This is a genomic window from Microbispora corallina (genome assembly GCF_016863035.1).
Classification (GTDB): domain Bacteria; phylum Actinomycetota; class Actinomycetes; order Streptosporangiales; family Streptosporangiaceae; genus Microbispora; species Microbispora corallina.
The window spans coordinates 55,632-169,322 of the sequence record NZ_BOOC01000007.1 but is presented as its reverse complement, the minus strand read 5'-3'; the positions used below and the strand labels follow the sequence as shown (position 1 = coordinate 169,322).

Sequence of the window (113,691 nt, the reverse complement as noted above, 5' to 3'; positions counted from 1 at the left end):
GGGCCTGGTGTCCGCCCAGACGGGCAGGGGCACCTTCGCCATCGCCGTCTCGTCCCCCTCCGGGCCGCCGCCGCCCGGCCCGCTCATCGACCTGGCCCGTACGGCGGCCGCCCGGCTGTCGGAGGCGTGACAGGGTCAGCCGGCTACCACACGGGCGGCCTGCGGTCCCCCCAGAACCCGCCCACGGACTGCTCCACCTGCGACGACAGCGAGATCAGCGTCCCCTCGTCGCCGAACCTGCCGGCCAGCATGACCCCGATCGGCAGGCCGTCGGGCGTCCAGTAGAGGGGCAGGTTGACCGCGGGCTGGCCGCTCACGTTGTACATCGCCGCGAACGGCGCGAAGCGCTTCATCCGCTCGAACGTCTCCTCAGGCGAGTCGACGTCCTCGAACCAGCCGACCGGCACCGGCGGCTGCGTGACGGTCGGGGTGAGCACCGCGTCGTACTCGTCGGTCACGAGCATCGCGAACCGGGTGGCGAGCTGCAGGGCCGACTGGGCCTGGAGGAACTCGGGCGCCGTGACGGCGTCGCCCCGCTCGCGCAGCCAGGCGGTCAGCGGGCGCAACTTCGGCTCCAGCTCCGGGGCGACCGGATGCATGCAGGAGAAGCTGAACCACAGCTTCACGAACTCCGGCACCATGTCCGCGCCGAACGGCGCGGAGATCTCCACGACCTCGTGCCCGAGCGACTCCAGCACCGCCGACGCGCTCTCGTACGCGGCCAGCACGTCGGGGTGGACCTCGGCACCCGGGACGACGGGGGTGGCGTACCGCGCGATCCGCATCCGGCCCGGCTCCCTGCCGACGTAGGCGGAGAACGAGCCCAGCGCGGGAGGCGGCGCCCAGTAGAGGTCGCCGGGGTTGTTGTGGGCCATGACGTCGAGCAGCGCGGCGGCGTCGGCCACGGTCCGGGTGATCGGCCCGTTCGTGGACAGGCCGGCGAGGTCGGGCACGATCGGCGCGAACGAGATCCGGCCGCGGGTGGGCTTGATGCCGTACAGGCCGCAGACGGAGGCGGGGATGCGGATCGACCCGGCGCCGTCGCTCCCCTGCGCGGCGGGCGCGAGACCGGCGGCCACGGCCGCGGCGGCGCCGCCGCTCGACCCGCCGGCGGACCTGGACGGGTCCCAGGGCGTGCGGGCGGGCTCGTTCACATAGGTCTCGGTGTAGCACGGCAGGCCGAACTCGGGGGTGCTCGTCTTGCCCAGCATGATCGTCCCGGCGTCCCTCAGCCGCTCGACCACGCTGTCGTCCACCGGCGCCACGAACCCCTCGTACGTCGCCGAGCCGAAGTAGATCGGCACGTCCTTGACGAGGTTGAGGTCCTTGATGGGGACGGGCACCCCGAGCAGCGGCGGCAGGTCGCCGGGGTCGGCGGCGGCGAGCCGGGCCTCCTGCTCGCGAGCCTGCGCCAGCGCCCGGTCGCCCGTCACGGTGACGAACGCGCCGAGGCCGGAGCCGAGCCGCTCGATGCGCTCCAGGTAGTGCTGCGTGATCTCTACGGGGGACAGTTCCCGCTTTCGTACGGCGTGGGCCTGCTCGAGAGCGGTAAGATCATGAATGTGCGCCACGCTACTGAACGGTAGGCCCCCTGGACGCAGATATCTAGAGAGGATACCCGTGTCCGGGCCCTGCGAATCGGCAGAAGCAGGCCACAAAAGTATGAACCATCCAACACTAGGCAAGGCACTGACGGCTCAACTACCGTGAGTGATGTGGATACCGGTCTAGCGCCAGAAGACGGTCACAATACGTCACCAATCTGGGTGAGTGACCACACGTCGGAGCGGGCGGAGAGCCCCTCGACGCCCGCTGACGCCCCAGCGTCTACGACGACGTACGCGCCAGTGGAACGCGCGTCCCTCCGCACGCTGCTGAGAGACCCGCGGTATCGCCATCTGCGCCGCCGCATGCTGGTCGCGGTCGTGGCCGCCGTCGTCTTCGGCGTGCTGCTGGGAAGCTGGCGGCTCGGCCTCACGGTGGGCGTCCTCGCGTTCATCGCCGACGCGATCTACCGCGCGCGGACCGTGTCGTCGGTGCCGGCCTGGCGGCGCGCCTCGGCCGCCGAGCGGCGCACCGAGGGTCAGCTCCGCAAGCTGGAGCGCAGCGGGTACCGGACGCTGCACGCGCGGGCCATCCCGGGCAGCGAGGCGCAGATCGACCACCTCGTCGTCGGACCCACCGGCGTATACGCCGTGGACTCCGAGAAGTGGGACAAACGGCTTCCCGTGCGGGTGCAGTCGCACCGCAAGCTGTTCCACGGGCCGTTCAACCAGAAGCCCCGGCTCGACGAGGCCCGGTGGGAGGCCGCCCAGGCCAGCGACCTGATCAGCAAGGCCCTCGGGCGCGAGATCACGGTCGTCCCGTCGCTGGCGATCTACGGCCCGGCGATCCCCTGGCGCATCCTCAACATCCGTGACGTGGACGTGTTCTCCGGCGGACTGGTCCGCAGGTGGATCACCAAGCGGGAGCGGTCCCTCACCACGGCGGAGATCGAGTCGATCCACCGGGCCGCCGAGCGGGTGCTGCCGCCGCGTTATCCCGAGTAGTGGACTGCCGGTCTCGGCAGGCGGGCGGTGGTCGTACCATTTGAAGACTCGTAGTCTTCGGATGGGAGTCCGCCCATGCCCGCCCTCAGGTCTCGTACGGTCACGCACGGCAGGAACATGGCCGGTGCCCGGGCCCTGCTCCGGGCCACGGGCGTAGCCGGCGGAGACCTCGGCAAGCCGATCGTCGCGGTGGCCAACAGCTACACGCAGTTCGTCCCCGGTCACGTGCACCTGCGCGAGGTGGGCGACGTGGTCTCGGCCGCCGTGCGCGAGGCGGGGGCCATCCCGCGGGAGTTCAACACGATCGCGGTCGACGACGGCATCGCGATGGGCCACGGCGGGATGCTCTACTCGCTGCCGTCCCGCGAGCTGATCGCCGACGCGGTCGAGTACATGGTCAACGCCCACTGCGCGGACGCGCTGATCTGCGTCTCCAACTGCGACAAGATCACGCCCGGCATGCTGCTGGCGGCCTTCCGGCTCAACATCCCCACCGTCTTCGTGTCCGGCGGCCCGATGGAGGCCGGCAAGATCCCGGGCAAGAAGCTCGACCTCATCGACCCGATGATCGCGGCGGCCGACGACAGCGTCTCCGACGCCGAGCTGCTGGAGCTCGAGGAGAACGCTTGCCCGACCTGCGGGTCCTGCAGCGGCATGTTCACGGCCAACTCGATGAACTGCCTCACCGAGGCCATCGGGCTGGCGCTGCCCGGCAACGGCACGATCCTGGCCACCCACAAGGCCCGCAAGACCCTGTTCGAGGACGCCGGCCGCGCGGTCGTCGACATCACCCGGCGCTACTACGAGCAGGACGACGAGTCGGTGCTGCCGCGCAGCATCGCCACCCGCGACGCCTTCGAGAACGCCATGGCCCTCGACGTCGCGATGGGCGGCTCGACCAACACGATCCTCCACCTGCTCGCCGCCGCCCGCGAGGCCGGCGTCGACTTCGGGCTCAAGGAGATCAACGAGCTGTCGCTGCGGGTGCCGTGCCTGTGCAAGGTCGCCCCGGCCACGGCGAAGTACCACGTCGAGGACGTGCACCGCGCCGGCGGCATCCCCGCCATCCTGGGCGAGCTCGACCGCGGCGGCCTGCTGCACCGCGACGTCCACAGCATCCACGCCTCCTCCCTGCAGGAGCACCTGGCCGCCTGGGACCCGAAGTCCCCGCAGGTCACCGACGAGGCCATGGAGCTGTGGCACGCCGCGCCGGGCAACGTCCGGACCGTCAAGGCCTACTCGCAGGACGCGCGGTGGGACGACCTCGACCTCGACCGGTCGGAGGGCTGCATCCGCGACGTGGAGCACGCCTACACCCGCGACGGCGGCCTCGCCGTGCTGTACGGCAACATCGCCCAGGACGGCTGCGTGGTGAAGACCGCCGGCGTGGACGAGTCGATCTGGCGGTTCTCCGGCCCTGCCGTGGTCTTCGAGTCGCAGGAGGACGCCGTCGACGGCATCCTGGCGAAGCGGGTCAAGGAGGGCGACGTCGTCGTCATCCGCTACGAGGGCCCCAAGGGCGGCCCGGGCATGCAGGAGATGCTCTACCCGACGAGCTTCCTGAAGGGCCGCGGGCTCGGCAAGGCGTGCGCGCTGATCACGGACGGCCGGTTCTCCGGCGGCACGTCGGGCCTGTCCATCGGCCACGTCTCCCCCGAGGCCGCCGAGGGCGGGATCATCGGCCTGGTCGAGGACGGCGACATCGTCGAGATCGACATCCCGGGCCGCTCGATCGAGCTCAAGGTGCCCGAGGACGTGCTCGCCGCCCGCCGCGAGAAGGTGGTGCGGGAGCTCGGCGGCTACCGGCCGCGCGACCGGCGCCGCCCGGTCTCCGCGGCGCTGCAGGCGTACGCCGCGCTCACGACCTCCGCGTCGACCGGCGCCTCCCGGGACCTGAGCCAGCTGTCCCGGTAGGGAGAGCTGGGCCGTATCCCTTGCGGTAGAGGGCCGGGCGCCTCGGCGCCGGCTCCCGGTCGGCGCCTGGCCGGTCGCGCCGGTGGGTGGCGGCGGCGGGACCTGAGCGGGCTGTTCCGTTAGGCAGAACTGGCCGTCAGGACAGGCGCTTTTCCGAGAACGCGTTCGGAAAAATGTCGGTCCTCGTCGTTATGGTCGAGGTATGGCCAACGTCACACGGCACTCGCTGACGGCCGAGGAGCTCGCCGCCCTCGCGCTGTCGCTCGCCCACCTCGGGGCGGGCCCGCAGTCGGTCACGGCCCGCCGCGGGCTGCGCCACGCCTTCGCGCACCTCGACCTCAACGACGACGTCATCGCCACGACCCTGCAAACGCTGACCACACCGCTGCCGACCGACGTCGCCCGGCGCGCCCGCGCCGTGGCCAACGCCATCACCGCCCGGCTCGTCGTCCGGATCCAGTACCACGACGCCGACGGCCGTCTCACGGTCCGCGACGTCGAGCCGGTGACCTGCCTGGTTCACGGCGAGTTCTGGTACCTGGTGGGCTGGTGCCGCATGCGCCGGGGAATCAGGGCCTTCCGCTTCGACCGCATCGTGGCGGTCGAGCCGACCGACCTGCCGAGCCGGCCGCATCTCCCCCAGCGCTACCTGCCCTTCCAGCGCCGGGCCCGTCCCGGCGCCGCCTCCGGCCCGGGCTCCGGCGGCGACTTCACCCCCGCCGTCGCCTGACGTGGTGAGCCTCGGCCCCGGGAAGCAGCCCATCCGGGGCCGGGCTCACCGCCCTCGGCATCGTCCTCGTCCCCCTACCGGGAAGGCGGCGCCTTCCGGGGCCCGGGGCTACCGTCGTCGGCGTCGCCCTCGTCTCCCTACCGGGAAGGCGGCGCCATCCGGGTCGCGGCTCCGGGGCCCGGGGCCCCGCCCTCGTCTCCCTACGGGGGAGGCGGCGCCATCCGGGTCTCGTTCCCGGATCGGCTGTGCCGGGCGGTCAACCGGCGCAGCAGCCGCCGCCGCAGCACCCGCCGCCTGAGGATCCGCGGGGGGCGGGGCCGGCGCCCGCCTTGCCGGTGACGGCGACCGTCGACAGCAGCTTCACCGTGTCGCCGTGCCCGGAGGGACAGGTCGCGGGAGAGTTGGCCTCGGCCATGGGCCGGTTGAGCTCGAAGGTCGAGCCGCACGCGCGGCACCGGTAGTCGTAGCGTGGCATGCCCCCTAATGTACGGCCGGATCGCCGCCGGCCGCATGACCCCTCCCCACCATCACCAGTGGCCGGCCGCAACTCACACCTCGGCCACCACCGAGGGCGGGCCCGCCCCTCACGTTCCGCGATCCGATGGCCCAGCCCGGCCGTGCCGCCTGCCGCGGTACGGGCGGACCGCGGTTCTCAGGCGAAGTGGATCGTGGCGTAGTCGTCGATGGGGCGGTAGCCGAGCTTGCGGTAGATGGAGTTCGACGTGGGGTTGGCGAGGTCGGTGAACAGCAGCACCTCGTCCGCCCCCTCGTCCAGCGCCTTACGGGTGGCCGCGTGGGTGACGGCCGCGCCGTACCCGCGACGGCGCAGGTCGGGCGGCGTGTAGACGGGACCGACGCGGGACATGGCGGCGATGGGCGCGGAGACGCCGGCCAGCGAGACGGGCCGGCCCTCGTCCTCCCACCAGAGCAGTTCCTCGCGGTTGACGCGTGCGGAGACGACGGGGGTGGGGTCGGCGCCCGCCTCGACGTGCGCCTCCTGCTGGAAGGCCCGGAACCAGTCGACGGCCTGCGGGATCTCGTCGGCCGGCACGGTCCGTGCCTTTCCGGGCGCGGTCGCCGCCTCCAGCGTGCCGAGCCGGAACAGCCGCTCGGACCTCCGGCCGCGCACGGGCCGCCACCAGGCCCGCGCGAACGCCTCGGCGGCGGCGAGCGGGCCGCTCACCCCAGGGATCACCTGGTCCCGTTCGATCAGCGTGGCCGCCAGCGACGGCAGCGTCCCCAGCGGGACGTCGGCGAGGAGCAGCGGGCGGGGCGGCGTGTGGAGGACGGCGGCCACCACGTCGCCGCCCTCCTCCAGCCACCCCAACAGCGGGTCCTCGACGAACTGGCCGCCGCGGATCCCGCGTGACACGGTCAGCGGGACCGTGTTGCGCACGGGATCGCGCAGCAGCCAGGGCTCGGCCACCTCGGCGAACTCGCCGGGGTCCGACGTGAACCTCCAGGTCATGTCACATCAGGCCGCGGGTTCCAGGTAGGGCGCCCACTGAGGGTCTCCGTCGAGCTGCGCGCCGATGAGCCGCCAGTGGGCGCCGTGTGGCACCACCAGGGGGACGTGCAGCGTCCACCCCAGCTCCTCCAGCAGACGGTCGGCCTTTCTGTGGTTGCACGGCATGCACGAGGCGACGCAGTTCTCCCAGGTGTGAGGGCCTCCCCGAGACCGGGGAATGACGTGGTCGATGGTCTCCGCCCGCTGTCCGCAGTAGGCACAGCGGAAGTTGTCCCGGCGCATCAGCGCGGCCCGGGTGAGCGGGATGCGCGTCCGGTAGGGGATGCGGACATAACGGCGAAGCCTGATCACCGACGGCACGTCCAGCGTGCGTGTGGCCGAGCGCAGAACCGCGCCGCGCCCGTCGCGGTGGACGACGTCCGCTTTCTCTCTCAGGACCAAGATCACGGCCCGGTGCAGGGAGAGCGTGGTCAGCGGCTCGTAGGTGGCGTTCAATAGCAGGACTTGGCGCATCAGCCGGCCTCCACAACTGCCTCGGCTGTGCGCCACGGTTGTGGTCCCGTCTGCTGGGACCCGGATGCTTCCGTCACAGGGACCTCCGCCGGACGGCCCAGCGGATCGTCACCACGGCACCGCCCTTCACCAAAGTGTGGCCTGTTGAGCGGCCTGTCCGCCACCCCATAATGAGGTCGATGGAGCGGGCAGCAGGGACGCCTGGTGCTTCTATGCCCAGGGGATCATCCGTTTACTCCCGTCTTGGCCGGGTACGGCCGAAGGGACGCCGCACTGCCGCGGCTGATTTAAAGTGCCAGCATGACGCGACTGCCGTATCCGCCCGCCCGCCGTGACGAGATCGTCGACGTGCTGCACGGGACCCCCGTCCCCGACCCGTACCGGTGGCTTGAGGATCCGGACGCCCCGGAGACCAAGGAGTGGCTGGACGCGCAGGACGCGCTGTTCCGCGGCGCCGAACTCGACGGCCGCGAGCACTTCCGGGCCCGCGTCGCCGAGCTGCTGCGCTCGGGCTCGGTCGGCACCCCGGTCTGGCGGGGGGAGCGCCGCTTCTTCACCCGCCGTACGCCGGACCAGGAGCACCCGGTCCTGTACGTCGCCGACGAGGACGGCGAGCGCGTCCTGCTCGACCCCACGGCCCTCGACCCGTCCGGGGTGACGACGCTCGACTCCTACCAGCCGAGCAAGGAGGGCGACCGGCTGGCCTACCAGATCTCGGTGGGCGGCGACGAGGAGTCGAAGCTCTACGTCATCGACGTCGAGAGCGGCGAGGTCGTCGAGGGGCCGATCGACCGGTGCCGCTACTCCCCCGTCGCCTGGCTGCCGGGCGGCGAGGCGTTCTACTACGTCCGCCGGCTGGCGCCTGCCCTGGTCCCGGACGGCGAGGAGCAGTTCCACCGCCGCGTCTACCTGCACCGCGTGGGCTCGCCGGCCGACGACGACGTGCTGATCTTCGGCGAGGGGCTGGAGAAGACCAACTACTACGGGGTGGCGGTCTCCCGCGACGGCCGCTGGGTGTGGATCTCCGCCGCCCGGGGCACCGCCCCCCGCAACGACCTGTGGCTGGGCGACCTGTCGGCGTCCGCACCCGAGGCGCCGGCCCTGGTCACGGTGCAGGAGGGCGTCGACGCGCAGACGGCGCTCCACGTGGGCCGCGACGGCCGGCTCTACGTCTTCACCGACCTCGACGCGCCGCGCGGCCGCGTCTGCGTGACGTCGCCGTCGGAGCCCGGCGCGGACAGCTGGCGGGACCTGATCCCGGAGGACCATGAGGCCGTCCTGTCGGACTTCGCGATCCTCGACGACCTGCCCGAGCCGATCATCCTCGCCGGCTGGACCCGTCACGCCATCTCCGAGATCACCGTCCATGCGCTGGAGACGGGCGAGCGGACCGGCGAGGTTCCGCTGCCCGGCCTCGGCTCGGTCGGCGGCATCGTCGAGCGTCCCGAGGGCGGCCACGAGGCCTGGTTCAGCTACACCGACACCATCACCCCCACCGCGGTCTACCGCTACGACGCGCTGACCGGCGAGACCACGCTGTGGGAGGCGCCTCCCGGGGCGATCGAGGTGCCCGAGGCCCGGACCGAGCAGATCGTCTACCGCTCGAAGGACGGCACCGAGGTCCACATGCTGGCCATCTCACGCGACGGCTCCGGCCCCCGGCCCACGATCCTCTACGGGTACGGCGGCTTCGGCATCTCGATGACCCCCGGCTTCTCGGCGACCGCGCTCGCCTGGGTCGAGGCGGGCGGCGTCTACGCGGTCGCGCAACTGCGGGGCGGCGGCGAGCAGGGCGAGCAGTGGCACCGCGCCGGCATGCTCGGCCACAAGCAGAACGTCTTCGACGACCTGCACGCGGCAGCCGAGCACCTCATCGCCACCGGCGTGACCAGCCCGGACCGGCTCGCCATCTCCGGCGGCTCCAACGGCGGCCTCCTCGTCGGGTCGGCGCTCACCCAGCGGCCCGACCTGTACGCGGCCGTCGTCTGCACGGCCCCCCTGCTCGACATGATCCGCTACGAGAAGTTCGGCCTGGGCGCGACCTGGAACGTGGAGTACGGATCGGCCGACGTGCCCGAGGAGTTCGGCTGGCTGTGGGGCTACTCGCCGTACCACCGCGTCCGCGAGGGGGTCTCCTATCCCGCCACGCTGTTCGCGGTCTTCGCCTCCGACACCCGGGTGCACCCGCTGCACGCGTGGAAGATGGCGGCGGCCCTCCAGCACGCGCAGGCGGGCGACCGGCCGATCCTGCTCCGCAACGAGACCGAGGTGGGCCACGGCGCCCGGGCCGTCAGCAAGTCGATCGAGCTCGCGGCCGACCAGCTGGCGTTCCTGGCCCGGCACACGGGCCTCGGGGTCACCGGGGGAAGATGACGGTCTTGTGGCCGTCCAGCAGCACCCGGTGCTCGGCGTGCCAGCGGACGGCCCGGGCCAGCGCCTGGCACTCCACGTCGCGGCCCATGGCGGCGAGGTCCTCGGCCGAGTGGGTGTGGTTCACCCGGGCGACCTCCTGCTCGATGATCGGCCCCTCGTCCAGGTCGGCCGTGACGTAGTGGGCGGTCGCGCCGATGAGCTTCACCCCGCGCGCGTGCGCCTGGTGGTACGGCTTGGCCCCCTTGAAGGACGGCAGGAACGAGTGGTGGATGTTGATCATCCGGCCCGCCAGCTTGGCGCACAGGTCCTCCGAGAGCACCTGCATGTACCGCGCGAGCACCACCAGGTCGGCCTGGTAGTGGTCGACCAGAGCGAGGATCTCCGCCTCCTGCCGCGGCTTGGTCTCCGGCGTGACCGGCAGGTGGTGGTACTCCACGCCGTACGACTGGGTGAGGGGCCGCAGGTCCGGGTGGTTGGACGCCACGCCCGTGATCTCGATGGGCAGCAGGCCGGACCGCACCCGGTAGAGCAGGTCGTTCAGGCAGTGGTCGAATTTGCTGACGAGCACCAGCGCCCGCGTCCGTACGGCGAGGTCGAAGAGCTGGAACTCCATGCCGAACTCGGGGGCGAGCCCGGCGAAGGCCGCCCTCAACTCGTCCAGCGACAGTTCCGCCGCGAACTGGACGCGCATGAAGAACCGCACCGCGACCGGGTCGCCGAACTGCTGGCTCTCGATGATGTTGCACCCGTGCCGGGCCAGCAGCCCGCTGACGGCGGCGACCACCCCGGGGCGGTCGGGGCAGGACAGGGTCAGCACATACTCAGCGCTCATGCGTCGATCCTCAGCGGGGAGTGTCGTTATCGCTCCAAGCGTAGGGCCACCGGCCGCGGGAAATGGAGGCGATGATGGCGGACGGCCGTCCGGCGGCCCGGGTGCTGTGTGTGGACGGCGAGGGCCGGGTGCTGCTGCTGCGCTGGCATGACCCGGTCGCGGACCGGACATTCTGGGAGCCGCCGGGCGGCGGGATCGAGCCCGGCGAGACGGATCTCGACGCGGCCCGGCGTGAGCTGTGGGAGGAGACCGGGCTGCCCGGCGAGGCCGTCGAGGACCTCTGGACGCCGGTCGCGCGGGACTTCCACTGGCTCGGGGTGCACTACGTGAAGACCGAGCGCTTCTACCTGGCCCGCTTCGACGCCACGCCGCCGGTCGCGTCGGCCGCGCTCACGCCCGGCGAGCACGGCACCTACCGGGGCCACGCCTGGCACCCGCGCGAGGTTCTCGCCACCCTTCCCGAGCCCGTCGAGCCTCCCGGCCTCCCCCGCGTCCTCGACGTCCTGCTCCGCGGCGCGTCCTGACGTCCTCCAGGCCAGGCCGCCCCTGGGGCCGGCCGGCGTCGTGGCGCTCGACCGGCCAGGGTCGGCCGGCCGTGTCGTGACGTCCGGCCGGGCCGTCGTCGGGTCAGCCAGCCTTGTCGTGGCGTTCGAGCGCCTGGCTGATCTCGGCGTCGTCGGGCGCGAGCTCGTGGGCCCGGCGCAGGTCCTGCTCCGCGTCGAGGTCCCGGCCCAGCACCGCCAGGGCCGTCGCCCGGTTGTAGTAGAGCGCGGCGTCCTCGCCGAGGTCGAGGGCCCGGGTCAGGTCGTCGACCGCCCCGGCGGCGTCGTCGGTCTCGAACCGCAGAATGGCCCGGTTCGCCCAGGCCGAGCCGAGCGCGGGGTCGGCCGACAGGGCCGCATCGAACGCCGCCCGCGCCTCCGCGAACCGCCCCGCGGCCGTCTCCAGCTGTCCGAGCACGCCCAGCAGGTGGGCGTTGCCCGGGTCGAGGCCGAGCCCTGTCTCGACGTCCCCCCTGGCCGCGTCGTGCTCGCCGAGCATCTCCAGGACCCCGGCCCGGTTCACGTACGCGTTGACGTACTCGGGGTCCAGCTCGATCACGTGGTCGAGGTCCTCCCTGGCCTGGGCGAGGTCGCCTTCGGCCAGGCGCAGCTCCGCCCGGTTGTAGTACGCCTCCGGCAGTGGCGGGCTCACCTGGATCGCGGTCTCGTAGTCGGCCAGCGCCTCGTCCGCCCGGCCCAGCTCGAACAGCAGGTTCCCCCGGTCGAGGTAGTGGTCCGGGAAGGCCGGGTCGATCGCGATGGCCCGGTCGAGGTCGCGCAGGGCGTCCGCGGGCCGGCCGGTCCTGGCGAGGAGCTGGGCCCGGTTGGCGAACAGCACCATCCGGTGCACCGGGTGCGCCTGCGGCGGCAGGTCGCGCTCGGCCAGGTCGATGGCCGACTGCACGAGGTCGAGGGCCCGGGCGACCCTGCCCTCGCGCAGTTCGATCAGCGCCCGCCCGTTCTGGTCGAACCCGAGCTTGAACGCCCGCTGCCGCCGGTCCGGCAGCAGGGTCGAGATCGCGATGGCCTCGTTGATCCAGCCGCGCGCCCTCGGGAGGTCCCGCTCGGCCGGCACCGGGTTGCGCGCGTCGAGCATCGCCGTGCCGTAGGCCGAGGCGGCGTGGACCGCGGGGTCCACGCTCACCCTCCGCGCCCGCTCGTACAGCTCCAGCGCCCGGTCCCGGCGGCCGAGGCCCGCCAGCGCCGTGGCCGTGCGCTGGGTGAAGCGCCACCACAGGTCGGAGCCGGGCTCGGCGAGCCGCAGCCCGCGCAGGCCCAGGTCGGCCACGGCCTCCAGGAAGCCCTCGGCGACGCAGTGGTCGACGGCGGCCCACAGCGACCGCAGCGCGGCCGCCCGGTCGCTGCCGTGCTCGCGGTGGTACGGCAGCGCGCCCAGGTCGTACTCCGGGCCCAGCTCCGCGGCCCGCGCGTCGTGCAGGCGCGCCCGCTCGCCGGCGGACAGCGCCCGGTACGCCTCGTACGCCGCCGGGTCGTCGCCGGTGCCGTCCAAGGCCACGTAATCACCGGCGTCCTCGTCCGGCATCTCGCGGGCGGGCGCGTCGACCGGCCGCGCGGCCCCCCAGGGCGGCTCGGGCGACCCGACGACCAGCGTCAGATCGCTCACCCGGCGGCTCAGCACGCGCAGCAGCTCGCGGTCGGTGGCGTCGGCCTCATGCAGGTTGTCCACCACCAGAGCGCGCGGCCCGGGGAGGCAGTCGCGGACGAACTCGGCGATCCCGTTGGCGACACGGAGCGTGCGGCGCGGGGCGGGCACCAGGATGCGCTCGTCCTCCGGCAGACCCGCCTCGATCGTCTCGCGGCGGGCCGGGACCAGCGGGCGCAGGTCCGCCGCGGCGGACCGGATCTCGATGTCGTGCGTGGCCACCAGCTCAGGGGAACGCTCCAACGCATCCGGAACCAGCGCGCGCAGGATCGCTCCACCCACCGTGTAGGGACCACGCAGCCGCCGATGCCCGTTCACCACGGACGTCAGGAGGGGAGGCAGCTCCAATGTCCGGAGCGCCGCCACGCGGTCACGGGAGAGTCTCCCCCTGACCCAGATGTGACGAGGCCGGTCCCTCACCCCTTGTGGATGACGCTGGAGGCGCCGGTGAGCTTCGCGGTGCCGGGCTTGCGGATAATGATCTTCTTCATTGCGGCTCTTCCCCCACTCGGGCGAACAGGACAAGGCACAAGTATTGATTCAGATCAGCTATCCGCCAAGGCCTGGAAGCACTATCTATCGGGAGAAAAGCGGTGAAACTACACCATTTAGGGGTTTCTCCAGATAAAGGACGACCATGTCCCCGCGAGCTTCGCGCCGTAACTCCCGCCAGCCCGATTTCCGGTACAGCTCCAGGGCCGCCACCTGCCGCAGGGTGGTGTCCCCGCAGAGCAGGGAGTAGCCGAGCTCCCGGGCCCGTTCCTCCAGCACCTGCATGATCTGCGCGCCGTAGCCGCGTCTCTGATGGTCGGGGTGGACGCGCAGACGGCACATTTCGGCAGTCCGGTCGTCGATCCTGCGCAGTCCGCCCATGGCCACGATTCCGGCCTCGGGCAGCTCGCCGACGAGGAACTCGCCGCGGGCGGCCAGGTAGATCTCGGTGATGCGCGGGAAGTCGTCGTCGTAGTAGACGCCGTCACCGGGGGAGATGCCGACCTGCGCCAGGCCGACCTGGTGCAGGGACCACACGGCGTCGAGGTCGGACCACCGGTATCGACGGATCCGCAGCGTCGGGGTCACGCCCGGCTCGCTTTTCCCTGTGGCCGCGCGGACGACGCCGCCAGGGTCTCCCTGTGCCGGCACGCGACCGCCCGGCGCCGGGCCTGTGGCCGCCGGCGCCGGGCCTCCCGCCATGGATCCTCCTCGCACCCGCTCTCCTCGCCCTGGCTCACGCGATGTCCTCGCCCAGCTTCGGCGGCACCGCCAGCGGGCCCGGCTGCAGCGCCTCACGGAAGGCCTCCAGCCGAGGGGTGTCGCCGTACTTGGCGTGGATGTCCTTGGCGAGCTCGTACGCGGGCTTGAGGATCAGCTCGGTCCGGTACTCCTTGTCGACCATGTCCAGGGCCTCCTGTCCCATCTGGAGGGCTGCCTCGACGTCGCCCTCGATGAGCCGGCACCGGGCACGGTCGAACCGGATGAGCGTCTGGTCGAGCAGGTCCTCGTTGGAGTACTTCCCGAGGGCCTGCTCCAATATCACGTCGGCCTCAAGTGTCTGCCCGAGCTTCACCAGGACGTCACCTTGGTAGAAGTACAACTGCCGCTCGGTGTAGCCGAAGGCCGCGTCCTCCTGGTCGTTCGCGCTCATCTGCTGGAAGGCGGCCCTGGCCCGATGGAGGGCCCGTTTGGCCTGCTCCACGACCTCGTGTCGGGCGCCGTTGTTGCCCGCCAGCATGGCGAGAGCCCGGGCCTCGACCACGGGGGCCATGGTCCGCGCGGCGCACGGGGTGTGGCCGGCGAGGTCGCGGCTCTTCTTGGCAAGCGTGAGCGCCTCGCGTGGGTCGCCGTAGTAGAGCGGGACGAGGGCCTCACGTGCCGTCACCCAGGCGCGCAGCGCGCGATCGCCGGTCTCGTCGGCGGCGGTGCGGCCGGTGCGGAAGAACGACCGGGCCAGACGCTGGTCGCCGAGGTCTATCATGATCATCCCGGACAGGCCGGCCAACTGGGCGGCCATCCGGCACAGGCGTTCCTGGACGTCGATCGGCTGGCGGCGTTCGAGGGCCTTGCGCACGGCCGAGAACTCCAGCATCACGTCGCACAGGAGCCGTAGAGGGGGGGTGTTCATGTACTGGCGGCCGAAGCCGTTCGTGGACTGCTCCCACTGGTCGAGCATCGCCGGTGAGACGGTGGCCGTCACCATGGTGTCGTCCATCCGCCGCCGCAGGTTCTCGACCGCGCCGAGCACCTGGCTGTCCAGGCTCGCGGCCCCCGCGGTGCCGGCGAGGAGCGTCAGCAGCGTCCTCCGTAGCACGTTCTCGTCCTCCTCTCCCCCGTTCGCGGAGGGGTAGCCGCTGCCCAGTGGGACCGGCGCTTCACGCGGTTCGGGGGAAGTGTCAGGTCTGTCGTCTTGTGGGTCTCCGCCGCCCAGGACGCCCGTGACCACGTGTCCGCGGCCGCAGATGCACGGACCGTCGAATCCAAGGGCCAAGGGTTCGACCCGGTAGACCGAACACAGGTAGTGGAGATACTCCGGACCGGGGCGCTTCATGCCCGACTCGTAAGCGGACAGTAGCGTCTCCCCGATGCCGGGGACGGGCTTTCCGTCCCTCTCGAAGAGGGCACGGACCTGCTCGATGACATCGGCGAGGGCGATGCCGTTCGAGAGGCGATGGGCCTTGATCCTAGTGGTCCCGAACTGTGTCTCGCAGACTTCATGGATTTCTTCGGCGATCTGAGCCAGGCTCCGCCCGGCCGCGAGTCCACGCGCCCTGACTCGCCGGGCGATCTCCGTCTCCCTGTGTTGCCTGCCGGACATTCCGGCCCCTCTCTCGAGCCGGCCGCACTCGCAGCCCACGTGTATCCCGACCGGTCCCATTCGGCGACGGAGAGTGACTCTGTCGTCGCACTCCGCCGACACCATAATGATGGACCACACTTGGCCCGGCCAAGTACCCACTTTGAACGTGCTGACTAAGGATCGTCTCCTGATAGGGGTTTTCTTTCAACCAACTTGGGTTTTCCTCCACCGGCCGGTGTTCACACCGCGTTGACCTGATGAGTTCGGTGAGTCATCTTTGGCGGACCAGGACGAACGAGCAGGGGTTCCAAAGCAGACATTCAGGCCTCAAGGCAAATGAAGGAGGAACTCAAGGTGGGGGAGGACGATTTCCGGCGATTGGAGCGTTTGGTGGCCGAGCTCGACGCCCGCGGCCTGATCGCGCGGGTCGTGCGCGCCCCGTCGGGCCGGGCGTACGTACGCGTGATCAACCCGAACGCGACCAGCCTCACGGAGAACGTGGTCTGCCAGTCGTCCGACTACTGGTGGTCCTGGGGTGAGCGCATGCACCGGGCGGACGACCCGGCCGGCGCCGCCACCAAGGTCGCCCGTGTGCTCGCCGCGGTGAGCGAGTAGGGAAGGCGGCGAACCGGGTGAAGTGCAGTCACCGCGGGAACGCCGCACCCACCGCGGCCCTCCGGGGCCGGTGGGATGCCCGGTGCGGAGCGTTCCGGGGCCGTGCCGCCACGGCCCGCCGGGAACGCTGTGGCATCCCGCCGGCCCCGCGATCGGGCCGGGCACCCTACGGCGCGGGCACGTCCTCGCCGCGCCGCCCCTCCACCGCCGGACGTCACAGGTCCGCCGCCTCCGCACGGCTCGGCCAAGCACCCCGCCACCTCACTCCTCAGCCGCCGGCCGTGACAGGTCGGCCGTCCTCGCACGGCTCGGCCAGGCATCTCACCGCCTCCCTCCTCCACCGCGGACCCGCACCGGCGCACCCCACGCGCCGCACCGGTTCGCCACCTGCCGTACGGCGCGGGCACGTCCTCGCCCCGCCGGCCGCAGGCCGTACGCCGCACGGACCCGCCGTCCGCGCCGTACGGCCTGAGATCCGCCGCGTGCGGGACGACGGTCCCGTACGGGCGTACTGAAAGGACTCCGTCCGGGCCCGCCGCGCAGGCGGGCACCGGGCGGGCACCGGGGGGATTCCCCTCTCGGAGAACGGTCAGGGACACGCTTCCGGGTGCGTGCCCCGGCCCTGCCACCCGTCACTGGAGCGCTCTCGGCCCGCCCTCCGCGGCCCCGGGCGGAAAGCGCTCCCGTCTTCCCCGGCGATGTGACGGAGGCCGGTTCAGTCGGCAGTATGGGCTAGGTTTCTCACCTGCCCGCCCACTGAGCCGATCCGAGGGGGATCCACCTCGTGTTGCCGCTGACGCCCGCGACACCCACCCCAGCGCCCGAGCCCACCTTTCCTGATGCGACCAGGACGGCGGAGACGCTGATGCAGGCATGCGAGACCAACAAGGGCTTCCTCTGCTCACTGCTGAACTCGTCGTTCCCGGAGGCCCATTTCCCGGCCTGGGTGCCGCTGGTCGCCGGGCTCGCCGACGTGCTGCTGGTGCTGGTCCTGATCCTGGCCGGCGCGCTCATCGTGCGGAACGTGGCCCACCGCCTGATCACCCGGCTCACTCTCAGGGCCAGCGAGGGCGTTTTGCCGGAACGGCTGCGCAACAGGGCGCTCCTGGCCGGCAACGGCGACGCCGCCAATGTGATCCTCACCGAGCGCCGCCGGCAGCGGGCCGAGACGATGGGGTCGGTGCTGCGGAGCCTCGCATCCGTCATGATCTTCGGCACCGCCGCGCTTATGATCCTCGGCCGGCTCGGGGTGGAGCTCGCGCCGTTGCTGACCAGTGTGGGCATCATCGGCGTCGCGGTCGGCTTCGGGGCGCAGGAGCTCGTCAAGGACTTCATCGCCGGCATGTTCATGCTGCTGGAGGACCAGTACGGCGTGGGCGACGTCATCGACACGGGCGTGGCGACGGGCACCGTCGAGGCGGTCACGCTGCGGATCACCCGGCTGCGGGATGCTGACGGAAAGGTCTGGTACGTCCGCAACGGGACGATCAGCCGGGTCGGCAACGAGTCCCAGGGCTGGTCGCGGGCGCTGGTCGACGTGCCCGTTCCGTACGCGGCGGACATCGCGACCGTGCGTGACCTGCTCAAGAGCATCGCCGTGGACCTGTGGGAGGACCCGGACTACCGGGACGTCCTGATCGTGGAGGAGCCCCAGGTCTACGGCCTGGAGCAGGTGTCGGGCACCTCGATCATCTTCCGGGTCAGCGTGAAGACCGCCCCCGCCCGGCATCTGGAGGTCGCCCGCGAGCTGCGGCTGCGGGTGAAGCGGGCCTTCGACGAGAAAAGCCTCACATTCGCGGCCTGACCCTACCGTCCGGTAACTGTCCTAGGCTGAAACGGTGACGAGCGAGGAGACCCTGTCCTTCTACGAGGCGATCGGGGGCGAGGAGAGCTTCCGGCTGCTGGTCCACCGGTTCTACGAGGGCGTCGCCGAGGACCCGCTGCTGCGTCCGCTCTACCCGGAGGAGGACCTGGCGGGCGCCGAGGAGCGGCTGCGCATGTTCCTCATCCAGTACTGGGGCGGCCCCAACACCTACAGCCAGCAGCGCGGCCACCCCCGCCTGCGTATGCGGCACGCGCCGTTCGTCATCGGCGAGGCCGAGCGCGACGCATGGCTGCGGCACATGGGCGACGCCGTACGGTCGCTGGAGCTGCCTCCCGAGCGCGAGGAGCAGCTGTGGAAGTATCTGGTTTACGCCGCCCACAGCCTGGTAAACGCATAAGTCACGATTTCAGCGGGCAGCCAAGAACCCATGGAAACGACCCCCTGGTGGCGCGACGCCGTCGTCTACGAGATCTATGTCCGCAGTTTCGCCGACGCCTCGGGTGACGGTACGGGTGACCTGGCCGGGATCCGGAGCCGGTTGCCCTACCTGGCGGAGCTCGGCATCGACGCGATCTGGCTGACCCCGTTCTACCCCTCCCCCATGGCGGACGGCGGGTACGACGTGGCCGACTACCGCGACGTGGATCCCCTGTTCGGCACGCTGGCGGACTTCGACGCCCTGGTGTCCGACACGCACGCGCACGGCCTCCGGCTGATCGTGGACATCGTGCCGAACCACAGTTCGTCCGCGCACCCGTGGTTCCAGAAGGCCCTGGCGTCCCCCAAGGGCTCGGAGGAGCGCGACCGCTACATGTTCCGGGACACCTCCCCGTCCGCCGCCCAGACGGGCCGCAAGGAGCCGAACAACTGGCTGTCCACCTTCGGCGGCCCGGCGTGGACGCAGGTGCCCGACGGGCAGTGGTACCTCCATCTGTTCGCGCCCCAGCAGCCCGACTTCAACTGGCGCAACCCGGAGGTCCGGGAGGAGTTCCTCGACATCCTGCGGTTCTGGCTCGAACGGGGCGTGGACGGCTTCCGCATCGACGTCGCCATGGGCCTCATCAAGGCGGAGGGCCTGCCGGACACCGATCCCGGGTTCCGCTCCCGGTCCCCCATCTGGAGCCAGCCTGAGGTGCACGACATCTACCGGGACTGGCGCAGGGTGCTCGACTCCTACCCCGGCGAACGCTCGGCCGTCGGCGAGGTCTGGACCGACTCGGCGGAGGATCTCGCCCTGTACGTCCGGCCGGACGAGCTGCACCAGAGCTTCAACTTCGCCTGGCTGGAGGCGCCCTGGTCGGCCACCGCGTTCCGCAAGGTGGTCGACGACACGCTCCGCTCGATGTCCTCGCCGACATGGGTCCTGTCCAACCACGACGTCGTCCGCCATGTCACCCGATATGGGGAGGGGTCGCTCAACCCGTCGGCCGGGGTGGCGCGGGGACGGGCCGCCCTCCTTGCCATGCTCGCCCTCCCCGGGTCCGCATATCTCTACCAAGGGGAGGAACTCGGACTGCCCGAGGTGAAGAATCTTCCCCCAGAGGCGCGGCAGGACCCCATCTTCAGCCGCTCCAACGGCGAGGTGCTCGGACGCGACGGCTGCCGGGTGCCGCTCCCGTGGTCCGGCACCGAGGCGCCGTACGGGTTCGGGCCGGGCGGGTCGTGGCTGCCGCAGCCCGCCGACTGGGCGGACCTGACGGCCGAGCGCCAGGCGGCCGACCCCTCCTCGACGCTCTGGTTCTACCGTCACGCCCTCTCCACCCGGCGTGAGCTCCGCGGGACGCTGCCCGGCACGATCAGCTGGCAGGACGCCCCCGGCGACGCCCTGTTCTTCCACCGGGGGCCGCTGACCTGTGTGATCAACTGCGGTGAGGAGGCCGTCCCGCTGCCCCCGCACGACCGGGTGCTGATCTCCAGCGGCCCGCTCGACGGGACCTCGCTCCCCCCCGACACCGCTGCCTGGCTCGTCCAGGAATGACCCCGCCGCCAAGCGCCTCCTGACGGGATGAGGGGTCGCTCGCCCAGGCACGGGCATGCGGGGGCGCGGGCGAGTGGTCCGACGACGGGATGACGCCCCGGTGACGGCGAAGCCGGCCGGAACCCCTTCGGGTTCCGGCCGGCCTCGTGAGTCCGCCGGCGGCCGCAGAGGGGCGGGTGGTGGCCGTGGCGCTGGACGTCGATGCGGGAGGCGAAAAGATCATCCCTGGGCGCTGACAGCCGCCTGCCCGATCGTCTCGGGAGTACGGTCCGGCCGTCCCCGTAAGGCGAAGACCCCGATGGCGAACAGCGCCGCGAAGAAGACGCCGTCAGGCAGCAGGAACAAGGCCCCGGGGAGCCCGAGAGCGCCGAGGAGGCACGAGACGATCAACGCGACTCCGATCCACCACGGCAGCGTCCGCGCCCTCAGCACAGCGATGCCGAGGCAGATCGACCCGACGACCAGCGCCAGGAGCGCGACACCCTCGAAGACCGCGAAACCCGGCGGTTCCTCTGCGGGGATGCCGCCGTGGCCGACCAGATACGGCTTGACGAACGCCTCAGTGGTGCCCTCGCCGACGTTGAGCATCACCAGCGCGGCGAATATGCCGGCATAGCCGACGATGTGCAGCTTCGGTGCACGCCCGGCGAAGGTCAGGATCACCGGCAGCCCCAGCGCGATGACGACGTCCCCGACCAGCGCGATCCCCTCGAACAGCGGCCAGTTCTGGTACCGGAACACCTGGTCGCCACTGCCCGGCGCGAGCAGGTTGGCGGCGAGGTAACCCGCCAACGCGACGATCGTGCCGACGACGAGCGCCCATCCGGCGAGGCGTCTCACGTTCACGGTCATGGTCTCCTCCATGGTTCGCAGCGCCGGGCGCTGTGCGCGCTGCCGTCCGTCGGCGGCGCGTCCTCAGCGTCGGCCCTGCGCACCCGCGGCGTCGTCGTACCGGGGTCGGCACCGGTCGATACCTCGGTCGCGAACCACGCCGCCGGAAATGCGACCTGCGGATGACGCCACACGAGCGCGCCGTAGGTAACTTGCGGGTGTGATGGACGTGATAAACCCGGCCCAGGCCCGGGTGGAGTCGCCGGCGCGTGCGTGGCTGCGGCACAGGGCGGCCGGGCTGCTCCCCGACGCGCTGCTCGCCCTTGCGATCACCGGCTTCGCCCAGGCCGACCTCGCGTTCCATCTCGACAACTCGACGCCGTACGGCCCGATGCCGGCCGTGGTCGCCTCCACGCTGGTGGCGACCGTGATCCTTGCGTTGCGCCGGGTGACGCCGCTCGCCACCGCCGTGATCCTCGCGGTCGCGATCGCCGGGCCGATGCTGGTGACGCCGCTGACGGTCACGCTGTGGGGCGACCTCCTGCCGATCCTGGTCGCCACCTACTCGGTGGCCCGGCACAGTGTGCCGGCGCGGGCCTTCATCGGCGTGGCGGCCGTCGGCGCCGGCTTGGTCGTCGTGTTCCTGCGCAACCCGGAGTCCGGCACCGTCGGCAACATCCCGTTCGTCGCGGTGCCGCTGGCGGTGTGCTTCGTCGCCGGCCGGGTCCTGCGTGCCCGCGCTCACAGCCACTCCGACGACCGCGCCCGGGCCCGGCGGCTGGAGGCCGAGCGCGAGGAAGCGATCCGGGTCGCGCTCGCCGACGAGCGCGCCCGCATCGCGCGCGAGTTGCACGACATCGTCGCCCACTGCGTCAGCGTCATGGTGGTCCAGGCGGGCGCCGCAGAGGCCCTGCTGGACCGCGACCCGCAGAAGGCGCGAGCACCGCTGCGCTCGGTCCAGGAGACCGGGCGGCAGGCCGTCGGCGAACTCGGGCGCATGCTCGGCCTGCTGCGCGGGGAACGGGCCCGGCTCGCGCTCAAGCCGCAGCCGGGGACGGCCGACCTGGCCGAACTGGTCGACCACATGACCGCGATCGGCCTGCCGGTCGAGCTCACCGTGGAGGGCTCGGGCCGCCCGCTGCCACCCGGCGTGGACCTGACCGTGTACCGGATCGTGCAGGAGGCGCTCACCAACGTGCTGAAACACGCCGCGCCGACCACCGCGCACGTCAGGTTGCGCTACGACGACCAGTCCGTAGGGGTGAGCATCCGCGACACCGGGCGGACAGGCGGGTCGGGCAGGGCCGACACCAACCGGGTCGGGCACGGCCTGATCGGGATGCGCGAACGGGTCGGGCTCTACGGTGGCTCGCTCGAGACAGCGGACACGCCCGGCGGCGGCTTCACCGTGACCGCGCAGTTGCCGCTGGAGGCGGGCCAGCGATGATCAGGGTCTTGCTCGTCGACGACCAGGCCCTCGTACGCGGCGGTTTCCGCTCGATTCTGGAGGGTCAGGACGATATCGAGGTCGTTGGCGAGGCGGTGGACGGCGTCGAGGCCATCGACCGTGGGTCCGTGCTGCAGCCCGACGTCATCCTCATGGACATCCGCATGCCGCGCCTGGACGGCATCGAGGCGACCCGCCACCTTCTGAACGGCGGCACCTGCCGGGCGCGCATCCTCATGCTCACGACATTCGATGAGGATGAGTACGTCTACCAGGCGCTGCGGGCCGGGGCGAGCGGCTTCCTGCTCAAGAGCGCGCCGCCGCGTGAGCTGGCCGGAGCCGTCCGTACGGTCGCCGCGGGCGAGGCACTACTCGCCCCGGAGATCACCCGGCGGATGATCGAGGACTATGTCCGCCGCCCCCGGCCGGGCTCCGACCACCCATCCGGGCTCGAGACGCTGACCCCGCGCGAACTCGAGGTACTGAGGCTCATCGCCCGAGGCCGCTCCAACGCAGAGATCGCCGCGGAACTGTACCTCAGCGGGCCAACGGTCAAAACCCACGTCACCCGCATCCTCGCCAAGCTGGGTCTGCGCGATCGAGTCCAGGCTGTGGTCTTCGCCTACGAATGCGGCCTCGTCCATCCTGGCCGCTGACCACGGCCAGTGCACCGGCCCCGCCACCGGGCCGAAGAGGATCAGCCCGCGAGGTGTCCGCGACATCCACCGCCGCGGGTCGTCACCCGGACCCGCAAGGGCGGCGGCCTCACCCATCCGCTGGTGGGCACGCGGGGCTCCCGACCTGGCGCAGAGGCACGGGCAGGCGGGGGCGTGGGCGGGTGGTCCGGCGACGGGTGGCGGCGCCGCGGTACGACGAAGCCGGCCGAAACCCCTTCGGGTTCCGGCCGGCTTCGTAGGCCCGCTTGCGCCGCTGGGCGACGGAGTCGCTAGTCGCGGGTGAGCTTGCGGTAGGTGACGCGGTGGGGACGGGCGGCGTCGGCGCCGAGGCGCTCGATCTTGTTCTTCTCGTAGTCGGCGAAGTTGCCCTCGAACCAGAACCAGTTGGAGCCCTCTTCCCACGCCAGGATGTGGGTGGCGATGCGGTCGAGGAACCACCGGTCGTGCGAGGTGATCACGGCGCAGCCCGGGAAGTCGAGCAGCGCGTTCTCCAGGCTGGACAGCGTCTCAGTGTCGAGGTCGTTGGTGGGCTCGTCGAGCAGCAGGACGTTGCCGCCCTGCTTGAGCGTCAGGGCCAGGTTGAGCCGGTTGCGCTCGCCGCCCGACAGGATGCCCGCCAGCTTCTGCTGGTCGGGACCCTTGAAGCCGAACGCCGCGACGTACGCCCGGGACGGCATCTCGACGTTGCCGACCTTGATGTGGTCGAGCCCGTCGGACACGACCTGCCAGACGTTTTTCTTGGGGTCGATGCCGCCGCGGCTCTGGTCGACGTAGGAGATCTGGACGGTCTCGCCGACGGTGATCGCGCCGACGTCGGGGGTCTCGTCACCGATGATCATCCGGAACAGCGTGGTCTTGCCGACCCCGTTGGGGCCGATCACGCCGACGATGCCGTTGCGGGGCAGGTCGAAGGACAGGTCGTCCATGAGCAGCCGGTCGCCGAAGCCCTTGCTGAGCTTCTCGGCCCGGATGACCGTCGTGCCCAGGCGCGGGCCCGGCGGGATCTGGATCTCCTCGAAGTCGAGCTTGCGGTACTTGGCGGCCTCGGCGGCCATCTCCTCGTAGCGCTGGAGGCGGGCCCGGCTCTTGGTCTGGCGGGCGCGGGCGTTGGAGCGCACCCACTCCAGCTCCTCCTCCAGGCGCTTCTTGCGCTTGACGTCCTTCTGGCCCTCGACCTTGAGGCGGGCGGCCTTGGCCTCCAGGTAGGTGGAGTAGTTGCCCTCGTAGGGGAAGCAGCGGCCGCGGTCGAGCTCGAGGATCCAGTTGGCCACGTTGTCCAGGAAGTACCGGTCGTGGGTGACGGCCAGGACGGTGCCGGGGTACTTCTCCAGGTGCTGCTCCAGCCACTGGACGCTCTCGGCGTCGAGGTGGTTGGTGGGCTCGTCGAGCAGCAGCAGGTCGGGCTGCTCAAGCAGCAGCTTGCACAGGGCGACGCGGCGGCGCTCACCACCGGACAGCTGGGTGACGTCGGCGTCGGGGGGCGGGCAGCGCAGCGCGTCCATGGCCTGCTCGAGCTGGCTGTCGAGGTCCCACCCGTTGCGGTGGTCGAGCGCCTCCTGGAGGCGGCCCATCTCGTCGAGCAGCTCGTCGCTGTAGTCGGTGGCCATCTGCTCGGCGATCTCGTTGAACCGGTCGAGCATCGCCTTGGTCTCGGCGACGCCCTCCTCGACGTTGCCGAGCACGGTCTTGGACTCGTTGAGGGAGGGCTCCTGCTGGAGGATGCCGACCGTGAAGCCGGGCATCAGCCGAGCCTCGCCGTTGGACGGCTGCTCCAGGCCCGCCATCATCTTGAGCAGCGTCGACTTGCCCGTGCCGTTCGGGCCCAGGACGCCGATCTTGGCACCCGGCAGGAACGACAGCGTGACGTCGTCGAGGACAACCTTGTCGCCGTGCGCCTTGCGCACGCGCTGCAGCGTGTAGATGTACTCCGGCATGCTCTCAAGCCTAGGGGATGGCGCCGGTTGCGCCGTCCGCGCTTCGGGGAGGCGGGGCGACCGGCGCGGCCGGAAGGCAGATGCGATCCCTGCCCAGTTCCTTGGCGCGGTAGAGGGCGAGGTCGGCCGCCGCGAGCAGCTCGATCAGGTCCTCCCCGTGCACGTTCATGATGGCGACCCCGGCCGAGACCGTGACCGTGACCATGGCCTGCTCCGCCGAGACCGCCATCCGGCCGACCCGCCGGCGGAGCCGCTCGGCCACCCGGCGGGCCTCGGTGACGTCGGCGCCCGGCAGGAGGACGACGAACTCCTCCCCGCCGAAGCGGCCCACGACGTCGTACTCGCGGAGCTGGCTGCGCAGCGTGGTGGCCACCTGGATCAGCACCTGGTCGCCGACGAGGTGGCCGTAGGTGTCGTTGACCCGCTTGAAGTGGTCGATGTCCACCAGGACGAGCGCCAGCGGCACCCCGGTCCGCTGGGCCCGGATGATCTCCGTGTCGGCCTCGCGCTGCCAGGCCGCCGCGTTGAGCAGGCCCGTCTTGGGGTCGGTGCGGGCCGCCGCCTGCAGCTGCGCGTGGAGGAGGCTGCGCTGGAGCAGCACGACCGGGGGCAGGACGAGCAGCAGCAGGGCCAGGTTGAGCCCGCACACGACCGCGACGACCACGCCGAGGCACAGCTCGACGGCGTCGAGCAGGACCCGCTCGCGGTCCCACAGGACCTCGCCCCACCGGCCCTCGGGGTCGGCCGCGTGCGCGGCGACCGCGATCAGCGCGGTGTTGAGCACGGTGAACAGCACCGCACAGGCCGCGGCCACGGCGATCGGCCCGCCGCTGCCGCCATACAGCTCGTCGGGGTCGTGGACCCAGCGGTGGAACACCGCCGAGGCCGCCCCCGCCGCCAGGCCGATCGCGGCGGCGCTGAACACCCGCCGGTACACGACGGTCGCCCGGACCCGCAGCTGCAGCAGGATCTGCAACGGGATCGGGGCCAGGACGGCGTAGAGCGGCGGCAGCAGGAACGCCGCCGGGAGCCACCACGCCGACAACAGGTCGCGGGACACCCCGGCCGGCATGCCGAGACGCCGGGTGGCCTCGATGCAGACCGCTCCGCAGCCCGTGAGCGCGGCGAACATGACCAGATCCGGCACGACGAGGGGGGTCTGGCGCGCGAGGACCACGATCACCGCGATCGCGAGCGCCACGACGGCGCCGAGGTAGACGACCAGGGTGGTCGGCTGGGCCAGCAGGGGCCACCGGCCGCGTGAGTAGATCGGGTCACGCGTTCTGGCCGAGGTCTGACTGGGCGCCGTCATTCCGTCCCCCAACGCAACCATAAACAGCGTCTCACGATGTGTAACACAATAGTTGCGGAGTGTGCGCCGCGCGACGGGAACCGCTACCTTTACACGGTGGCCATCTGGATCTGATGGCCTACGAGCGGGTCTAAGGCGATTTGCGCGGCGACCTGCTCTGGTGGGAACCCGCTTCCCGGAGCGGGACGTTGGGAAAGGAGCAGCCATGGTGCGGGGCATCATCTGGACCTGATCAGGGTGCTCTTGTAACGACGCGGGCCTCGCCATCGGCCGACCCCGGACTCCCGTCCCGGGAGGCCGGCACCAGACGGCCGGTGCCCCTCCACCGCGTGCCCGCCCACGCACCCGGCACCCGCACCGGCGCCTCCCGTCACCCCGGGTTCCTCCGCGTCCTCTCGCAGCGCCCCCTTGCCGCCTCTCCGCGATCCTGCAAGCTCGCAGCGCCCCCTTACCGCCACTCCCCCGGCCTTCCCGCCCCCTCGCCGCGGCCCTTTTCCTGCCGCCCCCTCGGGCCCTCCCGCCCTCGCCGCGCACCGGTACCGCCACTCCCCCGGCCTTCCCGCCCCCTCGCCGCGGCCCTTCCTTCGAACGCCACACCCGTGCCCAGGGGCCGTTGCCGGGCCCGACGAGCCATGGGGTTGCGGGCGGCCAGGTCTGGCGGGCCCGGCCGCCCGCCAGAACCAGGGGCCGCCTCAGGCGGCCAGGGCGCGGGGAATCCAGGGAACCCCGTCGTCCTCGGCGTCGGCCTCGGCGTCGTCCGCCGCCTCCCCGGTGCCGGCCGTCCCCGCCGGGGTCGCCGGCCCGTCCCCCGCCTCGCCCCCGTCCGCATCACGCCGGTCGCCGGGCGCCCGGCCGGCCGCCGCCGCGATCTCGCCCGCGGACGGCCCGTCCCGGTCGTCGTCGCCGTCGGCGAAGCCGTCGTCGGCCATGCCGTCGCCCGGGACGCCGTCCCCGGGGACGCCGAAAGGCAGGCGCAGCTCGTCCACCGAGCGGGGAGCGGCGGGAGTGGCGAGCTCCCACTCCTTCGTCGCGTCCTCCATGGCCTGGCGGTCGTCGTCGGTGGGCGCGGCCCCGGCGAACGCCCTCAGGGGCTTCTCGAAGCTCGTGATCCCCCACTTGAGGTCGTGGCCGACCGAGCTCGCCTCGATCTCGGCCCAGAACCGCTGCTCCCCGTCACGCTCGAACTGCTTGATGCGCAGCTTGCCGTACACGACGACGGGGTGGCCCTTCCTGATCGACTGGTGGACGTTGTCCCCCAGCCCCCGGTAGCAGCGGACCGTGTAGTACGTCGTGTCCCTCGTCTGCCAGGTGTTGGTCTGCTGGTCGAGGACCCGCCTGTTGACGGCCATCCGCAGCGAGGTGACGCGGGATCCGTCCCTGAACTGGTACTGCCGGGGGTCGTCGGTGACGTTCCCGCTCAACGTGACGTGGATGTCGCTCATCGCATGTGCCTCCCCGGCCCGGACACTCGCCGGGCTCGGACGACACACTGGCCTCCGCGGCACGACCGCCACGGCGCCGAACGCGATTCTGTGGACAGCTACCGGCGAGCGGCCGCCATGGCCCCGAAGAACTCGTTGTACCGGTTCAGCTCGCGTTCGACCGGGGTGACCACCATGTCCTGGGCCACCGCGCCCACCCGGCGCCGCATGTCGCGTTCGAGCCGGTCGCGCTCCTTGCCCGCCCCAAGCACCACGAAGTTCCTGCTCGCCACCGCGGACAGCAGTCCGAGCCCGAGGACGCTGACCATCATCAGCCCCACCCACGGCAGCACCGCCACGTCGCCGAGGATCTCGGCCGGGGGCCGTCCCGCCTTGAACACGCCGTACGCGAGGATCGAGCCGGCCCAGGCGAGCCCGGCGACGAACATGACGACGAGCAGGTACTGCCAGATCTTCAGCAGCCACCACCAGCCGGGCACCCGGTCGAGCGGCGGGGCGACCTCCGCGAGCTCCTTCGACAGCGCCCCCGACAGCTCCGGCGAGCGGGACCGGGCGGCCTCGCGCACGCCGTTCTGCCACACCTCCGGCATCCCAGCGGACAGCCCGTCGCCCAGGGCCTGGACGGCGTTGTCGACCTCGGCGGGCTGCGCGCTGACCGAGCTGCCGACCAGGGTGCGGATGTCGTCCTTGACCCCGCCGAGCCGCAGGCTGCTCAGCGGGTCGGGCCGCAGCCTCGCGGCCCAGCGGGCGTACGGCCAGCCGACCCAGTCGACCGAGCGCACCCCGTACACGTTCTCCATGGCCTCGCCCAGCGCCGAGACGCCGACGGCGTCGCAGAGCGCGTCGGTCAGCCCCGCGCGGCGGGCGCCGTCCACGGTCGGCTCGACGTGCAGGACCTCGGGCATCTCCTTGGCCAGCCGCGCCATCAGGCGGTCGAGGTCGGCCTCCAGCCGCTGGTAGGCGGCCCGCCGGGCGGCGACCGAGTCGGCCAGCACCGCCTTGAGCCCGTCTATCCCCTTGCCGGTGGTGGCGGACGTCGCGACGACCCGGGGGTGGGCGACGCCCTCCCGGCGCAGCAGGTCCTCCAGGTCGGCCACGCACTCGGCCTGCTCCTCCGGGGTCAACCGGTCGGCCTGGTTGAGCACGAAGACCGTGACGTCGTCGTGGCCGGTCAGCTCCGCGACGTACCGCCGGTGCACCGAGGCGTCGGCGTACTTCTGCGGGTCGAGCACCCACACCACCAGGTCGGCCACCTGGATGAGCCGGTGCGCCTCGGGGTCGGTCAGCGCCCGGATCGAGTCGTGGTCGGGCAGGTCGAGCAGGATCAGCCCGTGCAGCCGGCCCTCGCCCCTGTCGAGCGCGCTCGCGCGGGCGAACCGGTGCCGCCACTGGATCTGCAGCCAGTCGAGCAGCGGCGCGGCGCCGTCGAGTCCCCACACGCAGGCGTGCGTACGGGCGGTGGTGGGCCTGCGCACCCCGATCGGCGACAGCTCCAGCCCGGACACGGCGTTGAACAGCGAGGACTTGCCGCTGCCGGTGCCTCCGGCGAGGGCGACCACGGTGTGCTCGGGCGACAGCTTCAGCCGGTCGCCCGCCCGCAGGAGCAGCTGCGCGGCCTCCGTGAGCAGAGCCGGCTCGACCCGGCCGGGGCCGAGCTCGACGATCCTGGACAGGGCCGCGAGCCGGGACCCCAGCCCGAACTGCGCCTGGGCGGTGCTGACAGCGCTCATCGATTCCCCACCGTCGTTGCGTGAGTGCCCGCGCGACGGTCCGGTTCCGTCATCGCGCGACCTCGAGGTTGTACGTCGCCTGGTACAGGCGGGTGGCGGCGGCCTCGTCCGGGATGCCGGCGCTGTCGAGGGCGTCCACGTACCGGAGCGTCTCCTCGTCGAACAGCAGGCCGATCCGGGCGCGCAGGTCGCTCCTGGCCTTGGCGCTGATGCTGCGCAGCGACTCGGCGCCGAGCAGGCCGCGCAGCAGCCGCTGGGGCAGCGCGCTGGTGCCCGAGCCGACGGACACGTCCGCCGTGCCGTAGCCGAGCAGGCCGACCGTGAAGATCAGGGACAGCGACTCCACGTCGAACGAGATGATCTTGGCGACCGAGCGCTTCGTCACGCCCTCCGTGCGGATCAGCTCGGTCACGTGGTCCTGCCAGGAGGTGATGGTGCGGGAGGTCCTGCGCATGACCTCCTCTGAGGGGCGGCCGAGGCCCGGCGTCGCCGCGAGCCGGTCGCCCGCGCCCGCCCGCTGCCGCCACCGCGCGACGACCTCCTCCGCGGCCCGCTGGGCGGCCGAGGTGATCACGGACTCCAGGCCGGCGCGTAAGGAGGCCTTCAGCGCCCGTACGCGCTCCGGTCCCTGGTGCGAGCCCTTCGACCCGCGACGCAGCTGCAGGGTGCGCATGAGGTCGCCCGATCCGGCGAAGTCCTGCCAGCGGGCCAGCACCTCGCCGCGCAGCAGCGAGCCGTTCCTGGTGGCCTCGTCGATCTCCGCCAGCGCGCCCATGTACGCCGCGTCGACGTCGGAGCGCAGGTCGGCCCGCAGCGCCACCTGGGTCTCCAGGTGCCGGGCCAGGGCCGGCAGGCGGCTCCGGAAGCTGTTGAGCACGCCGTTCAGCGTCGCCTGCACAGCGGCCGTACGGCGCTCGTCGTCCACGGACAGCTCGGCCAGCCACATCCGCAGCTCGGTGATCTCGATCTCCGGCAGACGGCCGTCGCGCACGCTCGTCTCGTTGACGACGAAGCGCTCGACCTCACCCATGCCGTACTCGTCGAGCATCCGGCCGAAGTGCTTAACGATGACGTCGCGCGACCTCGACGGCACCCGGGACAGCACGATCACCAGCCGGGCGCCGCGCTCCTTGGCCCGCCGCAGCAGGCCCCAGGAGGGCGCGTCGGCGTAGCGGGAGGCGGTGGTGACGAACACCCACAGGTCGGCCGCGTCGAGCATGCGGTGGGCGGAGTCGTGGTGCGCCTCGACCACCGAGTCGATGTCGGGCGTGTCGAGCAGGGCCACGCCCTGCGGCAGCCGGGGGGTCGGGACGACCACGACGCTGTCGGTCCCGGCGCCGTCCGCCGGCTCGTCGAGCCGGTTCAGGCCGCCGAGCAGGTCACCCTTGGCGAACCAGTCGCGGTCGTCGGGGTGGCAGGCCAGGACGGGCACCGACGTCGTCGGCCGGCGTACGCCCGTGGCCGTGACCTTCTGCGCGGCCAGCGTGTTGACCAGGGTGGACTTGCCCGCGCCGGTGGAGCCCGCCACCACGATCAGGGCGGGGGCCGTGCTCATGTGGACGCGGGGGATGACATAGTCGTCGATCTGGGCCAGCACGGCGGCCTGGGCCTTGCGCGCCTCGTCGGAGCCGGGGACGTCCAGCCCGAAGTGCAGGCCCTTGACGGCGACCCGGAGCTGGTCGAGGGCCCTGGTCAGCGCCTCGGACACGGGGTCGGGCAGCGGCATCTCGCGCACCCGGCCGGTGCTCCCGCCCGTCTGACCTGCCGGGGCGCCACCGTCGTTCCCAGCCGACTCGTTCCCAGCCGACTCGTTCCCAGCCGACTCGTCCCCGGCCGTCTCGTTCCCGGCCGTCTCGTTCCCGGCCGTCTCGTTCCCGGCCGTCTCGTTCTCAGCCGACTCGATCCCGGCCGACTCGATCCCCGTGGCGTCGGTGCCGCCCTCGTCGTCGCCGTCGCGGCCCGTGCCGCCCTCGTCGCCGTCGCCCGCCTGCGCGGCCGCGTCTCCGGCGGCGTCGTCACCGCTGCTCGCGGCGGTCTCGCTCTCGGCGGCGGGCGCCGTCTCCTCCGCGGCCGGTGTGTCCGCGCCGTTCCCGGCGTCCCCTCCGCCGCGGTCACCGCCGCTCGCGGCGGCGTCCCCGGGGCCGGCCTCCGGTACGTCCCCGTCCCCAGCCTCCGCCACGACGTCCGCGGCGGACCCGTTCGGCGCGGAGCGGCTCTGGGACGTTCCACCGTCGTCGCCGTCCACCGAGGCGGAATCGTCGCCGGAGCCGGCGGGATCGGGGGCCGGATCGCCGTCCTGAATGGGGCGGAACGTGATCGTCTGCTCCCCCGGCGTCTCGGGCTGCTCCTCGATGGCCGGCTCCTCGGTCACGGCGTCGCCGGATTTCCTGGCGGGCTTGTGGTCGGGGGTCTTCCTGGCTGCCGATTTCACGGGACCCGCTCCGCTCGCACCATTTCGATCTCCTGGCCGACTGTGACGACCTCACCGACGATCACGATCGCCGGGGGCCGAACCCCGGCCGCGGTCACCCGTTCCGCCACCGTGGAGAGCGTGGCGGTAACAGCTCGCTGGGTGGGAAGAGTACCGTCCTGTACCACCATTACGGGAGTTTCCGGCGAACGTCCGTCTCGGAGCAGGGTCTCGGCGATCTCCCGGATGCGTTCGACCGCCATCAGAAGTATCAGGGTTCCCCTGGATCTCGCCAGTCCCGGCCAGGCGACCGTCGACCTCGGGTCGTCCGGCGCCACGTGGACCGAGATCACGTGGAACTCCTGGCTGACCCCGCGATGGGTCACCGGGACGCCGGCCGCGCCCGGGACGGCGACCGCGCTGGTGATGCCGGGAACCACGACGACGGGGATGCCGGCGCGGGCGCAGGCGATCATCTCCTCGCCGCCCCGGCCGAAGACGAACGGGTCGCCCCCCTTGAGCCGGACCACGAACTTGCCCTGACGGGCGTGCTCGACGAGCAGCTCGTTGATCCGCTCCTGCGACAGCGACCGGCCGTACGGAACCTTGGCGGCGTCGATGAGCTCGACGTCCGCGGGCAGCTCGTCGAGGAGGGCGCGGGGGGCGAGCCGGTCGGCCACGACCACGTCGGCCTGGGCCAGCAGCTGGCGCCCCCGGACGGTGATCAGGCCCGGGTCGCCGGGGCCTCCGCCGACGAGCGCGACCCCCACGGGCTTGGTGCGGTGGCGCCGGGCCTCGACGGTGCCGTCGCGGAGCGCCCCGACGATCGCGTCGCGGATGCCGGCGGCCCTCCGGGGGTCGCCCCCGGCGGTCACGGCCACGCCGACCTCGTCGACCCTGCCGCTCGCCGGGGTCCACGCGGCGCTGGCGTCCTTGTCGTCGGCCCGTACGCACCAGATCCGCTTGGCGTCGGCCTCGGCGGCGACGGCGGTGTTGACCTCCCGCTGGTCGGTGCAGGCGTGCACCAGCCAGGCGCCGTCGCAGTCGCCCACCTGGTACGGCCGGCGCTCCCAGGTCACCCGGCCGTCGGCGATGAGGTCGTCAAGCGCCGGAGTGACGCCGGGCGAGATCAGGGTGACGGAGGCCCCGGCGTCGAGCAGGGCGGGGACGCGCCGCTGGGCGACGCGTCCGCCGCCGACGACGAGCACACGCCTCCCGTCGAGGCGGAGGCCGAGCAGGTAGGGCGCCATGACCCCAGTCTCCCTAATGCGTCAAGCGTGCCTTGTTAGGACGCAAACCTACCCGGTGCTCTCCGGGGGCATTCACCAGATGAGACTTATCCGTCCGGGACGGCTCAGCCGTCCTTGTCGGCGACGCCCGCGGAGTCGAAAGTGGCGACGTCGTGCATGACGCGGACGGCGGCGCTGACCAGGGGGTGAGCGAGCAGGCCGCCGGTCCCCTCGCCGAGGCGCAGTTCGAGGTCGACGAGCGGGCGCAGCCCGAGATGCGTGAGCGCGGCGGCGTGGCCCGGCTCGGCGGAGCGGTGCCCGGCGACGCAGTGGCCCACCGCGTCGGGGGCGAGCGCGGCGGCCACCAGCGCGGCCGACCCGGCGATCACGCCGTCGAGGACGACCGGCACCCGCGCCGCCGCCCCGCCGAGGACGAACCCGGCGATGGCCGCGTGCTCCAGCCCGCCGACCGCGGCGAGTGCCCGCAGGGCCGCGTCCCGCCCCTCCTGTACGGCTCCCGCCTCCGGGATGCCGTTGACGCGCAGGGCCCGCCGGACGACCTCGATCTTGCGAAGGTGGGTCTCGTCGTCGATGCCCGTGCCGCGCCCGGTGACCCCGGCGGGCTCCCGGCCGGCGAAGGCGCAGACCAGCGCCGCGGAGGCGGTCGTGTTGGCGATGCCCATGTCGCCGGTGATGAGACAGCGGTTCCCGGCCGCGACCAGGTCGCGAGCCGTCCGCACGCCCACGGCCAGCGCCTCGGCGGCCTGATCGGGCGTCATCGCGGGGCCCTGGGACAGGTCGGCCGTGCCGTACGCGACCTTGCGGGAGACCAGGCCGGGGGCGGGCGGCAGGTCGGCCGCCACGCCGACGTCGACGACCGTGACGGAGACGCCGGCCTGCGCGGCGAACGCGTTGGCGACCGCCCCTCCGGCGGTGAAGTTGGCCACCATCTGCGCGGTGACCTCCTGCGGCCAGGGCGACACCCCCTGGGCGTGCACGCCGTGGTCGGCCGCGAAGATGGCGAGCGCCGCCGGGACCGGCATCGGCGGCGGGCAGACCCCTGCGATCCCCGACAGCTGGACCGCCACGTCCTCCAGGACGCCGAGCGAGCCGCGCGGCTTGGTCAGCCGGTCCTGGTGGGCGCGGGCCTCGGCGATCGCGCGGGCGTCGATCGGCCGGATCGCGTCGATCGCCTCATCGAGGGGGGTCATCGGTCACTCCTTAGACGGCGCTGGGGACTCCTGGCTGGGCGAGGGGGCCGGTCCCCACGCCGCCGGGCCCATTGTCCAGCTTCGCCTCCATCTCCGTTTCGATCTCGGCCTCCACGGCCTCGAGATCGGCCTCCAGGCCGGGGTCGACGTCCAGGCCGCCGTCGAGGTCCGGGACCGCCTCCCGCGGCGACACGGCGACGCCCGTGCGGATCTCGCGGACGGCCGGGCGCGGCCGGACCCGGGCCGGAGCCGAGGACACGCCGGCGCCCGCCAGCGCCTCCTCGTACCGGTCGATGACCACGTCGGCCAGGCCCTCGCAGTCGCCGATGACCTCGGCGCAGCGGATGTCGAGCCCCTCGTGGTTGGCGCCGTACGCGAGGGCCTGGGCCCAGATGCGCTCCAGCACGGCCCCGGCGAACAGCACGTACGGCAGGACGATCACGCGCTTGGCCCCGAGCCTGCGGCAGCGCTCCAGGCCGCCGGGCACGCCGGGCCGGGCGTGGGAGACGTACGCCGTCTCGACCGTGAGCAGGTCGGGGACGTGGGTCTCCCAGAACAGCCGCGAGACCCGGTGGACCTCGGCGTTCACGGCCGGGTCGGTGGACCCGTGGCCGACGAGCACCACGGCGGTCTCGTTCGGGGCGATCTCGACGGGCGGCTCCTCGGTGACGAACCGGGGCATCTCAGCGCGGGCGTCGGCGAGCCGCTCGGCGAGCAGCCGCAGCACCCGGGGGTCGGGGCCGAGCGAGCGGCCGAGGTCGTACTCCAGCGTGGGGTGGCGCTCCTGCTCCAGCGCCATCGTCCCGGGGACGTCCCCGAGCGCGTTCCGGTCGCCGGTGAGGCTGAGCGGCACCGCGATCAGGTGGTGATGCCCCCTGGCCACGAGGGAGGCGATCGAGTCGGCGAGCGGGGGGCGCGCGTTCGTGATGAAGCCGCCGCTCACCTCGGCGGGAAGCCCGTCGAGACGGCAGCGGAGGCGGTGCACGAACCGGCCGAACTCGGCCACGCCGGTCTCATCGTGGGTTCCATGGCCGATGAGCAGCAGCGGCGGTTTCATCTAGCTGATCTCCCATGCCTTGACCTGCGAGTTCCTGATCCGGCTTGGCGAGGATAGCCCCGCAGGCCCAATCATGGGCGTCCCTTGACCCTCCAGCCCAGGTGAAAGGGCAATTCTTTACCTATTGCCATGAAATTTCCCCGTTTAGGACGCTATAGATGATCGCGTCGGCCCGGCCGCCCGCGACCGGGAGGGCCTGGCGCAGGATGCCCTCCTCGATGAACCCGGCCCTCCGCGCGACCGCCTGGCTGGCGAGGTTCCCCCGCGCGACCAGCAGGTGCACCCGGTGGAACCCGAGGCTGAACAGGTAGGCCGCGACCATCCGCGTGGCCTCGGCGGCATACCCGTTCCCCCGGGCCCACGGGGCGAGCCAGTACCCCAGTTCGGCGTCGCCACGCTCGTGGTCCTCCCGCTGCACCCCGATCGCCCCGGCCAGGCGCCCCCCGTCGCGCGGCTCGATCGCGAAGTGGCCACCATAGCCCGGCCCCGCCGAGTGCGCGAGCCGCGTGCACCACTCCAGCGCCCGCTCCAGGGTGTAGCCGGCGGCCCACGTCATCCAGCGGTTGATCTCGGGGTCGTCGCGCACGGCGTCGACGATGTCGAAGGCGTCGCGCCGGGCGAAGGGCCGCAGCACGAGGCGGTCGCTCTCGATGCGCCGCTGGAGCCCCGGGCGGCCGTCGCCCTGCAGCAGGCCGAAGACGAGCAGGTCGTGGGGGCCGTCGTCCTCGAACCCGGCGCCGCGCAGCAGCCCCTCGCGGGTGAACCCCGCCTTCTCCGCCACCCGGACGGACGCCACGTTGTCGGCGTTCGCCCGCAGCTCGACCCGCCGCAGCACGCCCTCGCCCAGCAGCCGGGAGGTGAGCCCGCGAACGGCCTCGGTGGCGTACCCCCGCCGCCGGTGCGCCGGGTGGACGCCGTAGCCCACTTCGGCCGTGCCCGCGCCCCACTGGGCCTTGAACAGGCTGATCGAGCCGACCACGCCCTCGCTGGAGAACATCGCGAGGTGGATGCCCTGGCCGGACCGCCACAGCTCGTGGACGCCGTGGGACAGCCACTGCCCGATCCCCGAGGCGTGGCCGGGCGCGCCGGGCGGCAGCGCCGTCGTGTGCGCGCCGTCCGCGATCACCTGCCGGACCTCGGCGACGTCGCGGGGGCCGAACGGCCGCAGGACCAGCCGTTCCGTGGTGATCGTCAGCTGCTCGTCGAACACCGCATCACTCCATGGACTCGGCGGATCCGTCGCCCGCCATCGGTAGAGCACCGTACGCCCTTCTGCCGGGGTCCATGTTTGGGGCAGAGGGGCCGGGTACGAGCCACGACAGTGACCCTAATCGGGAGGTGAGGTCATGAGCATCCAACGCGGGAGCGACAAGCACGGCCCCCGTCTGGACGAGGAGCAGAAGCACGAGACCCAGGGCATCGTGCAGGGCGCGGGCAGCAGCCGGGCCGAGGAGTGGCGGGAGCCCGAGCCCACCCAGCAGCCGGAGGACGACCTGACCCCGCACCGGCGGCAGCCGCCCGGCCGCGAGCCCGGCACTCCCGCCGGGATCACCCCCGCCGACGTGGAGCGCCGCAGCAACCTGGCCAAGTGGCTGAGCGACGCCGGCTACCCCGCCGGGCCCGGCAAGCTGCTCGCCCACGCCGAGGAGCGCAACGCCCCCGACGCCGTGATCGACGCCGTGCGCCGCCTCCCGGACAGGGATTTCCGCAACGTCGGAGAGGTCGCCGAGGCCCTCGGACTGGGGATGGAACGTCAGCGCTGGTAGGGAGGGCCCTTGAGACTCGATTTCATCCGAGGGCTGTACGACGGGCCCGGGCCGTTCGCCTCGGTGTTCCTCGACAGCGACCGGTCGCACGAAGGGGCGGCCGACGTCGTCCGGCGGCGCTGGGCCAATCTGGGCGAGCGGCTGGCCGCGGCCGGAGCGCCCTCCGAGGTCCTCGACGCCATCGCCGAGATCGTCCTCGACCCGGCGCGGGCCGCGCCGGGGCGGGCGGTCTTCGCCCGGGACGGGCAGGTCCTGCTGACCGAGCCCCTGCCCGCGCCGCCGCGCCGGGAGACCGCGCGGTGGGCGCCGCTCCCCCACGTGGTGCCGCTGCTCGCGCAGCGCGGGGAGCGGGTGCCCCACATCCGCGTGCTGGCCGACCACGCGGGAGCCGACCTCGTGGTCGTGGCCGATGGGCGGCGCGAACTGACGGTCGAGGGCGCCGTCGAGTGGCCGATGCAGGAGACGGGTCACGGCGACTGGTCGCAGGCGCGCCTGGAACGCGACGTCGAGGAGATCCGGCGCCGCAACGCGGCCACGGTCGCGGAGGCCGTCGACAAGGAGGTCCACGGCACCGGCGCCGAGGTCGTGGTGCTCGGCGGCGACCCCAAGGCACGCGGTCTCGTGGCCGAGCACCTGAGCAAGGACACCCTGCGGCGGCTCGCGGTGGCCGAGCACGGCAGCCGGGCCCCGGGCGCCGCCCCCGGGCCGTTCGAGGCCGAGGTGGAGCGGGCGTGCGCCGCCTGGCTCGACCGGCGCCGGGACGAGCTGCTGGAGACCTACGCCGGGGGGAACTCCGTCGCGGGGCTGCAGGAGACGGCGCGGGCCCTGCGGGAACGGCGGGTGGGGACCGTGCTGCTGCGCGACGACCCCTCGTCCACGGCGACCGTGTGGGTCGGGCCGGAGCCCACCCACCTGTCCACCGACCGGGCCGACCTGCTGACGTGGGGGGTCGCGGAGCCCTTCGAGGAGCGGGCCGACGCCGCGCTGGCCCGGGCCGCCGCGGCGACGGACGCCGAGATCTGGTTCGTCGACCACATCGACTCCCCGGACGGCGTGGGCGCCCTGCTCCGCTTCTGAACGGCCCTCGCGGGGCCGTCAGGTCAGGATCAGCACCTCCAGCGTCCGGGGGCCGTGCACGCCCTCGACGCGGTTCAGCTCGATGTCGCTGGTCGCCGAGGGGCCGCTGATCCAGGTCTGCGGCCGTACCGGGTCGAGCCGGGCGAGGGCGTCCGGCACGCCGGGCGCGATCTGGCCGGCCCGCACCAGGCACAGGTGGTAGTCCGGCACGAGCGTGAGCGCCCGGCGGCCCTGCCCGGGGCCTGCGTCGAGCACGATCGTGCCGGTCTCCGCCACGGCGACCGCGCACGTGGTCACCACCCCGTCCACCGCGTCGAGCGCGGCCGCGGTCAGGGGCGGGTCGTCGGTGACCCACTGGACGTCCGGGGCGGTGAGCAGCGCCCGGGGGAAGCCGCCGGGCACGACGACCCGGCCGGCCCGGCGCTCGGCGAGGGACCGGGCGACCTGCTCCGCCGCCTCGGACTCGGGCAGGACGCGCACGACCGCGCGGTAGTCGCGCACCCGCTCGGCGAACAGGTCGACCACGCCGTCCGCCGGCAGGGCCCCGGGCCCCCGGTAGCCGCGGGGGATCTCCGGGTCGGGCGCGCCGGCGACCGCCGCACGCACCCGGGCCAGGATGCGTTCCCTGGAGCTCATCGGCGGCCTCCGTCCGTCCGGTTCCACCAGTCGCGGAAGGACTCCTCGGGGATCGGCGGGAGGTCCCGCGTGTCGGTCCAGCCTCCCAGGGGGCCGGGCAGCCGCCCGGGGGCGAGCTTTCTGAGCCTGCCGCCGAGCCGCTGCATGCGGGCGAGCCGGCCCGATCGCTCCAGGACCCATCCGGCCGCCGCCATGCCGGTCCGCTCGGCCAGGTGATGACGGCCCTTCGCCCGCAGCTCGACCAGGACGGAGGGGATGTCGATGGCCACCGGGCAGACCTCGTAGCAGGCGCCGCACAGCGAGGAGGCGTACGGCAGCGAGCGGTCGAGCTCCGACCCCATCCCGCGCAGCTGCGGGGTGAGGATCGCCCCGATCGGCCCGGGGTAGACCGAGCCGTACGCGTGGCCGCCCACCCTCTCGTACACGGGGCAGACGTTGAGGCAGGCCGAGCAGCGGATGCAGCGCAGGGCCTGACGGCCGACCTCGTCGGCCAGCACGCCGGTCCGCCCGTTGTCGAGCAGGACGAGATGGAACTCCTGCCCCTCCGTGGCCCCCGTCCACGTCGAGGTGTACGGGTTCATCCGCTCGCCCGTCGAGCTCCGCGGCAGGAGCTGGAGGAAGACCTCCAGGTCGCGCCAGGTGGGCACGAGCTTCTCGATGCCCAGCACCGTGATCAGGGTCTCGGGCAGCGTGAGGCACATCCGGCCGTTGCCCTCCGACTCCAGCACCACCAGCGTGCCGGTCTCGGCGACCGCGAAGTTGGCCCCGGAGATCGCGACCTTGGTCGACAGGAACCGCTCTCGCAGGTGGAGGCGGGCCGCCTCGGCCAGCGCGGGCGGGTCGTCGGGCAGGTCCTCCGGCGCCGGGCGTCCCCATTCGGCCATCCTCCGGGTGAAGATCTCCCGGATCTCCGACCGGTTGCGATGGATGGCCGGCACCAGGATGTGGGACGGCCAGTCGTCCCCGAGCTGCACGATCAGCTCGGCCAGGTCGGTCTCGTACGCGGTGACGCCCTCGGCGAGCAGGGCCTCGTTGAGCCCGATCTCCTGGGTCGCCATCGACTTGACCTTGACGACCTCGGTCTCTCCGGTCGCCTTGACGATCCCCGCGACGATCCGGTTGGCCTCGGCCGCGTCGGCGGCCCAGTGGACGTGGCCGCCCGCCTTCGTGACGGCCTCCTCCAGCTGGATCAGGTAGGTGTCGAGGTGCCGCAGCGTGTGGTCCTTGATCTCCTTGCCCGCCCGGCGCAGCTCCGCCCAGTCGGGCAGCTCGGCCACCACGCCCGCCCGCCTGGCCCGGATCGTCCGGGTGGCCTTGCGGAGGTTGAACCGCAGCTGCGAGTCCCGCAGGGCCCTGGCCGCCCGCTCGGGGAAGCCCTCGTCCCCGGAGCGGGGCGCGGCGCCCGGCATGCCGAGGAAGGTCCGGCTCATCGGGCGGCTCCGGGACGCCGGGCGGACGCCGCCCGCTCGGCGCCGTCCCCTGTGGCGGCCTCTGTGGCGGCCAGGATCTCGGCCAGGTGCATCACCCGTACGCCGGTCCGCTGGCGGCCGAGCGTCCCGCCGATGTGCATGAGACAGGAGTTGTCGGCGGCGCAGAGGACCTCGGCGCCGGTGTCGAGCACGTTGCGCACCTTGTCGGCGCACATGGCCGCCGAGACGCCGGCGTTCTTCACCGCGAACGTGCCGCCGAAGCCGCAGCACTCCTCGGCGTTCGGCAGGGGGACCAGTTCCAGCCCCCTCACCTGCCGCAGCAGGGCCAGCGGACGGTCGCCGAGGTGCAGCCCGCGCAGGGAGTGGCACGTCGGGTGGTAGGTGACCCGGTGCGGGAAGTACGCCCCCACGTCGGTCACGCCGAGCACGTCGACGAGGAACTCGGTCAGCTCGTACGTCCTGGGCGTCAACTCGTCCACCGCCGCCCGCAGGCCCGGCGGCGCCTGCGGCCCTCCCGTCAGCCGGGGGTACTGCTCGCGCACCATCGCCGCGCAGGAGCCCGACGGCATCACCACGGCGTCGTACCCGCGGAAGGCGGCCACCGTCCGGCGGGCGAGCCGGGCGCCCTCGTCGCGGTACCCCGTGTTGACGTGCATCTGCCCGCAGCAGGTCTGGGCCATCGGGAAGTCCACGTCGACGCCCAGGCGGCGCAGCAGGGTCACGACCGCCCGGCCGGTCCCGGGGAACAACGTGTCGTTGACACAGGTGACGAACAGGGCGACCCGCACGAGCCCTCCCGCGAGTATGGTCAGACCAAATATGGTCAGACCATACAACGGGCGCCGTCGCCCGCACCACGGGGCACCGGAGGAGCAGCAGATGACCGACAGCGACGGGGGGCGCCGCCCGCGCGCGTTCGAGGAGGTCCTGGCCCGCATCGAGGAGCGCATCCTGGCCGACGGGCTCACCGCGGGCGACCGCCTCCCAGGCGAGCGGCAGCTCGCCGAGCAGCTCAAGGTCGGCCGCTCGTCGGTGCGCGAGGCGCTGCGCGTGCTGGAGACGCTGGGCGTCGTCTCGTCGCAGGCGGGGCGGGGGCCGGACGCCGGGGCCGTGCTCACCTCGCGGCCCGGCAGCGCGCTCACCGACCTGGTCCGGCTGCACCTCGGCCTCGCCGCGCTCTCGATGCGCGAGGTGGTCGACACCCGGCTGATGATCGAGCAGTGGTCCGTCGCGCGGGCGGCGCGCTCGGGGGCCGGGCTGGAGGAGATGGACCGCGCGCTCACCGCGATGGACGCCGCCGCGAGCCCCCGCGCGTTCGTCGAGCACGACGTCGCGTTCCACCTGGCGATCACCGAGGCGTCGGGCAACCGCCTGACCGCCGCGATCATGCGCGCGCTCCGGGAGGCCGTGCACCGCTACGCGGTCGACGCGGTCGTCCGGCTCGGCGACACCGGCGACCTGCAGGCCGACCACCGGCGGATCCACGCGGCCGTCCGGGACGGCGACGCGGCCGGGGCGGCCGCCGCGATCGCCGACCACCTGGCCCGGGCCTACCCGCCTGGCCAGCCTGGTCAGTCTGGTCAGTCTGGCTAGAACGTGTTCTAATCTCGGTGTGGCTGACGATCTGAGACTCGGGCTCAACCTCGGGTACTGGCAGCGCGACCCCGTCGACGCCACCGACCTCGTCCGGACCGCGGAGCGGCTGGGCTACGAGTCGGTCTGGACGGCCGAGGCGTACGGCAGCGACGCCTTCACCCCCCTCGCCTGGTACGGCGCCCGCACCAGCAGGATCAAACTCGGCACCAGCGTGGCCCAGATGTCGGCCCGCCCGCCGGTGACCACCGCGATGACCGCGATGACGCTCGACCATCTCACCGGCGGACGGCTGTTGCTCGGCATCGGCGCGTCCGGGCCGCAGGTCGTCGAGGGCTGGTACGGCCAGCCGTTCGGGCGGCCGCTCGCGCGGACCCGGGAGTACGTGGAGATCATGCGGAAGGTCTGGCGGCGGGAGGAGCCGGTCACCTCCCCCGGCCCGCACCACCCGCTGCCGCTGCCCGGCGGTCTCGGCAAGCCGCTCAAGCTCATCACCCATCCCCTGCGCGCCGAGATCCCCCTCTACCTGGGCGCCGAAGGACCCAAGAACGTCGCGCTGGCCACCGAGGTCGCGCAGGGCTGGCTCCCGCTGTTCGCGCACCCCGAGAAGATCGGGTCGATGTACGGCGAGGCCCTCGCGGGCGCCGGTCCCGGTTTCGACATCGCGGCCATGGTGCTGGTCGTGGTCACCGACGACCTGCGGTCCGCGCTCGACGCGGTCAAGACCATGCTCACGCTGTACATCGGCGGCATGGGCGCGCGCACCCGGAACTTCCACGCCGACATCGTCGGCCGGATGGGGTACGCCGAGGCCGCGGAGCGGATCCAGGACCTCTACCTGGCCGGCCGCCGTGACGAGGCGTTCGCCGCGATCCCGGACGAACTGGCCGACGGCATCGCGCTCCTCGGCCCGATCGGCCGCATCCGCGAGCGGCTCGACCTGTGGCGCAAGAGCCCCGTGACGAACCTGCTGGTCATGGGACCGCGCGACGAGCCGACGCTCGCCGTGATCCGCGACCTCGTGCTGGGCTGAGCCGTCAGGCGACCCGATCCGCCCGGCTCTGCGCGTGCGCGCGGGCGGCCCGCGCGAAGGCGCGGACCAGCGGGTGCGGCGGCCGCTCGGCCAGCTCCGGCTGGAAGAGCGTCAGCAGGTAGAAGGGGTGGCCGGGCAGCTCGGCCGCCCTCACCTCGCCCGCCTCGTCGTGCCCCGTGAACCGCATGCCGTGGGACTCCAGGACGTCGAGGTAGGCCGGGTTGGGGCCGAAGGAGCAGAAGTACCGCTCGACGGTCGTGTCCACGCCCGTGAGTCGCTCGAACAGCGAGCCGGGGACCGTCCGCACGGCCGCCTCGTGCCCTGCGAGCGAGCAGCTCAGCGGCTGGATCAGCGGGTCGGGCGCGGCCGGGTCGTTCTCCGCGTGCGCCGCGGCCAGGCCGCACACGTTCCTGGCGTACTCCAGCAGCGCGTGCTGGAAGCCCGCGCACGTGCCCAGGAGCGGGATCCCGCCCTCCCGGGCGGCGCGGGCCGCGTCGACGGCGCCCCGCTCACTGCGGTACGGGCTGCCGGGCAGGATCCACACGCCGTCGAAGCCGCTCAGCCCCGACGCCTCCTCGGTGGGGATCCAGTAGGCGTCGAGCGTGACGCCGTCCCGCTCGCGCAGGGCGTCGAGGATCAGCGGGATCCGGGTGTGGGAGCGGACGCTGGGCGATCTGTCGCCGACCAGGGCGATTCGCGGTGCCATGTCGTCCATGCTGACGACGAGGCGAGGTAACCACAAATGATGATTTCTGGTCTGTCGATAAGCGATGCTGATGGGCGTGGATCCGCATCTGCTGCGCACGTTCGTGACCGTGGTCCGGGAGGGGTCGTTCTCCGCCGCCGCCGACCGGCTCGGGTACACGCAGCCGGCGGTGTCCCAGCAGATCGCGGCGCTGGAGGCCGACCTCGGCGTCCCCCTGCTGCTGCGCCGCCCGGTGCGGCCGACGCGGGCGGGCGAGCGGCTGCTCGAGCACGCCGGTCCGCTCCTGCTGCGCCTGCGGGCCGCCAGGGCCGACGTCGCCCGGGTGGTGGCCGAGTCGCACGTCGTCACCGTGGCCGCCTCACCCCTGGCCGTCACCCCCGGCACGGCCGCGGCCCTGGCGCGGGCGGCCGCCGTCCCGGCCCCCGAGGCGTCCGCGGGGAGCCCTGGCGCGGCGGGGACGGTCACCGTGCGGACGGCCGATCCCGGCGCGGCGGTGGCGCTGGCGGCGTCGGGCGAGGCGGACCTGGCCCTGGTGGACGGCCCCGCCGCGCCGAGCGACCCCCTCGCACTGCCGGACGTGGGCCCGCTCACCTCCTCGGGAGTCGGCGAGGAGCCGCTGGTCGTGGTGCTCCCGGAGGGACATCCGCTGGCCGGCCGTCCCGGCCTGCGGCTGGACGCGCTGGCCGACGCGCTGTGGGTGGACGCCCCGGGCGTGCTGCCGCTCGACCGGCTGCGCGCGGTGGCGCGGATCGACGGGTTCCGGACCGGGCTGCGCTACGAGGGGCACGACGTGGCGACGCTGGCCCGCCTCGCGGCCGCCGGGCACGGACTCGCCCTGCTCCCCCGCTCGGCCGCGGCCTGCGGGGCCGCCGTGCCGCTGGCCTGGCCCCGGCTGGTCCACCGGATCGAGGTGCTGCACGGGTCCCTGCCCGACGGCCCGGCCCGGCGGGTCGTCCACGCCCTCACCGCCCGCTGACCTCGCATGCGCGGGGGACGGTCACACGGCGGACCGGAGACGGGGCGGGCGGGCGGCCGCGGCGGGGACCGGGTCTCCCGCAAGGGCCGCGCCGACGTACGGCTCCAGGCTTGGGACCACGGCGGCCCGCACGCGCACCCGGTCGGCGAGGACGCGCCCGGCGTAGAGCACGTCGGCCGCCTCCTGCTGCTCGGCCACGAACACGGGGGTGACCGGCTCCAGCCGCCAGGGGAGCCTGGCGAGCGCCATCTCCCAGGAGTCGACCGAGCCCCCCACGGCCTCCACGGTGAGGTGGGCGGCCTCGCGGAGGTTGGCCCGCGCCCACGCGTCGGCCTGCCGGAGCCCGCGCGCGACGGCCGCCACCGCCTCGGGGCGTCCCTCGGCGAAGTCGCGCCGGGTGGTGAAGACCGAGCGGTCGGCGACCACGCCGAGGGTGCCCGACAGCGTGCGGAGGCCGCCCTCGGCCTCGACCAGGTCCGCCCCCTGGGCCACCCAGGCCGCGACCTCGCCCGTCCGCAGCCACTCGCGGGCTTCGGGACCGGCCGGGCGCGGCTCGATGTCCTGGTACGACAGGCCGTGCCGGTCGAGCAGCGCGGCCAGGAAGTGCGTCTGCCAGGAGCCGGCGACCAGCGCCACCGGCCGGTCGCGGAGGTCGGCCACCGAGCGGACCGGCCCGTCAGGGGCGACCAGCAGCGCGGCCCGGCCCGGACGCGGCGCGGAGACCGCGGCGTACACGATCGGCAGCCCGGCGGCCTGCCCCGCCAGGGGTGGCACGGAGCCCGTGCCGCCGATGTCCACGGCCCCCTCGGCCAGCAGGTCGCAGGTGCGGGCGGGGTCGGCGTAGAAGTACAGCTCGACCGGCTCGCCGATGTCGTCGAGCACGTGCTCCAGCCGCGAGAGGAAGAACAGCGACGGGTTGTGGTTGTGGACGCCGATGCGGACGGTCATGAAAGGACTCCGGGGTCGTCGGGAAGCCGGGCCGGGGAAGGCCCGGGGCACCCATGGCATGCACCCTCTATTCTCTACCTGAAAAGCATGGAAATCGACCGTTGATTAGCGGAACCGCGGACGGGATAGGACTCAGGCGTGACGAGCGCAGCCAGGGGGGACCGCATGCGGTCCCTCTCGTCTTCGGGGCCGTCGCCGGCGGTGGGCCGGGCGGCGGCGGGGGTCTACGCGACCCTGTCCGCTCATGTCGTCGCGGTGGCGGCGCTGGCCGTCTTCGAGCAGGTCAGAGGCCGCAGGCTGGCCCGGCAGATCGCGTCGTTCGGCGCCGACCCGCACGCTCCCGGCGCCCACCTGGTCGTCGGCGCGGCGACGGTCTTCGCGGTGCTGATGATCGTCCTCGTGGCGGCGACGGCGGCCGCGGCGCTGGCCTACCTCACGTGGCTGCGCCGCGTGCGCCCCGCGACCCCGGGAGCCGCGCTGGCGGCGGCCTGGCTCGTGCCGGGCGTCAACCTGGTGGCCCCTCCCGTCCTTGCCGACCGGGCCTGGCGCGACGCCGGTCCGGAGGGCGCCCCCGGTGATCGCGGCCGCTGGCTCGTGCTGCTCGCCTGCTGGTGGCTGAGCTGGCTCGCGGCGCTGTCCCTGCTGGTCGTGCGGCCGGAGCGGCTGAACGCGCTGACCGGCCTGGGCCTGCCCGAGCTCGCCGCCACGGCGGTCGCCGCCCTCCTGTGCGCGGCGACCGTGCGCGAGATCACGGCCCGGCACACGCCCGTCCTCCCGCCGCGCCGCGGGAGTGGCCGGAGGACGGTCGCGCTGAGCGGAGGCGCCGGCACGGGCCCCGTGACGGAGCCGCCGTCCCGCGGCGGGCGGTACCGCGAGACGGCGGCGGCTCAGCGGCCGGAGGTCGGGCCCGAGCTTCCGGAGCTGGCGTGCCAGAGCCGGCGCTGGGGCTCCCCGGGCCGGCCGAGGAACCGGCCTTCGCCGGCGGCGGGCGGTGCCCCGTTGTCCGAGTAGGGCGACACGCGGAACCCGTTGCCGTACTCGACGGGCCGTCCGCCCACCCCGCCGCCGGGCGCGGGCGTCTCGCTCAGCACGGCTCGGACCGCGTCGATCCCCTGGGTGCGCCACAGCCAGTCGAGGTCCACGAGGTTCCAGCAGTGCAGGGCGCGCAGCGAGACCGCCCTGCCCCCGGTCCGCCGGACCACGCCTCTGGCGACCAGCATCCACGAGCCGAAGACGGTCGCCGCCGTGTGCCCCTGCACCGACTCGAAGAACGTCAGGTCGACCGGGCCGGTCGAGTCGTCCAGGGTGGCGAAGATGACCCGCTGGCCCGACCGCACGGCGGGGGTCTGGGTGGCCACCTTGACCCCGGCCACCAGGATCTCGGCGCCGTTCCTGCACGTCAGCAGGTCCCTCGCCCGGGTCACGCCGATCGCGTCGAGCAGGTCGCCGTGGAAAGCCATCACGTGGCGGCTGACGTCCATGCCGAGGATCGCCAGCTCGGCCTCCACGGCCTCGGCCTCGGTCATCTCCGGCAGCTCCCCCGGCGTGACCCGGTCGGTGAACTCCATGGGCAGCTGGACCGCCGACCCCGCCGTGACGCCGGTCGCGGAGGCCCGCTCCAGCGCGCCGACCTGCGCGACCAGGTCGCGCCGCGTCAGCTCACCCGGCCGCCACCGCGGCTCCCCCGGCCGCAGCCCGTGCAGCGCGTCGAACCCGCCGACCTCCACGATCCGCTCCGCCACCGGCCGGGAGGGGCGGGCCCGCTCCCAGAAGTCGGCGAGCGAGGTGTAGGGCCGGCCCGCCACCATCCGGGCCACCTCGGCGTCACTGATCCCCTTGACGGCCGAGAACGGCACGCGCAGGCCGTACCCCCGGCCGAGCTCGTCCACGCGCAGCTCGCCCGGCCGGCGCGGCGGCACCGGGCCGGTCCGCTCCACGAGCCAGCTCTCCCCCGAGCGGTTGACGTCCAGCGGCAGGATCTCCACGCCGCACTGGCGGGCCTCGTCGAGGATGACCCGGTTGGGGTACATGCCGGGCTCGTGGGTGAGCACGCCGGCGAAGAACGCCGCCGAGTGGTGCCGCTTCAGCCAGGCCGACTGGTAGGTGGGCAGCGCGAACGCCGCCGCGTGCGCCTTGCAGAACCCGAACCCGCCGAACGCGTCGAGCACGTGCCAGGCCCGCTCCACCGTCGCCTCGGGGAAGCCCTTCTCCCGGGCGAGCGGGACGAACCAGGCGCGGACGGCCTCGCGGCCCTCCGGCGTGCCGAGGCCGCGGCGGGCCCGCTCCGCCTCCGACAGCCCGCACTCGGTCATGACGTCGATGACCTTGAGGACCTGCTCGTGGAAGACGACCACGCCGTTGGTCTCGCGCAGCGCCTCCCGGAGGCTCTCGTGCGGGTACTGCGGCTCGCGGAAGCCGTGCCGGGTCTCCAGGTACGGCGTGACCATGTCGGAGTTGACCGGCCCCGGCCGGAACAGCGAGATGTCCACGATCAGGTCGTGCATGGTGCGGGGCTCCAGCTTCGCCACCAGCTCCCGCTGCCCGGGCGACTCGATCTGGAAGCACCCGAGCGTGCGGCTGACGCGGATGAGGTCGTAGGTCCCGGCGTCGTCGTGCGGGACCGCGTCGAGGTCGATCCGCCGGCCGTCCACCCGCTCGATCTCCTGGAGGGAGTAGGCCAGCGCGGACTGCATGCGCACGCCGAGGACGTCGAGCTTGAGCAGCCCCGCCTCCTCGACGTCGTCCTTGTCGAACTGCGACATCGGGAAGTCGAGCAGGCTCCGCTCGACCGGCGTGCGCTCGCGGAGCGAGGAGTTGCCGACCAGCACGCCGCAGGGGTGCAGGGCGATGTGCCGGGGCAGCCCGTCGAGCCGTTCGGCCAGCCGGAACACGGCCTGCAGCGACCGGTCGTTCAGCCCGCTGTCCCGCAGCTCGGGCAGGTCGGACAGCGCGGCCCTGATCTGCTTGGCCCGCACCTGCGGGAACGCCTTGGCGATGACGTCGATCTCGTGCGGCGGCAGGCCCATCGCCGACCCGACGTCCCGGATGGCGCTGCGGGCGCGGTAGGTCTCCATCATCGAGACGCACGCCACGCGGGCCTCGCCGTACCGGTCGAGGATGGCCCGGTAGCAGTCGAGGCGGCGGGCGGACTCGACGTCGATGTCGATGTCGGGCAGCCCCCGGCGGCCCTCGGACAGGAAGCGCTCCATCAGCAGGCCGTGGTCGAGCGGGTTCACCTCGCCGATGCCGATCAGATAGTTCACCAGGCACCCCGCGCCCGAGCCGCGGATCGCGCAGCGGATGCCCAGCGAGCGGATCATGTCGGTGATCCCGGAGACCGCCACGAAGTATCCGGACAGCCGCTTCCTCTCGATCACCGCGAGCTCGGCGGCCAGGCGGTCCCGCGCATCGCGCGACCGGTCCAGGCCCCGCCGGCCGAGCCCGTCCTCGCACCTGCGCCGCAGCAGCGGGACCGGGTCGGCGTCCGTCTCGGGCAGGTGGAGCCGGGGGTCGACGGGGTCGAGGAGGGGGACGATCCCGACGGGGTCGAGCGCGCACCGCTCCGCGACGCGGCGGGTCTCGGCCAGCAGTCGCTCCGCGCGGCCGGGGTCGCCGCCGCAGATCCGGGCGGCGATCCGGGCCATCTCGGCGCCGTCCTTCAGGTACGCGTGGGCCGTCGGGTGGTCCAGGTGCCGTCCGTCGAGGGGCACGAGCTTGCGGGCCGCGTCGAGCACGTCGCCCACCTGGTGGTCGGCGGCGTCCAGGTAGCGGACCGCGTTGGTCAGCACGACCGGCACGCCCATCGAGTCGGCGAGCCCCGCCATGCGCGCGGCGATGTTCGCGTCGCGGTAGCCGTACAGGTCGGCGACCTCGACCACGAGATCGGGCACGACCGAGCGCCAGGCGGCCAGCAGGGAGCGGGCCTGGTCGTCCCGCCGCTCGGCGACGGCCCGCCCGACGCCCGAACGGGGGCCGAGCATGACCACGAGCAGCGGCTCGCCGTCCGGGCCGGTCGCGTGCTCGGCCACCATCCCCGGCGTGACGTACGGCTCGCCGCGCTCCCCGGCGTGGTGGGCGGCCGTCACGAGGCGGCACAGGGCCCCCCAGCCGCCGGAGCGGGCCAGCACGACGATCCGCGGGGGGTCGCCCCGCCTGCCGCGGCTCGCGGGGCCGCCGTCGAGCGCGAGGTCGACGCCGACGACAGGGGTCAGGCCCGTGCCGTGGCAGGCCCGGATGTGCTTGACCGCGCCGTACAGGCCGTCCCGGTCGGTCAGCGCCAGCGCGTCCATGCCGTGCTCGGCCGCCCGGCGGACCAGGGCCTCGGGGAACGCCGTGCCGTACCGCAGCGAGAAGGCGGACGCGGTGTGCAGGTGTGTGAACGACGCCATCAGCCCGGCCTCCCCTCCGCGCGGACCGTCCCCGTCGCGCGTACCGGCCCGCCCGCGGCGGCGGGAACCTGGAGCGTTCCCATCAATCCCATGCCCTCAGCAGGAGCCAGCCGTCGCCGGCCGTGTCGAAGCGCAGCTCGTACGTGCCGACCTGCCGGCCCGAGGCGGCCTCCACGCGCCAGAAGCGCCGCTCACCGGGATCGGCGTCGGAGGTCTTCCACCACTCGCGGGCGACGACCCAGTGGTCCTGCACCTCGCGGACGGCGTAGAGGCGGTCGCGCCAGACGAACTGAGCGGGCTGACCGTCCCGGACCCACACCTCGATCGGTTCGCCGTAAAGTCTGCTCAAGGCCCCTTCTCCCTTGTGGCTGCGTGGCCACCCGGGGGAAGACGGGCGGATAATTCGGTCAGAATTGCCGCTACTTCGAACATACGTTCCCAGCAGCTCGAACGCAAGTTCCGCAGTCCCATCCGGACGCAACCGTCCTCCAAACGACTCACAACCGCGTGCCGCGACGATCCCGGCAGACGGACGAACCCGCGTCCGCCTGTACGGAAGGGATGAGGCGATGGCGGTTGACACGCAGGTACGGCCCGCGATCTTCGTGGGCCGGGAGCGGATGAGGCCGGCCCCGGCCCCGGCTCTCGCCCGGTGGGAGCGCGACCTGATCGAGCGGCTCGCGCTTGACCGCGCGTACGACATCGAGGCGTGCCCCGACCTGCACCCGGACGAGACCATCAGCGGCTCGGGTGACGGCTGGGACGACTGCGACTACATGCCGGCCCGAGGCTAGTGAGGGGGGTCGCGCTCATGCGTGTCCAGGAGAAGGCCGTGCGCATCGGCGTCGTCACGCATGAGCGCGACCTGCACGCCCACGCCGTGAAGGCGGAGCTCGAGCGCCGTCACCCGGCGACCGTCCACATCTTCGAGAGCGACCGCTTCGGCCGCGAGCCCGGTCTCAGCTGGTCTCCCCAGGGGCTCGTCCGCCCCGTGTTCCCCGCCGCCGACGGGACGGCCGTGGATCTCGGCACCGCCGACCTCATCTGGTTCCGGCGGCTCGGCAACCCCCGCACCTCGGCCAATCCGGAGGTGACCGACCCCGTCGACCGTGAGCTCATCGACGTCGACACCGCCACCGCCGCGCTGGGCATGCTGCTGTCCGAGTTCAGGGGCCGGTGGGTCGACCACCCCGCGTCGTTCTGGGACGCGCAGAACAAGATCGTCCAGCTCCGCGCGGCCCACGATCTCGGGGTGCGGATCCCGCGGACGCTGGTCAGCCAGTCGCCGGAGCGGGTGCGCGAGTTCTGCGCCGCCCATCCGGGAGCGGTCGTCAAGGCCGTCCACGGGGTGATGCGGGCTCCGGTCGCCACGGCGACGGTGAGCGAGGAACTGCTCGCCGGCGACGCGTCCATCCGCCTGTGCCCGGCCATCTACCAGGAGTTCGTCCCCGGACGGCGGCACGTCCGCGCCCAGGTCTTCGGGGACCGGGTGCTGGCCGCGCTCCTGGAGTCCGACGACCTGGACTGGCGGCCGAACCTCGACATCCCGGCGGAGGAGCACCGGTTGCCCGACCGTGTCGAGGACGACCTCCGGACGATCCTGCGGCGGCTGAACCTGAGGATGGGGATCTTCGACCTCAAGCTCACGGACGAGGGCGAGTACGTCTGGCTGGAGCTCAACCCGCAGGGCCAGTGGCTCTTCGTCGAAGGCATGACGGGGCTGCCGCTGATCGAGGCGTTCTGCGACTTCCTCTACGGCGAAGCCGCCGGATGAACCGGAGGGTGCTGTCGCTCTTCCGGCCGTACGCCGGGCGGGTGCTCCTGATCACCGGCCTGATCGGGCTGTCGGCCGGCCTCGGCACGGCGGTCCCCTTCCTGACCCGGGCCATGGTGGACCAGGGCCTGCTGGCGCCCGGCGGGCCGCGGGCCGGGCTGCTCGCGGCCCTGCTCGGAGCGACGGCCGCGGCCGCCGCGGCGGCCGGCGGGATCGGCGTGCTGCAGGCCCACCTGTCCAGCCGGATGGGCCAGGACGTGCTGGAGCGGCTGCGGACGGACCTGTACGCGCACCTGCAGCGGCTGCCGCTCACCTTCTTCACCGGCACCCGCACCGGGGAGATCCAGGCCCGCGTCATCGGCGACGTGGCCGAGGTGCAGAGCGTGGCCGGCGCGACCGTGCCCGCGATGCTCGCCAACGTCGTGACCTGCCTCGCCACCACGGCGTGCCTGGTCGCCCTGTCGTGGCGGCTCGCGCTGGTCTCGATCTGCCTGCTGCCCGCCGCGGCGTGGCTGACCGCGCGGGTGGCGACGCACCAGCGCCGGGTCGTCGCCGCCGTCCAGCGGTCCCGCGCCGAGATGAACGTGATCGCCGAGGAGACGCTGTCGGTCTCGGGGATCCTGCTCGCCCGGGTCTTCGGCCGTCAGGACCACGGCGTGCGGCGGTTCGGGGACGAGAGCCGCCGGCTGGCGGGGCTGCAGGTCCGCGCCGCCGTGGGGGCGCAGGCGCTCGGCGCGGCGCTGCAGGCCCTCTTCCTCGTCGCGCCCGCCGTGGTCTACCTCGCCGCGGGGCTGGGGCGGCCTCCCACACCGGGGACGCTGCTGGCCTTCACCTCGCTCCAGGCGCGCCTGTTCCTCCCGGCAGGCCAGCTCATGCAGGTGGCGGTCCAGTTCCGCGCCGCGACGGCGGTGTTCGAGCGGATCTTCGAGTACCTCGACCGGCGGCCGTCCGTCGTGGACGGGCCGGGGGCGGTCGCCGCGCGCCGCGACGCGGTCCGCGGCGAGATCGCGCTGACCGGCGTCACCTTCCGGTACGGCGGGCACGCCGTCCTGCGGGACGTGACGCTGCGGATCCGGCCGGGCCAGTTCGCCGCGGTCGTCGGGGAAAGCGGGTCGGGCAAGACCACGCTGGCGCATCTCGTCATGCGCCTGCACGACCCGGACGAGGGTGTGGTCACCCTGGACGGGGTCGACGTCCGCCGCCTGACGCGTGACTCGCTGGCGGCGCTGTTCGGAGTCGTGACCCAGGAGCCGGTCCTGTTCCACGCGACGGTCGCCGACAATCTCCGGTACGCGAAGGCGGCGGCCACGGCGGGCGAGCTCGAGGCCGCCTGCCGGGCGGCGCGGATCCACGACCGCGTGGTCCGGCTGCCGGACGGCTACGACTCGATGGTGGGCGAGCGGGGCTCGCGCCTGTCCGGAGGCGAAAAGCAGCGGCTCGCCATCGCGCGGGCGATCCTGAACGACCCGCCCGTCCTCATCCTCGACGAGGCCACCTCCGCCCTCGACGCCGAGAGCGAGCGGCAGGTCCAGGAGGCGTTGACGCCGCTCCTGCCGGGCCGGACGACCCTCGTGGTCACCCATCGACCGGACACGGTGCGCGCGGCCGACGTCATCTTCGTCCTCCACGAGGGGCGGCTGGTGGAGCAGGGCCGGCACGAGGAGCTGCTCGCCAAGGGCGGGCGGTACGCCGAGCTCGTCCACCGGCTGCCGGAACGGGGCGGCAGCGTGGGAGCGGTGCCCGCCGGCCCCTGACCCGGGGAGCGGTCAGTCGCCCGCGCGCCGGACGAGGGGGTTGGCGGAGGTCGAGTTGCGGATGCTGAACACGACGCTGCCGGCGCGGTAGCGGTCGTCGGAGCACTCCACCGGGCGGCCCTCCTGGCTGGTGGTGGTGCGCCGCTGGCGCAGCAGGGGGCTGCCGCGCCGGACGCCGAGCAGGCGGGCGTCCTCGGCCCCGGCCGCGACCGCGTCGATCAGGTGCTCGCCGTAGGCGAAGACGAGGCCGACCGCCTCGTAGAGCTCCTGGGTGACCGACTCGCACGCCGGGTCGAGCTTCTCCACGGCGGGGGCGATCCAGCCGGCGTAGACGGTCCGCTCGACCAGGACGGGCTCGCCGTCGAGCCGCCGCAGGCGCAGCACGGTGAGCACCTCGTCCCCCGGCTCGACCGACAGCCGTACGGCCTCGGAGGGGGAGCAGGGACGGCGGCGGGACGCCAGCACGGTCCCGCTGGCGCGGTAGCCCATGGAACGCGCCCACTGCGCGAAGCTGTGCAACTCGGCGAAGCTCTGGCTGCGCTCGCCGCCGAGCACGATGCGCCTCGCGCCCTGGCGGGATCCGACGAGCCCCTCGGAGGCGAGCAGGGCGACCGCCTGGCGTATCGTGCCACGGGCGGCCTCGTAACGTGTGGCCAGCTCGGCCTCGGAGGGCAGCTGCGCGCCGATCGGGTACTCCCCCCGCAGGATCGCCTCCCGCAGGTCTCCCGCGATCTGTTCGTAGCGCGCCATCGTCATGGACCCTTCCCGTTCACTCTTCCGACATCGATATGCGACTTACTAGGTCTGGCTTGTTTGTACAAGTTCGCTTAAGTTCAAGCCACACAATCAGTGGGAGGGACCCTTGTCCACACGTACCGTCGGCCTGGTGGCCGCGCTCACCATAACGACCTCGATCATCGCCGCGTGCGGCGCGGCCCCCAAGACCGACACCGCGGCCTCGGGCTCGGGCGGCTCCAAGGCCGCCACGGCCACCTCCGCCCAGGACCTCGGCGGCCTGGACAAGCTGGTCGAGGCCGCCAAGAAGGAGGGACAGCTCAACGTCATCGCGCTGCCCCCGGACTGGGCGAACTACGGCGAGCTCATCAGCGCGTTCACCGCGAAGTACGGCATCAAGATCAACAGCGACAACCCCGACGGCTCCAGCCAGGACGAGATCAACGCGGTCAAGACCCTGAAGGGCCAGGACCGCGCCCCCGACGTCCTCGACCTCGGCAGCGCCTTCGCCCTGAGCGGCGCCCAGGAGGGCCTGTTCGCCCCGTACAAGGTGCAGAGCTGGGACAAGATCCCGGACGGCCAGAAGGACGCGAACGGCGCCTGGTACTACGACTACGGCGGCTACATCTCGATCGGCTGCGACGCCAAGCGCGTCAAGGAGTGCCCGCAGTCCTTCGCGGACCTGCTGAAGCCGGAGTACAAGGGCAAGGTCGCGCTGAACGGCGACCCGACCAAGGCCGGCGCCGCCTTCGCCGGCGTCTACGCCGCCTCGCTGGCCAACCAGGGCTCCTTCGACGACATCCAGCCCGGCATCGACTTCTTCAAGAAGATGAAGGAGAACGGCAACTTCACCCCGGTCGAGGCCACCCCGGCCACGGTCGAGAAGGGCGAGACGCCCATCACGATCGACTGGGACTACCTCCAGGCCAGCTACGCCAAGGAGTTCTCCAGCAAGGGCGTGGACTGGAAGGTCGCCATCCCCGGCGACGGCAAGTACGCGAACTTCTACTCCCAGGCCGTCAGCAAGTACGCCCCGCACCCGGCGGCCGCCCGCCTGTGGCAGGAGTTCCTCTACAGCGCCGAGGGCCAGAACCTGTGGCTGAAGGGCTACGCCCGCCCGGTGCTGCTGCCGGCGATGCAGCAGGACGGCACCGCGGACGCCGCCCTGGTGGCCCAGCTTCCCAAGGTCGACGGCGACCCCACCTTCCCGACGCCCGAGCAGGTCGACAAGGCCAAGCAGGTCCTGGCGAGCGGCTGGGGCGCGGCGGTCGCGGGCTGACCCGGTGACCGGTAACCGTACGCGATCGAAAGGCTGGCTCGCGGCCGTCCCGCTGCTGGCCTTCATCGCCCTGATCTTCGGCGTGCCGCTGCTGGTCCTCCTCGGCGGCACGTTCACCCGCGACGGCTCGGTGAGCGCGGCGAACCTCACCGAGTCCCTCCAGGGGGCGTACCTCACGGCCCTGCTCGGCAGCGTGAAGATCTCCACGGTGGTCGCCGTGGTGGGGGCCGTGCTCGGCACGTTCCTCGCCCAGGCCGTCGTGACGTCGCGGTTCCGGGCCCTGCGGGAGGCCGTGCTGACGGCCTCGGGCGTCCTGGCGAACTTCGGCGGCGTGCCGCTGGCGTTCGCCTGGATCGCCACGCTGGGCAACTCGGGTGTGGTCACCCAGGCGCTCGGCCTGTCCGACCACGGGTGGAACCTCTACAACTTCTGGGGTCTCACCCTGGTCTACCTCTACTTCTCCATCCCGTTGATGGTGCTGACGGTCGTGCCCGCGCTCGACGGGCTGAAGCCCCAGTGGCGGGAGGCGGCGCAGAACAACGGCGCCAACACCTGGCAGTTCTGGCGGTGGGTCGGCATCCCGGTGCTGGGCCCGACGCTGCTGGGCGGGTTCGTGCTGCTGTTCGGCGGCTCGTTCGCGGCCTACGCGACCGCCAAGGCGATGGTCGGCGGCTCGGTCCCGCTGGTCACCCTGCAGATCGACGCGGCGCTGAGCGGCAACGTGCTCATCGGCCACGAGAACGTGGCCCTCGCCCTCAGCCTCGACATGATCGTCATCGCCGGCGTGGTCATGGCGATCTACCTTCCGCTCCAGAAGAGGAGTGCCCGATGGCTACGGTGACCCCGCAGGTCGCCCCGGCCGCGACGCCGCCCGCGGCGGCGAAGGGCCGGCCGCGCAGGCCCAGGGTGTGGCGGGGGGCCGTCCTCGTCGTCGCGGCGCTCTACTTCCTGGTGCCGCTGCTCGCGTCGTTCGTCTTCACGGTGGACGACCCGAGCGAGGGATTCACGCTCGACGCGTACGGGCAGATCTTCTCGGCCGAGGGCTTCGGCCGGAGCCTGCTGCTGTCGCTCGGGCTCGGCGTGGTCACGATCGCGCTGGTCCTGCTGCTGACGCTGCCCGCGATGATCGCCGTACGGCTCAGCGCGCCGCGCCTGCGCACGGTCCTCGAGGTGGTGTGCACGCTCCCGCTGGTCGTGCCGCCGATCACGTTCGTGGCCGGGATCAGCACGGTGCTCCGCTGGGGTCCCGACTACCTGGCGAGCACGCCGTTCTACCAGACGATCATCGCGGTGCAGAACCCCGACTTCCCCGTCGTGCTCGTACTCGCGTACGTGGTGCTGGCCCTGCCGTTCGTGTACCGGTCGCTGGACGCCGGGCTCGGCGCGATCGACGTGCGCACGCTGTCGGAGGCGGCCCGCAACCTCGGGGCGTCGTGGCCGCACGTGGTCTTCCGCGTGATCATCCCGAACCTCCGGTCCGGTCTGGCCAGCGCCGGCTTCCTCACGCTGGCCCTGGTGCTCGGCGAGTTCACGATCGCCCAGCTGCTCAGCTTCCAGACCTTCCCCGTCTGGATCTACACGATCTCCGGCTCGCAGGCCCAGGTGTCCGTGGCCGTCTCGGTGTTCAGCCTGCTGATCACCTGGCTGCTGCTGCTCGTCCTGTCCTCCGCCGGTGCGAGGCAAAGGAGTGGTTCATGAACGGGGCCCGGGTCGAGTTCCGCGGGCTGCGGCGCCGGTTCGGCGCGACGGTCGCGCTCGACAACCTCAACCTGACGGTCGAGCCGGGCGAGCTGATCGCCCTGCTCGGACCCTCGGGCTGCGGCAAGACCACCGCGCTGCGCTGCCTGGCCGGCTTCGAGCACCCGGACGAGGGCCAGGTCCTGGTCGACGACAAGGACGTCACCCGGGTGCCGGCCAACCGCCGCGACGCCGGGATGGTCTTCCAGTCCTACAGCCTGTTCCCGAACCTGAACGTCCGCGACAACATCTCCTTCGGCATGCGGGTCCGCAAGGTCCCGGCCGCCCGGCGGCACGAGCGGGCGCAGGAGCTGCTGGAGCTGATCGGGCTCCCGCACATCGGGGGCCGCTACCCCCACCAGCTGTCCGGCGGGCAGCAGCAGCGGGTCGCGCTGGCCCGCGCCATCGCCCTGGAGCCCCGCGTCCTGCTGCTCGACGAGCCGCTGTCGGCGCTGGACGCCAAGGTCCGGGTCACCCTCCGGGAGGAGATCCGGCGGCTGCAGCTCTCGCTCGGCATCACGACGATCTTCGTCACGCACGACCAGGAGGAGGCCCTGTCGATGGCCGACCGGGTCGCCGTCCTGCGCGACGGCCACCTGGAGCAGGTCGCCGACCCGGCCACCCTGTACGACCGGCCGGCGACCCCGTTCGTGGCCGAGTTCGTGGGGACCATGAACCACCTGCCCGGCACCGTCGTGGGCGACCGCGTCGAGGTGCTCGGGCAGAGCCTGCCGATCGACGGCCCCGCGCCGTCCGCCGAGCGGGTCGAGGTCCTGGTGCGGCCGGAGACCGTGCTGGTCACGCCGGAGAGCGACGGCGGCGCCCTCGTCATGGTCTCGTCGTTCCGCGGCTCGACCGCGCGGCTGCGCGTGCAGCTGGCCGACGGCACCGAGGCGCTGGCCGACGTGCCCGGTCACGACGCGCTGCGGCTGGCGCCCGGCACCAAGGTGCGGGTCTCGCTGGTCGAGCGGCCCGTGCTCGTGGCCCCCGGTACGGAGACCGGCGACGTGCGGACGGCGGTGCCCGAGCCCGATGTCGTCTGAGGCCCTCGGCGCGGTGCTGTTCGACATGGACGGCACCCTCGTGGACACCGAGGACCTGTGGTGGGAGGCCTGCGCCGAGGTCGCCGTCGGCCTCGGGTCCGCGCTGGGCCCCGAGGACCGGCAGGCGCTGTTCGGCCTGCCGGTCGAGGACGCCGCGAGTCACGTGTCCGGACGGATCCCCGGCTCCCCCGGTCCCGCAGCGGTGGCGGCGTTGCTGACCACGGCGTTCACGGCCAAGATCGAGAACGGCGTGACGACGCTGCCCGGCGCCGTCGCGCTGCTGGAGGCGCTGCGGGCGGCCGGGATCCCGGCCGGCCTGGTCAGCGCCTCCCCCCGCCCGGTCGTCGATTTGGTGCTGGAGACGGTGGGCGGCGACCGGTTCCGGCTGTCGGTCGCGGCCGGGGACAGCGAGCGGAACAAGCCCGCCCCCGATCCGTACCTCGCCGCCGCGCGCAGGCTGGGCGTCGACCCGGCCTCGTGCGTGGCGATCGAGGACAGCCCCACCGGCATCGCGTCGGCGGCCGGCGCGGGCTGCGCCGTCCTCGCGGTCGGCCTCGGCGGGACCGCGCCGGAGGGCGTGGCGGCGGTCTCCTCACTGGAGAACGTCGATCTGGCGCTGCTGCGCCTGCTCGTCACGCGGGCGACCTGAGGCGGGAACAACCCGCGAGACCCCCGGGGTTGGGGACGATGAAGCCGAGTCGCAGAAGGAGTCGCAGATGCGTGCCGTCGTCGTCCCCGCCTACGGGGGTTCCTCCGTGCTCGAGTACACCGAGCGCCCCGATCCCGAGCCCGGCCCCGGCGAGGTGCTGGTGGACGTGGCGGCCGCCGGGGTGAACTTCACCGACGTCTACCACCGGGAGGGCCGCTACCCCCTGCCGCTGCCGCTGGTGCCCGGCTCCGAGGGGGCCGGAACGGTCACCGCCGTCGGCGACGGCGTGACCGACATCGTGCCCGGCGACCGCGTCGGGTGGGCGCAGGTCGTCGGCTCGTACGCGGACAAGGCCGTCATCCCGGCCGACAAAGCGGTGCTGCTGCCCGAGGGGCTGGCGCCCGACCTGGCGGCCGCGGTGCTGCTCCAGGGCCTCACCGCCCACTACCTCACCCACTCGACGTACCCGGTGCGGCAGGGTGACGACGTGCTGGTGCACGCGGCCGCCGGCGGCATGGGCCTGCTGCTCACGCAGATCGTCAAGCTGCGCGGGGGCCGGGTGATCGGCACCGTCTCCACCCCGGAGAAGGAGAAGCTCGCCCGGCAGGCCGGGGCCGACGAGGTCATCGGCTACGAGGACGTCCCCGAGGCCGTCAGGCGGATCACCGGCGCGGGGGTCCACGTGGTCTACGACGGCGTCGGGGCCGCGACCTTCGAGGGCTCGCTCGCGTCGCTGCGCCCGCGCGGCCTGCTCGCCCTGTACGGCGCGGCCAGCGGGCCGGTGCCGCCCTTCGACCTCCAGCGGCTGAACCCGGCGGGGTCGCTCTTCGTCACCCGGCCCTCGCTGGGCCACTACGTCGCCACCCGCGAGGAGCTGCTGTCCCGGGCCGACGACGTGCTCGGGTGGGTGGCGTCCGGCGCGCTCAAGGTGCACGTGTCCCAGCGCTACCCGCTGGCCGAGGCCGCCCGCGCCCACGACGACCTCGAGGCCCGCCGCACCACCGGCAAGCTGCTGCTGATCCCGTGAGTCAGGTCGCGGCGTGGAAGACGAGCACGCCGAGGTAGACGCCCCCGGCGATCGCGACCACGTGCAGGACGATCGACAGGACGCGTACGGCGGCGGGGCTCATCAGTGGGATCCGTTCAGCAGGCGCTTCTTGGCGGTGGAGTACTCGTCGTCGTCGAGCTGGCCGGCCCGGTGGAGGGCGGCCAGCCGCTCCAGCTCGCCCACGAGGTTCGGCCGCTCCGGGGCGGGCGCGGGCACGACCGGCCGTACGTGGGGGCGGTCGTCGCCGGGGAGCCGCACACTCGTGGTCCAGCGGACCTCGCCCGGACGCGGGGCCGCCGGGGCGGGCGGGGCGGACGGGGGCGGCGTCCCCCACAGCAGCCGCCGCAGCGCCTCGCGGTTGGCGAACAGCAGCAGCGGAGCCCCGCCCATCAGCAGGAAGAGCACCGCGCAGACCATGAAGCTCCACTCCACGCCGCTCTCCGGGGCGAGGGCGGCGTCGAGGAACGCCCAGCCGAGGCTGAGGAACAGCGCCGGCCAGGCGAGGGAGGTCAGCCGGGGGCCCACCGGCAGCGCCGAGATCGCGTACACGCCGAGCGCGGCGATCCCACCGATGATCGAGACGGGGACGATCCAGCCGATGCCCTGCGGGCACGGCGTGGCGACGACGTACGGGCCCCCGGACCCGCAGCTGCCGCCGATGGACATGACCGCGTGCGAGGCGAGGTACAGGAGAGTCAGCGCGCAGCAGAACGCGCCGAGCCCGGCGAGCAGCCCGATGGACCGCCGGACGAGCTGGAGTGGGGTCAGCACGGGACGAATATAGGCCAGAGCTCACCTCTCGGGGTGATCTCGCAGCGGCCGGGCCGGCCACTCCAGCAGCCGCGCCCCGAGCACCGCCGTCTCCAGCGTGAACCGCTGCGTGGGGTCGGTCGGCGAGAACCCCGTGAGGCGGCGGATCCGCTCCAGCCGGTAGGTGATCGCCCGGGTGCTGATGCCGAGCCGCCGGGCCGCCGCCGTGTGGTTGCCCTGGGAGGCGAAGACGGCCTCCAGCGTCTCCAGCAGCGGCTCCGGCCCGCCGCGCGCGGCGGTGAGCGGCCCGAGGACGGTGGACACGAGGTCGACGATCGCGTTCCTGTCCCGCAGCAGCACCGGGAAGACCAGCAGGTCGGACGCCTTGAGCACCTGGGCCCGCAGGCCGAGCCGCTCCCCCAGGTCGATGGCGTTGGCCGCCTCCCGGTAGGACGTGACGATCCCCCCGGGACCCTGGTGGGCGCGGCCCACGCCGACCCGCCACGCGTCGAGGCCCGACCGCACGTGGTGGGTGAACTCCCCGCTGGCCGCCGTCAGCGACGCCGGGCAGGCGCACACCAGCAGGCCGTCCCGCGCCGCGACCAGGATGTTGTGCGAGCCGAACCGGGCGACCATCGCCTGCTCGATCCTGCGCACCAGCGGGTCGCCGGGAGGCAGCGGCGCGGCCGGCCGGGCGACCGTGACGACGTACGCCTCGGCCAGCCGCAGGCCGAAGTGCTCGGCCCGCTCGGCGTCGGCCCGGCCCTGCAGCAGGTCGTCGACGAACACGCGGCGGGCCTCCTCCTCCCGCCGGATCGCCGCCCGCTGGGCCTCCTCGTAGCCCTCGGCGAAGGCCGCCATGCTCCGCCGTACGGCGCCGAACGCGCCGCCGGAGGTGATCTCCGCGGCGTGCAGGCAGGCGTCGGCCAGCACGCGCAGCGGGATGCCGCGCTCGGCGGCCAGGGCCCCGCTCTCGCGCAGGCCGTCCACGTCGGCCCGGCCCGGCAGGCGCCCGGTCGCGGCGGAGGCCGCCAGTACGGCGAGGAACCCGCCGAGCAGGTCGGCGGGCACCCCTGTCGCCTCGCTCACGCGAGCGAGAACGCTGTCCATCACACCCCTACGTCACGCCGCTCGAAGGAGAGCACCGCCGTCATGAGGAGCACGGCCGTCGCGCCCAGCAGCACAAGGTAGTCGCCGACGGGCCAGCCCTGGTAAAGCGGCCTGCCGTCCAGGTAGTAGTGGAACGGCGAGAGCCAGCGCAGCCAGGCGATGGCGTCCACGCTCCGGCCGAGCGTCTCGACCACGTAGCCCGCGACCGCCCACACCCCGACGACGGCCAGCCCGACCTGCCTGCGCCCGGTCACCGCCCCCGCGCAGACCGCGAGCGTGCCGAAGAACATCACGAGAAGGAACAACCCGGTGTGGGCGGCGAGGAGCCGTCCGAAGGGCACCCCCATGCCGGCGCCGGACGCGGCCGCCGCGATGACCGCGAACGTCACCACGGCCACGACCAGCACGCCGAGCGCGAGCCCGATCCACCGGTCGAGGACGAGCCGCCGCCGGTCGATCGGCAGCGTCACGGTCAGCTCCAGCGTGCCCGCCTCCTCGGGGACGGCGATCGCCCGGTTGCCGAGCACCGAGGCCGCCATGACGAACAGCATCGGCCCGAGGAGCTGGTAGGCGACCGTCTGGAGGAATCCGACGCCGGTCCCGACGTCGGCCAGGCCGCCCATCAGGTCCCGCAGAGCGCCGGGATACTTGGCCAGCGCCTGCGCGCTCAGCGTCTGCGGATCGTCCTTCATGCTCGCCCAGATCGAGATGTACATCCCGAAGAAGGCGCACATCCCGACCGTCCACCCGATGAGCGCGCGGCGGTACTCGCGCAGCGTCTTACGCACCAGCGCGGCCATGGCGCGCCTCCTCCTCGCTGTAGTAGGTCAGGAAGATCTCCTCGAGGTCCGGCTCCGCGCTGACCATGTGGACCACGGTGAACCGGGCCGCCGCCTTGATGAGCGCGTCGGGCCGCCCGTCGATCGTGCAGCGCAGCGAGGTGCCCTCCACGACCAGGTCCCGGACCCCCGGCAGGCCCTCGAAGGCCTCCTTCGGCACCGGCGCGTCGAAGTGGAACTCCACGTGCCGTACGGCCCGCTCGCGCAGCGCCGCCACGTCCTCGACCGCGACCAGCCGGCCCGACCGCACGATCCCCACCCGGTCGGCCACGTGCTCGACCTCGGCGAGCACGTGCGACGACATCAGGACGGTACGGCCGGAGGTGCGCACCTCCCGGACCATGGCGAGGAACTCCTGCTGCACCAGGGGGTCGAGGCCGCTCGTCGGCTCGTCGAGGACGAGCAGCTCCGGCTCGTGCATGAACGCCTGGATGAGGCCGACCTTCTGCTTGTTGCCCTTGGACAGCTCGCTCATCCTGACCGACACGTCGGCGTCGAGCCGCTCGGCCAGCTCGTCGATCCTGCCCCGGCTCACCCCGCCGCGCACGCCCGCGAGGAACTCCAGGTAGTCGCGGGCCTTCTCCCGGCCCTCCAGGGCGAGCTCACCGGGCAGGTACCCGATCCTGGCGCGCACCCGGGTGTCCCGCGTGTCCGCTCCGAGCACGGTCGCCCGGCCGGAGGTGGGGCGGATCACGTCGAGGAGCAGCCGGATGGTGGTCGTCTTCCCGGCGCCGTTCGGGCCCAGGTAGCCGAAGACCTCCCCCGGCTGGATGGCGAGCGTCAGGTCCTCCAGGCCCCGCCTCGTGCCGTAGAACTTCGTCAGTCCTTCGGTCTCCACTACTGCTGTCATGACGCAATGGTGCTGCCCCGGCGGCCCGCGGGGACATGCCCGGACCCGGACAGCTGGCCGGCCCTTGCGTTCCCGGATCCGGCAACCGCTCAGGCGGCGTCCTTCACGGAGGCGCCGGGCAGGAGGTGGCGGTAGCGGGAGACCAGCCGGTACGCCCCCTCAGCCGCCCAGCTCACGGGCGGGGCCAGCATGACCCGGCCCAGGGGACGCCACAGGGGATGGGGCTGGAGGGCCAGCATCACGCCGATCGCCCGCGCCCCGTGGGCGTGCAGTCCGCGTGGGCCGACGAGCTGGACCGAGGCCGACGCCTCGTCACGGGTGAGTCCCAGGGCCCCGAGGTCCACGAACTGCCAGGCGCGGACCACGGGCATGTACGGCAGGAGCCTGCGCCCGGCGTTCACGCACATCTGGCAGAAGGCGCACTCCCCATCGAAGACCAGCAGGAGCCGGTTTTCACCGCCCACACTGCCCAAGCTACCAATCCTGCGACAAGGCCGACATTCGGCGCAGGTACTCGTCCTCGTCGATCTCCCCGGCGGCGAACCGCGCGCGGAGGATCTCCCGCGCGTCCGGCCGCGGCGCGGGGGCCGGTGGCGGCGGGATCCGCCGGGGCCGGCGGCCGTTGCCCAGCGCGAGGACGACGATCACGATCACCGCCACGGCGACGCTGAAGACCACCGCGAGGACCAGCAGGAGAAAGAGCGCCGACATGGCCCCCATCATGACCGCTCCACTCGCCGCATCGGAAGCGCCTTGAGCCCGGCGCCGATCGGGACGCGTTCAGACGGACGCCACGTGGAACGCGGTCACGCCGGGCGGGGCGGGATCACACGGGTGCCGGGCGGGACGCCTTCCGTCGTGGGGCGAGCGCCGCGCGGGCGCCGGCGGCGAGGACGACGGCCGCGAGGCAGACGCCGCGGGCCAGCCGTACCGACCGGCGGATGTCCCGGACGCGCGGCCGCGGCCCGTCGCCCAGCTCCGGCCGGTGCTCGACCCGCCCGCCGTAGTCGTTCGCGCCCCCGAGCCGTACGCCGAGGGCCCCGGCGAAGGCGGCCTCGCAGTGCCCGGAGTTGGGGCTGGGGTGCCGGTGGCCGTCCCGGCGCAGCACGGCGGCGGCCCTCCAGGGCGAGCCGCCCGCGGTGCCCGCGAGCGCGACGGTGAGCGCGGCCGTCAGCCGGGCGGGCAGGAGGTTCGCCACGTCGTCGAGCCGGGCGGACGCCCAGCCGAACCGCTCGTACCGCGCCGACCGGTGGCCCACCATCGCGTCGAGCGTGTTGACCGCCCGGTATCCGAGCAACCCCGGCAATCCGAGGGCCGCGCCCCACACGAGCGGCCCGACCACGGCGTCGGAGGTGTTCTCGGCGATCGACTCGACCGTTCCACGGGCCAGCTCGCCGGCGTCGAGACCCGAGGGGTCGCGGCCGCACAGGTGGGGCAGCCGCTCGCGCGCGGCGCGGATGTCGCCCTCTTCCAGCGAGGCCGCCATCGCGGCGCCCTCCCGGGCGAGGCTGGTGCCGCCCAGCACGGCCCAGGTGGCGGCGGCGGTGACCGCGGTGCGGGCCAGGGGGCGCGAGCGGGTCAGCCGGTCGGCGAGCAGGCCCAGGGCGGCCGCTCCGCCGACGAGGGCCGCGGTGAAGAGAACCCCCGCCGAGCGCGAGTCACGATAAATCCGCTTTTCGAGGGCGGTGGCCGCGGTCCCGAAGGCGGCCACCGGATGGCCCCGCCGGGGATCGCCCACGACGGCGTCGGCCGCGGCGCCCAGCAGCATCCCCGCGACCGTGGGCCCGTCCATGATCCGCTTCACGCCCGGCATTCTCCCGCAGCCCCTCACCTCGGGCTCGTCCGGGGCGGGCGGTCAGATCAGATAAGCGTGCAGGGCGTCCTCGTTGGCGTCGAGCCAGGCGGCGGCCCGTCTGATGCGCTCCCCCGCGCCGTCGGCCCACATGCGCGCCCATCCCGGCTCCGCCCGCGCCTTGTCGCGCATGACCTGGTACGACCGGCCGAACCGGGTCCGGGCCGTCTCCAGCAGCCGGAGCCGGTCGCGCGGTCCCAGGCCGTACGCGTCGCAGAAGAGACGCAGGCGCGCGCCCGCGTCGAGGGTGCGCTGGACGGGATCGCGGTCGACCGGGTCGGCGATCGGCGCCCAGTGCCGCAGCGTGGTCACCACGTCGAACAGGCGTGTCACCGGCCGCGCCAGGTCGAAGTCGATCAGCGCGTACGGCACGAGGGCGCCGCCCCCGGGCGAGGAGGGCCGGAAGACGACGTTGCGCGGGGTGACGTCGCAGTGGCCGACGATCTCCGGCCGGTCGCCGACCGCGGAGCCGTCCTCCCACCGGGCCGCGGGCGGCGGCGTGAAGGACGCCGCGGCGTCGTGGAAGCGGCGCAGCAGCCGCGCGAGGGCGGCGAGCGCCTCGCCGGTCACCGCGTACCCGGGCAGCGGACGGCCCGGCACCTCGCCCTCGACGTATGTCAGGACCTGGCGGCCCAGGTGGTCGGTGCCGAGGGCGCGCGGAGCGCCCTCGAACCCGGCGGCCTCCAGGTGCCGCAGCAGCGCGTGCACCGCGGGCGACGAGGGGCGGGCGGGACGGCGGACCGTGCCGCCGACGCGTACGACCCCGCGGGTGACCTCTCCGGTGATCTCGCCGCCAAGGGGGATCTCGGGAAGGGCCAGACGCGGTGACATGCCGAACGATGGTAGCGGCCCGGCCTGGGATGCGGCTTCTCGACGGGCGCTCTCCTCGCCGTCGTCTTTACGTGACGCGTCCCCCAGCAACTAGGATGATCAGGTGCGAATCGGAACCCTCGGCGCGGCCCGGATCACCCCGAACGCCCTGGTGAAGCCCGCCGGGCAGGTCCCGGGAGTCGAGGTCGCCGCGGTCGCCGCCCGCGACCGGTCGCGGGCCGAGGCCTTCGCCGCGCGGCACGGAATCCCGGCGGTCCACGACTCGTACGAGGCCCTGGTGGCCGACCCCTCGATCGACGCCGTGTACAACCCCCTGCCGAACGCGCTGCACGCCGAGTGGACCCTGCGCGCCCTGGAGGCCGGCAAGCACGTCCTGTGCGAGAAGCCGTTCACCTCGAACGAGGCCGAGGCCCGCCAGGTCGCCGAGGCGGCCGACAAGGCCGGGACCGTGGTCATGGAGGCGTTCCACTACCGCTACCACCCGCTGGCACAGCGGATGGCCGCGGTCGTCCGGGAGCTCGGCGAGATCCGCGAGGTGGAGACGTGGATGTGCTTCCCGCTCCCCCGCTTCTCCGACATCCGCTACTCGCTGGCGCTGTCCGGCGGCGCGCTCATGGACGCCGGGTGCTACGCCGTCCACTGCGCCCGGCTGCTCGGGGGCGGCGAGCCGGTCGTACGCTCGGCCCGGGCCCGCCTCCACTCGCCCGGCGTCGACCGGGCCATGACCGCCACGCTGGAGTTCCCGTCCGGCGCGACCGGCCGGGTCCACGCCTCGATGTGGTCGTCCCAGCTGCTGCGGATCGCGGCCCGGGTCACCGGCTCGGCGGGCGAGATGCGGGTCGTGAACTTCGCGCTGCCGCAGATGTTCAACCGGCTGTCGGTGACGATCGACGGCGTCACCCGGCGCGAGCGGGTCACGGGCGACCCGTCGTACACGTACCAACTGCGGGCGTTCGACTCCGCCGTACGGACCGGGGAGGGCAACCTCACCCCGCCGTCCGACTCCATCGCGACGATGGCGATCATCGACGAGATCTACCGCAAGGCCGGGCTGGCTCCCCGGGGCACGGCCTGACAATCGGGTCTACGCCTTTCGGAGTCCGCGTCCTGATCGCCGGGACCCGGCCCGTCATGCCTCCTCATCATGACGGGCCGGTGATGACGGTCCAGGGCCGGGCCCGCCCGCGGCGTCACGCTTGGACGGCGTCGAGTTCGGTGAGCAGGGCGTCGAGCACGTGCATGGCGCGCCAGGCCTTGGTCATGCCGAACTGCGCGGAGAACCGTACGACGGCACGGGCCTCCTCCGGTGTGGCGCCGGCGCCGAAGGCGCGCGTCAGGTGGGCGCGGAAGCTCTCCTGCAGGGTCTGAAAGAGCACGTCGACGGTCATCGTGATGAAGGCGCGCTCACGGACCGACAGCAGCCGCATGCCGGCGCGCATCCTCGACTGCAGGTCCATGTAGGCGCCGAACGGTGCGTCGAGGGCGGCCACGGCCTGCCGCATCGCCTCGGGGAGCGGGCTGCCCGCGCCGTCGGCGTTCACCTCGTGGCCCTGGCCGGTGGGGGTGGGCAGGGCGTGCTCCCGTTCCAGGTCGGTCAGGCGGGCGAGGGCCGCCAGGGCGGCGGGGTAGCCGCTGTCGTAGGCGACGAAGCGGAGCAGCTCGCGCAGGTCGTCGGCCGACAGGCCGCAGTCCGCCGCCATCGTCACGTGCTGGTGGAAGGGCAGGCCGAGGGTCTGCTGACAGACGTCGGCGGTGAGGCACAGCAGGACCTTCTCGCGCCTGGTGAGTTCGCCGATCTCCTCCCAGAGGAGGCGGTCTGTGGCGGCGTTCATCTCGGCGAACACCGGGTCCAGCGCCTTCACCTGGTTCTCCATGGAAGTCCTCCGTAAGTGGACGGTTGTAGCGCTACGACTGTAGTGCAACGGTCGTTTGCCTACAATAGGGCACCATGCACGAGACCTCCCCCGCCCCGGCCGGCTCCCCCGGTGGCAGGCGTGGCCGCAACCCGCGTGGCAAGGGCGAGCGGCTGCGCGAGGACATCGTCGGCGCCGCCCTGCGCCTGCTGGACGAACACGGCGACGATCAAGCCCTGTCGATGCGCGCGGTGGCCCGCGAGGTGGGCGTGGCGGCGACCTCGGTGTACATCCATTTCGCCGACCGGGACGCGCTCGTACTGGCCGCCCTGGAGAGGTTCCATCGCGATCTCGTGGAGGCCGTCGACCAGGCCGAGACCGGCGCCACGGGGCCGGCGGGCAAGCTGCGTGCCCGCGTCCTGCTCCTCGGCCGGTGGGTTCAACAGCACCGCGGCCTGTACAAGGTGTTGCACGAGAGCACGCTCAATCAGCGGGCGGCCATGACGTTCAAGCAGGAGCTGGCCGAGCGCACCACCGCCGCGGTGCAGCGGTGCATGGACGCCGGGCTCGCCCCGGCCGACGACGCCGCGGTGGTCTCACTGGACCTGAGGGCGGCGGTTCACGGGGCCGTGTCGATGCGGCTCAATCAGCCGGACCTGCCATGGCCTCCGCTGGAGGAGCAGGTCGATCGTTTTCTGGCCAAGATTGTCGGCCTCCCGCTCCCATAGGCCGCCGACCGGAACGACGCCGAACCCTGGCGTCGAGCAGGCGCCCGGCCGGAGGCTTCCTTGAGTTGTAGGTGGGGGCGGGATGAGATCGGTGGGCCGGGGCTTGGGAGAATCGGTCCAAGACACGCAGATGTGCTTCACGCATCCTTTGAGCCGAGTGGTGGCTCTCATGAAAGACCTTCACGTCACCACGAACCTGTACCCCCCGTTCACGATCATCACCGTGACGGGAGAGTTGGACGCCGCGAACCAGCACCTGGTCCGCGAGGCAGTGGAAACCCCTCTGACGCGCCCCGACGTGCTCCTGCTGTTCGACCTCACCCACCTGGATTTCATCGACAGCTCCGGGATGGACGTCATCCTCGACTGCTACAGCCGCCTTGACCAGGCGGGCCGGGTGGCCGTCTGCGGGCTTTCGACTCACCAGCAGCGGCTCTTCGACCTGATGGGGATCACCGGCCGGATCCCCACCTATCCCACGCTGGAAGACGCGTTGACCTACGGCGCCGAGCCGTAGCCGCGGCGTCTGTCCCCCGCTTCCCCACGGCCGGCATCCCGGCGCAGGCCTGCTTCGATGGTGGCGCTGGTTCGGCCCGCCCTCTCGGCGTCACCGCTTCACGGCCTCTCGCCGCCCGCCGCCTCATCCGCGGAGGCCCCGGAGAGCCGGGCGCCGGGCTGGAGGGGGATCCGCGCCGTCAGCATGAAGCCGCCGTCGGGAGTCGGTCCTCTCTCCAACCGCCCGTTCAGGAGCGTGATGCGCTCCTCGAGCCCCGCCAGGCCGAAACCCGAATGAGGGAGCAGGCGCTGGAGAGACATCCGCGGCCCGCCCCCGCCCCTGTCGTTCACCACCGAGACGGTCACGACGCCGTCGTGGGCCTCGCAGACGACACGCACCCGGGATCGGGGGGCGTGCTTGCTGACGTTGCTCAGCCCCTCCTGCACGACCCGGTAGCAGGCGTGCCCCACCTGGGTGGGAAGACCGATGTCGGGCAGGTCGTAGTGAAGGGTGACCCGGGTGCCCGTGGCGGCCGCCTCCTCCACAAGGCCGGAGACCGCCCTCGCCCCCGCCGCGGTCCGCGGCGTGTCCTCACGCCGGAGCACCGTGAGCAGTTCGCGCAGCTCGCCGAGGGCCTCCACACCCTTGTCCTCGATCGTGGCGGCGAGCCTGTCCACCTCGCTGTCCGTGGCTTCGTGAAGCATCCCCGCGTTGAGGACCATCACGGTCACCGCGTGCGTCACGGTGTCGTGCATCTCCCGCGCGATCTTGCGGCGCTCCCGGCGGGCGGCCTGCTGCTCACGTTCCCGCATCCCCGCCCGCAACTCCAGGATCATCCCCCGGTAGCCGCGCACCCACGTTCCCACCAGGGCGGGCAGGTAGATGAGCGTCAGCGCGCGCACCAGGCAGAGGTAGAGCAAGTCGTCCGTCCTGGGGTCCACGTAGTCGATCGCGGCGGCGGCCGCGACCAGCGGGACGGACATCAGCTGCCAGTGACGCACCTTGTTCTCCGCCGTCATCGAGTACGCGGCGAAGGCCATGGGCACGATCTGCCCGGTGAGGACGGCGCAGAGGACCGAGGCGACGATCATGGGGAGCGCGGTGCGCCGGCGGATCAGCAGGGTGCCCACCGTGATCACCTCGACGAGGATCTCGATCCAATCCGGTATCGGGCCCCACAGTGAGAAGGACAGACCCAGGAGCGTCGTCGGGACGGTGAAGCAGAGGATCGCTGTCGCCAGGAGCGCGTCGGCGATCCGGCGGCGGTGTGATGTGGCGAATTCGGCCACGATCGACGGGACGCCGGCAAGGTTCAGGGTGGTTCGCACGAGAGATTCCTTCTGCGCGGCGGTCCGCCTTGTGCCCTCTCAGCAGACCGTGAGGTGCTCCTGTCCCAAGGAGGTCACCCCCTGAGGCGGGGAGCGTCTGTCGATGTATTTCGCATCGTGCGCCTCGGGTTCCCGAGAGGTAAGGCCGCGGCACTCCTCGGACACGCTGTCCTGGGAGTGACGCGGCCACCCGCACCAGCCGGTGCCGCGGTGCCGACGTTGCGGAAAGTGCCTATGCTCCTGCGATGCGAATCGATCTCGTCGCTGTCGTCGTCAAGGAGTACGACCCGGCCATCGAGTTCTTCACCGAACTTCTGGGGTTCGATCTCGTGGAGGACTCGCCCTCGCTGACGAACGACGGACGGCCGAAGCGGTGGGTGGTCGTGCGGCCACCCGGAGCCGAGACCGGCATCCTGCTCGCCCGGGCCGATGGAGAGCGCCAGGACGCTGCCGTCGGGAACCAAGTAGCCGGCCGCGTCGGGTTCTTCCTCCAGGTTGATCATTTCGACACCGCGTACGAGCGTATGGTCTCCGCCGGCGTCGAGTTCGTGACCTCGCCCCGTACCGAGCCTTATGGGCGCGTCGCCGTGTTCCTCGACATCGCGGGCAACCGATGGGACCTGCTCGGCCCAGCATGACGCACAGGCCATGTCGTGCTCGGGGTGGTGGAGAGGGCGCCTGGCCGAGGGCGGAGTCGAGGCCGTGGGCCGGCGCCTGCTAGATCCGGTCGCTGGGTGACAGCCGGGCGTGCGCCTCGCGCGCCCGGCGCTCGGCCGTCGCCGCGGTGTACCGCTGGACCATGGCCAGGGAGTTCCAGCCGCCGACGCGCATCAGGTCGATCGGGTCGCCGCCGGCGTCGAGGAACGACGTGGCCATGGTCGTGCGGAACCGGTGCGTGTAGACCCCGGGAATGCCCGCTTCCTTGGCCCGGCGCTTGAGCATCTGCAGGATGCCGGTCGTGGTGAGTCGGCGGTCGCCGCCGGCCGCCGTACGGCCGCGCTCGGGCAGCCACAGCCATGGGCTGTCGGCGTGGCTGTGACGGGCCCGGGCGCGGAGATAACGGTCGACGGCGGCCGCGGTCTTCCGCCCGATCGGCGCCATGTGCGTGCGGCCGCCCTTCAACCGGATCCGGAGCACATGCTGGGGCAGGAACACGTCCGTCAGCTCGGGGTCGTCGGGGTGGTAGCGCAGCCCGGCGAGGCCGGAGCCGCGCATGCCGTTGTCGAGCAGGATCCGCATGATGGCGGTGTCGCGGCGGTCGATGAACGTGGTGCCGTCGCACGTCTTGAGCATCAGCCGCAGCTCCTCCTCCGTGAGCGGCTCGACCGGCTGCACCACGACGTTGGGTGGGGCGACGTTGGCCATGGGCGAGGCCGCGAGCTCGTCCTCGGCGACCAGCCAGTTGAACAGGACCCGCAGGTTGCGGAAGTGCTTGTGCGCGTCGCCGGCGCTGCGGGCCCGGGTGTCGCCGCAGGGGCACGGCTGGACACGCGTGTCGTCGAGCCAGCAGCCGTTCAACCGCGCGGCAAGGAAGGCGCGCAGGTGCTTCGCCCGTATCTTGTCGAGCTGCCCGGCCATGTCATGCTTGTCGAGGTACTCGATCAGGAGTCGGGCGGAGTGGAGGTAGCTCGTGATCGTTCCGGCGGCGAGCTTCTCGCTCTCCAGCGCCAGGCGCCAGGAGGGGACCAGGTCACGCAGCAGTGGGGATCTACCCATGGGGAAAGCTCCAAATCCGATGCTGTTTCATCGGTGTGCGGCTATGCTACCTTAAGCCAGGGTCAGCATCCCCGCTGGTCAATCCCCATTTTCAGGCGCCCTTAGCTCAGCTGGATAGAGCATCGGACTTCTAATCCGACGGTCGGGGGTTCGAATCCCTCAGGGCGCGCTCTCCTCATCAGCCCATCTCCCTCTGACCTGGGCTTCTGCTTGATCCCGCACTCCCAGCGTGCGCAGCCGTGGGCCACCAGATGCAGCCTCAGGCGGCCAGTCCCGGAATGATCTTGGGCGCGTTTCCGCAGGTCGGCATGCAGATTCCGCCGGCCTCAGGAACGAATCCGAGAGGGAGCTCCGCAGGGTCGTCCATGGAGTCGAGGTATGGCACGATGCGAACCATGACGATCAGAAAGGGCGATGCCCCGTAGGCCGCCCAGCGCCATCCGCGCTTGCCAAGCAGCAGCCCAAAGAAGGGACCGGCCGACTTGTCAGATTCCTGGCATATCCGGCCGAACTCTCGCGGCGATCGCGCGCCTGGAGGCCCAAGGACTGGGGACAGGCATCGTCGCTCAAGCCCTTGATCAGTACAAAAGCTTCCTCCGACGCCGGGGCCGCACCCTGTATCTGTCGCCATATCAATGTCCATGCTGTGACCCCGCAGAGGCGCGCGACACCCTGGAACTCGCACTACGTCGACTGCCACCCGCAGCTCGTCGCGATCTCGGACGACTGGTACACCGCCTCGACGAGGAATACCGCAGGCGCACTCTCCCCGAGCCTCGTTCTTACCAACTGCTTCCCTCGCAGCTTGACGGATGGTGGCACCAGCGCATGGCGGGCTACTGATCAGCTCAGGACAGGCCGAAGGGTCCCGGTGTGAGCCGAGACCCAGCCGTCCATCGTCGCCGACGCCGTGCCGCTCGATGTGCTCGCGGAGGATGGCGACCAGCTCGGGCGGGATCGGTACCTGCCGCGTGTCCTTCTCGCCCCGGTGCTTGAGCCCACGATCATCGTGGGTCTTGCCCGAGTCGGTGAACCGCTTGTTGCTTTGCGGTTTGGTCTTCTCAAGCGGCGGCGCGCCGCGCCGCCGTACCCGGCCCTCTGCCGCCCGCCGGCCGGACGTGTGGCCTGGGGGCCGGGTGCGGCCGGCGGCGCCCCGGGGCCGTACCCGTACCACGCACCCCCGCCGTACCCAACGCACTCACCGACCCCAGCGACGCGCCGCCGCCAAGGTGCTCCGAGCAGCCGGACCGATTACCGGCCAGGACTGCCCAACCATGCCGTCAGCTGAGCAGGTGCTCCAGGCGCGCGGCTACCTCGCGATACCGGGCCACCGGGATTAGATGTACGCCGTCGAAAGCTCCGGAGTCTCGGATCTGAAGCACTTGCTCGCAGGTGGCCTCAACACCGGCGAGGCGGTCGGAGGCGACCTTCTCCACCAGTCCGCTCGGGATGTCGATGTCCGGGATCGCAGCCGCGAGACGTTGGGCGTGCGCCTCACTTGCGAGAACCATCACGCCCGCATATACCGGAACGTCCACCGGGTTGGCCTCCCGCCACCTCAGCAGGGCCTCCAGCGAGAAGCTGACCTGGACAAACATGAAGTCCGCTGCTCGCTTCCAGGCCGGCAGCGGACGCAGCGCCGCAGCTGTGCCAACGCGGAAGGGCCGCACTCCCGCGAACGCACTGTCCTTCGGCAGGGCGCGGACCTCCTCGATCATCGCCCGCACGTTCAGCTCTCCGGTTCGGCTGCCTGAACTGGGTTTGTCCCCGTAGACGAACAGGAACTGGTCGACGCCGTATGCGGCTGCGGTGAGCAGGTCCCGGCGGAACCCCAACAGGTTACGGTCGCGTGAGTTGAGGCAGGCGATACTACGTCCCCCCATTGCCTCAACCTCGTGCGCGACCGCCACGCTGGACACCGTGGCACGGCCGATGTGGTTGTCGGGCACGAGGAAAGTGTCGGCCACCTTGCTCAGGGTGCCGATCTGGTGCCGGACGTGCTTCAGGTCTGGCCGGGTGGGCGGTTCGATCTCGCAGATGATCTGGAACGGGTGATCAGTCATGGAGCCAACCTAGAGAAGGCAGAGGCGGCCAACCACTCGCTTTCATCGACCGGCGCATGGCGGTGATCGCCCGCGCATCGCCGAGGACCCGAGGGGCTGAGGTGGAAGCCGGATGTGTCCGTCCGCACGGGGTTCTCAGGCGGTGCCCGCTGCGTGCCCGTCAGGAGGGTCGCCAAGGGGGAATCACGGTGACTCACAGGTAAGGCGATACCGCCTTTGACCTGGGACGTAGCAGCTCAGAGGGCCGCGCGCCGAGATCTTCCAAACTGGTTATGACGGCCGGCGAGGATCGGTCGGCCAGAGGCCATTTTCTTTCAAGAGCCGCTTCGCAGCGTGCTGAGTGGCTTGAGACCCTCGTCCAAGGGCGATCTCTTGGAGCAACTCAGCGAAGAGCGCGATCTTATCAGTAACCATCCATGCCAGGGTCCTTGAGATCCAGTAGTCAGACCACGCGGTGAGACCACGCTGGACAACCGCCCGCAACGCCTGGGCTAGGTCTGGATCATCGGGACCCAGCAACTGTCTGGCGTCGCTCTCCAATTCGTTGCGTGACCTCTCCAGTAGAGGGAGGAGCCACATCCTTGATCTTTCGAAAGGAGTATCAGTCCCCGCATTAAGTGACTCGACAGTCCAGGCCCTGTCGACAATGACCAGCCACGGACCCTCCGGCTTGACAGCCAGGACCCTGCGCACTGAAGTGCTCTCCATATCGACAAGCTTGGCATGCCATCGGCAGCAAGATCCGGAACATGATCGGAATGATCAACGCCAAGAGCACCGCAGCCAGCTAAGCACCAGCAGGCCAGCAGTCATGTGCGGTGTCATAAGACGTCGTCTTATTTGGCCAGTCGGCGGTAGCAAATGAAATCGGCTAGCTGAGCACTCGCGGCGACGCGCATACGACGTAGGGCCCTGGCCTCGTATGGCCGGTCAAGGGTGGCGGCGACACACCTCGCCGGCCGTCTTCTGCTGAGCCTGGGGCGCCGCCTCCTGCAAGGGCGAACTGTGAGCGACCGCTGGCGCCCTGGGCGGTCGTGCCCTGGGGCATCGACCGAGTTCATCTCCGCCTCACTCTTGGGAAATTTACCCTTCTCTGGTGGTTCCGGGGAGTTTGCCACCATACGAGGCTGCCGTATTCCTGATCAACAACCCAGTGGCCTGCCCCCAAAGGATTCCCCTTGAAGCGCATTCTCGCCTCCGGCGCTGCCTTGACCGCGGCTCTGGTGGCCGCCGCCATCGCCGTCCCGGCCGGTGCCGCATCGGCACAGGATCTGTCACATCCCGCTCAGACGGGTCCGCACTACTACACAACGAAGACCCCGTACGCTCCGCAGGAGCGGATCGGTTCCTACCAGGCGCCGCCGAAGGGCTTTGCTCCCGTTTTCGCCGAGAACGTCGTCCGGCACGGGTCGCGTGCCATGAGCGACGGCGACGACGGCGACGCGGTGCTCGCGGTGCTGCAGACCGCGCAGTCACAGAGCGCGCTGACCAAGCTCGGCGCGCAACTCGCGCCGCAGGTACAGGCGCTGCTCGCCGGCGGGTCGTCGATCGGTTTCGGCAATCTCACCGGTCGCGGCGTGCAGGAGCAGCAGGGGATCGCGCTGCGCATGGAGCGCCGCATGCCCACACTCTTCTCCACCATCGCCGACGACAAGGAGCCGATCAAGGTCGTGACCTCCGGCGTCGACCGCGCGGTGGCGAGCGCCAACGCCTTCACCAGCGGCCTTGCCGCCGGTAACTCCGCGGTGGCCGGGTTGATCCAGGCTCCGGTGACCAACAAGGATCTGCTGTACTTCCACAAGCAGCCGCAGAACGCGGACTACCAGGAGTACGTGGACAATGACCCCGATCTGGCCGCGGTCCTGGCCAAGATCGATGGGGAGCCGGCCACCGCGAAGTCGGCCGCGCACGTCGTCTCGCGCCTGTTCACCCCCGGCTTTGTCGCCACGATGTCCGGCGACGACCAAATCTCCTTCGCACGCTCGCTGTACGCGCTCTACAGCGCGGTGCCGGCCCTGAGCGTCGAGGCGCCGAACGTCGATCTCGACGCCTTCCTTCCGGCCGAGGACGCCCGCTGGTTCGCCTACCTCGACGACGCCGAGGAGTTCTACACGAAGGGCCCGTCCTTCAGCGGGCGCACGATCACCTATGACATGGCCGGCGTCCTGCTCGACGACCTGTTCGCCAAGGTCGAGGCCAAGGCCGACGGCACCGATGACACCGGGGCGGTGCTCCGGTTCACCCACGCCGAGGAGATCCTGCCACTCGCGGTGCTGCTCGACCTGCCCGGCAGCACCAAGGCGGCGGCGCTGGACCAGCCATACAGCTACCAGAACAACCCCTGGCGCGGCGAGAACGTGGCTCCGATGGGCGCGAACATCGAGTGGGACCTGTACGCCAGGACCTCCCACAACGGTCACAATGGCAAACCGACCGGCAGCGCGAAGGGCGCCGACTACCTGGTGCGGATGCTCTACAACGAGAAGGAGACCGCCTTCAAGCCCTCCTGCAAGCCGATCAGCAAGGGCAGTGCCTTCTACGACCTGAACGAGTTGAAGCGCTGCTTCGGTAAGGCCTGACGGCACGGCCCAGGTCGGCGTTTTCCGGCACCGGCCACACGTGACCACGAGCCCTCCACCGCGTTGATCGTCCGTTGGAGGGCTCGTCGTGTTCGCCGGTCCCCGAACCCACTCGCCAAACCAACTGATCCAAGGGCACACCAGAGACCAGGCCGACTGACGCCGACGCGCTACGACGGCGAGCCCCCGTAGATCTCCGTGGACGACCATGAACGGCCGGACACACCGTAAGAGGCCCGCCGCCGCGTTTCCGCTGGTGACGGGCCTCTTAAGGCGGGGGGCGGCGGTGAGCCGCTGACCGCCTGATCCTGGCAGCGATCATCTTCGTGGCCACCACCACCGGCTGCACCTGGCGGCAACTGCCGCCCGTCTTCGGAGCGTCGTGGCAGACGGTGCGCCGCCGTTTCGCGGAGTGGGGAGGAGCGTGCGGTGCCGCACTGGCCGAAAGGGCGCCGTGCAATATGCGTGCAATTATCTTGCCGCAGAGAGCCGCTGTAAAACCGCCGGCAGTTTTACCCGGTGTCATAGACGTGCCAGTGCGGAAGGTGGCGAGCCGCCCGTCCGCCGACTCAGGCTACGAGGCCTCGCCCCTGCGCACGTGCGGAATCGTCCAGCTCCGACGTGCGGGTGGTCCCGGCCGAGCCTCCCCGCCGCCGTCGCCTGCGCTCGGGGATCGTGTCTCAGAAGAGCCATGTGGGTCAACGGCTGGAGAGTGATCGCATATGGGGAGGCGCAGGACGAAGCGTGCTCCTCGTTCGCTGTCCTGGATGGTCAGGGTGCCCTCGTGTGCTTCGGCGATCTCCCTTGCGATCGCTAGCCCCAACCCGGTCCCTCCCGCGTCGCGGTGGCGTGAGGCGTCCAGCCGGGTGAAGCGGTCGAAGACTATCTCCCGGTGTTCGGCGGCGATTCCGGCGCCGTCGTCGAGGACCTCCAGGGTCGCCGTTTGTCCGTCGGCTCGCACGCTGACGGTGATCTGTGAGGTGGCGTGACGTTCGGCGTTGTCGAGCAGGTTGACCAGCACCCGGGCTATCCGCAGCCGGTCACAGTTGATGCAGACGTTCTGCCGTAGATCCTTGACGATCGCCGTCCGGTAGGTCCGGCGGTCGAGCTCGTCGTCGACCAGCTGGCCCAGATCGGTCGGATGGCGCTTGAGGGGCGCGCGCGCGTCCAGCCGGGCGAGGGTCAGGAGGTCGGTCACGATCGCCTGGAGCCGGTCCACCCCGGCGAGCACCTCCGTGGCCATCTTCGGCCAGCGGGTGTCCTGCGGGTACATGAGCGCCTCCTCGAGCTGAGCCCTGATGGCGGTGATCGGGCTGCGCAGGTCGTGGGAGGCGTCCGAGGTGAAGCGCCGTAGCTGCTGGTAGGCGCCCTCAAGGCGGTCCAGGGTGTCGTTCACCGTTTCAGCCAGTGACTTGAACTCTTTGTACTTCCTGGGTACGGGGACCCGGCGATCGAGGCCGGTGGCGGTGATCTCCGCCAGTTCCGCCCGGATGGCGTTCACCGGAGCCATGGCCTTGGTCAGATCACGGAACATCCAGGCGGTCATCATCGTGGTCACCAGCAGGGACACGCTGATGGCCAGGAACACCGCTGTGGAGTCCCCGTACCAGGGGACGACCGGGACCGCCGCATAGAGCAGCCAGATCCCGTCCGGCTGGTAGACCTTCCACGAGAAGACCCTCATGCAGCCCTTCAACCCGGCCGGAGGGCACAGCACCCGTGTGGTACGCACGATGCTGCTGGTCGACCGGAAGGTGGCCATCGGCGGCTTGCCCACGAGTTGTGGGGTCGCCGCAACCACCCGGCCTCGTGCGTCCAGGACCTGAATCGCTTTGACCCTGCCACTCCGCAATACAGGCGGGAGGGGGCCCTGCTTGATGAGGGGCACCATACGGTTCCATGTCCCCATGCTCCGATCCAGGGCGCTGTCGGCCGCCTTGGTGCCCGCGAACAGGAGGAAGAGCACGCTGACCCCGACGCACACCAGTGCCGCGAGGGCGCCGGTCACCGCTGTCCTACGAACCCGTAGTGATAGTCGATACCAATTCAGCATCTGCTCCCCGAACGTCAGGCGCTCACCCCTATAAGTCCAGTAACTGCGATATCTGGCCCATAACGTCCCGAAGCTAGGCAAAGCTTGGGGTAGGCCCGGCAAAAGACTGCAGCCTCTGGCGAGGGGCTGACCTGGCGTGACTTGGGTCTCAGAGCCGACTAGACCAATCCGTGGAAGCGCACGAGCGTGGCACACCGCCGAGAGCAAGATCCGGCATATGCACGGAATGATCAATGAAGCGATGACCGTAACCGGCTGACCATCAGCAGGTCACCAGCCAAGTGCTGCGCCATGAGGGCGATCCACTTCTAATCCGACGGTCGGGGGTTCGAATCCCTCAGGGCGCGCTCCAAATGACCTGTGTCCTATTCGGCTGCTGATCGTTTGAACGGGCGTGACGACGTTCATGGATCGGCCGGTTCCCGATGAGTTGTGGGAGCTGTTCCAGCGGGTGGTACCGCCGTCGCCCACGCGTCCGCAGGGCGGTGGGCGGCGGCGGGCCGATGACCGTCTGATCCTGGCAGCGATCATCTTCGTGGCCACCACCAGCTGCACCTGGCGGCAGCTGGCGCCCGTCTTCGGAGCGTCCTGGCAGACGGTGCATCGCCGTTTCGCGGAGTGGAGCGCCGCCCGGGTGTGGGCCAAGCTGTGCCGGATCCTGCTGGATGACTTGGGCTCGCGCGGCGAGCTGAACTGGTCGCGCTCACGACAGCCAAGCCTTGGAGCCGCTCGTGCGGGGCGTCCCGCCGATCCGCTCACACCGTGGCCCGCGGCGTAGAGGTAAGAGATAGTAGGTGCTCATATCCGGGACCTGGCCTCTTGATCGTCCGACCCTCATCTGACCGTCGCGCTGTCTGTCACCACCGGGCACCGATGCGTTCTAACGCCGCCTTCCGACGCGAGAAAAACGAGGTGGTTTGTCAACGCGATGAGGCGTTCGACAAGTCACGGGCTGCTGCAGGTGAGCGTGGGTGATGCCGGCGATCCGTTGGCGAGGAACCCGAACGTGGTGGAGGCGTTCGCGCCCAGCGAGCCGTTCCAGCTCACGTTCTTCACCGTCACCACGGAACCGCTGATACTCAAGGTGCCGTTCCAGAGCTGGCTGATCGTCTGCCCGCCGGCCAAGGTCCAGCGTGCCGTCCAACCGTTGATCCCTGAGGTTCCGGTACGCACCGTCACCTCGCCCTGGAACCCGCCGGGCCAGGAGCTAACCGTCCTGTAGGTGGCCGAGCATGCGCCGACCGGCGACGGGCTCGCAGTCGGCGAAGCCGAGGGCGACGGGCTCGCGGACGGCGAAGCTGAGGGCGACGGGCTCGCGGACGGCGAAGCCGAGGGCGACGGGCTCGCGGACGTTCCCTTGTACTCCGCGGCCACCTTGGCCAGGTCCGTGCCCGTTCCCCTCATGTAGGTCTGGTTGACCCACGAGGTGAAAGCGGTTTGGACGGCCGATGACGAGGTGCCCGACCACCGCTCCTCCTTGTCCTGGTCGAAGTAGACGACGTTCTTCAGGTCGGGGTAGCGGCCTGAGTTCAGGGTTGACGCCATGTCGTTGATCCACTGGGCCTTGTTGCCGCCGTCCTCGCTGGAGGCGACCTCGCCGATCATCACCGGGCGCCTCGGGGCGACGGCGCGTGCCTTGGCGTAGGCGCTGGCGAACAACGAGTCGAAGCTCGTCCAGTAGTTGCCGGACGGGTCCCAGGACGGGCCGAGGCCCCAGTTGTAGCCGTCGATGCCGACCCAGTCGACGTAAGCGTCACCGGGGTAGGACTGCGCGGGGTCGTTGAAGGAGGAGTTGGGGGTGGAGCTGTTGTTGAAGCACCACACCCACTGGACGTTGGTGGCGCCGGCGGCGACGACCAGGTCGTGCACCCGCCGGTAGGCGCTTATGTAGAGGGCGGGGTTGCTGCCGTTGTTGACGATGCCCCAGGGGTACCAGTTGCCGTTGAACTCGTGGCCCCAGCGAACCATGATCGGCGCTCCGACCGATGCGAACTCCGCGCCGCGGGCCTTGATGTAGCTGTCCCATTTCCCGTCGACGATGTCTTGGAGGTGGATCTGGTTGGAGTCGCTCACGCCGAGAGCCGTGTTCCAGGGTTCCCAGGTGAAGTGCGTCATGACGCCCTGGTTCCACAGGGCCCTGGCATCGGCCGCGTTGAAGGCGTTGCCGGTGGCCCAGCTGTCGAACCACTCGACGCTGGCCGGGGTGACCCCGTACCGGCTGACGGTTCCCGAGGGGATCTGGGCGGGGCTCGTCTCGCGGAACACCCCGAGGTACTTGGTTGAGGCATCCGCGGCGGCGGCCTGGGTGGAGACGGTCAGCGCCGCGCACATCAGGACACTGGCGGCGAAGATGACCGTAGTTCGGAGGCGCCCGAACTCGATCTTGCGTTTCATATGTCCTCCATGGATTTGACGCGATCCGATCGGGTCACGCGGAGATCCGGGTGGTCAGACCGGTCGGCCTGCGCCACTCGTGCGGTCGGCCGCTCGCCGGTGGTTCGGCTTCGCCGTGTGAGAGGGCGAGTTTTGTGTGCCCAAATGGTGAATGAGATGGCTACAGGGGAACAGCCCAGGTCGGATTTTGTGATTGTTTCCGCAGGTAAATGCAGATAATGGAATGAATGCTTCTGAAAATTTCACGAAACACTCGTTCCTGAGTTCACCGAGGGCCGGCCCCACGGTGTCCGCAGTCACCAACCGCCATCCCGGCGGCTCGTCCGGCCCCGGCGCCGGGCCGAGGAACCAGGACGGCGCGCCGGCGGGCAGGCCCGCCGCGGGTACGCGCGAGCGGGGACGGCGTCGTAGAGGGCATGCCCTCTCAGCCGCGTGCCCGGCCGACATCTACTGACGGGGGACGTTATGACGGCCGGCCGGGAGCGTGGGGTGGTCCTCTCGACGCTCGTGGCAGGAAGCCGGCCCCACAGTAGGCAGGTGATCCAGGGTTAGATGAGGGGAGCGGTGCTGGAGCGCACCTGCAGCCGGGTGGCCAGCTCCACCCGGTCCGCGACCGGGGTCCTGCGGGAGGCCAGGGCCATCACCATCTCGGCGGCGGCGGTGCCCATCTTCTGCAGGGGCTGACGCACGGTGGTCATCGGCGGGTCCGCCCACTGCGCGAGGGGCAGGTCGTCGAACCCGACGACGCTCAGGTCCTCGGGAACGCGCAGCCCGGCCCGGTGGGCGGCCTGGTAGACCCCGAGGGCCTGCAGGTCGTTGGCGGCGAAGATCGCGCTCGGCGGATCCGGGAGCGCCAGCAGCGCTCGGGCCTGGGTGCGGCCGCCCTCCACATACAGGGGGCCGGTGCACACCAGGTCGGGATCAGCCGGGATGCCGGCTGAGTCCAGGGCCGCCCGGTAGCCGTCCAGGCGGGCCCGGCAGCACATCAGCGTGTCCGGCCCGTTGATCATGGCGATCCTGCGGTGGCCCAGCTCCAGCAGGTGACGGGTGGCGGCAAGGCCGCCGTTCCAGTTGGTGGCCCCCACCGAGGGGACGCAGTGGTCGGGCTCGCCGCGCGGGTCCAGGGCGACCACCGGGATGGAGCGGCTGGCCAGCCGGGCCCGCTGGCGTTCACTGAGGTCGGCCGAGACCGCGATCACCCCGACCGGGCGGCGGGCCAGCACCTGGTCGATCCAGCCCGAGTGCGGGGAGCGCCGACCGCGCATGTCGGTAAGGCCCAGGACCAGGCCGCGGGCTTGGACGACCTCGTCCATGCCCCGGATCAGCTCCAGCGCCCACAGGCTGTCCAGGGACTCGAAGACGACCTCCACCACCGCGCTGGAGTCGACGGCGTCCGGCCGGCGCCGCCAGCCGTGCTCCCGGACCAGTTCCTCGACCTTGCGGCGGGTGCCGGCCGCCACGCCGGGATGGCCGTTGATCACCTTAGAGACGGTCGGGGCGGACACGCCGGCCAGCTTCGCGATATGCGCCAGCGTGACCTCCGGGCGGGGACGCGGCGCCGCGTACGGGTCGTGGGGGGTAGCGGTCACACCGAGATTCTACTAAGCATGGAAGCCATCACAGAAATTACAGAATCGTTCGCCAGAAATAACGCTATGAGCCGCACGAAATGAAACGCCTGCAGTGGCACGGATCTGGCCTTTGATTGTCTGTCAGCCGTTCGTGCGCGGGACCGGGCCCGGCCAGGCGGATTCCGCGCCTGTGTCAGGCCGGGCGGCCTGTGCTCGAACTCCTCCGGTCAGCGGTAGTCGTTCTCCTTCAGTTCGATGACCCAGGCACGGCGCTCTGCGATCTTGCCGTCGCGCATGACGAACACCTCCGCCATGGACAGGCGCATTTCGCCGCCCGCGACTCGCTTCACCGTCCCGGTGAGCTCCGCCATGACGACATCGTCCTGCTCGACCATCCGCACGACCTCCAGGTGGGGAGGGTCGACGAACTCGGGTGGGCCATCGATGGCCCTGTCGTAAGCGGCTTTGCCGGTCAGGTGGAAGGCGCCGAAGACGGTCCACTCGATGTCGTCGGTCAGGCAGGACAGGATCTGCTTGTGATCGTTCTTGCGGAAGCCGTCCAGGTAGGTGGTGACGGTCTCAATGTTGCGTGACATGCCCGCTCCTTCAGATCGGGGTCGTCCATGGGACGCCCGGCGGTTCCCTCGCAGGAGAGTCGGAGTGGCGAGAACGTTCTCGACATCGCTTCGACGCGTGAGACGGGACCGGGCCGATCCCTGGCGGCTTCCCGCCGGGAATCGACCCGGTGAGCGGCAGGTCAGCCACTGATTTGTCAGTCCGTGTTCAAGTTTTTTTGGTTGGCGATCCTTCTTTAATTCGATCACGCAAATGGATTCCTTTAATGCCAGCGTCAAATCCGTGTCACCCTGGCCATGGTCTGCCGCAGGGTCTACGCCGCCGAAAGCCGCCGCCGTCGCCAGTAGCGGGAAAACGCGGGATGATGTCGATGGCGTTTCCCAGATCGCGCGGCGCTTTCCGGGCCTTCTGAGGGACGGGTCCCGACCGGCGACTCAGGGCCACGCGAGGCTACCCCAGATCACCGACTCCCTGCACGACGTGCCCAGCGCCGCAAACGCCAACGGGCCAACCGCCCATAGCTGTAGCGCAAGACTGCTCTCTCGCCGTCCAGAATCAATGTGACCCTCGTAATCAGGGGGCCGCCATAGTTCGGGCGCAGGCGCAACCGCAGCAGCCGCGTACGCAGGATTGGCGAGATCCCTCTATCGCCCTCCATCGACTCCCACGCCTTCTCCAAGACGGACCGCACCTCCTCGAAACCAGGGAGAGGGCGAACCTGGCAGTACAGCCGTGGAAAGTCCTCGCCGTCCACCTCCAACTCCGCAACCGGCCGACGACCCCGCAGCAGTACGAACACCGTCTGAGACTGCCCGCTCATCGTGGCCTCCCCAGCCAAGACGACACCCGATTCGCCCTCGGCGGGGCGCTCCGGCTCGGGGGTGATGCCCAAGGGCCTGCTCATTGTGACGGGCCCGTAGATGGCTGGGGTAGGGCCTCGCCCCCCCGCGTCATCGATCCGGGACAAGCCATGCGGCCAAGGCCCGCTTCCCCTTCGCGCGAGTCGACAGCGAACGGGGTGATCAGGAGGGCGCGAGGTCTGCGTCGATGCCCTCGCTTCTGCAGAATCTGACCGTGGAGATCATCAGAGCGACATCCGACGCGATCACAGTCAGCCTCGAGCCGGACGACGCTGTCGCCATCAACAACGCCCTGAACGAGATCTGCAACGGCGTCCACCTCGACGAGTGGGACTTCCAGACCCGCATGGGTGTCGATCGCGAGCAAGCCCGCAAGGTGCTGCACGCGATCGGTGCTGCGATCGACGTGATGAAAGAGCGCCGCCAGGCCGAAGGCAAGGAGTGGTAGACCCCAGCTCGGCCGGTGATCGCCAGGCGATCAGCCGGCCGTCAACCAGGGTGCCGAGGGGCAACCGCAGTCACTCTGACCGGCGCCAACCGCAGGCAGGGGTCCTACAAGCCGTGATCCATGTATTCCCAAGCTGACGGCACGGGTTCTGTTCCTCACCCGTTCCGCATGCGAAGGCCCAGGTCAGGGCGCTGATCCAGATTCGCGACTTGATCAATTCAAAGCGATATCCATCCCGGGTCGCGAGCGTTCTCACGGACGGCACATACTGGTGGGGATGAAGCCAGCCAGCGGCGCGTCCCGTCGCCACCTGCCCACAAGTCCCTTCAAGCCCCCGCCCCCCGCCCCGGCTCCGGAGCGGTTCGACGTGAACGACCGAGTGACCCATGATCGGTACGGTCTCGGCGTCGTCATCGCTGTGGAAGACGAGATCGCCGTGTTCGTGGATTTCGGATCGCGGCAGGAACGAATCACCACACCGTTCAACAAGCTGTACAAACTCTGAGATCGCTGTCAGCCAGGGAAGCACCCCGCGCGAGCACATCCACGCCAGCGTCCAGCTCGGCCGAGCCGGCGTGGACCGTGTGGGGACGTTCCTCCCCGGCCCGGCTCCGCCGCTCACGGCTTGTCGGGCAATCGGCTTCCACCCACGTGACGGTCAGGTCCCGGCAGACCACCATGATCGTTCCTGGCCGGAAGGCGATCTCGTGGCTGCATCCGTTGGGATGCGGCAGGATCTCGTCGAAGATCACCACGCTGCTCGGCCTGACCTCCAAGGGTCCGGCGAGGTCGAGTCTGTAGTCCGACACGCCTTCGTAGCGGATGATCAGGTCCTCTTCGTGCTTCCAGCAGTTGTGGCGGAACGCGAGTTCCATGGAGTTCTCTCGTCCGGTCTCGTCGAACGCGATCCGCTCCAGGTGCAGGTCCTTCACGCACCGCGGGCCGTAGTAGTCGTAGTGCAACCGCAAACTCGACCGGGCTGCGCGAAACTCGCTCCGCCCGGGTAGCGTCCTGCACGTTCGTGAAAGGACGCCATGTCGACTACAGCATCGATCAACGGGGGGACCCGGGCACCGGGGTGGCAGCGCGTCGTCGCCTGGCTGATCGACTGGGTGCGGATCCTCATCCTTCCGCTGCTCCTGGTCCCCGTCGGCGTGGCCCTCTACGCGGCGGGACTGCGACTGCCCGTCGGCCTGTGGAACCTCATCACGTTCCTCCTGTTGATCGTGCCGGTGACCCTGTGGTGTGCCTGGCGCGAGTCCGGCCGCTTCCAGGCCACCCCTGGGAAGAGGGCGAGGGGCCTGATCGTGGTCGACGCCCGCTCCGGGCGGCCGATCGGCTTCGCACGGGCGCTGCTGCGCAACGCCCTCAAGATCGCTCTGCCGTGGGAGCTGGGGCACACGGTCGCGTACGGGTTCGCCGCCGCGGGCCGGAACCCGTCCGCGTCACTGATGGTGCTGACGATCGTCGTCTACGCCATCATGATCGCCTGGCTGGTCGGCCTTTTCCTGCCCTCGACCAGGACGCCCTACGACCTGCTCGGCGGCACCCGGGTCGTCGCGCACCGCGAGTGACGCCTTTTGATCACACCGCGGGTCGGCGCTGCCACCAGTCGAGCACGCGGAGCGCACGGAGGGTGTTCCAGCGGCTCGGCTGCCCCAGGCCTTCCTCCAGGGCGAAGTGGACGCGCCCCGGATGGACGCGGTCGAGCAGCCAACGACCGTCGGGCTGCCGCTTCGAACGGACGACCTCCACCGCCTCCGCCATCCGCGGATCCGGTTCGGCCCCCGAGCGCCTGAAGTAGTCGAGCGCGCGGAGCACGTCGTGGTGCCAGTAGTACGGGAAGGCGAAGTCGACGAACGCCGCATCGGCCACCTCGCCCGTGCTCCTGCGGCGGAACAGGCCGCGGTCGAGCAGGTACTCCTCCCCGCCGCGGCGCGCCTCGCCTACCCCGGCGGATCGCCCGGTCGCGCGTTCGTATTCGAGCAGGCCGTCCAGCACGTTGAGCGTCGTGTGGAACGAGGAGCGGACGGATCCGTTCTCGGCCTCGCAGTTCCATCCGCCGTCGGCGAGCCGCTCGCCGAGGACCCGTTCCACGATCGCCGAGACGTCCACCCCGAAGTAGGCGCCGGCCTCGATCGTCCTGCCGTTGATGCAGGGCTCGACCTCGCCGTCGAAGTACCGCTGACCGGCGTGCTCCCACCGCCCGCGCTCGTCGACGAGCGCCACCGCGTGCCGCGCCGCCTCCGATGCCGGGTCGAGCCCGAAGATCTGCAGGGTCTGCAGGGTGTGCATCGTGGCCGTCCAGGGCTGCCCGGGTTCGTCGCCCTTGTAGGAGGCGGGGAAGCAGGCGCCGCCGTCCCACATTCCGTCGGCGCCCTGCAGCGCCAGGAGACGGGCGCCCCAGCCCTCGCACTCCACGCGTGCCCGCGCGGCGGCGACCTCGTCGGGCGGGGCGTTCGTGAGATCCCGCAGTACCTGCCAGCGTACGGCGGGGTCAGAGGCGAGCAGCCACTCCATCACGCTCACCGCCGCACCCTAAGCCCGTCCGGCGGACGAGCGCCACCGCACGGCTTCACAGGGAGCGGAGGTAGTCGCCGACGGCAGCGGTGTCCGCCGGGGCCGCGACCAGCCCGATGTACCCGTCCGGGCGGACGAGGATCAGGGCGTCGGTGCCGTACGCGTCCGCCACGTGTCCGTCGTCGTCCGAGAAGCCGCCGGGCCCGACGAGGCAGGGCTTGACGAGGCCGGTTCCGACGTCGTCGAGCGCGCGTCCTTCGCCGAGGCGGAGCAGCGTGAAGTGCGGTCCGCGGAAGAGGTCGAAGAGGCGAAGCCGCCTGCCGGTGGCGGGGTCGCGCAGCGGCGCGTCCGGCGCCCGGTCGCCTGCGCGTGGCCCGGCGGATCGGCTCGCAGCCTGCCGGGAGAGCCGGCTCCACGGGTACCGGAGCATGAGCTGGGTGAGCTCGGTCGCGGCGATGGCGTCCAGGCCGCCGCCCTTCTCCTTGATCGCCTCGAGGACGGCGTCGAGCAGGTCCGACGTGATGTCGAGCAGCCAACTGGCGATCGGGAGGCGTTCCTCCTCGTACGTGTCGAGCAGGCCTGACGACGCGTCGCCGGCGAGCACGGCGCCCAGCTTCCAGCCGAGGTTGTAGGCGTCCTGGATCCCGCTGTTCATGCCGAGGCCACCCGCGATCGGGTGGACGTGCGCGGCGTCCCCGGCGAGGAACACGGGGCCCACCCGGAGCCGGTCGACCATGCGGACGTTGACCCGGTAGGTCGACCGCCAGGTCAGGTTGTGCAGCCGCACGCCCGGGACGCCGGCGATCCGGTCGAAGGTCCGCTGGAACCGTTCCAGGGTCGGTTCGAGGGGCGAACCGTCCCCGTCGAGTTCGTGCGACGCCTGCACCTGGAAGGCGGCGGTGCCGGGGAGCGGGCACAGCATGATCCCGCCGTCGGGGGTCAGCCACTGGTGCCAGGCGTCGCGGCCCAGCCCGTCGGCCTCGAGGTCGCCGACGGCCATGAGCTGCACGTCCGGCGTCCGGCCGCGCAGCGTCAGGCCGAGTGTCCTGCGGACGGTGCTGCGGCCTCCGTCGCAGCCGGCCAGGTATCGCGCCCGGATCCGGGCGTCGCCGACCGTGGCGGTCACGCCGTCGGCGTCCTGGGCGAAACCTCGCAGGTCGGCGCCCCGTTCGACCTCGACGCCGAAGTCCGCCAGCCGTTCGCGCAGGATGTGCTCCACCCGCCACTGTGGGATCAGCAGGCCGGTCGGGTACGGGATGTCCGGTGTGGGCACCCGTCCGGCCTCGGGATCGACCTCGGCGATCACCTCCGCCCCCTGGTACTTGCGATGCGGCAGGTGGGTGGTCCCGGAGGCCAGCACCTTGTCGATCACCGCGAGGTCGTCGAACACTTCGAGACTGCGCGGGGTCAGTCCCTTGCCGCGGGAACCGACAGGGAACTCCGGAGCCCGGTCGACGACGCGCACGGCGACGCCACGCCGGGCGAGGTCACATGCCAGCGTCAGGCCGGTCGGGCCGGCGCCGACCACGAGGACGTCTGTATGAGTCACCCCACCATGAAAGTGTTACCGAGTTAAAAAAGCAACCCGGTTAGTAATGTTACGCTGACCACATGATCGAGCCGACAGGACTGCGGGCCAGGAAGAAGGCGCGGACCCGCGACGCCATCGCCGACGCGGCGATCTCGCTGTTCCTGGCGCACGGCTTCGACCAGGTGTCGATCAACGACATCGCCGCGGCGGCGGAGGTGTCCAAGCCGACCCTCTTCCGGTACTTCGCGAGCAAGGAGGACCTCGTCCTGCACCGGTTCGCGGATCACAACGGCGAGGCCGCGCGCGTCGTGCGTGACCGCGAGCCCGGCGTGCCGCCGGTGGCGGCGCTGCACCGGCACTTCCGGGCCGGTCTCGACCGTCACGAGCCGGTCACCGGCCTCAACGACCACCCGGTGGTGGTGGCCTTCCACCGGCTGGTGTTCACCACGCCGAGCCTGGCGGGACGGCTCACGCAGTACATGCTCGACGACGAGGAGGCACTGGCGGGCGCCCTCGGCGCGGGCGTCGAGGCCCGGCTGCGGGCCGCCCAGGTGCTCGCGGTCCAACGGGTGCTCGCCCGGACCAACTGGCAGAAGATCGCCGACGGGCGAACCGCCCGCGACGTCCACCCCGAGGCCGTCGCCGACGCCGACCTGGCGTTCGCACACCTGCGCTAGGTGGTCTGGGGCGGAAATCCCTTGGGGGTTGACGGCTCAGGGCCTGGCGTTGAGCCACTGATCAGGGGTCGGAGTTGGTGACGTAGAGGTCGCAGGCGAGGTCGAGGGCTTTGCGATCCTCGGTAGGAAAACCCGATGCGCCTTTGAGACGATCCACGCACTGCTGCCGCAGTGGTGGCCACTGCACCCCCGCCGATGTCGGCCAGATCCGAAAGGCCGCCCAGATCGCGCCGAGTCGGCTTCCCATGAGCCGGGGTCTGTGCGGGCTCACCCGGCGCGCATGCGTCCGACTTCCGTCTGGAACACCTCCTCCGTCTTGTCCAGGAACCCGGCGATCAGCTCGAGCTGCTCGTCGGTATAGCCCTCCATCGCGCCTCGCCATGCCCGTACGAACGGGCTGAAGACGGGAGCGACGTCCTGCGCGGCCTGCTGGACCTGGAGCGTGACGACGACCTTGCGGCGATCGACGCTGTCGCGTTCTCTCCGCACGTAACCGACCGTCTCCAGTCGATCGATCACCCCCGTGACGGACGCGGTCGTGATGCCCGCACGCCTGGCCAGCTCGCTGGCGGTCAGCGGGCCGTTGGTGAGCAGGTTGAGGCAGTGCAGGTCAGTGGTGTTGATCCCGATCCGCTCGGCGGCCGCCTGACTCATCGCGACCGACAGCGCATTGGCACGGCGCAGCGCGTCCAGCAACCGGGCCATGAGATCGGCACGCCTTGACATCGCCACCCGAACTCCTTAATGTTCCAAGTATCTAGCAAAACTAGAGATATGGCTCTCTAGTAGCTAGTCTAGAGTAAGGATGTGGCGATGAAAGACGTCATCAAGCGCTTTTACGACGAGGTGCTCAACGGCGACGACCTGGACGTAGCCGACGAGATCATCACTCCGGGCTTCTCGCCCCGCGGCGCTGGTCCCGCCGGCCCCGAGGCGCTCAAGCAGATCGCCCGCTACCTCCGCTCGGCCATGCCCGACCTGCACTTCGACATCGAGGACATGATCGCCGAAGGCGACCGGGTGGCCACCCGGTGGACGCTGCGCGGCACGCACGAGGGCGACTTCTTCGGCTTCCCGCCCACCGGCCGTCCCGTGGAGGTCCGCGCCTGCGTCGTCTTCAGGATGGAGGACGGCAAGGTGGCCGAGATCTGGCCGGTCGTCGATGCCAGCTCCCTCCAGCGCGCGGCCTGACCGGCGTGCTCCGTTTCGGGAGTCGTAGCCGGTTATGGGATGGTTCGTCGTGAGGCAGGCTGCAGCAGCGGCAAGTACGAGAACCAAATCCTGCCCACCGGCCTACCGGCCGGCACTCCCCAAGACGCCCTCGACTGCGCCTGCAACCTCTACCTCAGCCAGCTTTGGGGACCACTAAGCCCGCCGCCGGGGCGTCCAGGGACGACGTGGTCTCCGGACGTCGTTCAGGCCCGAGTCCCGGCACGCGCCTCGGCGACGACCCGGCCGCGCTCCGACTCCCAGAAGCGGTCGAGTCTGGCGCGGACCTCGTCGGCCTCGACGTCGGCGCCGAAGAGTTCCGTGTGCGGTTCGAAGCGCATGCCTTCGGCGAGCGGGCCGGCGACGACCGGGTCGAAGCCGAGCGCGTCGACGAGGGACGCGACGGTGGCGAGGTCCGCGGGGTCGTCACCGGCGATCGCGATGGCCTTGCGGCCGGCTTCGCCGGCGGGTCGGGCCTCGTCCTCCAGGTCGTGGTAGCCCATGTGGTTGAACGCCTTGACGACGCGGGACCCGGGAAGGAACGCCTGGACGATCTCACTGGACGAGGTGCGGGGATCGGTGAGGTCGTCGCGGATGCCGTCGACCTCCCACCAGTAGTTCATGGCGTCCACGACCAGCTTGCCGCGCAGCGCGTCGACGGGGATGCCGCGGTGCTTGCCGAGCGGGAGGGCGAGGATGACGACGTCGGCGCGGGCCGCGGCGCCGGCGGCCGTCGTGGCGACCGCACCCGGGGTCAGCACGTCGACGGTGAGGGCGATCTTCGCGGGGTCGCCCGAGCCGGCGATGAGCACCCGGTGGCCCGCGGCCAGGGCGAGCCGGGCGAGCACGGTCCCCACCTTGCCGGCGCCGAGGATGCCGACGGTCAGGGGACCGGTCGGGGCGCTGTCGTTCACTGTCGTCCTCCAGTATCGATGCCGATCGCGGGCCCGGTCAGCCGGCGAGGATGTCGCGGACCATCGGGATCACCTTGGCGCCGTACAGCTCGACGGCGCGCAGACGGGCGCTCACCGGCTGCGATCCCGCGGTGTAGATGAGGTCGAACCGTCCGACGCCGAGGGTACCGACCACGTGGGCGATCTTGCGGGCCACGGTCTCCGGTGAGCCGATGTAGAGGGACCCGTGCTCGATCTCGGCGTCGAACTCCTGCCGGCGGATCGGCGGCCAGCCGCGCAGCGCGCCGATCCGGTCGCGGATGACCCGGTAGTGCGGCCAGAAGATCTCCCTGGCCTCCTCGTCGGTGTCGGCGACGAAGCCCGGCGAGTGCATCCCGACCGGATGCGCGGTCGTGCCGAGTTGCTCGGCGGCCCGCCGGTACAGGTCGATGTAGGCGGCGAAACGCGCGGGCGGGCCGCCGATGATGGCGAGCATGAGCGGCAGGCCGTAGCTGGCGGTGCGGACGACCGACTGCGGCGAGCCGCCGACCCCCACCCAGGTGGTGAGCCGTCCCGACTCGGTCTTCGGGAAGACGTCGGCCTGCTCCAGCGGGGCGCGCAGGGCGCCGCTCCAGGTGACCGGCCGCTCGTCGAGCAGCTTCACGAAGAGCTCGATCTTCTCCTCGAACAGCGCGTCGTAGTCGCGCAGGTCGTACCCGAACAGCGGGAACGACTCGGTGAACGAGCCGCGGCCGAGGATGACCTCGGCGCGGCCGTGCGACAGCGCGTCCACGGTGGCGAAGCGCTGGAACACCCGGACGGGGTCGTCCGAGCTCAGCACGGTCACGCCGGACGACAGCCGGATGCGGCTCGTGCGGGTGGCGATCCCGGCGAGCACGGTCTCGGGGGTGGACACCGAGTACTCCGGCCGGTGGTGCTCGCCCAGGGCGATGACGTCGACCCCGAGCTCGTCCGCCAGCACCGCCTCGTCGACCACCTGCCGGATCCCCGCGGCGTACGAGACGAGGGCGCCGGTGTCGTCCTCCGGCACGTCGCCGAAGGTGTCGAGGCCGAACACGAGATCAGACATGAGCAGGCTCCATCCTGAGGAGTCGGCGGACCCGGGGGGCGACCTCACGGCCGAGCAGCTCGATCGTGCGGGCGCGGGCCTCGCGGGGCAGGCGCATGATGTCGTACTTGAGGTCGAAGCGGCTCAGCCGCAGGTCGCGGGCCACTGTGGCGATCTTCCGCGCGACGGTCTCGGGTGACCCGACGAACAGGGCGCCGTGCGCGATCTCGGCCTCGTAGCGTTCGCGGTCCGGCGCGTAGAAGCCGCGCTCGGCGGCGAGATCCGCCACGACCGGCTGCCAGTAGCGCCACCAGGTCTCCACGGCCTCCTCGTCGGTGTCCGCGACGAGACCGAGCGAGTGCTGCCCGATCGGCCGCACGGGATGCCCGGACTCCTGCAGCGCGTGCAGGTAGAGCTCGACGTGCCCGGCGAACCGCTGCGGGCGCCCGCCGATGATCGCGAGCATGAGCGGGAGCCCGTAGCGGGCGGCGCGGACCACCGAGTTCGGGCTGCCGCCCACGCCGATCCAGGTCGGGATGCCTCCCGGCCGCATCCGGGGGTGCAGCCGCTGCTCCACGAGAGGGCTGCGCACGGTCCCCGACCAGGTGACCGACTCCTCCCGCTGGAGCCGCATGAACAGGTCGAGCTTCTCCTCGAACAGCCGCTCGTAGTCCGCCAGGTCGTACCCGAACAGCGGGAACGACTCGGTCGCCGAGGCACGCCCGAGGACGATCTGGGCGCGGCCTTCGGACACCGCGTCCAGGGTCGAGAACTCCTGGTAGAGCCGGACCGGGTCGTTCGTGCTGAGCACGGTGACCGACGTCCCGAGCCGGATCCGCTCGGTCGCGGACGCGATCGCGGCGAGCAGCACGGGCGTCGCCGAGTCGTTGTGGCCCTCCCGGTAGTGCTCGCCCACGCTGAACACGTCGAGCCCGGACGACTCGGCGAGCCTGGCCTCCTCCACGAGGAGGCGCACGGTCTCGGCGTCACTGAGGACGCGGTCGCCGTCCGTGGCCACCTCCCCGAACGAGTCGAGGCCCAGCTCGAAGCCTTCGGCCGTCATGTCTCCTCCTATTTCCGGCCTCGGGGCGGTGCCTCGCGCCGTCGCGACGCCAACTGATTGACGTGTCAATTATGTACCATATGCTTGACGTGTCAATCAGGAGGCCGGGCATGACGGGCAGCACGCCAGAAGGTCGCAGGAAACGGCACTTGCCTACCGCCGACGAGCTGCGGCTCTGGCGCGACTACATCGAGACCGCCGAGATACTCAGGTCCGAGCTCGCCTCGCGGCTGCAGAGCGAGTCCTCGCTGTCGACGGGGGACTACGGGGTGCTGCTCGCCCTCAGCGAGGCGAGGGAGCGGCGGATGCGCTCCTCGGAGCTGGCGGCCGCCATCGGCTGGGAGCGCAGCCGCCTGTCCCACCATCTCGGGCGGATGGAGCGGCGCGGGCTCATCCGGCGCGAGGAGTGCGTCACCGACAGCCGGGGAGCCGAGGTCGTGCTCACCCCCACCGGCGCGGACGCGTTCCGGTCCGCCTCGATTCCGCACCTGCGCGCCATCCGCGAGCTCTTCGTCGACGCGCTCACGCCGGAGCAGCTCGTCGCTGCCGGGGAGGTCGCCGCGACCCTGCGCAGGCACCTCGGCTCGCCCTCCGGCGCGTGACCCCCTGGACGGTCGGCGCGGCGGCTCAGTCGCGCACCCACGCCCGGATTCCCACAGGCGATCGCGTGAACGCGATCGTCTAGGCTTTCGACCGGTCGCAGCGTGTGAGGAGGTCAGTCGTGGATCGCACGGGAACGAACCTTCCCGCCGTCGGCGGGTACAACCAGACGGTCGTTCTCGACGCAATCCGCCGCCGCCCCGAGGGGATCACCCGATCCGAGCTCGCCGCGCTGACCGCCCTGAGCGGGATGACCGTGACGAAGGTCTGCCGGCGCCTCCTCGACGCCGGCCTCGTCGACGAGCACGGCACGCGCACGAGCGGCCCCGGCAAGCCGGCGGCGGTCGTCAAGCTGAACCCGGACGGCGGTTTCGCGATCGGGGTGCACATCGACCCCGCGTCGGTGACCTATGTGCTCGTCGACCTGTCCGGCGCGGTCCGGGACCACGCGCGTACGGGCACCCCGACCGCGGGAGACCCGAGCGCGGTCATCGACGAGATGGCGAACGCGATCAGGGCGCTGATCGCGGGTTCCGCCGTGGACAGGTCCCGCATCCTCGGCATCGGGATCGCGTCGCCCGGCCCGGTGAACGTCGACGAGGGCCTGCTCCTGAACCCGCCGATGATGCCCAGCTGGCATGGGGTGGCCCTGCGGCGCGCGCTCGCCGAGGCGACCGGCCTGCCCGTGCTGCTGGAGAAGGACACGACGGCCGCGGTCGTCGCCGAGCTGTGGTTCGCGGGCCCGGGCAGCAGCCGCGACTTCGCGTTCATGTACTACGGCACCGGTCTCGGCACCGGACTGTCGGTGTCGGGCGAGGTCGTCCGCGGGCTCAGCTCCAACGCGGGCGACGCGGGGCACGTCACGGTCGACCCGGACGGCCCGGTGTGCACCTGCGGCCGGCGCGGCTGCGTCGGGTACATCACGGTTCCGCGGGCGCTCGTCGAACGCGCCGTGCTCGACGGCGTGCTCTCGGCGGCCGAGGCCGGCAACCTCGACGACACGGTGGACGTGGACGAGGCGTTCACCCGGCTGGCGGCCCTCGCCTCGGCCGGGAACTCCGGCGCGAGCGCGATCCTGGCCGGCGCCGCCCGGTCTCTGGCCCGGGCGATCGTGGTGATCGTGAACCTCCTCGACATCGACGAGGTCATCTTCGGGGGGCCGTTCTGGGGGCGCGTCTCCGCGGCGATCCTCGACGCGCTGCCGGAGGCCGTGCGGAGCGACCCGGCGCTGATCTCGCCGCACCCCGTCCGGTTCGCCCAGTCCGCGATCCCCGTCGACGTCGCCGCGGTCGGCGCCGCGACCCTCGTGCTGGACAACACCTTCTCCCCCCGGCCGTCCGCCCTGCTGCTCGCGGCTGAGTGATCATGTCGAACTTTGTCCGCACAAACCGTTGACGGCTAATTTGAAAACATGATTTGCTAACCCGCCATGGCGCCCTTGCGGGTGAACCGGCAGCGGCGCGCCATGCCCTCCGACCAGCGGACATCTCGAACCCCCTGCCCGAGGTGTCGTCGCCGACCTGTCCGGCGTCCGTCGCCCGTCGCTTTCTGGAAGGAACATATGAGCACCACGGTCACGCGCGTCCGCATCGCGGGTGCCGTCGTCGCCGCGGCAGCCGGCCTTGCCGGACTCGCCGCGTGCTCGTCGCCCGCTCCGTCGGGCGGCGCGTCCGCACCCTCCTGCGAGCCCGCGAAGGGCACGGTCACCCTCCAGTACTGGAACACGGTTCCGGGCATGGACCAGGTCGTCGCCCTGTGGAACAAGAAGAACCCGAACATCCAGGTCCAGACGAAGAACATCTCCAACGACCAGTACGGCACCATCGGCAACGCCCTCAAGGCGGGCAAGGCGCCGGAGCTCGCCCAGGTCGGCTACGACGAGCTCCCCTACCTGCGCACCCAGGACGCCTTCGTGGACGCCTCGGCCTGCTCGGCGGCCCCCGCGGCCAAGTCGAAGTTCGTGCCGTGGACCTGGTCGCAGACCAGCTTCGGCGGCACAGGCGTGTTCGCGTTCCCGCAGGACACCGGCCCGATGGCGCTCTTCGTGCGCAGCGACATCTTCAAGGAGCACGGCCTGGAGATCCCGAAGACCTGGGACGAGTACGCGACGGACGCGCAGAAGCTGCACGACGCGGATCCGAACCTGAGCATCACGTTCTTCGACCCGAACAACGCCGAGTGGTTCAACGGGCTGCTCTGGCAGAACAGCGCCACGATGTACGCGTACGCGGGTGACAAGTGGCACGTCACCGTCGAGTCCGACCACAGCAAGCAGGTCGCCGGCTACTGGCAGAAGCTGATCGACGCCAAGCTCGTCCGCACCGACCTCGCCAACGGCTCGACCCCCATGTACGCCGCGTACCAGAAGAACCAGATCGCCACCTATGTCGGCGCCGCCTGGGGCTACAGCATGTTCCGCGACAACCTGCCCGACCAGGCCGGGAAGTGGACGATCGTCCCGATGCCGACCTGGGGCTCGAGCGCCGCGTCCGGCGACTGGGGCGGGTCCACCGTCGCGTTCATGAAGGGCAACACGCACCTGTACGAGTCGGTCGCGTTCAACTCCTGGCTGAACACCGACCCGGAGGCCCTCGCGCTGGAGAACAAGCTGGGCGGCCTGTATCCGGCGGCCCTCGCCGGTTCCGCGCTTCCCGCGCTCTCGCAGGGCGTCCCGTACTACAACAACGAGAAGATCTTCGACGTCTTCGCCGAGTCGTCCAAGAACATCGACACGAGCTTCACCTGGGGTCCCACGCAGAAGACCGTGAACCTGGCCCTTCAGGACGCGATGGCGAAGGCGGCGGCGGGCGGCGGCACGCTCACCGACGCGCTCTCGTCCGCGCAGGCGACGGCGCTGAAGTCGATGGCGGACCAGGCGATCCCCGCCGTGGCGGGCGACTGACCGCGGCATGACCGACATCGCGACCGGCACGACCGGGGCGGTGGCCGCGCCCGGGGACCTCCGCCGTCACAACGGCGGCGGCCCCCGGGCGAGCACCATCGTCGCGTTCCTCCTCCCGTTCTTCCTCCCGTTCGTGCTGTTCTACCTGGTGCCGATCGCCTACGCGGTCTGGCAGAGCCTCCTCGTCGTGCGCCGCACAGCCGGCCAGTACGGCACGTCGTACACGGCCTTCGGCGGTGTCACGCAGTACGCGCAGGTGTTCCAGAACGGCGAGTTCTGGGCCAGCATCGGGCGCATCGCCCTGTTCGGCATCGTGCAGGTGCCGGTCATGCTGTTCGTCGCGCTGATCATGGCGCTGCTGCTGGACACCCCCCTCCTGAGGCTGAAGGCGTTCTTCCGCGTCTCGGCCTTCATGCCGTACGCCGTGCCCGGCGTCATCGCCGCGATCATGTGGTCGTTCCTCTACTCGCCGCAGCTCAGCCCCGTGGTCGACGTGCTGAAAGGCATCGGCCTCCATGCCGACTTCCTCGGCCCGGGCGCCGTGCTGTGGTCGGCGGCGAACGTCTCCACCTGGCTCTGGACCGGCTACAACATGCTGATCATGTTCTCGGCGCTGCAGTCGATCCCGCAGGAGCTCTACGAGGCCGCCACGATCGACGGCGCGAGCAACTGGGCGATCGCGTGGCGGATCAAGGTCCCGATCATCGCCCCCTCGATCATCCTCACCACGGTGTTCTCGATCATCGGCACGCTGCAGCTCTACGCCGAACCGGCCGTGCTGCGCCAGATCTCCTCGAACATCTCGAGCACGTTCACGCCGAACATGCTCGCGTACGCCGTGGCCTCCGGGAACAACTACCAGCAGGCGGCGGCGATCTCCGTGGTCATCGCCGTCATCACCTTCGTCTTGAGCTTCGGGTTCATGCGACTGACCGCGAAGAGGGCCGGACTGTGAGCACCCAGACCGCGATCCGCGAGAGCCGCGTCAGCCGCACGGCCGCCATGGCCCTGATGCTCGTCCTGGCGGTGTACTTCCTGCTCCCGATCTACTTCCTGCTCGTCGCGGCGACGAAACCGCAGGGCGACCTCGCCTCCACCTTCGGGCTGGCGTTCTCGCACTTCGACCTGGCGAAGAACCTGGGCACCCTGTTCGGCCGCAGCGACGGCGTCTTCGGGCGGTGGGCGCTGAACAGCGTGATCTACGCGGTGCTGGGCGCCGCCGTCGGGACGCTGATCTCCGCGCTGTGCGGCTACGCGCTCGCCACGTTCACGTTCCGGGGCCGCGAGTTCCTGTTCAACGTCATCCTTGGCGGCGTCCTCGTCCCCACCACGGCGCTCGCGCTCCCGCTGTTCCTCCTGTTCTCCGCGACCGGGATCGTCAACACCTATCTCGCGGTGTTCCTGCCCAGCATCGTGAGCCCGTTCGGCGTCTACCTCGCCCGCATCTTCACCGTCGCCGCCGTCCCCCGGGAGATCGTCGAGTCGGCCCGGCTGGACGGCGCCGGGGAGTTCCGCACGTTCTTCTCGGTGGCGTTCAAGCTGCTGACGCCGTCGCTGGTGACCATCTTCCTGTTCCAGTTCGTCGGCATCTGGAACAACTTCTTCCTGCCGATGGTGATGCTGCAGAAGGAGTCGCTCTTCCCGATCACGCTCGGCCTCTACGAGTGGAACGGCCAGACCGCCCGCGTCTCCCTTCTCCAGGAATCCGTGATCACCGGCGCGCTGGTCTCGATCGTGCCCGTGATCATCGTGTTCGTCCTCCTCCAGCGGTTCTGGCGCACCGGGCTCGCCTCCGGCGCCCTCAAGTGACCCCGCCTCCCCGCTCCTCCGTCTCCCACCAGCAGAAGGTCCCTCTCCTCATGCAGAACTCCGCCGTCTTCGTGCCCCACTTCCACTGGGACCGGGAATGGTACGAGCCGTTCCAGGTGTTCCGGCACCGGCTCGTCACCGCCCTCGACACCGTGCTGGAGACGGCCGAGACGGACCCGGACTTCCGGTTCACCGTCGACGGGCAGATGGCCGCGATCGAGGACTACCTGGAGATGCGGCCGGAGAACCGCGACCGGGTGGCGGCCCTGGTCGCCGGCGGCCGGCTCGCCATCGGGCCGTGGCTCATCCTGCTGGACGAGTTCCTCTGCTCGGGCGAGACCATCGTGCGCAACCTGCAGATGGGATGGGCGGCCGCGGCGGACCTCGGCGGCTCGATGCCCATCGGCTACCTGCCGGACATGTTCGGCCACGTCGCGCAGATGCCGCAGATCCTGGCGCGCGCCGGGTTCGAGCACGCGGCGCTGTGGCGCGGCGTTCCCGGCTCCGTCGGCGGCCACGCCTTCCGCTGGCGGGCTCCCGACGGCTCCGAGGTGCGCACCGAGTTCCTCTTCGACGGCTACGACAACGGCCTCGACGTGCTGCTGGTGCCCGACCAGATCGGGCGGGCCCTGCGCGAGTACGCGGAGATGACGGCCGAGCGGTGGGGCGGCGACCCGGTGCTCGCGATGGCCGGCACCGACCACAGCGCGCCCGACCCGCGGCTCGCGACCTGGCTGCGGCGCGCGGCCGGCGACGGGCGCGCCATCACCATCGCGACGCTCGACGAGTACATCCGCGAGCACGTGCGCGACGAGGTCTCCACCGTCGTCACCGGCGAGCTGCGCAGCCACGTGCGCGGCAACATCCTCCCGGGCGTCCTCTCCGTGCGGCTGCGGCTCAAGCAGCGGATGGCCGTGGCCGAGCGCACCGTCGACCACGCCGAGCGGGTGAACGCCCTGTGGTCGCGGCGCGACGACTCGCCGTTCCTCTCGCTCGCCTGGCACAAGATCATCGAGTCGAGCGCGCACGACTCGGTCGTCGGCTCCGGCACCGACGAGACCGCCGACCAGGTCGAGGCGCGTCTCGCCGAGGCCGCGCACACGGCTCGGGCGGTGCGGGACGCGGCCCTCGCCGAGCCCGCCGCCCTGGTGCCGAGCGACGGCTACCTGGTCGTCAACCCGCTGCCGTTCCCGCGTACGGCGCTGGTCGAGGTGGACGTCGCGGCCGCGGCCGCGGGAACGGTCCTGGTGGCGACCGCCGGCGACGGCACGGCGCGTCCCGTGCAGCCGACCGCGCAGGCCCCCACCGTGCTCGGCGACGAGCGCGTGGACGCCTCGCAGCTCGAACGCGTGCTGCGCCGCATCCACCGCCGGGAGCTCTTCGGCCGCCTGATCGACCACTACGAGCTGACCCCGGGGTCGCTCGTCTTCCACCTGGCCGAGGTGCCGTCCGGCGGGCCGTTCGACCTGCTGATCCTGCGCCGGGAGGTCGCCGCCGCGGCCGCCGCGCATCCGGGTGAGTGGAGGGTGCTGACGCTCCAGGAGGCCCGCGCGACCGCGCTCGTGCCCGTCGACGTCCCCGCCTCCGGGCTCGCGAGCGTCCGGGTCGGGCCGGGCGAGCGTCCCGCCGCCCTCATGACGACGCCCGCGACGGCGACGGCCCGGGCGCTCAGTAACGGACTGGTCCGGGTCGAGATCGCCGGCGACGGCACCCTGGACGTGACCGGCGCCGACGGCACCGTGCTGCGCGGAGCCGGCCGGCTCGTCGACGGCGGCGACCGCGGCGACAGTTACAACTACGCTCCGCCCGGCCAGGACGTCCTGGTGTCGGAGCCGGTCGAGGTCTCCGTCGAGCTCCTCGAGGACGGCCCGCTGCGGTCGCGGACGCGCGTCACCCGCGTCTACGAATGGCCCGCCGCGCTCTCCTCCGACCGCGACCGGCGCGGCGGCCGGACCGTGGCGACCCCGGTGGAGACGCTCGTGGAGGTGCGCGCGGGCGAGCCCTTCGTACGGGTCTCCACGTCGTTCCTGAACCAGTCCGCCGACCACCGGCTGCGCTTCCACGTGCCGCTGCCCGAGCCGGTCGCCGTGTCCGCGTCCGCCGGGCAGTTCGCCGTCACCGAGCGCGGGCTCACGGCCGAGGGCGGCTGGGGCGAGTACCCGATCCCGACCTTCCCTGCCAGCGCGTTCGTGTCGGCCGGGGCCGCCACCGTGCTGCTCGACCACGCCACCGAGTACGAACTCGTCGGCGACGGCTCAGAACTGGCGGTCACCCTGCTGCGGGCGATCGGCTCGATCAGCGTCAACATCCATCCCCTCCGCGACGAGCCGGCGGCGGCCGAGATCCCCACGCCGGGCGCGCAGGACCTCGGCGTGCGCGTCGAGAGCCGTTTCGCCATCCTGCCCTCGGCTGACGGCTGGAAGGGCGCGAACGCCGTGGCCCTCGCCGAGGTCTTCCGCAACGACGTGCTGGTCACCCGCGGCACCGCGCCGGCCGGAGGTCACCTCCCGCCGGACACGGCAGGGCTCCGGGTCGAGGGCGCGGACGTCCTCGTCTCGAGCATCCGCCGGGTCGGGGACGCCGAGCGCGGCGCCGGGATCGAGGTGCGGGTGGCGGCGATGAGCGACACGGGATCGACCGTACGGATGACCGGCGCGTTCACCGAGGCCACCACGGTCGACCTGCTCGGCCGGCCGCTGTCGGCGACGCCGGTGGCGGACGGGCTCGACCTCGCCCTGGGCCCGTGGGAGATCCGCACGGTCGTGGTCCGGTAGACGACGGCACCCGCACGGAAGGGATGATGACGCTCGTGGCATCTCACGTTCCCCCCTACGTCGCCGACCCCGCGCCGTGGCGCGGCGCACTGCGCCCGGCGCGCTCGTGGCTGCGCTCCGACGCCCCCGCTCGATCGCTGAACGGGCAGTGGCGGTTCCGCCTGTCGCCGACGGCCCGGGTGGCGGAGGACTTCGCGGCCGAGGACTTCGACGACAGCGGGTGGGACCTCATCCCGGTGCCCTCCCACTGGGTGCTCCAGGGCGACGGCGCCTACGGACGGCCGATCTACACGAACGTGCGGTTCCCGTTCCCGATCGACCCGCCCCACGTGCCGGACGAGAACCCCACCGGCGACTACCGCCGCCACTTCGACGTGCCGCCCGACTGGTCGGGAGCAGAGCGCGTCGTGCTGCGGTTCGACGGGGTCGAGTCGCTCTTCAGGGTGTGGGTGAACGGCGACGAGATCGGCGGCGCCGCCGGCAGCCGGCTCGCCCACGAGTTCGACGTGACATCGTCCGTACGGCCGGGGGACAACGTCGTCGCCGTGCGCGTGCACCAGTGGTCGGCGGCCAGCTACGTCGAGGACCAGGACCAGTGGTGGCTGCCCGGCGTCTTCCGCGACGTGACCCTGATCGCGCGGCCGGCCGGAGGCGTCGAGGACGTCTGGCTGCGGACCGGGTTCGAGAACGGGCGCGGACGCGTCGAGACGGAGGTCGTCGCCGACGCGGCGGCGTTCCCGGTCACCCTGCGCCTCCCCGAGCTCGGCGTCGAGCGGGTCTGGGCGACGCCGGACGACGTGGCGCCGTTCGACGTGGACGGCGTGGAGCCCTGGTCGGCCGAGCGGCCCCGCCTGTACGACGTCACCGTGTCGTCGGCGACGGAGAGGGTCGCCCTGCGGGCGGGGTTCCGCACGGTCGAGATCCGCGGCGACCGGTTCCTGGTCAACGGCCGCCGCGTCGTGTTCCACGGGATGAACCGCCACGAGACCCACCCCGAGCGCGGCCGCGTCTTCGACGAGCGGCACGCCCGCGAGGACCTGGCCCGCATGAAGCGGTTCAACGTGAACGCGATCCGCACCAGCCACTACCCGCCGCATCCGCGGCTGCTCGACCTCGCCGACGAGCTGGGGTTCTGGGTCGTCCTCGAATGCGATCTCGAGACCCACGGTTTCGCCCAGCTCGACTGGGCCGGCAATCCCAGCGACGACCCCGCGTGGCGGGACGCGTACCTCGACCGGATCCGGCGCACGGTCGAACGGGACAAGAACCATCCCAGCGTCGTCATCTGGTCCCTCGGCAACGAGGCGGGGACCGGCGCCAACCTCGCCGCCATGTCGGCCTGGGTCCACGCGCGCGACCCCGGACGGCCCGTGCACTACGAGGGCGACCAGGCCGGCGAGTACACCGACGTCTACTCCCGCATGTACGCCTCGGTGCCCGAGACCGAGCAGATCGGCACCGACGGCTCCCGCTCCCCGCTGCCGGACTGCACTCCCGCGCAGGCGGCCCGGCAGCGCGCCAAGCCGTTCCTGCTGTGCGAGTACGCCCACGCGATGGGCAACGGGCCGGGAGCGCTCGACCAGTACGAGGCGCTCGTGCACCGGCATCCGCGGCTGCACGGCGGCTTCGTCTGGGAATGGCGCGATCACGGCATCCTGACGACCACCCCGGACGGCACGCCCTACTACGCGTACGGCGGCGACTTCGGCGAGGTCGTCCACGACGGCAACTTCGTCATGGACGGCATGCTGTTGAGCGACGACGTCCCCACCCCCGGCCTCCACGAGTTCAAGGCGGTCGTGCAGCCGATCCGGTTCGCGTTCGAGGGCGGCGACGTCGCGATCGCGAACCTGCGGCACTCGGCCGACACCTCCGACCTGCGCTTCCGCTGGCGCGTCGAGCACGACGGCACGGTGGTGGACTCCGGGGACCTGGAGGTTCCCGTCGTTGCGGCGGGCGGGTCGGCGCGGGTGCCGCTCCCCCGGATCCCGGTCGCGGCGGACGCGGAGACATGGCTCACCGTGGACGCGGTGCTGGCCGCGCCCACGGCCTGGGCGCCGGAGGGCCACGTGGTCGCGACGGCCCAGCTGGACCGCTCGGCGCGCCGTCCCGTGCCCGCCGTCCGGCACAGAACCGGATGGCGGCCGGGCGGCGGAACGACGACCCTCGGCATCGCCGAGTTCGCCGAGGGGTCTCTCGTGCGCCTCGCCGGCCGCGCCGTGACGGGTCCGCGGCTGGAGCTGTTCCGTGCCCCGACCGACAACGACGAGGGCGCGTCCGAGGACGTCGAGGGGAGCGACGCCAGTGTGGGCGGGGTCTCCAACGCCGACCTGTGGCGTCGCGACGGTCTCGACCGGCTGACCACGCGGCTGCTGTCGGTGGAGCAGGCCCCGGACGCCCTGCGGACCGTCTCCAAGGTCTCCGCGGCGAACTCCGCCCTGTCGGTGATCGTGGAGTCCGTCTGGTCGCTGGAGGGCGGCTCGCTGGAACCCGGCTCGCGGGAAGACGGCTCACTGCAAGGCGGCGAACTCGAGCTGCGGGTGGAGATCCAGCCGTCGAGCGGCTGGCGGACGGTGTGGCCGCGGATCGGGATCCGCTTCGAACTGCCCGACGGCGCGGCTCCCGTGGACGGCGCCGAATGGTTCGGGCTCGGCCCGTTCGAGTCCTACCCCGACAGCCTCCGCGCGGCGCGGACCGGCCGTTTCTCCTCCGCGATCCGCGACCTCTCGGCCGAGTACGCACGACCGCAGGAGACCGGGCACCGGTCCCGGCTCCGTGAGCTGACGCTGACGAGTGCCGGCACGGCGGTGCTGCGCGTCGTGGCGATCCCGGACGCGCGCGGCCGTCGCCCCGGCTTCACGCTCAGCCGCCACACGCCGCAGCAGATCGCCCAGGCGAGGCACCCGTACGAGCTGCCGGACTCGGCGACGAGCCACCTCATCGTCGACGCGGCCCAGCACGGGCTCGGCTCCCGGGCCTGCGGGCCGGACGTGTGGCCGGAGTTCTCGCTCCGCCCGGAGGCGCGCACGATCAGACTGCGCATCGCGGCGGGCTAGGTCTCGCTCCCGGTGTCGTCCTGGTCGATCCGCACATCGGAGCACGACCGCAGGACGACGTCGGGTGTCTCCTGCCCGTGCCGCACGACGTGGTTGCCCCGGAGGCGGATGCCGTGTGTGCTCCGCGCGTCGAGCGCGGGCACGCCGTCGAGCGTGAACCGGTTGTCCGCCACGACCACCCCGCGGTGGACCGGATGCGCCTCGTCGCATCGGGTGTTCCTCGGATCGAGGAGGATCGCCGGTCCGCCGGGGTCGAGGAACTCGTTGCCGCGGATCGTCAGGTCGCGCACCGGCCCGGACTCCCACCACTCCTGGGCGTCGCAGGAGACGTAGATCGCGGCCATCCCGGTCCGTTCGAAGCGGTTGTCCTCGATCAGCACCGGGCGCCGGGTGGTCACGAGCACGCCGCGCGTGGGCACGTTGCGGAAGACGTTGCCCGCGATCCGCACGCTCGGCGTCCGGGTGACGTTCTCCACCGCGGTCCAGCCGGCGAGGCCCTCCGCGAGCTCCGTGTCGACGGTGACGACGAGGGTGCGCAGCGGCCGGTCGTGGTCGCGGCCGCTCGGCTGCCGCGCGCTCCGCACCGTGGCGGAGGCGACCGCCCGGAGCGTGGCGCGGTCGACGAGCTCGACCTCGTCGCCCGGCGAGAACTGGGGAAACCCCGCCGTCTCCCGGTGCGGGTATTCGAGTTCGAGCGTACGGCGGTCCGGCTGGCCGGTCACCCGCAGGTAGGTGCCGTGCACGTTGATCGGGTCGTCGTGCGGGCCGTCGAAGAGGCAGTCGCGCACCACCACCTGTCCGGAGCAGCCGGAGAACTGGAGGAAGTCGGCGAAGCCGGCGCTGTGCCGCCCGCTGTCCGGCGGCGGCCGGAACTCGCACTCCTCGACGGCGACGTCCCGGCTCGTCTGCGCGACCACGCCGAATCCGTGCAGGAAGCGGAACCGCAGCCGCGACAGCGTCACCTCGGAGCTGTCGAGCACGAGCCCGCCCGGGTGGTCGCGGGTCGTCGGCCGCATCGAGTAGACCAGCCCCAGGTCGGCCGGTTCGCCGTCGTGCTCGTAGTCGATCCGGATGTCACGCTCCCCCACCCGCTCGATCGACCGTACGCGGTCGAAGAGGGGGTTGGGGCCGCGCCACGTCCGCCCGCCGGCGGGGTCGTGGATCTGGGTGTACTCCAGGCCGTCGCGCCCCGACCAGTCGATCGCGCCCGAGCCGAGCGTCTCCCCCCGCCAGCGGATCGAGGCGCCCTCCACAGAGAAGAGCGTGGCGGCGGGCACCCGGATCACCCGGTAGGCCCGGCCCGCCGCGACGCCTGCGGCCACCACGGTGCCGTCGACGACCGTCGGCACCGCCATGTCGAACTCCAGCCCCTCGACGCGTACCCGCCGCGAGTCGACGACGGCGAAGGTCGTCTGACGCCCGTGCAGGACGAGACGGGCGCCCTCCCCCGCGATGACGAGGTCGTCCGCGGCCTCCACGAGAAGCGCGATCGACTTGTCGCGGTGTCGCGGGTCGTCCCCCACCGTGTTGGAGACGTACAGCTCGCGGCGCCGCGCGCCGTCCCGCCACAGGTGGTAGTCGCCGGGCGGGAAGCGGAGCAGCACCGGGCCGGCGACGGCGCCCGCCGCGCGCAGCGCCGCCCGGACCGCGGGCGCGGCGTCGAGGTCGGGCCGGCCGGGGACCGCCCCGAAGCCGCTGACGTCGAGCACCGTCGGCGGACGCCGTGGCGCCCAGCCGGCCGTCGTGGGGCGGAGCCGCCGCGTCCGGCCGGCTGGGCGCGGGGTCACTGCCCGGCCTTGTACTTGTCGTAGGCCTGCTGGTTCAGCTCCAGGTACCGCTTCATGCCGACGCCGTCGAGACCGCTGACGTAGGCGTCCCAGTCGGTGTCGATGTTCTTCGACCCGGTGACGAAGGCCAGCTCACCCTGGGTGACGTAGCTGTCGAGGTTCGTCTTCAGCGTCGCCATCTCGGAGCTCACGCTCGGATCGATCCAGACGGAGACCGTCGGGAAGAACTGCGCCTTGTCCTCGTGGCCCTCGTACAGCTTCGTCGCCTGGAACAGCCGCCGCTCGTACCCGTCCTCGGCGTAGATGTCCATCGGCGTCACCTGGGCGTTGCGGTAGGCGAGCGTCAGGTTGTACTGCGCCATCGCGTCCCAGGAGAGGTTCTTGGGCGCCTCCGAGCCGGGCGTGCGCTTGTAGAGCGGCTGGACGCTGTTGTCGAGCGCGACGTCGCCGGGCCCCGGCTTGGTCCAGCCCACGCCCTCCGGACCCATGACCGCGGTCTCGGTGCCCTCGGTCGTGTAGATGTAGTCGAGCATCTTGATCGCCGCGACCTGCGCCTCTTTGCTGGCCTTGTTGGTCAGCATGAAGGTGAAGGTGCTGGAGCTCGGGTAGTTCATGCCGCTGTAGCTCTTACCGGACGGCCCGGTCAGCGGCGGCGCGGCGTCGTACTGCTTGTCGCGGCCGTCCTTGGAGCCCAGCTGCACGAAGATGGCCGGGTGCAGGAGCGGCGACGAGCCGATCATGACGGCGTCGGGGTTGTTGCCGGTCGCCTGCAGCGCCTCGGCGTTCTGCGTGAACGAGGCCGGGTCGATCAACCCCTCCTGGAACAGCGAGTGGATGTACTTCAGGCCTTCGCGCCACTCCGGCTTGTCCACCGGGGTGGTGACCTTGTCGCCGTCGAGGGTGAGCAGCCCGATCCCGCCGTTGTTCGCGCCGGCGGGAGGATAGGCGAACGCGCCCATCAGGTAGTCGATCAGGTGGCCGTCCTGCACGTCGGCCGTCATCGGGATCTCGTCGGCCTTGCCGTTGCCGTTCGGGTCCTTCGTCTTGAACGCCCGCAGGACCGTGCGCAGCTCCTCCGTGGTCTTCGGCATCTGCAGGTGCAGCTTCTTCAACCAGGCGGTGTTGATCCAGAGCTTGTTCGGATAGGTGCAGTGGAAGCAGTCCGACCACTGCGGAAGGGCGTAGATGTGCCCGTCGGGCGCGGTCGACATCTCCTTGAGCGTCTTGTTGGAGTCCAGCGCCTTCTGGATGTTGGGCGCGTTCTCCTTGATCAGGTTCTCGAGCGGCACCGCGACGCCCTGCTTGCCCAGCTTCAGCACCTCGGCCTGCGAGAACCCGTCCACCCAGGGGATCAGCAGGAACAGGTCCGGGTAGTCGCCGCTGGCGAGCGCGATCTGCCTCTTCTCCTTGGCCGGGCCCGCGTCGAAGGTGGTGGTCTGCCAGCGGAACTGGATCTTGAACTTGTCGCTCATCAGCTTCGTGACCGGGTTCGTGGCCAGATCCAGGTCGGCGTTGGCGGGCGCGAACGTGTCGATGACGACCTTGCCGCCGGCGAACTCGGGCTTGACGCCGTCGCCGTCCCCGGAGCCGGAACTGCATCCCGCCACAGCCAGCGTCGTGGCGCTCGTCAGTACGGCGACCGTTTTCTTGATGGAACGCATGTGCACTGTTCCCTTTTCCTTGGTGGAGCCCGTTTCCGGAGGTGATTTCAATCGAGAGGTGCTGCTAGCCCTTGACGGCGCCGACCATCACGCCCTTGGTGAAGTGGCGGGCGATGAACGGATAGATGATCAGCACGGGCACGCTCGAGACGACGATGAGGGCGTACTTCAAAACGTTGGCGAGCTGCTGCTGGGCCATCTGCTGCGCCATGTTCGTGGCGCCGACGCCGCGCGTGTTCAGGACGAGCATGTTCCTGAGCACGATCTGCAACGGATAGAGATCGGGGTCCTTGAGGTAGACCAGGGCGTCGAAGTAGGTGTTCCACTGCCAGATGACGTACATCAGCGTGAGGACGGCCAGCAGCGGCTTCGACAGCGGCAGCACCACCGACCGGAGGTAGCGCAGCTCGCTCGCCCCGTCCAGCATCGCCGCCTCGTGCAGCTCCTCCGGGATGGAGTTGGCGAAGAACGTGCGCGCGATGATCACCTGCCAGACGCCGATGGCGTTGGGGATCAGCAGCGCCCAGCGGGTGTTCAGCATGCCGAGGTCCTGGACCACCATGTACGTCGGGATCAGGCCGCCCGAGAACAACATCGTGAAGATCAGGCCGGTCATCAGCACGTTGCGCCCGAAGAACCGCTTGCGCGACAGCGGGTAGGCGATGGCCACGGTCAGCGTGACGCTGATCAGCGTGCCGGCCGTGGCGTAGAACAGCGAGTTGTAGTACCCGCGGAGGACCTGCGGGTTGCTCAGAGCCTCCTTGTAGGCCCGCAGCGAGAACTCCACCGGCCAGAAGCTCACCCGGCCCGCGGACACGGCGCTCGCGCTGCTGAACGAGCTGGCGACGATGTAGATCAACGGCAGCAGCACCAGCGCCAGGATCACCACCAGCATGACCGTGACGACGATCAGGAACACGCGGTCGCGGAACGGCTCGCGGACCCTCTTCACCGCCGGGGTCTGCGGCCGCAGCCTCGACAGCACCGACGACGTCAGCGCGCTCATCCCCACAGTCCCTTCCCGGTGATCCGCTTGGCGGCGACGTTGACGAAAAGCAGCAGGCAGAGGTTGACCACCGAGTTGAACAGACCGACGGCGGTCGCCGTGCTGAAGTCCGCGTTGATCAGGCCGGTCTTGTAGACGTAGGTCGGGATGATCTCCGACTGCGCCAGGTTCAGGTCGTTCTGCAGCAGGTAGGCCTTCTCGAACCCGATCGCCATCATGTTCCCCACGCCGAGCACCAGGATGATCACGGCGGTGGGCATGATCCCGGGAATGTCGACGTGCCGGATCCGCTGCAGCCGGGTGGCGCCGTCGATCTTGGCGGCCTCGTGCAGCGCCGGATCGATGCCCGCGAGCGCGGCCATGTAGATGACGGCCGAGTAGCCCGTCGTCTGCCAGACATCCGACCACACGTAGATGTGGCGGAAGTAGTGCGGGTCGCCGAGGAAGTCGACGGCCGGGATCCCGAACAGCCCGAGCGCGTCGTTCACGAGCCCGATCCGCGGCGACAGGATGAGGATCGTCATCGAGACGACGACGACCGTGGAGATGAAGTAGGGTGCGTAAGTGATCATCTGCACGGACCGCTTGAACCAGCCGTCGCGGATCTCGTTCAGCGCGATCGCCAGGATGATCGGGATCGGGAAACTCGCCAGGACCAGGTAGAACGCCAGGATGAAGGTGTTCTTCAGCAGCGTCCCGAAGACCGGGTTGGCGAAGAACATCTCGAAGTTCTTGAACCCGACCCAGTCGCTGCCCCAGGGCCCCTTGATGACGTTGTAGTCCTTGAACGCGATGACGGCGTTGCTGATCGGGACGTACTTGAACACGACGAAGTACAGGACCGGCAGGACCACCAGCAGGTAGAGCTGCCAGTACAGCCGCCAGGAGCGCCGCGCCTCCGTCCAGCGGCTGTGCCAGTAGCGCGCGAACGCGTTCCGGTCCGTGCGGGACCCGGCCGGTTCGGTCGCGCCGGCCGGCGGGCCCGGACGCCGTGTGGTGACCGCCATCAGTCCACCCGCAGGTCGCGGGCGGCGGCGAGGCCCGGCTCGCCTTCGACGCCGGGCGCCCGGCGGTTCCCGGCCACCGCTCCCCGCCGGGTGACCGCGCCCGGCCGCGGGGTGCGCTCGACGTGGCAGCCGTCCGGTACGGCACGGGCCGGGCTCACGTGCGGCTCCGTCAGCGAAAGCGGTGACCTCAAGTCACACCTCCTGGTCGAGGGGGGTTGGTGGTGCCTGTTGCGATGTGACCGGCCGATGCCGGATTGAGGCCTCTGGGGCCGCCGGTGCCACGGCTGCGAGGCCGCGCCGTGGCGTGAAACATAGGCGAAACGTAGGATCAATATTTAACTTCGTCAAGTATTGATTTGGTCTCGGACGAGTCCTACGCTCAGCGGCACCCATGGGCCGCGCTCCGCAGAACCGAGGACCTCATGCCCCCGTGCCGTTCGACCCCGATCCCCGCCTGTGGCCGCCACCCGGCCCCGCCACCGTCTCCGTACGGCTTCGCCGCTCACGACGAAGGCCCGGGTCCGGAGGGGGATCCGGACCCGGGCCCATGAGCCTCGGGTGCGTTCGTCGGTTATGCGCGGTGCGGGACCGTCACCGCCTGGGCTTGAAGTAGTGCGTCACCATGTAGGCGGTGACCTGCGCGCCGATCTTCGCGCCCTGCAGGTCGGCCGTGCGCGTGTGGATGCCGCCCCAGACGCGGGCGTTCACGACCTCGGCGAGCGCCTGGGAGAACCCGCGGAAGTACCTCGTGGTGCCGGAGTCGGCGCTGAACCCGCTGAACGGGATGTCGTCCCGGCCGAAGAAGTACGCCAACGCCGACATGCTCGCCGCGGTGAAGCAGGTGTGTCCGGACGTGAAGTCGGGGTGCGGCGGCGTGACGAGCAGCGGCATCCACGCGGGGTCGGCCACCGTCTTCGGGTTGCCGTCGGTGTCGGCGAGCTGGATCGCGGTGACGGGGCGCCAGAAGTTCCACGCCGCCTTCTCGTTGTAGCAGGCCGTCGTCGCATCGGCCTCGGCCAGGTCGACCATCGCGAACATGCGGGCCGCCTGGAGCGGGCTCAGCCGCCGCGTCGTCGCGAGCTGCCGCTTGATCTCCCATTCGGCCAGGTGCCTGTCGTGCCACCAGATCGCGGCCTGCGTCTGGTCGGCCGTCCTGATCGTGCTGGTCGCCGAGCCGATCGCCTTGACCTCGTTGATGTCCCTGGCGTACTGGGCACTGGTGAGCGCCGGCGGACCCGACGTGCGGAACATGGACGCGCTGGGGATGAGGAACGGCTTGAGGTGGGCGACCCACGCTCCGTCCGAGGCGAACGTGGGAGGCGTCGGCCGCCACTGGCCGGGCTGCGTGCCGACGGGCCAGGTCTGGCTTCCGAACGCCCCGTCGTCCCGCCGCGCGGCGATCATCGCGTCGGCCGCCTGCGTGCCCACGGTGATTCCGCGCTGCTTGGCGGTGCCGTCGGGAATCGCGGCCAGCGCCTCGTCGTACTGCGTCCGCAGCCTCGCCTGCTGGTCGGGGAACAGCGCGTTAAGCACGAGGAAGCTCGCGGTCGCGACGGCCGCGTCCGCCGACTCGGTCCCGTCGGCGGCCGGCGCGACCAGGTACGGCTGGTAGGGCGTGCCGGCGATCGCGTTCAGCGCGTCGTAGACGGCTCCGTGCACCATCGCGAAACTGCGCGCCTGGACCTGTGGCTGCTGATGGGCGTTGTCCCAAATAGCCGTCTGGGCGTTGCGGTCCCACACGACGACGGCGTTGTCGGGCGTGCCCGAATCCGACGCGAACGACGAGCCTTCGAGCGCGACCGGCGACCCTACCGTGACGATTGCGGCGACGGCCAGAAAAACGGCCTTGCGCCGGAGGACGGTTGCCCGGCCCGTTTCACCTGAAGCAAGCATGCCAGCAAACTACTCGGAAGATCACAACCGTCACAGTGGCCACCAATCGACAGGGCGATAATGCCGTGACCGAAAACAAGCCCCCTTGCCGCCGCGAGGTCCGGTCGTATCCTCCGGCCACACGGCCGACGTCCCACGATCACCGGAACGCCACCGTCAGGTGGCTTTCCTGGACCGATCCAAACTGGGAATCGTCAACCGCCCTGCTGCGAAACGAGCGCGCGGGGCGAATTCACATGCAGCGGAAATCCCAGAGGGAGCCGAGGTCGCGGTCCTGGATCTCGACGATGACCTGCTGTTGGCCGGACATGTCGAGCGAGGCCGGCGTTTGCGGGAGCGTCCACACCTTGACGGCGAAGGATTCCTCTCCTCCCGCGACCGGTGTTATCGCCGCCGTCTCGTAGTAATGAGTGATCTCATCGGCCGAGAGCTTCGTCGTCATGTCGAAGCGGAGCCGGTAGGTGCACGTGTCCTTCATGCCGTACGCCGCGAAGGAGGCGGAGAACTCCTCCGACGCGAAGCCGGTGGACGGAGGCGGTGGATAGCTCAGGATCCGGCCGGCGAGGTCGTCCATCTGCCGGTTGTGAATCCACTCCGGCATTTTGGCGAACGCGTACAGCAGGGGCAGGACCAGCACGACCGCCACCGCACGGCCCCACCGCCGCCGCCCTCGCGTCGCGGATTCCGGCACCGCATCCAGATCAGCGGCCATCGACATGAGCTCCGTCCTTGTGCCGTCTCCGCGCGCGAGCGAGACCTCACGTGAGACAGGCGCCCGCCGGAGCGCCTCTCCGGCGGGCGCCTCGGCTCACGACGACGCCGAGCGGGGCTCGCGCCACATGGGATACATGACGGGGCCGCCCGGGAGCCGGACCAACTCGGGCATGTCCACATACCCGTGCCGCAGGTAGAGCCGGCGGCTCGCCTCGCTGCTGGCCTCCAGGTAGGCGGGGATCCCTTCGGCGTCGAGCTTGCGGTGGTGCTCCTCCAGCAGGAGGGTCCCGAGGCCGCGGCCGGTCCTGCCCCGGACCAGGGCGATGAACGCCAGGTAGTGATGGGGCTCGTGCGGGTGGAGCTTGTCCATCAGCTCGCCCAGGATGCCGTAGCGCTCGGCGTTCTCCCCCGCGAAGGAGGCGATCGCCTCCTCCAGGCCGGGGACCTCGGGGAACGGCGCGGTGAACCAGACCGCGACCCCGGAGAGCTCGCCCGACTCGTGGATCCCGTAGACGGTCCCGTGCTCGAGCGCGTGCGTCACCTGCAGGGTGAAGAACCGCCTCTGCATCGGCAGGCGGTCCTCCACCGCCGGGACCAGCCAGGCCGTGATCTCGTCCGTGCCGAACGTGTCGGCGATGATGCCGCCGGCCACGGCGGCGTCCGTCATGTAGGTGATCTCGGCGCTCACTTGCGGCCTCCGCCGACGGCCTGGGCGCCGAGGCCGATGTTCGCGTACACCTCGGGCCTGGTCGCCTGCAGCACCCGCGCCCACACGACGCCGAAGACGATCGCCACGACGAAGAGGCTGGGCAGGATCCAGCGGAGGACGGAGTCGGGCGCGACCCCGAGCACGGTGTCGAAGTTCATCAGGGTGAGACCGATGATGACGAACAGCGCCAGGGTCGCCAGGGCCGGCGCGACACGCGTCCGCCACGCCGTCTCGCCCCGGGAGTCGCGGGCGAAGTAGGCGATGAC

101 protein-coding genes, 1 tRNA gene and 3 pseudogenes (2 of these 105 running past the window's edge) are annotated in these 113,691 nt (G+C 71.5%); 47 read left to right on the top strand and 58 right to left on the bottom strand.

The window, feature by feature from the left end; translation table 11 throughout:
- Positions 1–130: the end of a DUF2207 family protein gene (locus Mco01_RS11750; RefSeq protein WP_204056915.1), read on the top strand. Its footprint begins 1,706 nt before the window's first position; 130 of the gene's 1,836 nt are visible here — the last part of the coding sequence; its start codon lies off the left edge, out of view; it ends in the stop codon at positions 128–130.
- A gap of 13 nt (positions 131–143) precedes the next feature.
- Here Mco01_RS11750 and Mco01_RS11745 read toward each other — a convergent pair whose 3' ends face one another.
- The gene (locus Mco01_RS11745) at positions 144–1,571 is read right to left on the bottom strand and encodes an amidase (protein WP_204056914.1); all 1,428 of its coding nucleotides are present in this window, start codon (positions 1,569–1,571) and stop codon (positions 144–146) included.
- Positions 1,572–1,847: 276 nt separating this feature from the next.
- On the opposite strand from Mco01_RS11745, the gene Mco01_RS11740 reads away from it, so the two are divergent.
- The 3 genes from Mco01_RS11740 (at position 1,848) to Mco01_RS11730 (ending at position 5,193) form a co-directional block, all read left to right on the top strand.
- Complete coding sequence (locus Mco01_RS11740) at positions 1,848–2,549, top strand: nuclease-related domain-containing protein (RefSeq protein WP_239103532.1); 702 nt, start codon at positions 1,848–1,850, stop codon at positions 2,547–2,549.
- Positions 2,550–2,624: 75 nt separating this feature from the next.
- Positions 2,625–4,463 carry a dihydroxy-acid dehydratase gene (ilvD, locus tag Mco01_RS11735; RefSeq protein WP_036331905.1) on the top strand — a complete coding sequence of 613 codons (1,839 nt, stop codon included), beginning with the start codon at positions 2,625–2,627 and terminating at the stop codon, positions 4,461–4,463.
- Positions 4,464–4,665: 202 nt separating this feature from the next.
- Entirely contained in the window at positions 4,666–5,193 is a 528-nt protein-coding gene (locus Mco01_RS11730) for a helix-turn-helix transcriptional regulator (protein WP_051458999.1), read from the top strand.
- 256 nt (positions 5,194–5,449) lie between these two features.
- Here the strand turns inward: Mco01_RS11730 and Mco01_RS11725 are convergent, their stop codons facing one another.
- From Mco01_RS11725 to Mco01_RS11715, 3 genes are all read right to left on the bottom strand, one after another.
- Positions 5,450–5,668 carry an FmdB family zinc ribbon protein gene (locus Mco01_RS11725; protein WP_204056912.1) on the bottom strand — a complete coding sequence of 73 codons (219 nt, stop codon included), beginning with the start codon at positions 5,666–5,668 and terminating at the stop codon, positions 5,450–5,452.
- A gap of 177 nt (positions 5,669–5,845) precedes the next feature.
- Positions 5,846–6,661 carry a GNAT family N-acetyltransferase gene (locus Mco01_RS11720; protein WP_204056911.1) on the bottom strand — a complete coding sequence of 272 codons (816 nt, stop codon included), beginning with the start codon at positions 6,659–6,661 and terminating at the stop codon, positions 5,846–5,848.
- A gap of 6 nt (positions 6,662–6,667) precedes the next feature.
- A complete protein-coding gene (locus Mco01_RS11715; RefSeq protein ID WP_036331902.1) occupies positions 6,668–7,174 on the bottom strand; it encodes an HNH endonuclease in 507 nt (168 codons plus the stop codon).
- A 300-nt stretch (positions 7,175–7,474) separates the two neighbouring features.
- On the opposite strand from Mco01_RS11715, the gene Mco01_RS11710 reads away from it, so the two are divergent.
- Positions 7,475–9,547: a prolyl oligopeptidase family serine peptidase gene (locus Mco01_RS11710; protein WP_204056910.1), complete on the top strand. Its 2,073-nt coding sequence runs from the start codon at positions 7,475–7,477 to the stop codon at positions 9,545–9,547.
- Here the strand turns inward: Mco01_RS11710 and purU are convergent.
- A complete protein-coding gene (purU, locus tag Mco01_RS11705; protein WP_204056909.1) occupies positions 9,531–10,379 on the bottom strand; it encodes a formyltetrahydrofolate deformylase in 849 nt (282 codons plus the stop codon). The genes Mco01_RS11710 and purU overlap by 17 nt on opposite strands.
- 74 nt (positions 10,380–10,453) lie before the next feature.
- On the opposite strand from purU, the gene Mco01_RS11700 reads away from it, so the two are divergent.
- Complete coding sequence (locus Mco01_RS11700) at positions 10,454–10,903, top strand: NUDIX hydrolase (RefSeq protein WP_204056908.1); 450 nt, start codon at positions 10,454–10,456, stop codon at positions 10,901–10,903.
- 103 nt (positions 10,904–11,006) lie between these two features.
- Here Mco01_RS11700 and Mco01_RS11695 read toward each other — a convergent pair whose 3' ends face one another.
- The 3 genes from Mco01_RS11695 to Mco01_RS11685 form a co-directional block, all read right to left on the bottom strand.
- Positions 11,007–12,806: a tetratricopeptide repeat protein gene (locus Mco01_RS11695; RefSeq protein ID WP_239103531.1), complete on the bottom strand. Its 1,800-nt coding sequence runs from the start codon at positions 12,804–12,806 to the stop codon at positions 11,007–11,009.
- Between the two features lie 354 nt (positions 12,807–13,160).
- Positions 13,161–13,664 carry a GNAT family N-acetyltransferase gene (locus Mco01_RS11690; RefSeq protein ID WP_036332186.1) on the bottom strand — a complete coding sequence of 168 codons (504 nt, stop codon included), beginning with the start codon at positions 13,662–13,664 and terminating at the stop codon, positions 13,161–13,163.
- A 148-nt stretch (positions 13,665–13,812) separates the two neighbouring features.
- Positions 13,813–15,396: an NsdA family TPR-like regulatory protein gene (locus tag Mco01_RS11685; RefSeq protein WP_204056905.1), complete on the bottom strand. Its 1,584-nt coding sequence runs from the start codon at positions 15,394–15,396 to the stop codon at positions 13,813–13,815.
- A gap of 372 nt (positions 15,397–15,768) precedes the next feature.
- Here Mco01_RS11685 and Mco01_RS11680 point away from each other — a divergent pair, with 372 nt between their 5' ends.
- The 4 genes from Mco01_RS11680 to Mco01_RS11665 all read left to right on the top strand — a co-directional run bounded on the left by Mco01_RS11680 (position 15,769) and on the right by Mco01_RS11665 (position 19,796).
- Positions 15,769–15,993 (top strand): hypothetical protein, encoded by a 225-nt coding sequence (locus Mco01_RS11680; RefSeq protein ID WP_239103529.1) that lies wholly within the window; start codon positions 15,769–15,771, stop codon positions 15,991–15,993.
- An 865-nt stretch (positions 15,994–16,858) separates the two neighbouring features.
- A complete protein-coding gene (locus Mco01_RS11675; protein WP_204056904.1) occupies positions 16,859–17,797 on the top strand; it encodes a mechanosensitive ion channel family protein in 939 nt (312 codons plus the stop codon).
- Positions 17,798–17,831: 34 nt separating this feature from the next.
- Complete coding sequence (locus Mco01_RS11670) at positions 17,832–18,215, top strand: globin (protein WP_239103528.1); 384 nt, start codon at positions 17,832–17,834, stop codon at positions 18,213–18,215.
- Between the two features lie 30 nt (positions 18,216–18,245).
- A complete protein-coding gene (locus tag Mco01_RS11665; RefSeq protein ID WP_204056903.1) occupies positions 18,246–19,796 on the top strand; it encodes a glycoside hydrolase family 13 protein in 1,551 nt (516 codons plus the stop codon).
- 219 nt (positions 19,797–20,015) lie between these two features.
- Here the strand turns inward: Mco01_RS11665 and Mco01_RS11660 are convergent, their stop codons facing one another.
- Positions 20,016–20,648, bottom strand: a complete 633-nt coding sequence (locus Mco01_RS11660; protein ID WP_204056902.1) for a hypothetical protein — start codon at positions 20,646–20,648, stop codon at positions 20,016–20,018.
- A 202-nt stretch (positions 20,649–20,850) separates the two neighbouring features.
- Between Mco01_RS11660 and Mco01_RS11655 the strand changes: the two genes are divergently transcribed.
- A complete protein-coding gene (locus Mco01_RS11655; RefSeq protein WP_239103541.1) occupies positions 20,851–22,074 on the top strand; it encodes a sensor histidine kinase in 1,224 nt (407 codons plus the stop codon).
- Positions 22,071–22,730 (top strand): response regulator, encoded by a 660-nt coding sequence (locus Mco01_RS11650; RefSeq protein ID WP_204056900.1) that lies wholly within the window; start codon positions 22,071–22,073, stop codon positions 22,728–22,730. Before Mco01_RS11655 ends, Mco01_RS11650 begins: the two co-directional genes overlap by 4 nt.
- A 290-nt stretch (positions 22,731–23,020) precedes the next feature.
- On the opposite strand, the gene ettA is transcribed toward Mco01_RS11650, so the two are convergent.
- The 9 genes from ettA to Mco01_RS11605 form a co-directional block, all read right to left on the bottom strand.
- Entirely contained in the window at positions 23,021–24,685 is a 1,665-nt protein-coding gene (gene ettA, locus Mco01_RS11645; RefSeq protein WP_204056899.1) for an energy-dependent translational throttle protein EttA, read from the bottom strand.
- Positions 24,686–24,695: 10 nt separating this feature from the next.
- Entirely contained in the window at positions 24,696–25,997 is a 1,302-nt protein-coding gene (locus tag Mco01_RS11640; RefSeq protein WP_204056898.1) for a GGDEF domain-containing protein, read from the bottom strand.
- A 692-nt stretch (positions 25,998–26,689) separates the two neighbouring features.
- Positions 26,690–27,439, bottom strand: a complete 750-nt coding sequence (locus Mco01_RS11635) for a single-stranded DNA-binding protein (RefSeq protein WP_204056897.1) — start codon at positions 27,437–27,439, stop codon at positions 26,690–26,692.
- Between the two features lie 98 nt (positions 27,440–27,537).
- The gene (locus Mco01_RS11630; protein ID WP_204056896.1) at positions 27,538–29,169 is read right to left on the bottom strand and encodes a GTPase; all 1,632 of its coding nucleotides are present in this window, start codon (positions 29,167–29,169) and stop codon (positions 27,538–27,540) included.
- 49 nt (positions 29,170–29,218) lie between these two features.
- Entirely contained in the window at positions 29,219–31,600 is a 2,382-nt protein-coding gene (locus Mco01_RS11625; protein WP_239103527.1) for a dynamin family protein, read from the bottom strand.
- Positions 31,597–32,829 carry a uroporphyrinogen-III C-methyltransferase gene (gene cobA, locus Mco01_RS11620; RefSeq protein WP_204056895.1) on the bottom strand — a complete coding sequence of 411 codons (1,233 nt, stop codon included), beginning with the start codon at positions 32,827–32,829 and terminating at the stop codon, positions 31,597–31,599. The genes Mco01_RS11625 and cobA overlap by 4 nt, the downstream gene beginning before the upstream one ends.
- A 104-nt stretch (positions 32,830–32,933) precedes the next feature.
- A complete protein-coding gene (gene cobT, locus Mco01_RS11615) occupies positions 32,934–34,019 on the bottom strand; it encodes a nicotinate-nucleotide--dimethylbenzimidazole phosphoribosyltransferase (RefSeq protein WP_204056894.1) in 1,086 nt (361 codons plus the stop codon).
- A gap of 10 nt (positions 34,020–34,029) precedes the next feature.
- A complete protein-coding gene (locus Mco01_RS11610; protein WP_204056893.1) occupies positions 34,030–35,076 on the bottom strand; it encodes a sirohydrochlorin chelatase in 1,047 nt (348 codons plus the stop codon).
- Positions 35,077–35,197: 121 nt separating this feature from the next.
- Complete coding sequence (locus tag Mco01_RS11605; RefSeq protein WP_204056892.1) at positions 35,198–36,286, bottom strand: GNAT family N-acetyltransferase; 1,089 nt, start codon at positions 36,284–36,286, stop codon at positions 35,198–35,200.
- Positions 36,287–36,422: 136 nt separating this feature from the next.
- On the opposite strand from Mco01_RS11605, the gene Mco01_RS11600 reads away from it, so the two are divergent.
- Entirely contained in the window at positions 36,423–36,842 is a 420-nt protein-coding gene (locus Mco01_RS11600; protein ID WP_204056891.1) for a DUF2795 domain-containing protein, read from the top strand.
- A gap of 9 nt (positions 36,843–36,851) precedes the next feature.
- Positions 36,852–37,919, top strand: a complete 1,068-nt coding sequence (locus Mco01_RS11595) for a baeRF2 domain-containing protein (protein ID WP_204056890.1) — start codon at positions 36,852–36,854, stop codon at positions 37,917–37,919.
- Positions 37,920–37,937: 18 nt separating this feature from the next.
- Here the strand turns inward: Mco01_RS11595 and Mco01_RS11590 are convergent, their stop codons facing one another.
- Genes Mco01_RS11590 through Mco01_RS11580 form a run of 3 tightly spaced genes read right to left on the bottom strand, consistent with a single transcriptional unit; the run spans position 37,938 to position 40,773 of the window.
- Complete coding sequence (locus tag Mco01_RS11590; RefSeq protein WP_204056889.1) at positions 37,938–38,555, bottom strand: LutC/YkgG family protein; 618 nt, start codon at positions 38,553–38,555, stop codon at positions 37,938–37,940.
- Positions 38,552–39,985, bottom strand: coding sequence for a lactate utilization protein B (locus tag Mco01_RS11585; protein ID WP_204056888.1), 1,434 nt, complete (start codon positions 39,983–39,985; stop codon positions 38,552–38,554). Before Mco01_RS11585 ends, Mco01_RS11590 begins: the two co-directional genes overlap by 4 nt.
- Positions 39,982–40,773, bottom strand: a complete 792-nt coding sequence (locus Mco01_RS11580; RefSeq protein ID WP_204056887.1) for a (Fe-S)-binding protein — start codon at positions 40,771–40,773, stop codon at positions 39,982–39,984. The genes Mco01_RS11585 and Mco01_RS11580 overlap by 4 nt, the downstream gene beginning before the upstream one ends.
- A 91-nt stretch (positions 40,774–40,864) precedes the next feature.
- On the opposite strand from Mco01_RS11580, the gene Mco01_RS11575 reads away from it, so the two are divergent.
- Positions 40,865–41,578, top strand: coding sequence for a FadR/GntR family transcriptional regulator (locus tag Mco01_RS11575; protein ID WP_204056886.1), 714 nt, complete (start codon positions 40,865–40,867; stop codon positions 41,576–41,578).
- Between the two features lie 19 nt (positions 41,579–41,597).
- Positions 41,598–42,611, top strand: coding sequence for an LLM class F420-dependent oxidoreductase (locus Mco01_RS11570; protein WP_204056885.1), 1,014 nt, complete (start codon positions 41,598–41,600; stop codon positions 42,609–42,611).
- 4 nt (positions 42,612–42,615) lie between these two features.
- Here Mco01_RS11570 and Mco01_RS11565 read toward each other — a convergent pair whose 3' ends face one another.
- Positions 42,616–43,317, bottom strand: a complete 702-nt coding sequence (locus Mco01_RS11565) for a CTP synthase C-terminal region-related (seleno)protein (RefSeq protein WP_204056884.1) — start codon at positions 43,315–43,317, stop codon at positions 42,616–42,618.
- A 76-nt stretch (positions 43,318–43,393) separates the two neighbouring features.
- Here Mco01_RS11565 and Mco01_RS11560 point away from each other — a divergent pair, with 76 nt between their 5' ends.
- Positions 43,394–44,293, top strand: coding sequence for a LysR family transcriptional regulator (locus tag Mco01_RS11560; protein WP_204056883.1), 900 nt, complete (start codon positions 43,394–43,396; stop codon positions 44,291–44,293).
- A gap of 21 nt (positions 44,294–44,314) precedes the next feature.
- On the opposite strand, the gene Mco01_RS11555 is transcribed toward Mco01_RS11560, so the two are convergent.
- A complete protein-coding gene (locus tag Mco01_RS11555; RefSeq protein WP_204056882.1) occupies positions 44,315–45,241 on the bottom strand; it encodes an ABC transporter substrate-binding protein in 927 nt (308 codons plus the stop codon).
- 165 nt (positions 45,242–45,406) lie between these two features.
- On the opposite strand from Mco01_RS11555, the pseudogene Mco01_RS39770 reads away from it, so the two are divergent.
- Positions 45,407–45,982 (top strand): annotated as a pseudogene (locus tag Mco01_RS39770) (DUF4328 domain-containing protein); the annotation flags it as partial.
- A 146-nt stretch (positions 45,983–46,128) separates the two neighbouring features.
- Here Mco01_RS39770 and Mco01_RS11550 read toward each other — a convergent pair.
- Together Mco01_RS11550 and Mco01_RS11545 are read right to left on the bottom strand one after the other, a co-directional pair.
- The gene (locus tag Mco01_RS11550) at positions 46,129–49,629 is read right to left on the bottom strand and encodes a DNA polymerase III subunit alpha (protein WP_204056881.1); all 3,501 of its coding nucleotides are present in this window, start codon (positions 49,627–49,629) and stop codon (positions 46,129–46,131) included.
- An 82-nt stretch (positions 49,630–49,711) separates the two neighbouring features.
- The gene (locus tag Mco01_RS11545) at positions 49,712–49,978 is read right to left on the bottom strand and encodes a DUF6504 family protein (RefSeq protein ID WP_036331860.1); all 267 of its coding nucleotides are present in this window, start codon (positions 49,976–49,978) and stop codon (positions 49,712–49,714) included.
- 220 nt (positions 49,979–50,198) lie between these two features.
- Here Mco01_RS11545 and Mco01_RS11540 point away from each other — a divergent pair, with 220 nt between their 5' ends.
- The 3 genes from Mco01_RS11540 to Mco01_RS11530 are packed head-to-tail and all read left to right on the top strand — an operon-like array spanning position 50,199 to position 53,157.
- The gene (locus tag Mco01_RS11540; protein WP_204056880.1) at positions 50,199–50,423 is read left to right on the top strand and encodes a hypothetical protein; all 225 of its coding nucleotides are present in this window, start codon (positions 50,199–50,201) and stop codon (positions 50,421–50,423) included.
- Between the two features lie 17 nt (positions 50,424–50,440).
- On the top strand, positions 50,441–51,403 hold the full coding sequence (locus Mco01_RS11535) for an ATP-grasp domain-containing protein (protein ID WP_204056879.1): 963 nt from the start codon (positions 50,441–50,443) through the stop codon (positions 51,401–51,403).
- Positions 51,400–53,157, top strand: coding sequence for an ABC transporter ATP-binding protein (locus Mco01_RS11530; protein WP_204056878.1), 1,758 nt, complete (start codon positions 51,400–51,402; stop codon positions 53,155–53,157). Before Mco01_RS11535 ends, Mco01_RS11530 begins: the two co-directional genes overlap by 4 nt.
- 12 nt (positions 53,158–53,169) lie before the next feature.
- Here Mco01_RS11530 and Mco01_RS11525 read toward each other — a convergent pair whose 3' ends face one another.
- On the bottom strand, positions 53,170–53,913 hold the full coding sequence (locus Mco01_RS11525; protein WP_204056877.1) for a GntR family transcriptional regulator: 744 nt from the start codon (positions 53,911–53,913) through the stop codon (positions 53,170–53,172).
- A 106-nt stretch (positions 53,914–54,019) separates the two neighbouring features.
- Between Mco01_RS11525 and Mco01_RS11520 the strand changes: the two genes are divergently transcribed.
- The 6 genes from Mco01_RS11520 (at position 54,020) to Mco01_RS11495 (ending at position 59,627) form a co-directional block, all read left to right on the top strand.
- Complete coding sequence (locus Mco01_RS11520) at positions 54,020–55,171, top strand: ABC transporter substrate-binding protein (RefSeq protein WP_204056876.1); 1,152 nt, start codon at positions 54,020–54,022, stop codon at positions 55,169–55,171.
- Positions 55,172–55,175: 4 nt separating this feature from the next.
- Complete coding sequence (locus tag Mco01_RS11515; RefSeq protein ID WP_036331854.1) at positions 55,176–56,012, top strand: ABC transporter permease; 837 nt, start codon at positions 55,176–55,178, stop codon at positions 56,010–56,012.
- Positions 56,000–56,869, top strand: a complete 870-nt coding sequence (locus Mco01_RS11510) for an ABC transporter permease (RefSeq protein ID WP_084370217.1) — start codon at positions 56,000–56,002, stop codon at positions 56,867–56,869. The genes Mco01_RS11515 and Mco01_RS11510 overlap by 13 nt, the downstream gene beginning before the upstream one ends.
- Positions 56,866–57,951: an ABC transporter ATP-binding protein gene (locus Mco01_RS11505; protein WP_051458990.1), complete on the top strand. Its 1,086-nt coding sequence runs from the start codon at positions 56,866–56,868 to the stop codon at positions 57,949–57,951. Before Mco01_RS11510 ends, Mco01_RS11505 begins: the two co-directional genes overlap by 4 nt.
- Positions 57,941–58,600, top strand: coding sequence for an HAD family hydrolase (locus Mco01_RS11500; protein ID WP_204056875.1), 660 nt, complete (start codon positions 57,941–57,943; stop codon positions 58,598–58,600). Before Mco01_RS11505 ends, Mco01_RS11500 begins: the two co-directional genes overlap by 11 nt.
- 67 nt (positions 58,601–58,667) lie before the next feature.
- Positions 58,668–59,627: a quinone oxidoreductase family protein gene (locus tag Mco01_RS11495; protein WP_204056874.1), complete on the top strand. Its 960-nt coding sequence runs from the start codon at positions 58,668–58,670 to the stop codon at positions 59,625–59,627.
- Between the two features lie 102 nt (positions 59,628–59,729).
- Here the strand turns inward: Mco01_RS11495 and Mco01_RS11490 are convergent, their stop codons facing one another.
- From Mco01_RS11490 to Mco01_RS11455, 8 genes are all read right to left on the bottom strand, one after another.
- Positions 59,730–60,419 carry an SHOCT domain-containing protein gene (locus Mco01_RS11490; protein ID WP_204056873.1) on the bottom strand — a complete coding sequence of 230 codons (690 nt, stop codon included), beginning with the start codon at positions 60,417–60,419 and terminating at the stop codon, positions 59,730–59,732.
- Positions 60,420–60,440: 21 nt separating this feature from the next.
- Entirely contained in the window at positions 60,441–61,487 is a 1,047-nt protein-coding gene (locus tag Mco01_RS11485) for a PucR family transcriptional regulator (protein ID WP_204056872.1), read from the bottom strand.
- 20 nt (positions 61,488–61,507) lie between these two features.
- Complete coding sequence (locus Mco01_RS11480) at positions 61,508–62,308, bottom strand: ABC transporter permease subunit (RefSeq protein WP_204056871.1); 801 nt, start codon at positions 62,306–62,308, stop codon at positions 61,508–61,510.
- Positions 62,289–63,197 carry an ABC transporter ATP-binding protein gene (locus Mco01_RS11475; protein WP_204056870.1) on the bottom strand — a complete coding sequence of 303 codons (909 nt, stop codon included), beginning with the start codon at positions 63,195–63,197 and terminating at the stop codon, positions 62,289–62,291. Before Mco01_RS11475 ends, Mco01_RS11480 begins: the two co-directional genes overlap by 20 nt.
- An 89-nt stretch (positions 63,198–63,286) precedes the next feature.
- On the bottom strand, positions 63,287–63,661 hold the full coding sequence (locus Mco01_RS11470; protein ID WP_036331845.1) for a thiol-disulfide oxidoreductase DCC family protein: 375 nt from the start codon (positions 63,659–63,661) through the stop codon (positions 63,287–63,289).
- 10 nt (positions 63,662–63,671) lie between these two features.
- Positions 63,672–63,908, bottom strand: a complete 237-nt coding sequence (locus Mco01_RS11465; RefSeq protein ID WP_239103526.1) for an SHOCT domain-containing protein — start codon at positions 63,906–63,908, stop codon at positions 63,672–63,674.
- A 115-nt stretch (positions 63,909–64,023) separates the two neighbouring features.
- Positions 64,024–64,989 (bottom strand): cobalamin biosynthesis protein, encoded by a 966-nt coding sequence (locus Mco01_RS11460; RefSeq protein WP_239103540.1) that lies wholly within the window; start codon positions 64,987–64,989, stop codon positions 64,024–64,026.
- 63 nt (positions 64,990–65,052) lie between these two features.
- Positions 65,053–65,880 carry a phosphotransferase gene (locus tag Mco01_RS11455; protein ID WP_204056868.1) on the bottom strand — a complete coding sequence of 276 codons (828 nt, stop codon included), beginning with the start codon at positions 65,878–65,880 and terminating at the stop codon, positions 65,053–65,055.
- Positions 65,881–65,983: 103 nt separating this feature from the next.
- Here Mco01_RS11455 and Mco01_RS11450 point away from each other — a divergent pair, with 103 nt between their 5' ends.
- Complete coding sequence (locus tag Mco01_RS11450) at positions 65,984–66,955, top strand: Gfo/Idh/MocA family protein (RefSeq protein WP_204056867.1); 972 nt, start codon at positions 65,984–65,986, stop codon at positions 66,953–66,955.
- Between the two features lie 115 nt (positions 66,956–67,070).
- Here the strand turns inward: Mco01_RS11450 and Mco01_RS11445 are convergent, their stop codons facing one another.
- The gene (locus Mco01_RS11445; protein ID WP_204056866.1) at positions 67,071–67,754 is read right to left on the bottom strand and encodes a carboxymuconolactone decarboxylase family protein; all 684 of its coding nucleotides are present in this window, start codon (positions 67,752–67,754) and stop codon (positions 67,071–67,073) included.
- 74 nt (positions 67,755–67,828) lie between these two features.
- On the opposite strand from Mco01_RS11445, the gene Mco01_RS11440 reads away from it, so the two are divergent.
- Positions 67,829–68,461 carry a TetR/AcrR family transcriptional regulator gene (locus Mco01_RS11440; RefSeq protein ID WP_204056865.1) on the top strand — a complete coding sequence of 211 codons (633 nt, stop codon included), beginning with the start codon at positions 67,829–67,831 and terminating at the stop codon, positions 68,459–68,461.
- Positions 68,462–68,630: 169 nt separating this feature from the next.
- The gene (locus Mco01_RS11435) at positions 68,631–68,978 is read left to right on the top strand and encodes an STAS domain-containing protein (protein WP_204056864.1); all 348 of its coding nucleotides are present in this window, start codon (positions 68,631–68,633) and stop codon (positions 68,976–68,978) included.
- A 98-nt stretch (positions 68,979–69,076) separates the two neighbouring features.
- Here Mco01_RS11435 and Mco01_RS11430 read toward each other — a convergent pair whose 3' ends face one another.
- Positions 69,077–70,285: a sensor histidine kinase gene (locus Mco01_RS11430; protein WP_204056863.1), complete on the bottom strand. Its 1,209-nt coding sequence runs from the start codon at positions 70,283–70,285 to the stop codon at positions 69,077–69,079.
- Positions 70,286–70,530: 245 nt separating this feature from the next.
- Between Mco01_RS11430 and Mco01_RS11425 the strand changes: the two genes are divergently transcribed.
- A complete protein-coding gene (locus tag Mco01_RS11425) occupies positions 70,531–70,923 on the top strand; it encodes a VOC family protein (RefSeq protein ID WP_204056862.1) in 393 nt (130 codons plus the stop codon).
- Positions 70,924–71,002: 79 nt separating this feature from the next.
- On the opposite strand, the gene Mco01_RS11420 is transcribed toward Mco01_RS11425, so the two are convergent.
- Positions 71,003–72,001, bottom strand: coding sequence for a tyrosine-type recombinase/integrase (locus Mco01_RS11420; protein WP_204056861.1), 999 nt, complete (start codon positions 71,999–72,001; stop codon positions 71,003–71,005).
- A 95-nt stretch (positions 72,002–72,096) separates the two neighbouring features.
- Here Mco01_RS11420 and Mco01_RS11415 point away from each other — a divergent pair.
- Positions 72,097–72,170 (top strand) — tRNA-Arg (locus tag Mco01_RS11415).
- Between the two features lie 1,111 nt (positions 72,171–73,281).
- Here Mco01_RS11415 and Mco01_RS11410 read toward each other — a convergent pair.
- Complete coding sequence (locus Mco01_RS11410) at positions 73,282–74,064, bottom strand: methylenetetrahydrofolate reductase (protein ID WP_204056860.1); 783 nt, start codon at positions 74,062–74,064, stop codon at positions 73,282–73,284.
- 1,178 nt (positions 74,065–75,242) lie between these two features.
- Between Mco01_RS11410 and Mco01_RS11405 the strand changes: the two genes are divergently transcribed.
- Both Mco01_RS11405 and Mco01_RS11400 read left to right on the top strand, forming a co-directional pair.
- Complete coding sequence (locus tag Mco01_RS11405; RefSeq protein ID WP_204056859.1) at positions 75,243–76,643, top strand: histidine-type phosphatase; 1,401 nt, start codon at positions 75,243–75,245, stop codon at positions 76,641–76,643.
- Positions 76,644–76,915: 272 nt separating this feature from the next.
- Positions 76,916–77,059: pseudogene (locus Mco01_RS11400) on the top strand (transposase); the annotation flags it as partial.
- A 158-nt stretch (positions 77,060–77,217) separates the two neighbouring features.
- On the opposite strand, the gene Mco01_RS11395 reads toward Mco01_RS11400, so the two are convergent.
- A complete protein-coding gene (locus Mco01_RS11395; protein ID WP_239103525.1) occupies positions 77,218–78,651 on the bottom strand; it encodes a sensor histidine kinase in 1,434 nt (477 codons plus the stop codon).
- A gap of 451 nt (positions 78,652–79,102) precedes the next feature.
- Here Mco01_RS11395 and Mco01_RS11390 point away from each other — a divergent pair.
- A pseudogene (locus tag Mco01_RS11390) lies at positions 79,103–79,475 on the top strand (transposase); the annotation flags it as partial.
- A 166-nt stretch (positions 79,476–79,641) separates the two neighbouring features.
- Here Mco01_RS11390 and Mco01_RS11385 read toward each other — a convergent pair.
- From Mco01_RS11385 to Mco01_RS11375, 3 genes are all read right to left on the bottom strand, one after another.
- Positions 79,642–81,090 carry a cellulose binding domain-containing protein gene (locus Mco01_RS11385; RefSeq protein WP_204056857.1) on the bottom strand — a complete coding sequence of 483 codons (1,449 nt, stop codon included), beginning with the start codon at positions 81,088–81,090 and terminating at the stop codon, positions 79,642–79,644.
- A gap of 548 nt (positions 81,091–81,638) precedes the next feature.
- Entirely contained in the window at positions 81,639–82,679 is a 1,041-nt protein-coding gene (locus tag Mco01_RS11380) for a LacI family DNA-binding transcriptional regulator (protein WP_204056856.1), read from the bottom strand.
- A 209-nt stretch (positions 82,680–82,888) separates the two neighbouring features.
- A complete protein-coding gene (locus Mco01_RS11375) occupies positions 82,889–83,257 on the bottom strand; it encodes a nuclear transport factor 2 family protein (protein ID WP_204056855.1) in 369 nt (122 codons plus the stop codon).
- A gap of 1,054 nt (positions 83,258–84,311) precedes the next feature.
- Here Mco01_RS11375 and Mco01_RS11370 point away from each other — a divergent pair.
- Together Mco01_RS11370 and Mco01_RS11365 are read left to right on the top strand one after the other, a co-directional pair.
- Positions 84,312–84,545 (top strand): hypothetical protein, encoded by a 234-nt coding sequence (locus Mco01_RS11370; protein ID WP_204056854.1) that lies wholly within the window; start codon positions 84,312–84,314, stop codon positions 84,543–84,545.
- A gap of 277 nt (positions 84,546–84,822) precedes the next feature.
- Positions 84,823–85,050 (top strand): hypothetical protein, encoded by a 228-nt coding sequence (locus Mco01_RS11365; protein ID WP_204056853.1) that lies wholly within the window; start codon positions 84,823–84,825, stop codon positions 85,048–85,050.
- Here Mco01_RS11365 and Mco01_RS11360 read toward each other — a convergent pair.
- On the bottom strand, positions 85,028–85,507 hold the full coding sequence (locus Mco01_RS11360; RefSeq protein WP_204056852.1) for a hypothetical protein: 480 nt from the start codon (positions 85,505–85,507) through the stop codon (positions 85,028–85,030). The two genes, Mco01_RS11365 and Mco01_RS11360, sit on opposite strands and share 23 nt — an antisense overlap.
- A gap of 72 nt (positions 85,508–85,579) precedes the next feature.
- On the opposite strand from Mco01_RS11360, the gene Mco01_RS11355 reads away from it, so the two are divergent.
- Positions 85,580–86,119: an RDD family protein gene (locus Mco01_RS11355; RefSeq protein WP_204056851.1), complete on the top strand. Its 540-nt coding sequence runs from the start codon at positions 85,580–85,582 to the stop codon at positions 86,117–86,119.
- A gap of 10 nt (positions 86,120–86,129) precedes the next feature.
- Here the strand turns inward: Mco01_RS11355 and Mco01_RS11350 are convergent, their stop codons facing one another.
- Together Mco01_RS11350 and Mco01_RS11345 are read right to left on the bottom strand one after the other, a co-directional pair.
- Positions 86,130–87,074 carry a hypothetical protein gene (locus tag Mco01_RS11350; RefSeq protein ID WP_239103524.1) on the bottom strand — a complete coding sequence of 315 codons (945 nt, stop codon included), beginning with the start codon at positions 87,072–87,074 and terminating at the stop codon, positions 86,130–86,132.
- 46 nt (positions 87,075–87,120) lie between these two features.
- Positions 87,121–88,614, bottom strand: coding sequence for an FAD-dependent oxidoreductase (locus Mco01_RS11345; RefSeq protein ID WP_204056850.1), 1,494 nt, complete (start codon positions 88,612–88,614; stop codon positions 87,121–87,123).
- A gap of 62 nt (positions 88,615–88,676) precedes the next feature.
- On the opposite strand from Mco01_RS11345, the gene Mco01_RS11340 reads away from it, so the two are divergent.
- The gene (locus Mco01_RS11340) at positions 88,677–89,273 is read left to right on the top strand and encodes a TetR/AcrR family transcriptional regulator (protein ID WP_204056849.1); all 597 of its coding nucleotides are present in this window, start codon (positions 88,677–88,679) and stop codon (positions 89,271–89,273) included.
- Between the two features lie 267 nt (positions 89,274–89,540).
- Here Mco01_RS11340 and Mco01_RS11335 read toward each other — a convergent pair whose 3' ends face one another.
- Positions 89,541–89,999 carry a MarR family winged helix-turn-helix transcriptional regulator gene (locus Mco01_RS11335; RefSeq protein ID WP_239103539.1) on the bottom strand — a complete coding sequence of 153 codons (459 nt, stop codon included), beginning with the start codon at positions 89,997–89,999 and terminating at the stop codon, positions 89,541–89,543.
- A gap of 87 nt (positions 90,000–90,086) precedes the next feature.
- Between Mco01_RS11335 and Mco01_RS11330 the strand changes: the two genes are divergently transcribed.
- On the top strand, positions 90,087–90,464 hold the full coding sequence (locus tag Mco01_RS11330; protein WP_204056847.1) for an ester cyclase: 378 nt from the start codon (positions 90,087–90,089) through the stop codon (positions 90,462–90,464).
- Positions 90,465–90,688: 224 nt separating this feature from the next.
- On the opposite strand, the gene Mco01_RS11325 is transcribed toward Mco01_RS11330, so the two are convergent.
- From Mco01_RS11325 to Mco01_RS11315, 3 genes are read right to left on the bottom strand one after another with little or no spacing between them, the layout of a single operon-like run.
- Entirely contained in the window at positions 90,689–91,396 is a 708-nt protein-coding gene (locus tag Mco01_RS11325) for an NADPH-dependent F420 reductase (protein ID WP_204056846.1), read from the bottom strand.
- Between the two features lie 37 nt (positions 91,397–91,433).
- A complete protein-coding gene (locus Mco01_RS11320) occupies positions 91,434–92,465 on the bottom strand; it encodes an LLM class flavin-dependent oxidoreductase (protein ID WP_204056845.1) in 1,032 nt (343 codons plus the stop codon).
- The gene (locus tag Mco01_RS11315) at positions 92,458–93,507 is read right to left on the bottom strand and encodes an LLM class flavin-dependent oxidoreductase (RefSeq protein WP_204056844.1); all 1,050 of its coding nucleotides are present in this window, start codon (positions 93,505–93,507) and stop codon (positions 92,458–92,460) included. The genes Mco01_RS11320 and Mco01_RS11315 overlap by 8 nt, the downstream gene beginning before the upstream one ends.
- A gap of 149 nt (positions 93,508–93,656) precedes the next feature.
- On the opposite strand from Mco01_RS11315, the gene Mco01_RS11310 reads away from it, so the two are divergent.
- From Mco01_RS11310 to Mco01_RS11280, 7 genes are all read left to right on the top strand, one after another.
- On the top strand, positions 93,657–94,109 hold the full coding sequence (locus tag Mco01_RS11310; protein ID WP_204056843.1) for a MarR family winged helix-turn-helix transcriptional regulator: 453 nt from the start codon (positions 93,657–93,659) through the stop codon (positions 94,107–94,109).
- Positions 94,110–94,228: 119 nt separating this feature from the next.
- Positions 94,229–95,470 (top strand): ROK family transcriptional regulator, encoded by a 1,242-nt coding sequence (locus tag Mco01_RS11305; RefSeq protein ID WP_204056842.1) that lies wholly within the window; start codon positions 94,229–94,231, stop codon positions 95,468–95,470.
- A 198-nt stretch (positions 95,471–95,668) separates the two neighbouring features.
- On the top strand, positions 95,669–97,009 hold the full coding sequence (locus tag Mco01_RS11300; protein ID WP_204056841.1) for an ABC transporter substrate-binding protein: 1,341 nt from the start codon (positions 95,669–95,671) through the stop codon (positions 97,007–97,009).
- 7 nt (positions 97,010–97,016) lie between these two features.
- Entirely contained in the window at positions 97,017–97,964 is a 948-nt protein-coding gene (locus Mco01_RS11295) for a carbohydrate ABC transporter permease (protein ID WP_204056840.1), read from the top strand.
- On the top strand, positions 97,961–98,818 hold the full coding sequence (locus tag Mco01_RS11290; RefSeq protein ID WP_239103523.1) for a carbohydrate ABC transporter permease: 858 nt from the start codon (positions 97,961–97,963) through the stop codon (positions 98,816–98,818). The genes Mco01_RS11295 and Mco01_RS11290 overlap by 4 nt, the downstream gene beginning before the upstream one ends.
- Positions 98,819–98,868: 50 nt before the next feature.
- A complete protein-coding gene (locus Mco01_RS11285; RefSeq protein ID WP_204056839.1) occupies positions 98,869–101,592 on the top strand; it encodes a glycoside hydrolase family 38 N-terminal domain-containing protein in 2,724 nt (907 codons plus the stop codon).
- 26 nt (positions 101,593–101,618) lie between these two features.
- Complete coding sequence (locus tag Mco01_RS11280) at positions 101,619–104,648, top strand: glycoside hydrolase family 2 TIM barrel-domain containing protein (RefSeq protein ID WP_204056838.1); 3,030 nt, start codon at positions 101,619–101,621, stop codon at positions 104,646–104,648.
- On the opposite strand, the gene Mco01_RS11275 is transcribed toward Mco01_RS11280, so the two are convergent.
- The 9 genes from Mco01_RS11275 to Mco01_RS11235 form a co-directional block, all read right to left on the bottom strand.
- Positions 104,645–106,435, bottom strand: coding sequence for a right-handed parallel beta-helix repeat-containing protein (locus tag Mco01_RS11275; RefSeq protein WP_204056837.1), 1,791 nt, complete (start codon positions 106,433–106,435; stop codon positions 104,645–104,647). The genes Mco01_RS11280 and Mco01_RS11275 overlap by 4 nt on opposite strands.
- Positions 106,432–108,096, bottom strand: a complete 1,665-nt coding sequence (locus Mco01_RS11270) for a type 2 periplasmic-binding domain-containing protein (protein ID WP_204056836.1) — start codon at positions 108,094–108,096, stop codon at positions 106,432–106,434. The genes Mco01_RS11275 and Mco01_RS11270 overlap by 4 nt, the downstream gene beginning before the upstream one ends.
- A gap of 64 nt (positions 108,097–108,160) precedes the next feature.
- Positions 108,161–109,102 (bottom strand): carbohydrate ABC transporter permease, encoded by a 942-nt coding sequence (locus Mco01_RS11265; protein WP_204056835.1) that lies wholly within the window; start codon positions 109,100–109,102, stop codon positions 108,161–108,163.
- A complete protein-coding gene (locus Mco01_RS11260) occupies positions 109,099–110,109 on the bottom strand; it encodes an ABC transporter permease (protein WP_204056834.1) in 1,011 nt (336 codons plus the stop codon). Before Mco01_RS11260 ends, Mco01_RS11265 begins: the two co-directional genes overlap by 4 nt.
- Complete coding sequence (locus Mco01_RS11255; protein WP_204056833.1) at positions 110,109–110,267, bottom strand: hypothetical protein; 159 nt, start codon at positions 110,265–110,267, stop codon at positions 110,109–110,111. The genes Mco01_RS11260 and Mco01_RS11255 overlap by 1 nt, the downstream gene beginning before the upstream one ends.
- Before the next feature lie 433 nt (positions 110,268–110,700).
- Positions 110,701–112,002 carry a vanadium-dependent haloperoxidase gene (locus tag Mco01_RS11250; protein WP_204056832.1) on the bottom strand — a complete coding sequence of 434 codons (1,302 nt, stop codon included), beginning with the start codon at positions 112,000–112,002 and terminating at the stop codon, positions 110,701–110,703.
- 232 nt (positions 112,003–112,234) lie between these two features.
- Positions 112,235–112,648, bottom strand: a complete 414-nt coding sequence (locus Mco01_RS11245) for a hypothetical protein (RefSeq protein ID WP_204056831.1) — start codon at positions 112,646–112,648, stop codon at positions 112,235–112,237.
- A gap of 162 nt (positions 112,649–112,810) precedes the next feature.
- A complete protein-coding gene (locus tag Mco01_RS11240; protein ID WP_204056830.1) occupies positions 112,811–113,404 on the bottom strand; it encodes a GNAT family N-acetyltransferase in 594 nt (197 codons plus the stop codon).
- Positions 113,401–113,691, bottom strand: partial view of an APC family permease gene (locus Mco01_RS11235; protein ID WP_204056829.1) — the 3' portion only. The gene runs 1,182 nt beyond the window's last position; the window shows 291 of its 1,473 coding nt (coding positions 1,183–1,473); its start codon lies beyond the right edge, outside the window; it ends in the stop codon at positions 113,401–113,403. Before Mco01_RS11235 ends, Mco01_RS11240 begins: the two co-directional genes overlap by 4 nt.

What these genes read in the sequence shown, in the direction of transcription:
- ilvD (WP_036331905.1), top strand. Translation starts at nt 2,625, where the DNA reads ATGCCCGCCCTCAGGTCTCGTACGGTCACGCACGGCAGGAACATGGCC.
- Mco01_RS11730 (WP_051458999.1), top strand. Translation starts at nt 4,666, where the DNA reads ATGGCCAACGTCACACGGCACTCGCTGACGGCCGAGGAGCTCGCCGCC.
- Mco01_RS11725 (WP_204056912.1), bottom strand. Translation starts at nt 5,668, where the DNA reads ATGCCACGCTACGACTACCGGTGCCGCGCGTGCGGCTCGACCTTCGAG.
- Mco01_RS11720 (WP_204056911.1), bottom strand. Translation starts at nt 6,661, where the DNA reads ATGACCTGGAGGTTCACGTCGGACCCCGGCGAGTTCGCCGAGGTGGCC.
- Mco01_RS11715 (WP_036331902.1), bottom strand. Translation starts at nt 7,174, where the DNA reads ATGCGCCAAGTCCTGCTATTGAACGCCACCTACGAGCCGCTGACCACG.
- Mco01_RS11710 (WP_204056910.1), top strand. Translation starts at nt 7,475, where the DNA reads ATGACGCGACTGCCGTATCCGCCCGCCCGCCGTGACGAGATCGTCGAC.
- purU (WP_204056909.1), bottom strand. Translation starts at nt 10,379, where the DNA reads ATGAGCGCTGAGTATGTGCTGACCCTGTCCTGCCCCGACCGCCCCGGG.
- Mco01_RS11700 (WP_204056908.1), top strand. Translation starts at nt 10,454, where the DNA reads ATGGCGGACGGCCGTCCGGCGGCCCGGGTGCTGTGTGTGGACGGCGAG.
- Mco01_RS11685 (WP_204056905.1), bottom strand. Translation starts at nt 15,396, where the DNA reads ATGTCCGGCAGGCAACACAGGGAGACGGAGATCGCCCGGCGAGTCAGG.
- Mco01_RS11675 (WP_204056904.1), top strand. Translation starts at nt 16,859, where the DNA reads ATGCAGGCATGCGAGACCAACAAGGGCTTCCTCTGCTCACTGCTGAAC.
- Mco01_RS11665 (WP_204056903.1), top strand. Translation starts at nt 18,246, where the DNA reads ATGGAAACGACCCCCTGGTGGCGCGACGCCGTCGTCTACGAGATCTAT.
- Mco01_RS11660 (WP_204056902.1), bottom strand. Translation starts at nt 20,648, where the DNA reads ATGACCGTGAACGTGAGACGCCTCGCCGGATGGGCGCTCGTCGTCGGC.
- Mco01_RS11655 (WP_239103541.1), top strand. Translation starts at nt 20,851, where the DNA reads ATGGACGTGATAAACCCGGCCCAGGCCCGGGTGGAGTCGCCGGCGCGT.
- Mco01_RS11650 (WP_204056900.1), top strand. Translation starts at nt 22,071, where the DNA reads ATGATCAGGGTCTTGCTCGTCGACGACCAGGCCCTCGTACGCGGCGGT.
- ettA (WP_204056899.1), bottom strand. Translation starts at nt 24,685, where the DNA reads ATGCCGGAGTACATCTACACGCTGCAGCGCGTGCGCAAGGCGCACGGC.
- Mco01_RS11640 (WP_204056898.1), bottom strand. Translation starts at nt 25,997, where the DNA reads ATGACGGCGCCCAGTCAGACCTCGGCCAGAACGCGTGACCCGATCTAC.
- Mco01_RS11635 (WP_204056897.1), bottom strand. Translation starts at nt 27,439, where the DNA reads ATGAGCGACATCCACGTCACGTTGAGCGGGAACGTCACCGACGACCCC.
- Mco01_RS11630 (WP_204056896.1), bottom strand. Translation starts at nt 29,169, where the DNA reads ATGAGCGCTGTCAGCACCGCCCAGGCGCAGTTCGGGCTGGGGTCCCGG.
- cobA (WP_204056895.1), bottom strand. Translation starts at nt 32,829, where the DNA reads ATGGCGCCCTACCTGCTCGGCCTCCGCCTCGACGGGAGGCGTGTGCTC.
- cobT (WP_204056894.1), bottom strand. Translation starts at nt 34,019, where the DNA reads ATGACCCCCCTCGATGAGGCGATCGACGCGATCCGGCCGATCGACGCC.
- Mco01_RS11610 (WP_204056893.1), bottom strand. Translation starts at nt 35,076, where the DNA reads ATGAAACCGCCGCTGCTGCTCATCGGCCATGGAACCCACGATGAGACC.
- Mco01_RS11600 (WP_204056891.1), top strand. Translation starts at nt 36,423, where the DNA reads ATGAGCATCCAACGCGGGAGCGACAAGCACGGCCCCCGTCTGGACGAG.
- Mco01_RS11590 (WP_204056889.1), bottom strand. Translation starts at nt 38,555, where the DNA reads ATGAGCTCCAGGGAACGCATCCTGGCCCGGGTGCGTGCGGCGGTCGCC.
- Mco01_RS11585 (WP_204056888.1), bottom strand. Translation starts at nt 39,985, where the DNA reads ATGAGCCGGACCTTCCTCGGCATGCCGGGCGCCGCGCCCCGCTCCGGG.
- Mco01_RS11575 (WP_204056886.1), top strand. Translation starts at nt 40,865, where the DNA reads ATGACCGACAGCGACGGGGGGCGCCGCCCGCGCGCGTTCGAGGAGGTC.
- Mco01_RS11565 (WP_204056884.1), bottom strand. Translation starts at nt 43,317, where the DNA reads ATGGCACCGCGAATCGCCCTGGTCGGCGACAGATCGCCCAGCGTCCGC.
- Mco01_RS11555 (WP_204056882.1), bottom strand. Translation starts at nt 45,241, where the DNA reads ATGACCGTCCGCATCGGCGTCCACAACCACAACCCGTCGCTGTTCTTC.
- Mco01_RS11550 (WP_204056881.1), bottom strand. Translation starts at nt 49,629, where the DNA reads ATGGCGTCGTTCACACACCTGCACACCGCGTCCGCCTTCTCGCTGCGG.
- Mco01_RS11540 (WP_204056880.1), top strand. Translation starts at nt 50,199, where the DNA reads ATGGCGGTTGACACGCAGGTACGGCCCGCGATCTTCGTGGGCCGGGAG.
- Mco01_RS11535 (WP_204056879.1), top strand. Translation starts at nt 50,441, where the DNA reads ATGCGTGTCCAGGAGAAGGCCGTGCGCATCGGCGTCGTCACGCATGAG.
- Mco01_RS11530 (WP_204056878.1), top strand. Translation starts at nt 51,400, where the DNA reads ATGAACCGGAGGGTGCTGTCGCTCTTCCGGCCGTACGCCGGGCGGGTG.
- Mco01_RS11525 (WP_204056877.1), bottom strand. Translation starts at nt 53,913, where the DNA reads ATGACGATGGCGCGCTACGAACAGATCGCGGGAGACCTGCGGGAGGCG.
- Mco01_RS11510 (WP_084370217.1), top strand. Translation starts at nt 56,000, where the DNA reads ATGGCTACGGTGACCCCGCAGGTCGCCCCGGCCGCGACGCCGCCCGCG.
- Mco01_RS11505 (WP_051458990.1), top strand. Translation starts at nt 56,866, where the DNA reads ATGAACGGGGCCCGGGTCGAGTTCCGCGGGCTGCGGCGCCGGTTCGGC.
- Mco01_RS11500 (WP_204056875.1), top strand. Translation starts at nt 57,941, where the DNA reads ATGTCGTCTGAGGCCCTCGGCGCGGTGCTGTTCGACATGGACGGCACC.
- Mco01_RS11495 (WP_204056874.1), top strand. Translation starts at nt 58,668, where the DNA reads ATGCGTGCCGTCGTCGTCCCCGCCTACGGGGGTTCCTCCGTGCTCGAG.
- Mco01_RS11480 (WP_204056871.1), bottom strand. Translation starts at nt 62,308, where the DNA reads ATGGCCGCGCTGGTGCGTAAGACGCTGCGCGAGTACCGCCGCGCGCTC.
- Mco01_RS11475 (WP_204056870.1), bottom strand. Translation starts at nt 63,197, where the DNA reads ATGACAGCAGTAGTGGAGACCGAAGGACTGACGAAGTTCTACGGCACG.
- Mco01_RS11465 (WP_239103526.1), bottom strand. Translation starts at nt 63,908, where the DNA reads ATGTCGGCGCTCTTTCTCCTGCTGGTCCTCGCGGTGGTCTTCAGCGTC.
- Mco01_RS11460 (WP_239103540.1), bottom strand. Translation starts at nt 64,989, where the DNA reads ATGGACGGGCCCACGGTCGCGGGGATGCTGCTGGGCGCCGCGGCCGAC.
- Mco01_RS11455 (WP_204056868.1), bottom strand. Translation starts at nt 65,880, where the DNA reads ATGTCACCGCGTCTGGCCCTTCCCGAGATCCCCCTTGGCGGCGAGATC.
- Mco01_RS11445 (WP_204056866.1), bottom strand. Translation starts at nt 67,754, where the DNA reads ATGGAGAACCAGGTGAAGGCGCTGGACCCGGTGTTCGCCGAGATGAAC.
- Mco01_RS11440 (WP_204056865.1), top strand. Translation starts at nt 67,829, where the DNA reads ATGCACGAGACCTCCCCCGCCCCGGCCGGCTCCCCCGGTGGCAGGCGT.
- Mco01_RS11435 (WP_204056864.1), top strand. Translation starts at nt 68,631, where the DNA reads ATGAAAGACCTTCACGTCACCACGAACCTGTACCCCCCGTTCACGATC.
- Mco01_RS11425 (WP_204056862.1), top strand. Translation starts at nt 70,531, where the DNA reads ATGCGAATCGATCTCGTCGCTGTCGTCGTCAAGGAGTACGACCCGGCC.
- Mco01_RS11420 (WP_204056861.1), bottom strand. Translation starts at nt 72,001, where the DNA reads ATGGGTAGATCCCCACTGCTGCGTGACCTGGTCCCCTCCTGGCGCCTG.
- Mco01_RS11410 (WP_204056860.1), bottom strand. Translation starts at nt 74,064, where the DNA reads ATGACTGATCACCCGTTCCAGATCATCTGCGAGATCGAACCGCCCACC.
- Mco01_RS11385 (WP_204056857.1), bottom strand. Translation starts at nt 81,090, where the DNA reads ATGAAACGCAAGATCGAGTTCGGGCGCCTCCGAACTACGGTCATCTTC.
- Mco01_RS11375 (WP_204056855.1), bottom strand. Translation starts at nt 83,257, where the DNA reads ATGTCACGCAACATTGAGACCGTCACCACCTACCTGGACGGCTTCCGC.
- Mco01_RS11365 (WP_204056853.1), top strand. Translation starts at nt 84,823, where the DNA reads ATGAAGCCAGCCAGCGGCGCGTCCCGTCGCCACCTGCCCACAAGTCCC.
- Mco01_RS11355 (WP_204056851.1), top strand. Translation starts at nt 85,580, where the DNA reads ATGTCGACTACAGCATCGATCAACGGGGGGACCCGGGCACCGGGGTGG.
- Mco01_RS11340 (WP_204056849.1), top strand. Translation starts at nt 88,677, where the DNA reads ATGATCGAGCCGACAGGACTGCGGGCCAGGAAGAAGGCGCGGACCCGC.
- Mco01_RS11335 (WP_239103539.1), bottom strand. Translation starts at nt 89,999, where the DNA reads ATGTCAAGGCGTGCCGATCTCATGGCCCGGTTGCTGGACGCGCTGCGC.
- Mco01_RS11330 (WP_204056847.1), top strand. Translation starts at nt 90,087, where the DNA reads ATGAAAGACGTCATCAAGCGCTTTTACGACGAGGTGCTCAACGGCGAC.
- Mco01_RS11320 (WP_204056845.1), bottom strand. Translation starts at nt 92,465, where the DNA reads ATGTCTGATCTCGTGTTCGGCCTCGACACCTTCGGCGACGTGCCGGAG.
- Mco01_RS11315 (WP_204056844.1), bottom strand. Translation starts at nt 93,507, where the DNA reads ATGACGGCCGAAGGCTTCGAGCTGGGCCTCGACTCGTTCGGGGAGGTG.
- Mco01_RS11300 (WP_204056841.1), top strand. Translation starts at nt 95,669, where the DNA reads ATGAGCACCACGGTCACGCGCGTCCGCATCGCGGGTGCCGTCGTCGCC.
- Mco01_RS11295 (WP_204056840.1), top strand. Translation starts at nt 97,017, where the DNA reads ATGACCGACATCGCGACCGGCACGACCGGGGCGGTGGCCGCGCCCGGG.
- Mco01_RS11285 (WP_204056839.1), top strand. Translation starts at nt 98,869, where the DNA reads ATGCAGAACTCCGCCGTCTTCGTGCCCCACTTCCACTGGGACCGGGAA.
- Mco01_RS11280 (WP_204056838.1), top strand. Translation starts at nt 101,619, where the DNA reads ATGACGCTCGTGGCATCTCACGTTCCCCCCTACGTCGCCGACCCCGCG.
- Mco01_RS11270 (WP_204056836.1), bottom strand. Translation starts at nt 108,096, where the DNA reads ATGCGTTCCATCAAGAAAACGGTCGCCGTACTGACGAGCGCCACGACG.
- Mco01_RS11265 (WP_204056835.1), bottom strand. Translation starts at nt 109,102, where the DNA reads ATGAGCGCGCTGACGTCGTCGGTGCTGTCGAGGCTGCGGCCGCAGACC.
- Mco01_RS11260 (WP_204056834.1), bottom strand. Translation starts at nt 110,109, where the DNA reads ATGGCGGTCACCACACGGCGTCCGGGCCCGCCGGCCGGCGCGACCGAA.
- Mco01_RS11250 (WP_204056832.1), bottom strand. Translation starts at nt 112,002, where the DNA reads ATGCTTGCTTCAGGTGAAACGGGCCGGGCAACCGTCCTCCGGCGCAAG.